Here is a 112,873-nt window from a genome sequence, read left to right as displayed (position 1 = left end):
GCCACACCCAGTTCACGCAGCACCGCCAGGCCTTGGCTGGCAAAGGCTTCGTTCAGCTCGATCACATCGAAATCATTGACTGCCACACCCAGGCGCTCGGTCAGCTTGCGTACCGCCGGCACCGGGCCAATGCCCATTACCCGTGGGGCAACACCGCCACTGGCCATGCCCAGAACGCGGGCGCGTGGGGTCAGGCCGTGCTTCTTCACCGCTTCAGCCGACGCCAGGATCAGCGCCGCAGCACCATCGTTCACGCCCGAGGCATTGCCGGCGGTCACTGTCTTGTCCGGGCCGTTGACTGGCTTGAGCTTGGTCAGGGCTTCCAGTGTGGTGTCCGGGCGCAGGTGTTCGTCACGCTCGACGATGGTTTCGCCTTTCTTGTGCGCAATGCGCACCGGCACGATTTCTTCGGCGAAGAAACCGGCGGCCTGGGCGGCTGCCGCTTTCTGCTGGCTGCGCAGGGCGAACGCGTCCTGGTCAGCACGCGAAACCTGATAATCGTCGGCCACGTTGTCGGCGGTTTCCGGCATGGAGTCCACGCCGTACTGGCTCTTCATCAGCGGGTTGATGAAACGCCAGCCGATGGTGGTGTCTTCCAGCTTCATGTTGCGCGAATAGCCGCTTTCGGCCTTGCCCATGACGAACGGGGCACGCGACATCGACTCGACGCCACCGGCCATCGCCAGCTCCATTTCGCCGCTGGCGATGGCGCGGAAGGCAGTGCCGATGGCATCCATGCCCGACGCGCACAGGCGGTTCAGGGTAACACCCGGGATGCTATCGGGCAGGCCGGCCAGCAGCAGCGCCATGCGCGCCACGTTACGGTTGTCTTCACCGGCCTGGTTGGCGCAGCCGAAGAACACTTCGTCGACTTGATCCCACTGTACGCTCGGGTTGCGTTCGATCAGCGCCTTCAGCGGCACGGCAGCCAGGTCGTCGGCACGCACGCCAGCCAGGGCGCCGCCGAAGCGGCCGATCGGGGTGCGGATGGCGTCACAGATAAATACGTCGCGCATTAAGCTTCTCCTGCGGTACGGGCTTCGAGGTCACGCAGGGCGGACGGCTCGACTTCAGTGGTTCGGGGGTGGTCTGCTGGAGGCTACTGGTCAGGGTGCTTCAGTGAGCTCAGATTAAGGAGACTGGCAGGTTGCTTACAATCCGATAATCGACTATTTGTGCGATTAGCGAACCATTTGTTGCAAACCTACCGATCCCCTTCTTGCCCTTTACCGGCCTCAGGTCGCGTCTGCGTGGCTCACCAGCCCTTTCACGATCACGCCCACGGTCGCCAGCGCCGCCGGTACCAGCAATGCCGTCAGCACCTGCTCGAAGTTCCAGCCCAGGCCCAGCAGCGTTGCGCCACTCCAGGCCCCGAGAATCGCGCCAAAGCGGCCAATGCCCAGCATCCACGATACACCCGTGGCCCGGCCCTGGGTCGGGTAGAAGCGTGCCGCCAGCGAAGGCATTGCAGACTGCGCGCCGTTCACGCACATACCCGCAATCAGTACCAGCGTGGCCAACACGGTGATGTTGCCCAGGCTCTGCCCCACGGCGTAAGCAAACACCCCGGCCAGCAAGTAGAAAATGCCGATGACCTTGTGCGGGTTGAAACGGTCCATGGCCCAACCCACACCGACCGCACTGAGCACGCCGCCAAACTGGAACAGCGCACCGATGAACGCGGCCTGCTCCATGCTCGCGCCGCTGTCCCGCATCAGGGTTGGCAGCCAGCTGGTCAGCAGGTAGACGATGACCAGGCCCATGAAGTAGGTCAGCCACAGCAGCATGGTGCCCAGGCCATAAGTGCCGGAGAAGATCACCGCAAACACGTTGCGTGCGGCCACGGCCTTTTGTTCCGGTACGGTGAAGCTGCCGGCCTCGGCCACCACCTGTGGCGCGATGGGCGACAGGGTCTTGCGCACCTTGTCGGTGCCTCGGTTGCGTACCACCAGGAACCGCGCCGACTCCGGCAGCCAGACCATCAGCACCAACGCCAGCAGCAGCGGCAGGACCCCACCGATAACCAGCAGGCTGTGCCAGCCGTAGGCCGGGATCATCTTGGCAGAAATGAAGCCACCACCCGCCATGCCCAGGTTGAAACCACAGAACATGCTGGTGACCAGCAACGACTTGAGGCGCTCAGGGGTGTATTCGGACAGCAGCGTGGTCGCGTTGGGCATACCGGCACCAAGGCCCAGGCCCGTCAGAAAGCGCAGTACCAGCAACTGGTCGACGTTGGTGGCATAGGCCGAAGCCAGGCTGAAACCGCCGAACACCAGCACCGCGCCCACCAGAACACCTTTACGGCCGAAACGGTCAGCCAGCGGCCCGGAACCCAGGGCGCCGAACACCATGCCGATCAATGCGGCACTCATGACCGGGCCGAGGCTGGCACGGTCGATCCCCCACTCCTGCGACAGGGCCGGGGCGATGAAGCCCATGGCGGCAGTGTCCAGGCCATCGAGGAAGACGATCAGGAAGCACAACAGCACAACCCGCCACTGATAGCGGGACAGCGGCTGCTGATTGATGAACGACTGAACGTCGAGGCTTTTGCCGACGTTGTTTTGCGCTTGGTTCATTGTTGTTATCCAGAATGTAGGGCACAGCCAGACCACTGCACACGGGCAACCGGCACAGAGGGCGATGAGTGGGGAATATGGCCTGCGTCAGCCTGGATACAACGGTACTGCGCGCGGGTGCGGCCGCGGCAGCGAGGGGACAGTATTCATGTTATGTGCCTCTTATGTTTTTCTTGTTCGGTAGGCAGGGCCGACCGTTGCGAGAAACATTAATCAGCGGGCGCAGGTGAAGCAATTCACCCGGAACGACACTGTGCGTTTATCGCACAGGAAACGGTTTTGCCTGTTCTATTTTGGGGCCGCCTTGCGGCCCCGACAATTTCAACCAAACAACTGATGGCAAAGGTCACGGCTGGCAGCGAGCAAAATCGGCAAGAAGCGCTGCTCCAGTTCACTGCGCGTTACCCGCCCTACGTGGGTACTCACGTTCAACGCCGCCAACACCTGCCCCGAAGCGTCATACACCGGGACCGCAATCGATCGCAGCCCCTGCTCCAGTTCCTGGTCCACCACGCACCATCCCTGGGCGCGCACCTGCTGGATGCAGGCGAACAGCGATTCAGGGTCATGCAGGGTTCGGCTGGTGCGCGCTTTCAGGTCGGCACGCTCCAGGTACTCGCGCAGGCTGGTGTCGTCCAGGGCCGCCAGCAGAATGCGCCCCATCGACGTGCAGTAGGCCGGCAGGCGCCCGCCCACCGACAGGTCGACCGAAATCAGCCGCTCCACCGTGGCCGAGCGGGCTATATAAAGAATGTCGTCACCTTCGAGCGTGGCCATGTTGGCCGCCTCGTGCAGCTGGTCGCTGATGCGGTCCAGGTATGGCTGGGCAGAAATCGCCAGCGGTGTCGACGACAGGTAGGCATGCCCCAGGGTCAGCACTTTGGGCAGCAGTGAGTAGGTACGCCCGTCGGTGGTCGCATAACCCAGCTTTATCAACGTATGCAGGCAACGGCGCACCGCTGCACGAGGGATTTCCGTGCGGTGGCTGATCTGGGCGATGGTCAGGTGGCGCTTGCGCTCCTGGAACGCCTGGATCACGGCCAGGCCACGGGCCAGGGAGGTCATGAAGTCCGGGTCGCCGGTAAAGGCCTGGATGCGCTTGGCCGGAGAAGCCACGATCGGCGGCGCCATGGCAGCCGAAGCAGGCCGTGCCACCTCCGGGTTGCCAGAATCGTTGCCCAAGGTTTCGTCACTCATCGCACACCTCAAAAAAAACGCCGGTTCGTGCGATTATCGAACAAATGGCCGATAATCGCAATTGACCGCCGACACTTTTGCTTATACCTTTCTCATGCCACTTGTGGCTTCTTTGGAGAGACTGGTCAGGTACCCACCGTAGAAGTCCCCAGGCAACGGCCTCGCCTTTTGGCGAGGCCGTTTTTCATTCGGGCCTCGCCCCGGCATTGCAGCGAACTTTTATCCGCCTTGCCTTTCAAACTTGTACGAAAGGTCCAAACTGTTTCCAGGCACATCCCACTACTTACGTCAGATGATGCCAGGGCCGGGTAAATAACGATGTTCGGCGAATTACCGGTTGCTATAATCGATTGCGCAGGCCCCGACACCAGCGTGGTCAAGGAACCTTCCGTTGTATCTAGCCGTTGCGGCCCGCATGGCCTGTGCATGCTGCACAGTGCATAACAACAGTCATTACTCTTAATTCAGGTACTGCATGTGACGAAAGATGAACTGCGCGCAGAACTCGAGCGCCAGGCTGAACGTTACAAGGATGTTTACGGCGGCGAAGTCACCACTTATGCCGCACAACCGGATCCGGAACGCAAACCTTGGCGCAAACGTGCCAGTGTGCGCGACCAGGCTTTCAGCCAGGAACTGGAACGCATGGAAAAAGAACTGCGCAGCGACACCCCCTGACCCCAGGACTACGCCAGCGCGTCGTCGCCCGGCCAGCCCGGGCGCGGTCAAAATTGCCTCGATCTTTACCGCCTGACCGATGATGAAATGGAATTACACAAATTTCATACGATCGTTTGAATGGTGGCAAACCCGTATTTTCTTGGCTTTTATGCCTGATTTCGCCAACCTTTACGCTTTTTAGCCGATATTTCCCTGCCTGAATGCCCCACCTTGCACGGCGCACCCACGCCATGAAGATTGCCATCGGTCTGTAGCAGGTGCATCGATTGCCAAGGTTTTCTGGCATAATCCCGCCCCCCTATGACCGCCAGACAACCTTCATGATCGATTTATTCAGCGGACTGGATGCCTGGGTGTTGGTGAGCCTGCTGCTCGCCTTGACCTTCGTACTCGCCTTCGAGTTCATCAATGGCTTTCATGACACCGCCAACGCGGTAGCTACCGTCATCTATACCAAAGCCATGCCGCCGCACCTCGCCGTGTTCTTCTCCGGCGTGTTCAACTTCCTTGGCGTTCTGCTCGGCGGTGTCGGGGTGGCCTATGCCATCGTGCACCTGCTGCCGGTAGAGCTGCTGATCAACGTGAACACCGGACACGGCCTGGCCATGGTTTTCTCGCTGTTGGCTGCGGCCATCACCTGGAACCTGGGCACCTGGTACTTTGGCATCCCCGCTTCCAGCTCGCACACGCTGATCGGCTCCATTCTCGGCGTCGGCCTGGCCAACGCCCTGATCAACGACATTCCGCTGGGTGACGGCGTCAACTGGCAGAAGGCGATCGACATCGCCATGTCGCTGGTGGTCTCGCCAATGGCCGGCTTCGCCGTTGCAGCCCTGGTGCTGATCGGCCTGAAGTGGTGGCGCCCGCTGTCGAAAATGCACAAAACCCCCGACCAGCGCCGCAAGCTCGACGACAAGAAGCACCCGCCGTTCTGGAACCGCATGGTGCTGGTGGTTTCCGCCATGGGCGTCAGCTTCGTGCACGGCTCGAACGACGGCCAGAAAGGCATCGGCCTGATCATGCTGGTGCTCATCGGTATCGTCCCGGCCAAGTTCGTCCTCGACCTGAACAGCACCACCTACCAGATCGAGCGTACCCGCGACGCCACCCTGCACATGAGCCAGTTCTATCAGCGCAACGCCGCCACCCTGGGCGAGTTCCTGGCGCTGGGCAAAGCCAAGTCCAGCGACCTGCCGGAGCAGTTCAGCTGCAACCCGCAGCAGACCGAGCCGACCATTGCCGCGCTGCAGGCCTCGCTGCAAGGCGTGACCGACTACCACAGCCTGAGTGCCGACAAGCGCGTCGAAGTGCGCCGCTACCTGCTGTGCCTGGATGACACGGCGAAAAAGGTTGGCAAGCTGCCAGGCCTGGAGGCCCGTGAAAAGGCCGACCTGGAAAAACTGCGCAAAGACCTCACTGCCACTACCGAATACGCCCCGTTCTGGGTGATCGTGGCCGTCGCCCTGGCCTTGGGCCTGGGCACCATGGTTGGCTGGAAGCGTGTGGTACTGACCGTCGGCGAGAAGATCGGCAAGCAGGGCATGACCTATGCACAGGGCATGTCGGCACAGATCACCGCAGCCTGCGCCATCGGCATGGCCAACGTGTTCGCCCTGCCGGTATCGACCACCCACGTGTTGTCGTCCGGCGTGGCCGGCACCATGGTCGCCAACAAAAGCGGCCTGCAAGGCGGCACCGTGAAGACCATCCTGTTGGCCTGGGTCCTCACCCTGCCGGCCTCGATGGGCCTGGCGGCCGGCTTGTTCTGGCTGGCATCGAAAGCCATTGGCTGAGTGATAACGCTATGAACGAAGGCGCCCTCGTGGCGCCTTTTTCATGAGCGTCAGTCCTGTGCCAACTACCTTTTCTTACCCCCCAGCAACGACCCCATCAACCCGCGCACCAGTTGCCGCCCCAGCTGATTGGCCGCCTGGCGCACCGCCGATTTGATCGCCTGCCCCGCCGCACTCTGCAAGAAGTCCCCCGCCTTGTCGGCAAAGCTCTCCTCATCCGCCTTTGGCTGCGGCGCCGGTTCCACGGCCTCGCCCTTGCGCTGGGTCAGCATTTCATAAGCCGACTCACGGTCCACCGGCTTGTCATAGCGCCCCGCCAGCGGCGAAGCGGCAATCAGCGCACTGCGTTCAGCCGCAGACAATGGCCCGATGCGCGACTGCGGCGGCGCAACCAGCACCCGCTGCACCATGGCCGGCGTGCCCTTCTCTTCCAGCGTACCCACCAGCGCCTCGCCAATCCCCAGTTCGGTCAACACCGCCAGGGTGTCGAACGCCGGGTTGGGGCGAAAGCCATCGGCCACCGCTCGCAACGACTTCTGCTCCTTGGCGGTAAAGGCCCGCAAGCCATGCTGAATGCGCAAGCCCAGCTGGGCCAACACCGCATCCGGCAGGTCGCCGGGCGACTGGGTAACGAAGTACACCCCCACACCCTTGGATCGAATGAGCCGCACCACCTGCTCCAGCCGGTCCTGCAACGCCTTGGGCGTGCCGTTGAACAGCAAGTGCGCTTCATCGAAGAACAATGCCAGCACCGGTTTGTCGGCATCCCCACGTTCGGGCAACTGCTCGAACAACTCCGCCAACAGCCACAACAGGAAGGTGGCGTAAACCTTGGGCGCTTCGTGCACCAACCGGCTGGCATCGAGCAGGTGGATGCGCCCACGGCCATCCGGGTCCGGCCGTAGCAGGTCTTCAAGCTGTAATGCCGGCTCACCGAACAGTGCCTCGGCGCCCTGCTGCTCCAGGGTCGCCAGCCGCCGCAACAACGCCTGGGTTGAGGCAGTGGTCATCAGCGCGCTGTCTTCGCCCAGCAGTTGCGGGTTGTCCTTGAGGTGCGCGAGCAGCGCCTTGAGGTCTTTCAGGTCCAGCAGCAACAGGCCCTCGCGGTCGGCAACCTTGAAGGCGGCGTACAGCGCGGCTTGCTGGCTGTCGGTCAGCTCCAGCAGGTTGCCCAGCAGCAGCGGCCCCATCTCACTGAGCGTGGTGCGCAAGGGGTGGCCGGACTGCCCCGCTATATCCCACAAGCTCACGGGATAGGCCCGAGGCGTATGCCCCAGCCAGGGCATGCCGGCGATGCGCTCGGCCACCTTGCCCTGTGGCGCACCGGCAGCCCCCAGGCCACAGAGGTCACCTTTGACGTCGGCCGCGAACACGGCCACCCCTGCGTCACTGAACACTTCCGCCAGGTGCTGCAGGGTGACGGTCTTACCCGTGCCCGTTGCACCTGCCACCAGACCGTGACGGTTGGCCAGCCGCATCGCTTGCCCGACTGGCTGGCCATCCGGGCCAGCGCCTACAACGATGGTCGAAGATTCCGACATCTCATTAATCCTCTGCTCAAGCTTTAGCTTAATTCGGCCGATACCTTTGGGTGATATTCGCCTTAATAGAGAGGAACAACCGAAAAGGGATATTTCGGGATGTTGCACTGCCTTGCGCTCCTCCGGAGCGAACGCCTGATATAACACCTTAGCGGAACCGATTACGCCATGAACAAAAGCCTTCGTTTCAGCCACAAGATTCTTTTGGCCGCATCACTGATCGTGATGCTCGCCTTCAGCCTTTTCACCCTCTACAACGATTACCTCCAGCGTAATGCGATCCGCGAGGACCTGGAAAACTATCTGGCTGAAATGGGCGCCTCCACGTCGACCAACATTCGTAACCTGTTCGAAGGCCGTATCAAACTGGTAGAGAACCTGGCGCAGAACATTGCCCAGGACCCGACCAACGCCGAAACACTGATGGGCCAGAATGCCCTGATTTCCAGCTTTCTTACCGTTTACCTGGGCAAAACCGACGGCGGCTTCAGCGTACGCCCGGACGCCAAGATGCCCGATGGCTACGACCCGCGCACCCGCCCCTGGTACAAGGACGGCATGAATGCGACAGGCGCGACCCTGACCGAGCCATACATCGACATGACCACCAACAAGATGGTCATTGGCATCCTCAGCAAGGTGTCCAGCAGTGTCGGCGTGGTGGGTGGCGACCTGGCCCTGGACGGCCTGGTGCAGATCATCAACTCGCTGAACTTCGGCGGCATGGGCTACGCCTTCCTGGTCAACGATCAGGGCAAGATCCTGGTGCACCCGGACAAAGACCTGGTGATGAAGTCGCTGTCGGACCTGTTCCCGCAGCACACGCCGAAACTGACCGGTGAACTGACCGAAGTGCAGAGCGATGGCCAGGCCCGCCTGCTGACCTTCACCCCGATCACCGGCCTGCCGGCGGCCAACTGGTACATCGGCCTGTCGGTGGACAAGGACAAGGCTTTCTCGATGCTCAGCACCTTCCGCACCTCGGCGGTGATCGCCACGGTGGTAGCGGTGGTGATCATCATCGGCCTGCTGGGCCTGCTGATCCGCGTGTTGATGCAGCCGCTGCACACCATGACGCGCGCCATGGAAGACATTGCTGAAGGTGAAGGCGACCTGACCAAGCGCTTGCGCATTCACAACCACGACGAGTTCGGCATCCTCGGTAACGCCTTCAACCGGTTCGTAGAGCGTATTCACAGCAGCATCCGCGAAGTGTCCTCGGCCACCGAGCAGGTCAACGAAGTGGCCCTGCGTGTGATCAGTGCTTCGAATTCGTCGATGACCAACTCCGACGAGCAGTCCAACCGTACCAACAGCGTGGCAGCCGCCATCAACGAACTGGGTGCCGCCGCCCAGGAAATTGCCGGCAACGCTGCCCAGGCTTCACAGCATGCAAGCTCCGCGCGCCTGTTGGCCGAGGAAGGCCAGCAAGTGGTCGAGCGCAACATTGCCGCGATGAACCGCCTGTCCGATCTGATCGTCACGTCCAGCGAGCATATCGAAACGCTGAACAGCAAGACCGTGAACATCGGCCAGATCCTCGAAGTGATCACCAGCATTTCCCAGCAGACCAACCTGCTGGCGCTGAACGCCGCTATCGAGGCGGCCCGCGCCGGTGAAGCCGGGCGTGGCTTTGCCGTGGTCGCCGATGAAGTACGCAACCTGGCGCACCGCACCCAGGAATCGGCGCAACAAGTGCAGACCATGATCGAAGAGCTGCAAGTCGGTGCCCGTGAGTCGGTCGAGACCATGGACCAGAGCCAGCGTCACAGCCAGGACAGCGTGCAGATCGCCAACCAGGCCGGTGAGCGGCTGGACAGCGTGACGGTGCGCATTGGCGAGATCGACGGCATGAACCAGTCCGTGGCCACGGCTACCGAAGAGCAGACCGCCGTGGTCGAGGCCATCAACATGGACATCAACGAGATCAACATGCTCAACCAGGAAGGCGTGGAGAACCTGCAGGCCACCCTGCGCGCCTGTTCCGACCTGGAGCAGCAGGCTGGTCGCCTTAAACATCTGGTGGGCAGCTTCCGCATCTAAGCACGTACCGCGTCGCCTGCTTCGCGGGCTCGCCCGCTCCCACAAGGGATAACACAGGCCTCAAGGCCTGCGCAGTCCCTGTGGGAGCGGGCGAGCCCGCGAAGAAACCAACACCGCTCCCCAACCCTGCCCCGCCCAACCCCGATCGAACAAACTATCCTTCTGAAAGGTCAACCTTTAGGCGCGTCATCGCCGGCCCGTTACCGCCGGATGACAGACCCGAAGACGATCCCGGAGGGATGCTGATCGTGCACATCGCCGACATCACCATGTTCTACGCCCCGGCCAGCGGTGGCGTACGTACCTATCTTGATGCCAAACACCGCCGCCTCGACGCCATCCACGGCGTACGCCATAGCCTGTTGATTCCCGGTGCCAGCGCCCGGCATGCCGATGGCATCTTTCAGGTACCCGCCCCACCCCTGCCGTTTGGCAAGGGCTACCGGTTTCCGGTACGCCTGGCCCCTTGGTGCAAGACGCTGCGCACGCTCAAACCCGACCTGATCGAAGTCGGCGACCCCTACCTGACCGCTTGGGCGGCACTGGAGGCAAGGCGCCAACTGGATGTGCCGGTGATCGGCTTCTACCATTCCGACCTGCCGTTGCTGGTCAGCAACCGCATGGGCAACTGGTTCACGCCCAATGTCGAAGCCTACGTGAGCAAGCTGTACGGCAATTTCGACCGGGTGCTGGCGCCCAGCCAGGTCATGGCCGACAAACTGCGCCGCCTGGGCATACGCGACGTGCATGTGCAACGCCTGGGCGTGGACCTGGCCACGTTCAACCCCGACCAGCGCGACCCCCACTTGCGTGCGCAGCTGGGCATTGCCGACACCAGCCGCCTGTTGATTTACGCCGGCCGCGGGTCGCGGGAAAAGAACCTGCCGGTGCTGCTCGACTGCATGCAGCAGCTCGGCGCCCCCTACCACCTGGTGTTGGTAGGTTCGAACATGCCCGCCAACGTGCCACACAACGTCAGCGTCATCGACCACTTCTGCCCGGCTGCAGAGGTGGCCCGGCTGATGGCCAGCGCCGACCTGCTGGTGCACGCAGGCGACCAGGAAACGTTCGGCCTGGTCATTCTCGAAGCCATGGCCAGTGCTACACCGGTGGTGGCCGTGCGCGCGGGTGCCTTTGGTGAAATCATCAATGATCAGTGCGGCCTCCTGTGCCGCGCCAACGATGGCCGCGCCATGGCAACCGCTGTGCGCGAAGCGTTCGAGGCTGGCGTAGGCAAGCTGGGGGCGCAGGCCCGTCGGCATGTAGAACAGCATTACTCGTGGGACAACGTGGTCGCGGGCCTGCTCCAGCACTACCAGGCCGTGCTCGGTTATCAGCCACAGGTGCGTGCCCATGCCTGAGCCTTCCTCCAGCCACCGCAGCCTCATGCTGGTACTGCATGATGTAGCCCCGGAAACCTGGCCGGACTACGAGCCGTTCGTAGAAGCCGTCGACGCGCTGGGCAATGTGCCCATGACATGGCTGGTGGTCCCGGACTTCCATCGGCGCAATCCGCTGCACCTGGCGCCCTCGTTCTGCCGTCTGCTGGACAAACGCCTGGCCAACGGGGACGAACTGGCGCTGCACGGCTACGCCCATGCGGACGAAGGGCCGCCACCGCGCAGGCCCATCGATTACTTCATGCGGCGCATTTATACCCATGAGGGCGAGTTCTACAGCCTTGATGAAGCCGAAGCACTTACCCGCCTGCAGGAGGGCCTGGCACTGTTCGAGGGCCAAGGTTGGCCTGTGGCAGGGTTTGTCGCACCGGCCTGGCTCATGAGCCAGGGCACTCGGCAAGCGTTGCGTCGCCTGCCGCTGAAGTACACCAGCACACCACAGCATCTGTACCGTTTGCCTGACTTCATCCCTATCGATGCACCGGGCCTTGTCTGGAGCGCCCGCAGTGCATGGCGTCGCACGTTGTCCCGCGTGCTGTGCGACTGGCAATGCCGTCGCTGGAAAGGCGCGACCACATTACGCCTGGGGCTGCACCCGGTAGACATGCGCCATCGATCGTCCCGCGACTATTGGCTGCGAACACTGGAACAACTGCTGAAGGATGGCCGCGAACCGCTGACCAAATCGGCCTGGCTGGAGCGCCAGGTGGCAGCATGAACCGCTGGGCCTTGCTGATGCTGGCATTGTTGGGCGCAGCACTGGTGCCAGCGCTGTTGGGAGGTAGCCAGCTGCTTCCCAGACTAAGCCGGTTCGACCCGCAACTGCTGCTCATATTGTTTGGCATGATTCTGTCGTGCTGGGTCATCAACACGCTGCGCTTGCGCTTGTTGCTGGGTGAGCAGGCAAAACAGTTAAGCCACGCACGCAGCCTCGGCGTGGTCATGGCCACGGAGTTTGCCATCTGCACGACCCCCGGTGGCAGTGGCGGGCCATTGACCCTGATGGCCCTGCTGGCGCGTCACCGCATCGGCCCGGCACGCAGCGGCGCCGTGTTCGCCATGGACCAGCTGAACGATCTGGCGTTCTTCTTCTGCGCAATGCTCGCGATAGCCGGCTACGCCTTGTTCCACAGCCTGGGCCGCAGCCAGGAAAGCATGCTGCTGGGCAGTGCACTGCTGCTCTGCACGGCACTGGCCGGGGTGATCGGGCTGTTGCGCTACCGGCGCACGGTAATGCGCATGAACGGCAGGCTGCTGCAGCGCTTGGGCGTAGGCCAGCCGCGCCAGCGCCGCTGGGCGCGCAAACTGCTGCACTTCATCGAAGCACTGGCGCAGACCTGGCGCCTGCCCAAACGCACCCTGAGCCTGGTATTCACCCTGACCTGCGTCCACTGGGGCCTGCGCTACAGCGTGCTGTACCTGGTATTGAGAGGATTGGGTGTGGACCTGGCATGGATCCCCAGCTTTCTGGTGCAGATGCTATCGCTCAGTGCCGGCCAGTTCAGCCTGTTGCCTGGAGGGGCGGGTGCCGCCGAGTTGACGTCGGCCAGCCTGCTGACGCCCTTGGTGGGCAGTTCGACCGCAGCGGCGGCGATCCTGATATGGCGGGCGGTTACTTACTACTTTTATCTGCTGGCGGGTGGGCCGGTGTTTGTGTGCCTGCTGGCGCGTCCGTTGCTGGAGCGCTGGCGGCGTCAGGCGGGTTGAGCTGCTGCCACAATTCGGCGGCGCCGGGGAAGTCGGTGCCGTCAGTGTCATCCATGGCTTCGGGGTCGTAGCGGGCCAGGCAGCCTTCGCCGAGGGTGGGCGGGGGTGAAGCAGTGGGGGTGTTACGTTGCTTGGTCATCGCATATCACTCAAGAATGCAGGGGGCACTTCGTGCCCCATTCGCCGGCAAGCCAGCTCCCACAATGACCGCATCGACCCCAAGCCATGTGCAATCCCTGTGGGAGCTGGCTTGCCGGCGATGGGCTGCAAAGCAGCCCCCTACATCTTCAATCAAAAACGACCGTCTTGTTGCCATGCACCAGCACCCGGTCTTCCAGGTGATAACGCAGGCCACGGGCCAGCACCATCTTTTCGACATCGCGACCAAAGCGGACCATGTCTTCGATGCTGTCGGCATGGCTGACGCGTACCACGTCCTGCTCGATGATCGGGCCGGCGTCCAGCTCTTCGGTAACGTAGTGGCAGGTCGCACCGATCAGCTTCACGCCACGCAGAGCGGCCTGATGGTAAGGCTTGGCACCGACGAACGACGGCAAGAAGCTGTGGTGAATGTTGATCACCTTCTCGGCATAGTCCTGGCACAGTTGCGGCGGCAGGATTTGCATATAGCGGGCCAGCACTACCACGTCGGCAGCATGCTCATTGACCAGGCGCGACACTTCGGCAAAGGCCGGGGCCTTGTCCTTGGGGTCGACCGGTACATGGAAGAACGGAATACCGTGCCACTCGACCATGCTGCGCAGGTCGTTGTGGTTGGAGATCACGCAGGGGATCTCGCAGTCCAGCTCGTCTGTATGCCAGCGATGCAGCAGGTCGGCCAGGCAGTGCGACTCGCGGCTGGCCATCAGCACCACGCGCTTTTTCTGCGCCGAGTCGGTAATGCGCCAGGTCATGGAGAACTCTTCGGCAATGGGCGCAAACGCCTCGCGGAAGGCTTCGATACCGAACGGCAGCGATTCGGCGCGGATTTCATGGCGCATGAAGAACCAGCCGCTGTGCTCATCAGAGTGGTGGCTGGCCTCGTTGATCCAGCCATTGTACAAGGCCAGGAAATTACTGACTTTCGCCACGATGCCTACGCGGTCGGGGCAGGCGATCACCAGACGATAGGTGCGCATGAATGAGACTCCAGAACTTCGCAAAGGCGCCTATTCTAGCGGCCCGACAGAAAAAACGCAGTATTGATCGCAGCCGCGTGGGTCAATGCTGGCCTGCAAACGCAGCAGCGCGCCTTGTCTGACAGACATGACGAAATAGCGGGCCTTTATGTAAATTTTTGTTCACCTGGAGAAATGTTGTCACAGCTTAATTAACAGTTAATTGCCCAATAGCATGTTTACTTGCGACTATCGCCTGTCTATTATTGCCCCACACATTTCTGAACACGCATTAAGGAACACTCCATGTCCCTGATCAACGAGTACCGCGCCACCGAAGAAGCCATCAAGGAACTTCAGGCCCGCCTGGCCAACCTGTCGCAGGATGACAAGCTGAAGAAAGAACTGGAGTTCGAAGGCAAACTGCGCGCACTGATGGGCGAGTACTCCAAGTCGCTGCGCGACGTGATTGCCCTGCTCGACCCAGAGTCGAAACTGAGCAAGGCACCTCGTGGTGCGGTCAAGGCTGTTGCCACCAAGCGTGCACGCAAGGTCAAGCAATACAAAAACCCGCACAACGGTGAAGTGATCGAAACCAAGGGCGGCAACCACAAAACCCTGAAAGAGTGGAAAGCCACTTGGGGTGGCGATGTGGTTGAAAGCTGGGCGACCCTGCTGGACTGATTGTCCAACTACGCCTTTTGCTTATCGCAACAAAAACGCCGGCACATCGCCGGCGTTTTTGTTTGTCTGGTGATCAGCCAACTGCAAATTGTGCCTGCAATTGCCTGGCATGCACTTGCCAAGCCTCCAGCACACGCCGGCCCGCTTCGTCAGCGCCCTCCCAGGCTTGCTGGCGCGCCTGCTCAAAGTCACCCAGCGTATTCGGTGCCCCCCATCGCGGGTCGCTCAGGCGCTGCTGGCAGAAGCCATGCCAGCGCTGGCGTTCTTCGCTATTCAAGGTATCGGGGAAGTTGCGTGCCCGATAGCGGAACAACAGTTCCGGTAAGCGCGGATCATCGAACATCCAGTGCCCATGGCTCAACTGCGCCGGTTCCAGCGCACGAACTTGCTCGCATAAGCGCCGGTCACGGTCGCCAATAAAACCATCGTACAATTGCTGTTCCGGGTCCTCGCTCGGGGCAAACTCATCCTTGCCATAGATGTGCTCCAGCTTGTCTTGCCATTGCGCCTGTTGATTGGCCAGCTGTTCACCGCGCAATTGTAACAACGTCAAGTCCAGGCCCAATCGCTGTTGATCGACCGGGCGCAATACCGACAACGGCGCCAGTACCGGGCAGCGATTGATCTGCACCAGTTTGAGCGGTACCGGTAATTCCCCCTCGGCCAATTCATCATGCCGGGTGTACAAACGCTGGCGCAAAACTTCAGCACTTTCCCGTAGTAACGGTAGGGTTTCCTGATGCAGGTCGCACACAATCAGTGCATTGCGATTACGCGGGTGCCAGGCCAGTGGCAATACGATACCCAGGTAACTACGCGCCGCCGAAAAGCGCCCGGATATATGCACCAGCGGCTGTAACAAACGGATTTGCTCCATCACTTTATGCTTACTGCGTAACTGGAACAGCCAGTCATACAATTTTGGCTGCTTCTGCCGAATCAGGCGGGCCAGGGCAATGGTTGCCCGTACGTCGGAAAGCGCTTCGTGGGCATGCCCGTGATCAATGCCATTGGCCTTGCTCAGCAGCTCCAGGCGCAGGCTGGTGCGGCCGTCCTGCTGCGGCCATTCAATACCGTCCGGGCGCAGGGCATAGGCAGTACGCACGATATCGATCAGGTCCCAGCGGCTGTTGCCGCCCTGCCACTCACGGGCATAAGGGTCGAAAAAATTGCGGTACAGACTGTAGCGGGTCACTTCATCGTCAAAGCGCAGGGTGTTGTAGCCGGCACCACAGGTGCCCGGTTGAGCCAGCTGTGCATGCACCCGGGTCATGAACTCGGCTTCGCACAGCCCCTGCTCGGCCAGCAGCTGTGGCGTGATACCTGTCACCAGGCAAGCGGCCGGATGCGGCAGGATATCGTCAGAGGGCCGGCAATAAAGGCTGATCGGCTCGTCAACCTCGTTGAGGTCAAAGTCTGTGCGTACACCGGCCACCTGCAGTGGGCGGTCGCAGCGCGGGTTGATGCCGGTGGTTTCGTAGTCGTGCCAGAAAATGCTGGAGGTCACGGGGTCGTCCTGTATCGAGGTCGACCCGATTCTAGCGCAGCCTCAGACCGAAGCGTTGGCGGGGTGGAAACTGAAGTAATCACGCAACGAATGCACGAACTCGTCGTATTCGCGCGGGGCCTGCAGCAGCATGAAGCCCGAATCATAGTGCCCGGGCGTCTGGTCTTCGCGGCACCACAGGCAACTGGCGGTGAGGTTGACGAACTGATGCCCCCCGCCGACCAACGGCATGCGCAGTTGCAGCTCGTAATCCGGCCCGACCAGCACGGGCAGCTGGCTGATGACCATCAAGCCATCTTCGGAGGCATTGCCTAGCTGGCCGATTTCCTGGTTGGTAAACCGGTTGAACACCTTGAGGACACAAGGCAGCTGATGGCGTTCGATGTGGCGCTTGTTGAACATGATCGCGAGTGTATTCCGTACCTGATGCCAGGAATACAAGGAACTGGCGGTTGTTGTAACAGCTGAGTTACAGATTAGCGCAGCACGCGCTGCAAATCTCGTAAAATAAACCACACCTTGGTGTTAGCGCCAAGGTACGGTCGTCACCGGCTTGGCCACCGCCGTTTCGCCGCCGCGCAAATGGCCCAGTTTCTCCAGCGTCTGCAGGCGGGCCTGGGCGCGATAGGCATACTCGTTGCCCGGGTACTGCTGGATCAGGTACTGATAGGTCTGCGCGGCATCCACATAAAGCGCCTGGCGCTCCAGGCATTGCCCGCGTAGCAGCGACACCTCGGGGTGGATGAATGGCCGCGCACGGCTGGTGCGGTCGACCTGCGACAGCTCCAGCATGACCCGGGCGCAATCGCCACGGTCGTAGGCACGGTAGGCATTGTTCAGGTGGTGGTCCATGGACCAGCGGGTGCAGCCGACGACGCTGGCGGCCAGGGCTAAAACGATCAGGGCTCGCATGGGGATCTCCTTTGATGCCTGTTTATCGGCCAACGCCAACAAATCTTCACAGCCTTTTGCAAGCATACCCTGCCCGTTCAAATGCCACCCTGCCTTGGTCGCAGGTAGTGCAACGGAACAATGACTACAGCGAGATTCAGGAGTAGCCTTTCGCTGCGCTTCACTATAGGAGTCTGTGCATGAGCATCCGCCGTACCAAAATCGTCGCCACCCTTGGCCCCGCCAGCAACTCGCCGGAAGTGATCGAACAGCTGATCCTCGCCGGCCTGGACGTGGCACGTCTGAACTTCTCCCACGGCACTCCGGACGAGCACAAGGCCCGCGCGCGCCTGATCCGTGACATCGCCGCCAAGAACGGCCGCCATGTAGCATTGCTGGGCGACCTGCAGGGTCCGAAGATCCGCATCGCCAAGTTCGCCAACAAGCGCATCGAATTGAAGATCGGTGACAAGTTCACCTTCTCTACCGCCCACCCGCTGACCGAAGGCAACCAGGACATCGTCGGTATCGACTACCCCGACCTGGTCAAGGACTGCGGCGTCGGTGACGAACTGCTGCTGGACGATGGCCGCGTGGTCATGCGCGTCGAAACCGCCACCGCAGATGCCCTGCACTGCGTGGTGATCATCGGTGGCCCGCTGTCGGACCACAAAGGCATCAACCGCAAAGGTGGCGGCCTGACCGCACCGGCCCTGACTGAAAAAGACAAGGCCGACATCAAGCTGGCGGCGGAAATGGACCTGGACTACCTGGCCGTGTCCTTCCCGCGTGACGCCAGCGACATGGAATACGCGCGCAAGCTGCGTGACGAAGCCGGTGGCAGCGCCTGGCTGGTGGCCAAGATCGAACGCGCCGAAGCGGTTGCCGACGACGAGACCCTCGACAAGCTGATCGCCGCCTCCGACGCGGTGATGGTTGCCCGTGGCGACCTGGGCGTGGAAATCGGCGATGCCGAGCTGATCGCCATCCAGAAGAAGATCATCCAGCACGCCCGCCGCAACAACAAAGCGGTGATCGTGGCGACCCAGATGATGGAGTCGATGATCCAGAACCCGATGCCGACCCGTGCCGAAGTGTCCGACGTGGCCAACGCCGTGCTGGACAATACCGACGCGGTGATGCTGTCGGCTGAAAGTGCTGCAGGTTCGTACCCGATCGAAGCCGTTCAGGCCATGGCCCGCATCTGCCTGGGCGCTGAAAAGCACCCGACCAGCCAGAAGTCCAGCCACCGCCTGCACACCACCTTCGAGCGCTGCGACGAAAGCATCGCCCTGGCGGCCATGTACACCGCCAACCACTTCCCGGGCGTGAAGGCGATCATCGCCCTGACCGAAAGCGGCTACACCCCGCTGATCATGTCGCGCCTGCGTTCGCACGTGCCGATCTTCGCCCTGTCGCCGCACCGCGCCACCCAGGCACGCGCCAACATGTTCCGTGGCGTGTACCCGATCGCCTTCGACCCGGCTTCGCTGCCGGCCGACAAGGTGAGCCAGGCTGCGGTCGACGAACTGCTCAAGCGTGGTTTGGTGGAGCAAGGTGACTGGGTGATCCTGACCAAGGGTGACAGCTACCACACCATCGGTGGCACCAATGGCATGAAGATTCTGCATGTCGGTGATCCGCTGGTCGGCTGATCCTGCCTGAAAGGGGGCCGCTTTGCGGCCCTTCGCGGGCAAGCCCGCTCCCACAAGGACCGCGCAGGCTCAGGTCTGATGCAATTCTGTGGGAGCTGGCTTGCCGGCGATGAGGCCAGCCCAGGCAACATAAATGCCTCAGGCATGTTCAACGAATTCATCAGCAAACACCTGCCCCCGCGGCACCCCGGCAATGAACAGCCGCCGCGCAAACCGCTCGACACTCCCCGGCGCCCCACACACCAGGGCCACCGTCTGCCGTGACGCCAGCCGCAACCCGGCCAGCGCTTGCTCCACATGTTCCGCCATCACCAACTCGGTAGTCACACCTGCCATTCCCTGCAACGGCCCAGCCAGATAATGCCCGGCGCTGTCCCCCGCCACATGCAGCACCCGAATCTCGCCGCGATGCCCCTGTCGCACCGCCTCGCGCAGGATGCCCCACAACGGCGCAAGCCCGGTGCCCGCTGCCAGCAGCCATAGAGGCCGGTCCTGCCAGTCCGGATCGTAATGCAACGCCCCGCCTCTGAACTCACCCAGGCGCAGCACATCATCCACCCGCAAGCCACGGGCCTTGTCGCAGAAAGCGCCAGGGCGCTGGCAATCGATGTGGAACTCCAGAAAGTCCTCTTCCCCCGGCAGGCTGGCCAGCGAATACGGCCGCGCTACCGAACCATTCCACAACACCACATGCTGCCCCGCCTGGTAACGCACGGCCCGCTCAGGCCGCAGCCGCACGCGCAATACATCACCGAACCAATCCAGCGCACAGACTTGGGCCGGCACGCCATCGCGCTGCGGGTCGAACAGCGCCACTTGCAGGTCCTCGACCACCCGGCACTGGCAGGCCAGGCGCCAGCCCATGGCATGCTTGTCCAGCGCCAGGGCCTCGGGCAGGGCATCCAGCGGTTGCCCGGCAAGGCAATGCACCAGGCAGGCATGGCAACTGCCGGCGCGGCAGCTGTAAGGCACGTTGAGCCCGGCATCGTTCAAGGCATCGAGCAGGTTGCTGCCGGTTGGCACCGCCCAGCGGCGCTCGCCCACGCAAAGTTCGGGCATGGTTGGTCGTTCTCCACAAATCACAGTCCACTGTAAGCCAAGCGCGCAACGGCAGCAAAAAGGATGCCCAACCACTGCCGACCATGGTCCAGACCGGCCGCAGGTGTGCCCGGCAAGGATGCGCGCTATACTGCCGCGCCTTTTTCCGTCGGCCTGACCTGCCGGCGCCTTGCAAGGCGCTTCGACATGCTGGTCGGCACCGTCGATGCGTCTTTTTGAATGTTCCCGTCTTTAAGAGGAGCGCGCTGCATGACCGTGATCAAGCAAGACGACCTGATTCAGAGCGTCGCCGACGCCCTGCAATTCATTTCGTACTACCACCCCGTCGATTTCATCCAGGCCATGCACGAGGCCTACCTGCGTGAAGAGTCGCCCGCTGCGCGCGATTCCATCGCCCAGATCCTGATCAACTCGCGCATGTGCGCCACCGGCCACCGCCCGATCTGCCAGGACACCGGTATCGTCACCGTGTTCGTGCGCGTGGGTATGGACGTACGCTGGGACGGCGCTACCCTGAGCGTCGACGACATGATCAACGAAGGTGTGCGTCGCGCCTACAACCTGCCGGAAAACGTCCTGCGCGCTTCGATCCTGGCCGACCCGGCCGGTGCCCGCAAGAACACCAAGGACAACACACCAGCGGTCATCCACTACTCGATCGTCCCGGGCGACAAAGTGGAAGTGGACGTGGCTGCCAAAGGCGGTGGTTCCGAGAACAAGTCGAAGATGGCCATGCTCAACCCGTCCGACTCGATCGTCGACTGGGTACTGAAGACCGTCCCGACCATGGGTGCTGGCTGGTGCCCGCCTGGCATGCTCGGCATCGGCATCGGCGGTACCGCCGAGAAAGCCGCCGTCATGGCCAAGGAAGTGTTGATGGAGTCCATCGACATCCATGAGCTGAAAGCCCGTGGCCCGCAGAACCGCCTGGAAGAAATCCGTCTGGAGCTGTTCGAGAAGGTCAACCAGCTGGGCATCGGCGCCCAGGGCCTGGGTGGCCTGACCACCGTGCTCGACGTCAAGATCATGGACTACCCGACTCACGCCGCCTCGCTGCCGGTGTGCATGATCCCCAACTGCGCCGCTACCCGCCACGCCCATTTCGTGCTCGATGGCTCCGGCCCGGCCGAGCTGGAAGCACCGTCGCTGGACGCTTACCCGGAAATCGTCTGGGAAGCCGGCCCGAGCGCCCGTCGCGTCAACCTCGACGACATCACCCCGGAAGAAGTCGCCAGCTGGAAGCCGGGCGAGACCATCCTGCTCAACGGCAAGATGCTGACCGGCCGCGATGCTGCGCACAAGCGCATGGTCGAGATGCTCAACCGTGGCGAAGAGCTGCCGGTCGACCTGAAAGGCCGCTTCATCTACTACGTAGGCCCGGTCGACCCGGTCGGTGACGAAGTGGTAGGCCCAGCCGGCCCGACCACCGCCACCCGCATGGACAAGTTCACCCGCCAGATCCTTGAGCAAACCGGCCTGCTGGGCATGATCGGCAAGTCCGAGCGTGGCCCGACCGCCATCGAAGCGATCAAGGACAACAAAGCCGTCTACCTGATGGCCGTGGGTGGCGCTGCCTACCTGGTGGCCCAGGCCATCCGCAAGTCGAAGGTCCTGGCCTTCGCCGAGCTGGGCATGGAAGCGATCTACGAGTTCGAAGTCAAGGACATGCCGGTGACCGTTGCTGTAGACAGCAACGGTGAGTCGGTACACATCACTGGCCCTGCCCTGTGGCAGAGCAAGATTGCCGAGAGCCTGGCAGTCGAAGTGAAGTAAGCCTGATGTAAATGCGGTGCGTTTTTCGCGATAAAGCAGCGAAGAGCGCACTGCAGCTTTTACCGGAAGCTACCAAACGGCTCCGGCCAGTCCCTGCAGGTAAGTACCTGCCCTTCCTAGCCCTCCCTCTTCATATTGGCAGTTCCTTCAGCCAGTAGGACATCAGTTTGTCGGTGCTTTGCGTCTCATCCAGGTCTCGCCAGGCAAAGCTTGTGCGCAACGATGGGTCGTGCAGAAAGCCACGGTTACGCCAGAAGCCGTGCAATGGTTTGTAGTCTGCTGGCCGTTTCGGGTGCACGCCTGGCCGCTCGACCGCACAGAATGCGCAGTAATCAAATTCGGCCAGCTTGTGCGCGTAAGACTCACGCTCGATGAAGAAGCGCACCCCCAGGCCCTGACCACGGTATTCCGGCAGTACCAGCGACCCACCGAAGTAGTACACGCTGGCCGGGTCACGCCCTTGGGCCAGGAACGGCTGCTGGAATTCGGGGGCGACATCCACCAGTGGCAGGCCGGTGGAGGCGCCGACCACCTGGCCGTCGTCCAGCGCCAGCACCACCAGGCTGCGCCCGGAGCGCGTATAGGTAGCGAGGTAGTCGGCCTCGTATTCCGGAGTGCCGTCGTAAAGGTAGGGGAACTCGCGAAACACGCTAAGGCGCAGGCGAGCGAGGTCATCGATGTAAGGCGCGATAGCGGCGCCGTGCAACAGGCGTATTTCCATGCTTGGCGGTCGTTTTGTCGATGTGGATGACGCGCTCGGCTAAGCCGGGCTTGAGGGGAAACCCTATCATCCGTGGCAACGACCGGCCTTTTCCCTACACGACAGGTATTGTTCCATGACCGCTACCGAACTGGTAAATGCTTACTACGCCGCCTTCAACGCCGGTGACATGCAGGGGTTTCTGGCGCTACTGAGCGAGGACGTGATCCACGACATCAACCAGGGCGAGCGGGAGATGGGCAAGGCCCGGTTTGCCGCGTTCATGGACAAGATGAACCGCTGCTACCGCGAGCGCCTGGCCGACATCGTGGTGATGCAGAACGCCGATGGCAGCCGTGCGGCGGCAGAGTTCACGGTACACGGTGAATACCTGGCCGATGACGAAGGACTGCCAGCGGCCAACGGGCAGACCTATGTGCTGTCAGCGGGGGCGTTTTTCTACATTCACTGCGGCAGAATTGCCCGGGTGACCAACTACTACAACCTCAATGACTGGGTTGAGCAGGTGGGTTAAGCCTGGTTGAGCTGTGCTGCCTGCACTGGCCTAATCGCCGGCAAGCCAGCTCCCACAGGTACTCCACAGGTCTTGAAACCTTCGCTAAACCTGTGGGAGCTGGCTTGCCGGCGATTAGGTCCTATCAGGCAATACGAGTGCCCAGCACCTTGAGGAGGGCCGCCAGCCACGCAGGATGCGCTGGCCATGCCGGTGCGGTCACCAGGTTGCCATCCACATGCGCCTGGTCCACTGCAATATCAATGAACGTCCCACCCGCCAACCGCACTTCAGGCGCACACGCCGGGTACGCGCTGCATTCACGCCCTTCCAGCACACCCGCCGCCGCCAGCAATTGGGCGCCATGGCACACCGCCGCAATCGGCTTTCCAGCCTGGTCGAACGCCCGCACCAGCTCCAGCACTTTTTCATCCAGGCGCAGGTACTCTGGCGCACGGCCACCCGGGATCAACAGCGCGTCATAACTCTCGGCCCGCACGCGCACGAAGTCATAATTCAGGGCAAAGTTGTGCCCCGGCTTTTCGCTGTAGGTCTGCTCACCCTCAAAATCATGAATGGCGGTGCGTACCGTCTGCCCCGCCAGTTTTTCCGGGCACACCGCATGCACCGTATGGCCGACCATGCTCAAGGCCTGGAACGGCACCATCGCCTCGTAGTCCTCGACGTAATCACCCACCAGCATCAGGATCTTCTTCGCTGTCATCGCACCCACTCCTTCGGTTAACAGATACTGCACGATAGCCCCTGTCAGTCACGGCGGTCGAGCAGGTTGACCACCAGCCGGTCGATCCATCCCCAGATCCGCTGCTTCACCCTGCGCCACAGCGGCCGGGCATGCCAGTGGTCGAGGTCGACTTCCTCGCTCAAGGCAAAGTCACGCTCGAAGCTGGCCACCACAGCCGCCGTCAGTGGCGGGTCCAGCGCCTCGATGTTGGCTTCAAGGTTGAAGCGCAGGTTCCAGTGGTCGAAGTTGCACGAACCGACGCTGACCCAGTCGTCTACCACGGCCATCTTCAGGTGCAGGAAGCACGGCTGGTACTCGAAAATCCGCACCCCGGCACGCAGCAGCCGTGGGTAGTAGCGGTGCCCGGCGTAGCGTACCGACGGGTGGTCCGTACGTGGGCCGGTCAGCAACAGGCGCACATCAAGCCCTTTGCTGGCAGCACGGCGTAACGAACGGCGCACGCTCCAGGTCGGCAGAAAATACGGTGTGGCCAGCCATACCCGCTGCTTGCCACTGTTCAGTGCCCGCACCAACGAATGCAGGATGTCCTGGTGCTGGCGGGCGTCGGCATAGGCCACTCGCCCCATGCCTTGCCCTTGCGCAGGCAGTTTGGGCAGGCGCGGCAAGCCAAAGCCCTCGGCGGGGCGCCAGGCGGTGCGGCGGTTGTTGGCGGACCACTGGCGGTCGAACAGCAGTTGCCAGTCGGTAACCACCGGCCCCTGGATCTGCACCATCACCTCATGCCATTCGCTGGTCGCATCGCCCGGCGTCCAGAACTCGTCGGTAACACCCGTGCCGCCCACCACGGCCCAGCGTTCATCCACCAGCAGCAGTTTGCGGTGGTCGCGGTACAGGTTGCGCAGGCCGCGCTTCCAGCGCAGGCGGTTGTACCAACGCAGGTACACGCCGGCCTCCAGCAGGCGCTGGCGCAAGGCGCTGTTGAACGCCAGCGAGCCATAGTCATCGAACAGGCAGCGCACCCGTACACCGCGCCGTGCGGCCTGTTCCAACGCCTCGACCACGGCTTCGGCACACGCGCCAGCCTCGACCAGATACAACTCCAGATCGACCTGGAACTCAGCACGCACGATCGCCGTGAGCATGCGCGGAAAGAACTCGGGGCCGTCGATCAGCAGTTCGAACTGGTTGCCATCCCGCCAGGGGAAGACCGGCCCCGGCATGTCAGCGGGCGGTGAAGATCAGCACCGCGCTAACCGGCACCGATGGGTTGATGGACTTGAGCCCGGCGAGCTTGCGCAGGGTTTGCAGCCCAGGCAGCAGGCCGAAATCCTCGGCACGTAGCACCAGAGGTTCGAGGGTTACCACCTGAAAGCGTCGCTCATCCAGACGCGTGGCCAGCAGCAGGGCGTTGTAGCTGTGCGACTGGCCATGCAGGGTAACGGTAAGCGGCAGGCGCAGTTCGATCTGGGCACCGTTGGCCAGGTCGTTGATTGGCCGCAGGTCCAGTTGCGCCTGCACCTTGGCTTCGGCAAAACGCTCGACCTCGAACAGGTCGTCACGCATACGCTCGTCACGCAGCGGGATGCCGCTGCTGACCGAATCCATCTCGATACTCAAGCCGGCCGCGCCCTTGCGGTCGACCTTGCCATGCAGCACCAGAAAGCGATGCACCTCGGCCGTGTCACCGTTCTTGCCGGTAATGAACGACAGGCGCGACGATTCGCCATCGAGGTGCCAATTGGCGTGGGCGGGCAGGCACAAAGCCAGCAGCAGGGCGGGCAAAAGACGGGGCAGCTTGAACATGACAGATCTCGTGAAACCAGGCCGCCAACCTTACCCGCCCGCCTTCATGGCAGCAAGCGGCAGCCCTCGCGCGGGCCCAGCCAGGCAGCCTGGTTGCGCCGCCCCAGGCCCTCGGCAGTGATGTGTCGCTGCGAGGTGTTTTCCTCAAGCAGGCTCAGTGGCAGCCACTGTTTTACATAGCCTTGGCAATACGCCTGCTCGAAGCCCATGACGAAGCGGCACGAGCAGTATTCCTTGGCCGAGTAGGCCGAGAGGATGCCAGGGAAGTCTGCCAGGGCCTGACGCTCGTACCAGGCCCAGAACACCAGCCCTGACAACACCAGCAGCAGTACGCGCTTCATGCCCCCTCCCCGGCCAGTACCGCCAGCACTCGCTTGAGCAGTTCGTCATGCTGATAAGCGCCGTCCCGGTCATCGGCATAGCGCACGATCACCAGCTTTTGCGTGGGCAAGATGTACAGCGCCTGGCCCCAATGGCCCAGGGCGGCGAAGGTGTCTGCGGGCGCATTTGGCCAGGGCCGCGTAGCGCCGGCCAGCGGCTGGTTGAGCCACCAGTGGCCGCCTGGGTTGGCCTCTGCGGGGACAGGTTCGGCATGGGCAAACGGCGTACGGTTGAAGGCCACCCAGGCCTTGGGCAACAGTTGCCGGCCTTGCCAGCGCCCCTCGCGTTGCATCAGCAAGCCGATACGGGCCAGGTCACGGGCGCTGAGGTAGAGGTAGGAAGAGCCCACGTAGGTGCCCGCCTGGTCACGTTCCCACACCGCGCTGTCGATACCCAGCGGGGTGAATAATGCGTGCCAGGGGTAATCGGCGTACTGCCCGGCATCGAGCATGCCGCGCAGTGCGGCGGCCAGCAGGTTGCTGTCGCCACTGGAATAGAGGAACCGCTGGCCGGGGCTGGCCGTCGTACCTCGGGCTGCCGTGTAGGCGGCCATGTCTTCGTGGCCACGGGTATACAGCATGGCCACCACCGAGGACTTGAGCGGGGCGTATTCGTAGTCTTCCTGCCAGTCCAGGCCACTGGCCCAGTGCAGCAGGTCGGTCATGCGCACGCCCGGGTGGGTGCGCATGGCGGGATAGAAACGCGCGACCGGATCTTGCAACTGGAAGCGTCCCTCTCCTTGGGCCACGCCCATCAGCGTGGCGAGTACGCTTTTGCTGACCGACCAGGTCAGGTGTGCGGTGGCGGCAGTGGTGGGGGCGGCGTAGCGTTCGTGGAGGATGCGGCCGTCGCGGATGATCAGCAGGGCGTCGGTGCGGATGCCGCTGCGGTCTGGGGTGCGGGCGGGGAAGGCGTAAGTGTCGACGGCTTGCCAGTGGAGGGTGTCAGGGTCGGTCTGCCATTGCGGATCAGGCCAGTCCTCGGCCTTGGCGGGTGCCATGGCCAGGCAAAGAACCAACAACAGACCTTTCAGCATCGTGTTTCAGGCTCACAATTTTGGGGCTGCTGCGCAGCCCTTTCGCGACACAAGGCCGCTCCCACAAAAGCGAGACCTGCGCCGGCCCTTGTGGGAGCGGCCTTGTGTCGCGAAAGGGCCGCAAAGCGGCCCCAGGATTCATCGGTTCACGCAAAACTATCAGGCATTCATGACAATCCCGCAGCAGCCCAGGCTTTGTTCAGCCGCTTCTCCCGGGCCGCCGCGGCCAGCGCCATCACCCCTTGGTCCCGCTGCCAGATCTGCGCCCAATGCGCCGGCCCCGCTGCCAGTGCCGCATCAATCTCCCCCCGCAACGCCTGGAACTGCGCAAACAACCCACCCAGCAGCAAATGGCACCCCACACTGTCGGCACACTGCCGGCTGCCCTCGGCACACCCGGCCAGCAACCCAAGCAATTGCAGCCGCAACCCCTGCGGCCAGGCGCACGCCTGTCCGACGCCATATAACCAGGCCGTCAACGCCGCCAGCACATACAAGTCTTCCAGCGAGCGGAACGGTTTTACATAGGCATCCCAACCGTCACCCGCCAGCAACTCGCACGCGGCCTGCTCCAGCACCAGCCGGCCATGGCCCACTTCCGGCATCAACGGCAGGGTTGGTAGCGGCTCGAGCGTTACCCCAGGCTCCCCGGGATAGACCACCGCCAGGTTCAACTGTGGCGCCGCGCCAGCCGCCTCGCTACGCGCGGCCACCAGTAGCCACTCGGCATCCAGCCCGGCCGTGACGAAATCCTTGCTGCCCGTGAGCCGCAAGTGGTCGAGCCGCGTATGCATGTCCGCTGGCCGCACGCTACGCCGCTCGGTGGCGCACAGGGCGCCGAGGCTTGGCGGGGCACTGGGCCACAGCACGCGCAAGGCGGCCTGGTAACCCACCAGGAACGCCAGGCCCGGCGTGGCCATCGCACGCCCGCCCAACACCGCCAGTTCAAAAGGGGCAACCGGGCCGAGGCGCTCAAGCAGCGCGGCGTAGGTTTCGCCCAGGGTGCCCGCCAGCGCTTGGCGAAGCGGGTCGTTCAGTCGTTGCAACCAGGCCATGTGACGGCTCCTTGCTGGGGCTTTCTGGTCAAGGTTCTAGGGGTGTCACGCAAGCATCACCAAAGATTCACAGGGGTGACACCGCGCCTACCTAGGCTGACTTTGCACAACAAAGCCGACCGGCCGCAACCCTTCATGGCTGGCTTATGGAGACTCGCAATGACTCGGATCGCTCTCTCTGGCGACAACAGCACTGAACGCCGTCTGCAAGCCGAACGCCTGGTTGGCGCCACGGCGCTGCAAGAGGCCCAGGCCCTGCGCTACAAAGTGTTCAGCGCAGAATTCAAGGCCAAGCTCAAGGGTGCCGAGCAAGGTTTGGACATGGACGACTACGACGTGCATTGCCGCCACATTGGTGTTCGCGACCTGAGCACCGGCGAGCTGGTCGCCACCACCCGTCTGCTCGACCATCAGGCCGCCAGCAGCCTGGGCCGCTTCTACAGTGAAGAAGAATTCCGCCTGCACGGTCTGTTGCAACTGCAAGGGCCCATCCTCGAACTGGGCCGTACCTGCGTCGCCCCCGACTACCGCAACGGCGGCACCATCGCCGTGCTGTGGGGCGAACTGGCCGAAGTGCTCAACGAAGGCCGCTACAGCTACCTGATGGGCTGTGCCAGCATCCCCATGCAAGACGGCGGCGTGCAAGCCCATGCCGTGATGCAGCGCCTGCGTGACCGTTACCTGTGCACCGAGCACCTGCGCGCCGAGCCGAAGAACCCGCTGCCGAACCTGGCCCTTCCGAATAACGTCATCGCCGAAATGCCACCGTTGCTCAAGGCCTACATGCGCCTGGGCGCAAAAATTTGCGGCGAGCCGTGCTGGGACGAAGACTTCCAGGTGGCTGACGTGTTCATCCTGCTCAAGCGCGACGAACTGTGCCCGCGCTACGCGCGCCACTTCAAGGCGGCCGTCTGATGCCGAAGCTGCGGGTAATGACCCGCCTGGCTCGACTGCTGCTGGTGCTGTTGCTGGGCATGCTGATGGCCAGCCTGATCGCCCTTGGCGAACGCCTGGGCTACAAGGCCCCCATCGAACGCCGCCAGCGCTGGACCTGCCTGTTCATGAAGCGCCTGGTCGCCGCCCTGCCCTTCGACGTGCGTGTAGTGGGCGAACTGCCGCAGCGGCCGATGCTGTGGGTGAGTAACCATGTTTCCTGGACCGACATCCCCTTGCTGGGCATGCTGCTGCCACTGTCGTTCCTGTCCAAGGCCGAGGTGCGTCACTGGCCAGTAGCCGGCTGGCTGGCGGAAAAAGCCGGAACGCTGTTCATTCGACGTGGCGGTGGCGACAGCCAGCGCCTGCGTGAGCAGATTGCCGGGCAACTGGGCCTGGCCCGACCGCTGCTGATCTTCCCCGAAGGCACCACCACTAGCGGTCGCACCTTGCGCACCTTCCATGGCCGCCTGCTGGCAGGCGCCATCGACCGGGGTGTGGCGGTGCAGCCGGTGGCTATCCAGTACTTGCGCGATGGCCAGATCGACCCGATTGCGCCGTTCATTGGCGATGATGATTTGGTGTCGCACCTGATGCGCTTGTTCGCCCAGCCGCGGGGGGAGGTTTGCATTCACCTGCTGCAGCCGATTGGCAGTGTGGGCAAGGAACGGGCGGTGCTGGCGTTGCAGGCACAGCAGGCGATTCACCTGGCGTTGTTTGGGGTTGAGGAAGTCGAGCTGGCGCCACGGCGGCAAGCGCGGGCTGCCTGAGGATTTGCACTGCCAGTGCTGGCCCTTTCGCGGGTAAACCCGCGAAGAGGCCGGCACTACCAGTACAGAACTAACTGTCAGACATCCGCCCCGCCGCCGCAAACGCCTGCAACTGCGGGTAAAACTCCCGGAAGTCCGCCATCAGCGGCTCATACAGCCGCTCCAGCTCTATCATCACCCCAGCCATCCCCTCCGGCCGGGACAGCCTCCGGGCAATGCCGTTGAACACCTGCTCCAGCGTGGCAAACTCGCCATACGCCCCCAGCCAGTCATCCGCTGCCATGAACGGCGCAATCCGCGCCAGCCGCCCCGGCAGCTCGGGCTCCGCCAACAACACCCGATAAAAATCCCCGGTGAACTGCGCCAGCGGCTGCTCGGCATAGTCCTGCCAATGCCGCGCCAGGCAATGATCAAAAAACACGTCCAGCACAATACCCGCAAAGCGCCGCCGCTCGCGCGGAAAGCGCGCCAGTGCCGCCAGCACCAATGGGTGCTGGTCGGTGTAACTGTCGATATGCCGGTGCAACCGTATGGCCGCCTCCAGCGCAGGCGGGAAGCGCCCTTCCAGCGAACCTTTGACAAAGTCGCCATACAGGCTGCCAAGCAGTTGTTGCGGCGCCGGGCCGCCCAGGTGCAGGTGCGCAAGGTAGTTCATGCGCGCAGTCTAGCACCGCTCGCCCCTATATCGTCATAACGCGATATAGCGATTCGTGCTCAGCTCAGAACCTCTTCATATTTGTATATCGGGAACTGACGATTTACATTTCGTTCCATCGCGATATACCGCTACAACGAGCCTCAACCCATGCCTCTCGATCTCGACGAAATCATAAAAGCGCTGGCCCACCCGGTCAGGCGAGAAATCCTCAGCTGGCTGAAAGACCCGGCAACGCAGTTCCCCGACCAGTACCACAGCACCGAAAACGGTGTGTGTGCCGGGCAGATCGACCAACGCTGCGGCCTGTCGCAGTCGACCGTCTCTGCCCACCTGGCCACCTTGCAGCGCGCCGGGCTGATCCGCAGCCAGAAGATCGGCCAATGGCACTTCTTCAAACGTAACGAGGCCACCATCGAGGCGTTCCTCGAACAACTGCGCCAAGCACTTTGACAAGGCAGGTAACCGCTATGACCACGCTTTTCGATCCGATCACCCTGGGCGACCTGCAACTGCCCAACCGCATCATCATGGCCCCACTCACCCGCTGCCGTGCCGACGAAGGCCGCGTGCCCAATGCGCTGATGGCCGAATACTACGTGCAGCGCGCCAGCGCCGGGCTGATCCTCAGCGAAGCGACGTCGGTCAGTGCCATGGGTGTCGGCTACCCGGATACCCCCGGTATCTGGAACGATGAGCAGGTACGTGGCTGGAACAACGTCACCAAGGCTGTGCATGCCGCAGGCGGACGCATCTTCCTGCAACTGTGGCACGTTGGCCGTATCTCCCACCCCAGCTACCTGAACGGCGAGCTGCCGGTGGCCCCCAGCGCGATCCAGCCCAAGGGGCATGTAAGCCTGGTGCGCCCGTTGAGTGACTACCCCACCCCACGCGCGCTGGAAACCGAAGAAATCATCGACATCGTCGAGGCCTACCGCAGCGGTGCCGAGAATGCCAAGGCGGCTGGCTTTGATGGTGTAGAAATCCACGGTGCCAACGGTTACCTGCTCGACCAGTTCCTGCAAAGCAGCACCAACCAGCGCACAGACCGCTACGGCGGCTCGCTGGAAAACCGTGCGCGCCTGCTGCTGGAAGTGACCGATGCGGCCATCGAGGTGTGGGGCGCGAACCGCGTGGGCGTGCACCTGGCACCGCGTGCCGATGCGCACGACATGGGCGATGCCGACCGCGCCGAAACCTTTACCTACGTGGCCCGTGAACTGGGCAAGCGTGGCATTGCCTTTATCTGCTCGCGTGAGCGGGAAGCCGATGACAGCATTGGCCCGCTGATCAAGGAAGCGTTTGGTGGCCCGTACATCGTCAATGAGCGGTTTGACAAAGCCAGTGCCAATGCGGCGCTGGCCAGCGGCAAGGCCGATGCTGTGGCATTTGGCGTGCCGTTCATCGCCAACCCTGATTTGCCGGCGCGGCTGGCAGCGGATGCGCCACTGAACGAGGCGCGGCCCGAGACCTTCTATGGCAGGGGGCCAGTGGGGTACATCGACTACCCTCGGTTGTGATCAACGGCCATTCGCGGGCACGCCCGCTCCCACAGAGATATCACCAAGCCTGAAGGCTATGGAGACTCTGTGGGAGCGGGCGTGCCCGCGAAGAAGGCTCAGGTGATCTTACGGCCGGGTGTTGATCTGCTGTTGCAGGTTCTGAATCTGGCTCTGCAAGGTATTCAGGTTCCGCGTCATCTGCGCCCGGAAAGCATCGAACTCCTGCACCGAAGCACCACCGGACGCCGCCGCAGCCGGGCGGTTGTCGATCTGGCTCTTGAGCACCAGCATGTCCTGCTCCAGGCCTTGAATGGCAGCGCTCGGGTTACCCTGCTTCTTCAGCGCCGCTATATCGCTGCCCAGGCTCTTGAGCTGCCCGTCCAGCTTGCCGCCATCCACCTGCGCGGCCTTCAGCGCGGCAACCTGCTCGTTCAGCCCCTTGAACTGGGCATCCAGCCTGCCCCCATCCACCTGGCCCGAACGCAGCGCGGCCAGTTCGCCATTCACCAGCTTCAACTGCGCCTGTAACTGGCTTTGCAGCTCGGTCACAGCCTTCTGCTGCTCACGGGTATCAGCCAGCACCTGCTCCAGGCGCTTGCCCAGGTCACCGGTCTGCCCGGCCACACCTTTCTGCAACTGGCGCAGTTGAAGCTTCAATGCCTCGCTGCTGGTGGTAGCGCCAGACTCGCTGGCATCCACCTTGCCGCTGATCGCCTGCAGGCGCCCTGCCGCTTCTTCACTGATGCGGGCAAAACTTTCCTGGGTCGCCACCAGTTGCTGCTCCATCAACGAGATCTGCTGGAAGCTCCACCAACCCAGGCCTACCAAGGCGATGAACGAAGCACCGAGCAACGCCCACAACGGCGCCGTGCTTGGCCCGCGCGCGGCCTTCTGGCGGCTGCGCACGACGTGCGCCGGCATCAGTTCGTCATCATCAACGGTGCCCGCCCGCAAGGTAGGCACGTCATCGTAGTCATCGTGAGCATGGTTACGCATGGATACATTCAACCGCGGTAGTCGCAAAGAGGCACGAGTATAAACCGCCAGCGCGGCGCATTGATGACCATTGTCAGCCCTGCGGCTTCACTGCCCCGGCGGCAGGTGCTTCCACCAGCCACAGAATTCATCCAGCGCTGTCCACAGGCTGACCTTGGGCTGGTAGTCCAGATACTGCCGGGCGCGGCTGATATCCAGGGTGAAATCGCGGCTCATCACCTGCATCCCCAGGCGCGACAAGGTCGGTTGCGGACGCCCTGGCCACAGCATGCAGGCCGCCTCGTTCAGCGCGGCCAGGCTGTAGGCCAGGCCGTAGGAACGGTAGCGGGTAACCTGCGGCAGCTGCATCTGGCGCATCACGTAGTTGACCACATCCCACAGCGGCAGCGGCTGGCCGTTACTGATGTTGTAGGCCTGGCCCAGCGCCCTATCGTCGGCGAACAAGGCGCTGAGCAGCGCCTCGTTAAGGTTGTGCACACTGGTGAAGTCAACTTTGTTCAGGCCATTGCCGATGATTGCCACGCGGCCTTTGCGCTGCATCTGCATCAGCTTCGGGAAAATGCTGGCATCACCGGCGCCCGTGACGAAACGCGGGCGCAGCGCCAGCACTTCCAGGCCAAACTCCTGCGCGCCGAATACTTTCTGCTCGGCCAGGTGCTTGGTTTGCCCATAGTGGTCGTGGAAGCGGCGCGGTACCTGGTCTTCACGGACATCCAGGCGCGAACGGCCATTGAAATAGATCGACGGCGACGACAGGTGCACCAGGCGCCGTACATGCTCCTTCAGGCAGCCCTCGACCACGTTCTCGGTAACCACCACGTTACCTTGATAGAAGTCCTGGTAGCGCCCCCAGTTGCCCACCGCACCCGCGCAGTGCACCACGGCCTCGACGCCCTGGCACAAGCGACGGGCCAGCTCGGCATCGCTCAGGTCGCCAGGGATGAACTGGGCGCCGCGCTTGACCAGGTGCTCGACCCCTTCGGCGCGGCGGCCGCTGACCCGCACGTCCAGGCCCTGCTCAAGGGCAAAGCGCGCAAAGCGCCCGCCGATGAAGCCGCTCGCGCCGGTGACCAGAATTCGCATGTAAGACTCCGTCTTGCCAGATTTCAGATGCAACTGACGCCAGCTGTGGCTACAAGGGCACCAGCCAGTGCCGTGCGGTGTACCGCAGGTGGTCGGTCAGTTGCGCGAGCAATTGCCCGCCATTGCGCCAATGATGCCAGTACAGCGGCACATCGATAGGGGTATCGCGGCAGATTTCCACCAACTGCCCGCTGGCCAGTTGCTCCCGGGCCTGCAATTCGGGCACCAGTCCCCAGCCCAGGCCGGCCTCGGTCATGCGCAGGAAGCCTTCGGAGGACGGGCACAGGTGATGCAGAAAACCGTCCTCGATACCCAGCGATGCCAGGTAGCGATGCTGCAGGAAGTCGTCCGGGCCATACACGATCGCCGGGGTACGGGCCAGGCGGCTGGCGACAAAACCCTGGGGAAAATGCCGCGCCATGAACCCGGGGCTAGCCAGTGCCCGGTAGCGCATGGCGCCCAGTGGCTGGCTGCGTGCCCCCGCTACCGGGCGCTCACTGCCACACAGGCAGGCCGCCACTTCGCCGGCACGCATACGTTTGAGGCCCACTTCCTGGTCTTCTACCACCAAGTCGGTCAAAACGTTCTGCTGTGCGCAGAAATCCCCCACCGCGCCGGCCCACCAGGTGGCCAGGCTGTCGGCGTTGAGGGCGATGCGCAGGCGCTCCGGCATACCCTCTTCGTCCAGCGCCGGCACCTGGCGCTGCAAGTCACGCTCAAGCAGGCGCACCTGCTGCACATGGTTGAGCAACTGGCGGCCTACCTCGGTCGGGCCAGGCGGCGTGGCACGCACCAGCACTGGCTGGCCGACCCGCGCCTCCAGCAGCTTGATGCGCTGGGAAATGGCCGACTGCGACAAGCCCAGCACTTGCGCCGCACGCTCGAAACCACCCTGTTCGATCACCGCAGCGAGGGCGGCCAGCAGCTTGTAGTCGAACATCGATTTCTCTAATGCCTTATCAGCTTTATTTGTTTTTCTTATACAGCGCCGGTCATCACAATAGCCAGCATCTTTTACGACCTTTCTGGAGAGCCCCATCATGTGGCAAAGCTATCTCAACGGCATGCTGGTGGCCTTCGGCCTGATCATGGCCATCGGCGCACAGAACGCCTTCGTCCTCGCCCAGAGCCTGCGCCGGGAACATCACTTGCCCGTGGCGGCGCTGTGCATCGTCTGTGACGCCATTCTGGTGGCTGCCGGTGTGTTTGGCCTGGCCACGGTACTGGCGCACAACCCGACCTTGCTGGCGGTCGCGCGCTGGGGCGGTGCGGTGTTCCTGATCTGGTACGGCGCCAAGGCACTGCGCAGCGCCTGCTCCAGACAGAGCCTGCAGCACCAGGAAGGCCAAGGCATGCGCTCACGCCGCGCAGTGCTGCTCAGCGCCCTGGCAGTGACGCTGCTGAACCCGCACGTGTACCTCGACACGGTGTTGCTGATCGGCTCGCTGGGCGCCCAGCAGACCGCCCCCGGTGCCTACGTGGCGGGCGCGGCCAGTGCTTCGCTGCTGTGGTTCTCCAGCCTGGCCATCGGCGCAGCCTGGCTGGCACCGTGGCTGGCACGGCCGGCAACCTGGCGCATGCTCGACCTGATGGTGGCGGTGATGATGTTCGCGGTGGCGGCGCAGTTGATCTTCAACTGATGTCAGGCCTGCAAGGACCGACGTAACGCGTACCGCCTGAAAGCGACCACCATTGGTCGGCACCCGCCAAGCCGCTCTGGAACCTCTATTCCCTATGTTTGTTGCGTGGTTATGCGCCGGGGCTGGTGCTATGATCGGGCCCTTGCGTCGCAAAGAGTACAAACTCGCCGACGTACATAGGGCCGCCCGTGATCGGCCCTGCGCAAACCGCGAACTAGACCTGAATCAGGAGATCCACCATGGCTTTTGAATTGCCGCCGCTGCCGTACGCCCACGATGCCCTGCAGCCGCACATCTCCAAGGAAACCCTGGAGTTTCACCACGACAAGCACCACAACACCTATGTCGTGAACCTGAACAACCTGGTCCCAGGCACCGAATTCGAAGGCAAGACCCTGGAAGAGATCGTCAAGACCTCTTCGGGCGGCATCTTCAACAACGCCGCTCAAGTCTGGAACCACACCTTCTACTGGAACTGCCTGGCGCCAAACGCTGGTGGCCAACCGACCGGTGCCCTGGCTGACGCCATCAACGCCGCTTTCGGTTCCTTCGACAAGTTCAAGGAAGAGTTCACCAAGACTTCGGTTGGCACCTTCGGTTCCGGCTGGGGCTGGCTGGTGAAGAAAGCTGACGGTTCCCTGGCCCTGGCCAGCACCATCGGCGCCGGTTGCCCGCTGACCAGCGGCGACACCCCGCTGCTGACCTGCGACGTCTGGGAACACGCCTACTACATCGACTACCGCAACCTGCGTCCGAAGTACGTCGAGGCGTTCTGGAACCTGGTCAACTGGGCCTTCGTTGCCGAACAGTTCGAAGGCAAGACCTTCAAGGCCTGAGTCATTCAGCCCTGAACATGAAGACCCGGCCCTGTGCCGGGTTTTTTTATGCCGGTACCGGCCTCCCGCGCCCACGAAAGCCAACACGGTTTTGCTTGCTCAGCCCGCATAGCGCGCTAACATCAAACCTCTGGAAGATTGACACAGCGCATTCAAGTTGCGGGGTCAGGCAACCGATACACTGCTCATGATCGGCCGATAGTGTATCGTCATCGTTGATGGCAAAATGATGCCATGCGCATGGATTAAGGAAACCCCATTGAAGCTGGAATTGCGGAACAGCTTGTCGGTCAAGTTGCTCAGGGTCGTGCTGCTGTCGGCGCTGGCAGTCGGCGTGGTGCTCAGCTGTGCGCAAATCGTCTACGACACCTACAAGACCCGCCAGGCCGTTAACAACGATGCCCAGCGCATCCTCGACATGTTCCGCGACCCTTCCACCCAGGCGGTGTACAGCCTCGACCGCGAAATGGGCATGCAGGTGATGGAAGGCCTGTTCCAGGACGAGTCGGTGCGCATGGCCTCCATTGGGCACCCCAACGAAACCATGCTGGCCGAAAAGTCGCGCCCGCTGCAGGACATGTCCATGCGCTGGCTGACCGACCTTATCCTCGGCCAGGAACGCACCTACACCACACAACTGGTCGGCCGTGGCCCTTACAGCGAATACTACGGCGACCTCAGCATCACCCTCGACACGTCGTCCTACGGCGAAGACTTCCTGATCAATGCGGTAATCATCTTCATTTCCGGCGTGTTGCGGGCCTTGGCCATGGGCCTGGTGCTGTACCTGGTGTACCACTGGCTGCTGACCAAGCCGCTGTCCAAGATCATCGAGCACCTCACCCAGATCAACCCCGACCGCCCCAGTCAGCACCAGATACCGCTGCTCAAGGGCCACGAGAAGAACGAACTGGGCCTGTGGGTCAACACCGCCAACCAGTTGCTGGCCTCGATCGAGCGCAACACCCACCTGCGCCACGAGGCCGAAAACAGCCTGCAACGCATGGCCCAGTACGATTTCCTCACCGGCCTGCCCAACCGCCAGCAACTGCAGCAGCAACTGGACAAGATCCTCGTCGACGGTGGTCGCCTGCAGCACCGTGTGGCGGTGTTGTGCGTGGGCCTTGACGATTTCAAGGGCATCAACGAGCAATTCAGCTACCAGGTGGGCGACCAGCTGCTGCTGGCCCTGGCCGACCGCCTGCGCGCCCACAGTGGCCGGCTGGGGGCCCTGGCGCGACTGGGCGGTGACCAGTTTGCCCTGGTGCAAGCCAATATCGAGCAGCCCTACGAGGCAGCCGAACTGGCGCAAAGCATCCTCGACGACCTGGAAGTGCCCTTCGACCTCGACCACCACCAGCAGATCCGCCTGCGCGCCACCATCGGCATTACCCTGTTCCCCGAAGACGGCGACAGCACCGAAAAACTGCTGCAAAAAGCCGAACAGACCATGACCCTGGCCAAGGCCCGTTCGCGCAACCGCTACCAGTTCTACATTGCCAGCGTCGACAGCGAGATGCGCCGCCGCCGCGAGCTGGAAAAAGACCTGCGCGAAGCCCTGCCCCGCAACCAGCTGTACCTGGTTTACCAGCCACAAATCAGCTACCGCGACCACCGTGTGGTCGGCGTGGAGGCGTTGCTGCGCTGGCAGCACCCGGAGCTGGGCATGGTGCCGCCAGACCAGTTCATCCCGTTGGCCGAGCAAAACGGCAGCATCATCAGCATCGGCGAATGGGTACTGGACCAGGCCTGCCGACAACTGCGCGAATGGCACGACCAGGGTTTCAGCGAACTGCGCATGGCGGTCAACCTGTCGACCGTACAGCTGCACCACAGCGAGCTGCCACGGGTGGTCAACAACCTGCTGCAGGCCTATCGCCTGCCGCCGCGCAGCCTGGAGCTGGAAGTCACCGAAACCGGCCTGATGGAAGACATCAGCACCGCTGCCCAACACCTGCTGAGCCTGCGCCGTTCCGGGGCACTGATTGCCATCGACGACTTCGGCACCGGCTATTCGTCGCTCAGTTACCTGAAATCGCTGCCGCTGGACAAGATCAAGATCGACAAGAGCTTCGTCCAGGACCTGCTCGACGACGATGACGACGCCACCATCGTTCGCGCCATCATCCAGCTGGGCAAGAGCCTGGGCATGCAGGTGATCGCCGAAGGCGTGGAAACCGCCGAGCAGGAAACCTACATCGTTGCCCAGGGCTGCCACGAGGGCCAGGGCTACCACTACAGCAAGCCACTGTCGGCCCGCGAGCTGACCAGTTTCCTCAAGCAGGCGCAGCGTAACCAGGTTTCGATGTTTTGAGTGTGCCTGCCCGGTTACGCCCCGTGACCGGCATTTACATGAATTGCACGCCCGCCTCTTTACAGCAAATGCAAATCTTTCGCATGATGTTGCGGTTTCGCGTGCCACGGCGCACGGTCCACCCCTTGGTCCAACCACACGACGCAGGAAAACCAACAATGATTCGAATGCCTCTGGCCTCCGCCAGTCTGCTGGCCATTGCCATCGCTCTCGCCGGCTGCGGTGAAGGCAAGGACGACAAAGCCGCCGCGCCGCAAGCCCAGGCACCTGCTGCTGCCGCCACCACCGCTGCCGCGCCCGGGGCTGTCGACGAAGCCGCCGGCAAAGCCGTGGTCAAGCATTACGCCGAAATGGTCCATGCTGTGTACAGCGACTCGCTGAGCACCGCCAAAACCCTGCAGACCGCAGTGGACGCGTTCCTGGCCAAGCCCAACGACGAAACCCTGAAGGCCGCCAAGGAAGCCTGGTTCGCCGCGCGCGTACCGTACCTGCAGTCCGAAGCCTTCCGCTTCGGCAACACCATCATCGACGACTGGGAAGGCCAGGTGAACGCCTGGCCCCTGGACGAAGGCCTGATCGACTATGTCGACAAGAGCTACGAGCATGCCCTGGGCAACCCGGCCGCCGGCGCCAACATCATCGCCAACACCGAGATCCAGGTGGGTGAAGAGAAAGTCGACGTCAAGGACATTACCCCTGAGAAACTGGCCAGCCTGAACGAACTGGCGGGCTCCGAGGCCAACGTTGCCACGGGCTATCACGCCATCGAATTCCTGCTCTGGGGCCAGGACCTGAACGGCACCGGCCCAGGCGCTGGCAACCGCCCGGCATCCGACTACCTGGAAGGCCAGGGCGCCACCGGTGGCCACAACGAGCGCCGCCGTGCCTACCTGAAAGCCGTTACCCAGCTGCTGGTTACCGACCTTGAAGAAATGGTCGGCAACTGGGCGCCGAACGTCGCCGACAACTACCGCGCCAAGCTGGAAGCGGAGCCTGTCAACGACGGCCTGCGCAAGATGCTGTTCGGCATGGGCAGCCTGTCGCTGGGCGAACTGGCGGGCGAGCGCATGAAGGTTTCGCTGGAAGCCAACTCGCCGGAAGACGAGCAGGACTGCTTCAGCGACAACACCCACTACTCGCACTTCTACGACGCCAAGGGTATCCGCAACGTCTACCTGGGCGAGTACACCCGCCCGGACGGTACCAAGCTGACCGGCCCAAGCCTGTCGTCGCTGGTAGCCAAGGTCGACCCGGCCGCCGACGCCACCCTCAAGGCCGACCTGGAAGCCACCGAAGCCAAGATCCAGGTAATGGTCGACCACGCCCTCAAAGGCGAGCACTACGACCAGCTGATCGCGGCCGACAACGCTGCCGGCAACCAGATCGTGCGTGACGCCATCGCCGCACTGGTCAAGCAGACCGGTGCAATCGAGCAGGCGGCTGGCAAGCTGGGTATTGCCAACCTGAACCCGGACACTGCGGATCACGAATTCTGATCCTGCTGTAGCGGTTCTGAAAAAAGGCGGCCTTCGGGTCGCCTTTTTTGCTTCTGGCCTCTTCGCGGGTAAACCCGCTCCCACAGGGTCGTGAAAGGGCTGGCGCCGAACATGAAAATGCTGGCATTTCACAACCTTTTCACCCAAGCAATTGCAAATTGCTCTTATTCAAAAAACGCTGGCCTGCTAAGCTTGCACGCCGGTTTTTCGTCCACGCCCAGGATTTTGCATGTCCTCGTCGCTGTCCCGACTCTCCCCGCTGCTGCTGGTCCTCGCCCTCTCTGCCTGTGACGACGCCCCGCGTTTCACCCAGGCCGAACCCGGCGAAGCATTGTCGGGCGGCAAGGCAACCGTGCAGCGGACTGACCGCAACGCCTATTCCCTGCCCTCGGCCAACCTCGCAGCCGAACGTCGCGTGGATTTCGCCGTGGGCAACAGTTTCTTCCGCAACCCCTGGGTGATCGCCCCTTCCACCACCACCGCCCGCGACGGCCTGGGCCCGCTGTTCAACACCAACGCCTGCCAGAACTGCCATGTGCGCGACGGCCGCGGCCACCCGCCAGCGCCGGGCAACAGCAACGCGGTGGGCATGCTGGTGCGCCTGTCGATCCCCGACCAGCCCTATCTGGCCAAGGTCATCGAGCGCCTGGGCGTGGTGCCTGAGCCGGTGTACGGCACTCAGCTGCAGGACATGGCCATCCCCGGTGTGGCGCCGGAAGGCAAGGTACGGGTGAGTTACACCCGCGAAACCGTGTCGTTCAAGGACGGCCATCAGGTCGAACTGCGCAAGCCGACCCTGCAGATCAGCCAGCTCGGCTACGGCGTCATGCACCCCGACACGCGCTTTTCGGCGCGGGTGGCACCGCCAATGATCGGCCTGGGCCTGCTCGAAGCCATCCCCGAAGCCGACGTGCTGGCCAACGAAGACCCCGATGACCGCAACCGCGACGGCATCCGCGGGCGGGCCAACCGCGTGTGGGACGACGCCCTGGGCAAGACCGTGGTCGGCCGCTTCGGCTGGAAAGCCGGGCAGCCCAACGTCAACCAGCAGAACGTGCACGCCTTTGCCGGCGACATGGGCCTGACCAGCACCCTGCAGCCCAAAGACGATTGCACACCGGCACAAACCGACTGCCTCGCCGCGCCCAATGGCGACGGCGCCAATGGCGAAAAGGAAGTCAGCGACAACATCCTGCGCCTGGTCACCTTCTACACCCGCAACCTGGCCGTGCCGGCCCGCCGCGACGTCGGCTCGCCGCAGGTGCTGGCAGGCAAGAACCTGTTCTACCAGGCTGGCTGCCAGGGCTGCCATACACCGCAGTTCACCACCGCCGCCGATGCTGCCGAGCCAGAGTTGGCCAACCAGGTCATCCGCCCCTACAGCGACCTGCTGCTACACGACATGGGCCCAGGCCTGGCCGATGAGCGCACCGAGTTCGCCGCCAACGGCCAGGACTGGCGTACCCCGCCACTGTGGGGCATTGGCCTGAGCGAAACGGTCAGCGGCCACAGCCAGTTCCTGCACGACGGCCGCGCCCGTAACCTGCTGGAAGCCGTGCTCTGGCACGGGGGCGAAGCCGAGGCGGCACGCAACTTCGTACTCACGTTCAATGCCGAGCAACGCACTGCGCTGCTGGCGTTCCTGAATTCACTTTAAAACGCGCAAAGGAGCCGGGCATGTTCCGACCCAAACTGTTGTTCACCAGCCTCGCTGCACTCGCCCTCGGCGCCTGCTCGCCGCAGGACCCGCAAGCCGTCACCTCCGCTGCCATCGCCAAGCAGGTCATCCTGCCCACTTACAGCCGTTGGGTCGAAGCCGACCGCACGCTGGCCGCCAGCGCCTTGGCCTACTGCGAAGGCAAGGAAGACCTGGAAAAGGCCCGTGCCGACTTCCTCAATGCGCAAAAGGCCTGGGCCGAGCTGCAACCGCTGCTGGTCGGCCCGCTGGCCGAAGGCAACCGCGCCTGGCAGGTACAGTTCTGGCCCGACAAGAAGAACCTGGTCGGCCGCCAGGTCGAGCAGCTGGTCAACGGCGACAAGCCGGTAGACGTCGCGTCCCTGGGCAAAGCCAGTGTGGTGGTACGTGGCCTGTCGGCCTACGAGTACATCCTGTTCGACAGCAAGCCGGACGTCGCCACTGCCGAGCAGAAAGCCCGCTACTGCCCGCTGCTGGTGGCCATTGGTGAACACCAGAAGGTCCTGGCCGAGGATATCCTCAAGAGCTGGAACAGCACCGACGGCATGCTGTCGCAGATGACCAAGTTCCCCAACCAGCGCTACGCCGACTCCCACGAGGCCATCGCCGACCTGCTGCGCTCCCAGGTCACCGCCCTGGATACCCTGAAGAAGAAGCTGGGTGCGCCGATGGGCCGCCAGAGCAAGGGCATCCCGCAGCCGTTGCAGGCCGAAGCCTGGCGCAGCCACTCCTCGCTGAAGAGCCTGGAAGCCACCCTCAAGGCGGCCGAAACCGTCTGGGTCGGGGTCGACAACCAAGGCCTGCGCGGCTTGCTGTCCAGCGATCAGAAAGCGCTGGCGGACAAGATCGACGCCGCCTACGCTACCTCGCTCAAACTGCTGGCCGACAACCAGAAGTCGCTGGGCGAGCTGCTGGCCGACGACGCTGGCCAGCAAACCCTGAACCAGATCTACGACAGCCTCAACGCTGTCCATCGCCTGCACGAAGGCGACCTGGCCAAGGCGTTGAACATTCAGCTGGGCTTCAATGCCAACGACGGTGACTGATCATGCTGCGACGCCAGGCCCTCAAACTCGGTAGCGTTTTGCTCAGTGCCCTGACCCTGGGCGGCTGGAGCCTGTTCCGCAACAAAGGCAGCGAACCCCTGCTGCTTTCGGCGCGTGACGATGGCGACGGCAAGCACTATGCCGTGGGTTTCCGCCTGGACGGCACCCAGGTGTTCAGCACCCAGGTCGCCCAGCGTTGCCACGCCATCATCCACCACCCCGAGCAGCCAATCGCCCTGTTCGTCGCCCGCCGCCCCGGTACCGAAAGCTACCTGGTCGATTTGCGCGACGGGCGCCTGCTGCAAACCGTGACCTCGCAGCCGAACCGGCACTTCTATGGCCACGCGGTGGTGCACAAAGGGGGTGAATGGCTGTATGCCACCGAGAACGACACTACCGACCCTGGGCGTGGCGTGCTGGGCGTGTACCGTTTTGAAGGCGAACGCCTGGTACACACCGGCGAAATCCCGACCCACGGCATCGGCCCGCACGAGGTTGCCTGGCTGCCCGACGGCGAGACGCTGATCGTGGCCAACGGCGGCATTCGTACCGAAGCCGAAAGCCGGGTAGAGATGAACCTCAATGCCATGGAACCGAGCCTGGTGCTGATGCAGCGCGACGGCACCTTGCTGAGCAAGGAAACCCTGGCCCAGCAGATGAACAGCGTGCGTCACCTGGCAGTGGGCAGCGATGGCACCATCGCCGCCTGCCAGCAGTTCATGGGTGATGCCGATGAAACGGCCGAGTTGTTGGCGATCAAGCGCCCGGGCGAGCCGTTCAAGGCCTTCCCGGTGCCGGAGCGGCAGTTGCAGGCCATGGCCCAGTACACCGCCAGCGTCGCGATCCACAGCGACCTGCGGCTGGTGGCGCTGACTGCGCCACGGGCCAACCGGTTGTTTGTCTGGGACCTGGACACGGGTGCGGTGCGGCTGGATGCACCGATGCCCGATTGCGCGGGCGTTGGCGCGGTGAAGGATGGTTTCGTCGTTACCTCCGGGCAGGGCCGTTGCCGGTTCTACGATTGCCGCAAGGCCGAGCTGGTCGGGCAGCCGATGAACCTGCCGTCCGGTTTCTGGGACAACCACCTGCATCTCGTCTGATTTCTCTGTTGCCTGGACCGGCCTCTTCGCGGCTAAAGCCGCTCCTACACTGACCGCGCGATCCGATGACTACGCGCTCTCTGTAGGAGCGGCTTTAGCCGCGAAAGGGCCGGTACAGGCATTTCACTCCCCCTCAAACCAAAAACAGTCAATACTTCCCCCATCCACACGTGGGCAGGATCGCCCGTTGTCGTGTCTAAACGAATAACAACCAAATCCAAGGAACCGGACTTATGCTGCGCCGCCGCATGCTCATCATGTTGGCCGTGGTTCTGCTGATCGTGCTGGCCCTGGGGGGCTACAAGGCGTTCTCGATCTACCAGCAGATCCAGGTGTTCACTGCCCCCAAGCCGCCCATCACCGTTGCGGTAGCCTTGGCCGAACAGCGCCAGTGGCAAGCGCGCCTGCCCGCCGTGGGCAGCCTCAAGGCACTGCAGGGTGTGGAGCTGAGCCTGGAGGTGGAAGGCATCGTCAAAGCCCTGCACTTCGACTCAGGGCAGCAGGTCAAAGCCGGCCAGTTACTGCTGCAACTCAACGATGACCAGGAAACCGCCCTGCTTGGCACCGCCCAGGCCGACCTGGGCCTGGCCAAGGTCGATTTCGGTCGTGGCAGCCAGCTGGTTGGCGACTCGGCCATCTCGCGCGGCGAGTTCGACCGCCTCACCACTCAGTACCGCCGCAACCAGGCGGTGGTCGAGCAACTCAAGGCGCAGAAGATCAAAAAAAGCATCAACGCCCCGTTCAGCGGCACCATCGGCATCCGCCAGGTGGACATCGGCCAGTACCTGGCCGCCGGCACGGTGATTGCCACCCTGCAGGACACATCCAGCCTGTACGTCGACTTCAACGTACCGGAACAGGCCCTGCCGCAATTAAGCCTAGGCCAGCAGGTGCTGGTGCAGGTAGCCGCCTACCCAGGCCAGACCTTCCCCGCCAGCCTCAGCGCCATCAACCCCAAGGTCGAGGAAACCACGCGCAACCTGCTGGTGCGCGCCCCCCTGGCCAACCCCGGCGGCAAACTGCTGCCAGGCATGTTCGCCAGCCTGCTGGTGCTGCTGCCTAACCCACAGCCACAAGTGGTGGTGCCGGAAAGCGCCATTACCTACACCCTGTATGGCAACTCGGTTTACGTCGCCACGCCGAAGAAGGACAAGGACGGCAAGCAGGAAAACGACGACAAGGGCCAACCCGAGCTAGTCGCTGAACAACGCACCGTACAGACCGGCGAACGCCGCGACGGCGTAGTGGTGGTCAGCAAGGGCCTGCAAGCCGGGGAACAGGTGGTTACCGCCGGGCAACTCAAGCTCACCCCCGGCGCCGCGATCCGCATCGGCCAGGACAAAGCCCTCAAGCCCGAACAGGGCGCGCCGGGCAAGGACTGAGGAGGCAGGCATGGCGTTCACCGACCCGTTCATCCGCCGCCCGGTGCTGGCCAGTGTGGTCAGCCTGCTGATCCTGCTGCTGGGTTTCCAGGCCTGGAACAAACTGCAGATCCGCCAGTACCCACAAATGGAAAACGCCCTGATCACGGTGACTACCGCCTACCCCGGGGCCAACGCCGAAACCATCCAGGGCTACATCACCCAGCCGTTGCAGCAGAGCCTGGCCAGTGCCGAAGGCATCGACTACATGACCTCGGTGAGCCGGCAGAACTTCTCGATCATTTCCATCTACGCGCGCATCGGCGCCGACAGCGACCGGTTGTTCACCGAGCTGCTGGCCAAGGCCAACGAAGTGCGCAACAAACTGCCGCAAGACTCCGAAGACCCGGTACTCAGCAAGGAAGCCGCCGACGCCTCGGCGCTGATGTACGTCAGTTTCTACAGCAAGGAGATGAGCAACCCGCAGATCACCGACTACCTGTCGCGGGTCATCCAGCCCAAGCTGGCCACCCTGCCGGGCATGGCCGAAGCGGAGATTCTCGGCAACCAGGTGTTTGCCATGCGCCTGTGGCTGGACCCGGTGAAACTGGCCGGTTTCGGCCTGTCGGCCACCGACGTGACCAACGCCGTGCGCCGCTACAACTTCCTCTCCGCTGCCGGTGAGGTAAAGGGCGAATACGTGGTCACCAGCATCAACGCCAGCACCGAGTTGAAGTCGGCCGAGGCGTTCGCCGCCCTGCCGGTCAAGACCAACGGCGACAGCCGCGTGCTGCTGGGCGATGTGGCGCGGGTCGAGATGGGTGCGGAAAACTACGACACGGTCAGCTCGTTCGACGGCACCCCCTCGGTGTACATCGGCATCAAGGCCACCCCGGCAGCCAACCCGCTGGACGTGATCAAGGAAGTGCGCCGCATCATGCCCGAGCTGGATAGCCAGTTACCTTCGGCGTTGAAAGTGTCGATTGCCTACGACGCCACGCTGTTCATCCAGGCCTCGATCGACGAAGTGATCAAGACCCTTGGCGAGGCCGTGCTGATCGTCATCGTGGTGGTGTTCCTGTTCCTCGGTGCCTTGCGCTCGGTGCTGATCCCGGTGGTGACCATTCCGCTGTCGATGATCGGGGTGCTGTTCTTCATGCAGATGATGGGTTACTCGCTCAACCTGCTGACCCTGCTGGCCATGGTGCTGGCCATCGGCCTGGTGGTGGACGACGCCATTGTGGTGGTGGAAAACATCCACCGGCACATGGAAGAAGGCAAATCGCCATTCGATGCGGCCCTTGAAGGCGCCCGCGAAATCGCCCTGCCGGTGGTGTCGATGACCATCACCCTGGCTGCCGTGTATGCACCGATCGGCTTCCTCACCGGGCTTACCGGGGCCTTGTTCAAGGAGTTCGCCCTGACCTTGGCCGGGGCGGTAATCATCTCTGGCATCGTCGCTCTCACCCTGTCGCCGATGATGTGCGCCCTGCTGCTTCGCCAGGAGCAGAACCCCAGTGGCCTGGCCCACCGTCTGGACATGCTGTTCGAACGCCTGAAGGTGCGCTACCAGCGCCTGCTGCATGCCACCCTTGACAGCCGCCCGGTGGTGCTGGTGTTTGCCGTGATCATCCTGTGCCTGATCCCGGTGCTGCTCACGTTCACCCAGAACGAACTCGCCCCCAACGAGGACCAGGGGGTGATTTTCATGATGAGCAGCTCGCCGCAGCCGGCCAACCTCGATTACCTCAACGCCTACACCGACGAATTCACCCCACTGTTCAAGGCCTTCCCCGAGTACTACTCATCGTTCCAGATCAACGGATTCAACGGCGTGCAAACCGGCATCGGCGGCTTCCTGCTCAAACCCTGGAACGAACGCGAGCGCACGCAGATGGAGCTGTTGCCGCTGGTGCAGGCCAAACTTGAGGAAATCGGCGGCTTGCAGATCTTCGGTTTCAACCTGCCCTCCCTGCCCGGCACCGGCGAGGGCCTGCCGTTCCAGTTCGTGATCAACACCGCTGGCGACTACCCGGCACTGCTGGACGTAGCACAGCGCATCAAAGCCCGGGCGCAGGCATCCGGCAAATTCGCCTTCCTCGACATCGACCTGGCCTTCGACAAGCCCGAAGTGGTGGTGGACATCGACCGGGCCAAGGCCGCGCAGATGGGGGTATCGATGGACACCCTCGGCGGCACCCTGGCCACCCTGCTGGGCGAGGCGGAAATCAACCGCTTCACCCTCGAAGGCCGCAGCTACAAGGTGATTGCCCAGGTCGAACGGCCGTACCGCGACAACCCCGGCTGGCTGAACAACTACTACGTGAAGAATGACCAGGGTCAGATGCTGCCGCTGTCGACCCTGATCACCCTCACCGACCGCGCCCGCCCACGCCAGCTCAACCAGTTCCAGCAGCTGAACTCGGCGATCATCCAGGGCGTGCCCATGGTCAGCCTGGGCGAAGCGCTGAAAACCGTGCAGGACATCGCCCGCGAAGAGGCCCCGGAAGGCTTCGCCTTCGACTATGCCGGCGTGGCACGCCAGTACGTGCAGGAAGGCAGCGCACTGTGGGTCACCTTTGGCCTGGCGCTGGCGATCATCTTCCTGGTGCTGGCGGCGCAGTTCGAAAGCTTCCGCGACCCGCTGGTGATCCTGGTGACGGTGCCATTATCGATCTGTGGGGCGCTGCTGCCGCTGTTCCTGGGTATTTCGAGCATGAACATCTACACCCAGGTCGGGCTGGTGACCTTGATCGGGCTGATCAGCAAACACGGCATCCTGATCGTCGAATTCGCCAACCAGTTGCGTGAGGAACGCGGCTTGAGCGTGCGTGAGGCCATCGAGGAAGCGGCGGCCATTCGACTGCGGCCGGTGCTGATGACCACGGCGGCGATGGTGTTCGGCATGGTGCCGCTGATTCTGGCGACCGGGGCCGGGGCGGTGAGCCGTTTTGACATCGGTACGGTGATTGCCACCGGGATGTCGATTGGTACGCTGTTTACCCTGTTTGTGCTGCCTTGTATCTATACCTTGCTGGCACACAAGGCGGTGGCCAAGCAGCCTGCTGTAGCCTGATCCGGCCTCTTCGCGGGCTCGCCCGCTCCCACAGGGACGGCACCGCTACTGAGACTGGTGCAGTACCTGTGGGAGCGGGCGAGCCCGCGAAGAGGCCAGCAAAGCAGACACAAAAAAGCCAGAGGCCCCGCAATCGCGAGGCCTCTGGCTTTTCTAGCTAACGCAGGGTTCAACCAAATGGCCGCAACCCTTGACGCAGGCCGAACAGGAACAGCAACAGGTCCTGGTCTGGCGCGACCTGTGCCTGCTGCGGTTTCGCTTCCCGCGGCAGTGCACACTGGTCGGCCATCTCAGCCTTGCTGAACACGGTCGGCCTCGGCTCTTCCCAGGCAGCCACCGCCACGGTGGTCACCGCCAGGCCAGCTACCAGGAACAAAGCTCGAGCTATTTCTAGTTTCATTACTCTAACCCTTTGACAGCGCTGCCAAACGCCATCTTGTAAAAGTAGAGCAGCGTCTGCCATTCGGCGTCATTGATCGACGAATGGCGGCGCAGCTGGCGCAGGTCGTTACCTGCCGCACGCTGGCAGCTGATGCGCCGCCGGCATTTTTCCAGGTCCAGCAGTGCGACTTCGACCCGCGCCTGCTCGCCTTCGCCGATCACCTTGATGAATACGTGCTTGCCATACAGGCAGCCGTGCTGCCAGTGCCCCAGGTGCATGCGCGCCAGGTTGTCCGCCAGGTCCTTGAGCATGCGCTCATGCACCACCTGCGGGTAACGCTCACGGGCACCTTCGGCATGCCAGGTGTCGAGTTCGACAAAGCCATCCAGGGCTTCGCTGACCAGCAGCGCACGCCATTGGTGGTCGGCATCGCGCTCGGCACCACAAAAGACGATACGCGGGACGCGAACGCCCAGTTGCTCGAAGCTGTTCAGTGCATCGAGCTCACGCAATACGGTTGGTCGCCCAAAAGGGTGCATAAGGCTGCGGTAGATATGCCCGACCTGGCGCTTGGCATACAGCAGCTTGCCATTGGCATCGTTGAGGCGTTGCACGCCACTTTCGCCGCCACGGCGCTGGTTAGGCTCCTCGACCCACTCGCCCTGCTGGCGCCAGTAAAAATCGAACCGCGACTCCCCTTTCTGGGCTACAGCCATCAAACACTACCCCTTACGCAATACGTAGACCCGCCACATGGCATAGAACGGCAGGAAGTCGAGGCGTTCCTGGATTCTGAAGCCGGCGGCCCTGAATTCTTCTTCGACCGTTTCGGCTGGTAACACGAAACGGTTCTGGTAATTGTCCTGCTCGGCCTTGGCACTGCGGCGTTGCTCCAGTTTTTTCCGGCGCCAGGCCTTGAAGTTGCCATCGACCCACAACGACAGAATCACACTATCACGGCTAACCCGTTGAAATTCCGAAAGTATGGTCTTTCTGTGCGCCGATTCGCCAATGTGGTGGAACAGGCGCATGCAGAAGATGCTGTCCACCGAATTATCCGGCAGGTCAATGGCGAACGCTGAAGTTTGCAAAGGGCGTACCCGCGCCACCACTTCTGGCGGTTGCGCGGCACAGGCTGTCTCGATCATCGCTTCGGAGTTGTCGGCACCGATGATCACCCGGTTGGGCTTTTCTGCCAGCAGTGGCCAGAAACGGCCGGCACCGCACGGCAGGTCCAGTACCAGGCCGGGCTCGCCGGCCAATGCCAGGGCGCGACGCGCCAGCTGCTCATCTCGCTTGTGGGAAAGGCGTCGCGCCAGGCCATCCTGGTGCTTGAGAAAGTACTCGCGGGCGTGGTCTTTGTCGTACTTCTCGGAAAATTCAAGCTTGATGGGGCTACGCATTGGGCATCTCCTGACTCCAGTGCCGCTCACCTTAGGTAAGCAAGCGTTGGAATCAGGTCATGCCAATGTGAAAAAAATGTTGCGCGCCCTTTAACCTGTTACAACAGATTACTCGGCCATGGCGTCCGGGCCGCCTTGGGCCTTGGTGTTGCTCAGGTCCACCTGGAAGCGGCAACCATGCGGCAGGGTCGATGTGAGGGTGACATGCCAGCCTTGGTCGTCGCAAATTCGTTGCACCAGCGATAGCCCCAGGCCCAAGCCTTCGCCACGCCGCTCGTCACCGCGCACGAACGGCTTGAACATCGCCTCGCGCTGCTCTTCGGGGATGCCCACGCCACTGTCCTCCACACTGAAACCGTTGGCCTCCAGGCTCAGCCGGATGTAGCCGCTGTCGGTGTAGTGGGCAGCATTGCGCAACAGGTTACCCATCACCGACTGCAGGAAGGTAGCGTTGTACAGCACCGGGCTGGCGCTGATGCGGCCATCGAAATAGAGGGTCAGGCCCTTCTGCTCGATGGTATCGCGCCACACACCGATGAGTTCGTCGGCCACTTCGCGCAAGGTCGCCCGCGACGCCACCGCGCCTTCGTCACGTTGGGCCCGGGCCAGCATGAGGAAGGTCTTGACCAGTTCGCGCATCTCTTCCGTGGCACGCGCCACGCGCTCTACCTGGCTACGCGCGCGGGCGTCGAGGTTGGGGTTCTCCATCAGCAGCTCGCAGGAGGTGGCCAGCACCATCAACGGTGTGCGCAACTCATGGCTGACGTCACTGGTGAACAGCCGTTCACGGGTCAGCGCATCGCGTAAACGGCCCAGGGTATCGTCGAAGGCCACCGCTAACTGGCCGACTTCGTCCGCCGCATAGTCCGGTGCCAGTGGCGGGGCCAGGCCCAGCAGTTGATCGCGATGGCGCACCTGGCGCGCCAGGCGGATCACCGGTGCCATTACCCGGCGCGCCACCAGCCAGCCGAGGATGACTGCCAGCACCAGGCTGAGCACGAAGCCCACCACCACCACCGCGAACAACACGCGCTCGCGTTCTTCGAAGTCGCTCTGGTCCTGCAGCAGCACGTAACGGCGGCCATCGACGATCTCGACCATGGCGTGGTACGACAGCTGGTCGCGAAATACTTCGTGGAAACCCCGGTCGAGGTGGCGCAAGTCTTTGGGCAGTTCGAAGTCGTCACGCCCGCCACTGAAGTAGAACAGCTGGTCGGGGCGCGGCCGGTGGCTCCAGTCGCTGACGCTGTCCATGCGCAGCAGGCGCTGCAGGTCGCCACCCAGCACAGAGGAAATCAGCCGCTCTTCAACCAGGTGCACGGTGGCGACGATGCCGAAGGCGAACGCCCCGGCCACCAGCGCGCTCATCAGGGCAAAGGCGATGATGATGCGCTGGGCAAGGCTTTGTTTAAACTCCATCGCGGCCCTCGGCGAGGCGATAGCCGACGCCATGGACGGTATGCAGCAAGGGTTTTTCGAACGGCTTGTCGATCACCTGGCGCAGCTGGTGTACATGGCTGCGCAGGCTGTCGCTGTCGGGGCAATCGTCGCCCCACAGGGCTTCTTCCAGTACTTCGCGGCGCAGTACGTGCGGGCTTTTCTGCATCAGCACGGCCAAGAGCTTGAGGCCCACCGGGTTGAGCTTGAGCAGGCGGCCCTGGCGGGTAACTTCCAGGGTGTCGAGGTCGTAACTGAGGTCGGCTACCTGCAAGGTCCGGCGCCCTCCGCCCTGGGCGCGGCGCAGCACTGCTTCGATGCGCGCCGCCAGCTCTGACAGGGCGAACGGTTTGAGCAGGTAGTCGTCAGCCCCGGAGCGGAAGCCTTGCAAGCGGTCATCCAGTTGGTCGCGGGCGGTGAGCATGATCACCGGTGTGTCGCGGCGGGCGTCTTCGCGCAGGCGCTTGCACAGGGTGTAGCCATCGATGCCGGGCAGCATGATGTCGAGCACGATCAGGTCGTAGTGTTCGGTGGCGGCCAGGTGCAGGCCGGACAGGCCATCCTGGGCGCAGTCGACGGTGTAGCCCTTCATACCCAGGTAGTCGGCCAGGTTGGCCAGAATATCGCGGTTGTCTTCAACCAAAAGAATGCGCATCGGTTTCTCCTGTGCGGCGCTTCTCGCAGTGGTGCGCGGCAGGCGCAGCTTAAGGCCTATGCTTGCACGGTGCCAGCCCCCAGGAAAATTCACCCCACTTGACGGTTTTTTCACTGATCCTTCACGGACACAGGATAGCGGGCAGCCGACAATGCCCGATCTTTTTCGTGCCCTGGAGCCACCATGCAGCAACGAACCCGCCCTCGCCCGATCAATTTCTGGCTGTATCTGGGCGTCCCCTTGGCGACCGCGCTGGCCTTGATTCTGCTGGAGCTGACGTCAGTCGACATGGACGTGGCCAACCTGTTTTTCGACCCCGCTGCCGGGCAGTTCATCGGCCGCCACAGCTATTGGCTGGAGAACATCCTGCACGACCGGGTCAAGCAGGTGGTGATCTTGCTGGGGGTGATCTCGCTGCTCACCTTTGCTGCCAGTTTCTTCTGGAAGCGCCTGTTCGGCTGGCGCCGCGAGCTGGGCTGCCTGGTGCTGGCACTGGGCCTGTCCACGGCGTTTGTCACGCCGTTGAAGAAGGTGACCCAGGTACAGTGCCCGTGGAGCCTGACCCAGTTTGGCGGCACGGAAACCTACAGCAAGTTGCTGGAACCGCGGCCTGCTACCGACAAGCCTGGCCTGTGCTGGCCGGGTGGGCATGCGGCAACCGGGTTCTGCCTGTTCGGCCTGTTCTTCATGCTGCGTGATCGCAAACCACGGCTGGCGCGGGCAGCATTTGTGGTGGCTTTGCTGGCCGGTTCGGTACTCGGCGTAGGGAGGATGATGCAGGGGGCACACTTCCTGTCGCATAACGTGTGGACGGCGGTGTTCTGCTGGTTGATCGGGTTGGGGTCGTATTACCTGGTTCTGTATCGGCGTGGAGTGGTGGAAGCGCCAGCTGTCGAACGTAGCGTCGCCTGACACTGGGGCCGCTTTGCGGCCCATCGCCGGCAAGCCAGCTCCCACAGGTAACGCGCCGGCTTCAAGGTTGATGCAGTCCTGTGGGAGCTGGCTTGCCGGCGATGGGCTGCACAGCAGCCCCAATGGCCCCAACAGGAAAAAGAAAAGCCCCGGTTCTCACGAACCGGGGCTTTTTGATGGTGCAGGGGGTAAGGCTGGCTTACATCATGCCGCCCATGCCACCCATGCCGCCCATGTCAGGCATGCCAGCAGCTGGCTTGTCTTCTGGCAGGTCAGCAACCATGGCTTCGGTGGTGATCATCAGACCGCCAATCGAAGCAGCAGCTTGCAGGGCCGAACGGGTGACCTTGGCTGGGTCCAGGATGCCCATCTCGATCATGTCGCCGTATTCGCCGGTAGCGGCGTTGTAGCCGAAGTTGCCCGAACCTTGCTTGACCTTGTCAGCAACAACGCTTGGCTCGTCGCCGGCGTTGGCAGTGATCTGGCGCAGCGGGGCTTCAACAGCGCGACGCAGCAGGGCGATACCGACGTTCTGGTCTTCGTTGTCGCCTTTCAGGTCGGCAATGGCAGCCAGGGCGCGAACCAGGGCAACACCACCGCCAGGCACCACGCCTTCTTCAACGGCTGCACGGGTAGCGTGCAGGGCGTCTTCAACGCGGGCTTTCTTCTCTTTCATTTCAACTTCGGTGCCAGCACCGACCTTGATCACGGCAACACCGCCAGCCAGCTTGGCCAGACGCTCTTGCAGCTTCTCACGGTCGTAGTCCGACGAGGTTTCTTCGATCTGGGCACGGATCTGCTTGACGCGTGCTTCGATCTCGGTGTCGGCGCCAGCGCCGTCGATGATGGTGGTGTTTTCCTTGGACAGGATCACGCGCTTGGCGTTACCCAGGTGCTCCAGGGTAGCGGTTTCCAGGGACAGGCCGATTTCTTCGGAGATGACCTGGCCGCCAGTCAGGACAGCGATGTCCTGCAGCATGGCCTTGCGACGGTCGCCAAAGCCTGGGGCCTTGACCGCAGCAACCTTGACGATGCCGCGCATGTTGTTGACTACCAGGGTAGCCAGCGCTTCGCCTTCAACGTCTTCGGCAACGATCAGCAGTGGGCGGCCGGCCTTGGCAACGGCTTCCAGAACTGGCAGCAGCTCACGGATGTTGGAGATCTTCTTGTCGACCAGCAGCAGCAGCGGGCCTTCCAGCTCGGCAACCATGGTGTCCGGCTTGTTGACGAAGTATGGCGACAGGTAGCCACGGTCGAACTGCATGCCTTCTACGACGGACAGTTCGTTTTCCAGGCCGGAGCCTTCTTCAACGGTGATCACGCCTTCTTTACCGACTTTTTCCATGGCTTCGGCGATGATTTCACCGATGGAGTTGTCGGAGTTGGCGGAGATGGTACCCACCTGGGCGATGGCCTTGGAGTCGGCGCATGGCTTGGACAGGTTCTTCAGCTCGGCAACAACGGCAGCAGTGGCCTTGTCGATACCGCGCTTCAGGTCCATCGGGTTCATGCCGGCAGCGACGGCTTTCAGGCCTTCGTTGACGATGGCCTGAGCCAGAACGGTAGCGGTGGTGGTGCCGTCACCGGCAGCATCGTTGGCCTTGGAAGCAACTTCCTTGACCAGCTGGGCGCCCATGTTTTCGAAGGCGTCTTTCAGCTCGATTTCTTTTGCGACGGAAACGCCGTCCTTGGTGATGGTTGGCGCGCCGAAGCTCTTGGCCAATACCACGTTACGGCCTTTCGGGCCCAGGGTCGCTTTTACCGCGTCAGCCAGAACGTTGACACCAACCAGCATTTTCTTACGAGCGGAATCGCCGAATTTTACGTCTTTAGCAGCCATGATCGTTTAATCCTTGGAATTCTTTGGAGTAACGGGAAGTCGGGGAAATCAGCCTTCGATAACGGCGAGGATTTCGTTCTCGGCCATGACCAGCAGGTCTTCGCCATCGACTTTCACGGTGTTGCTGCCCGAGTAAGGGCCGAAAACCACTTTGTCACCCACTTTCACGGCCAGCGCGCGAACTTCGCCGTTGTCCAGGATGCGACCGGTGCCGACGGCAACGACTTCGCCGCGGTTTGGTTTTTCAGCGGCCGAACCCGGCAGGACGATACCGCCAGCGGTTTTCGATTCTTCTTCGCTGCGACGGATAACGACGCGGTCATGCAGAGGACGAAGCTTCATTGTCGATCTCTCCCAAATTGTGGTTTTCATCGGCCGGTGTCGACACCGGCGGGTTGATGCTGTCCGGCGTTGCCGGGGGGTGGCCCGCATTGGGCGAACCACCTGAGTCATGTCTGGCGTTGCCACCAGAAACCTTGCGGTGACCACATACATGAGGCCGCCATATTCAATTACAAGGCTTGATATACAAAATTTTTCTTAAGGCTGAAAAACACCGGGGCCGCGTGTGCGGCCCCGGGCGTATTACTTGTCGCGGCGCTCGTACTCGCCTTCGATCACGTTCGGCCGGTGGCCACCGTCACGCGGCTGCGCCTGGAACGGGTCGTCCTGAAACGCACGCTGGCGCATGGCCTGGGCCTCGGCACGCTCGCGCATCTTGCGCGCAGCCAGATGGCGGGTGAACGGCAGCAGGCACAGCAGGCCCAGCACGTCGCTGATGAAACCCGGCAGCAGCAGCAGGCCACCACCAACGGCCAGCATCATGCCCTGGAACATGTCCTCGGCAGGCAGCTCGCCGCGTTGCAGGCTTTCACGGGCGCGAAGTGCGGTGGCCAGGCCGGCCACGCGCATCACCAGCACACCCAGGGCGGAGCCGGCGATGATCAGCAGCAGCGCCGGGAAGAACCCGATGGCCGCGCTGACCTTCACGAAGACGAACAGCTCCAGAACGGGAAACAGTAGAAGCAACAGTAGAAAAGCACGCATCAAAGCATTCCTCGTCGGAAGAGAACCTTCCTGTAGGACCTACAGATGGATGCGGGTGCTCGCTTTTTCAACCCTCTGCCTGCGCCACAGCCGGCCACTGGTCGGCGCGCGCCAGCAGCACCAAGGCTTCGCGGACTTGTGTCGGCGTGTTGCAAGTATTTGGGAACGGCAACCAGTGCACCGCCTGGCCGATGCGCAAGTGCATGCCTTCGCTGTCTACCCCCACCATCTGCGCCGGGGTATGGCGTGGCAGGTCGGTCAGCTCCACGTAGTGGGCGATGGCATTGGCGTGGTCACTGTTCATGTGCTCGACCATGCTCGCCTCGGCCTTGCCGGCGAACGGGTTGCCCAAGGTTACCTGGTCGAGCCAGTGGATCGCGCCGAAGCCGCCAATGTAGCGATGGCGCACCGGCTGCAGGACCCAGAAGTCGAAATCGTGAGCCTTGTGATAGTTGGCAGCGTCCGGGAAATAGCGGTAGTAGCGTGCGGCAGCCGCCTCGACAGCCGCTTCGTCGACCAGCTTGTGCGCCTCGGCCATCACGGTCAGGCGCCCCACGGCCTGCACATCTTCGGCCTCGCGCTCACCTACCAGCAGCGAGCACTTGGGGTCTTTCTGCAGGTTGTGGGTGTGCTGGGCGATGCGGCTGATGAGGATCAATGGATTGCCGTGGGCGTCCAGGCAGTACGGCACGACCGAGCCAAAGGGGAAACCGGGCATCGACTTGGAATGGGTCGAGAGCACGCCACGGTACTCTTTGAGCAGCAGTTCCCGGGCGGGGCGGATGGCGTTGGTACTCACTTGGGGATGGCTCCTGGCAGTGGACTGGATGGGGACAAGATAAGCATTATCAGTTCCAGTGCCAATGGGGCCGCTTTGCGGCCCCCAAAAAACTACCAGGTCACGCCGAAGCCTGCGGTATAGCGGGTCTTGTCCAGGTCACTGTCGCGCGTACCGGTGATGATGTCCTTCTCCGCCTTGAGGTTGAGCGAGGCCCATTCGGTAACTTTGTAGCGCAAGCCAACCTCGGCATCCAGCGAGTAATCGGCCACGCCCCCCAGCGGCTTGGCAAACTCGCCGTTGGTGAACAGTTGCACGTTCTTGCCGATCAGGTAGCGGGTGTAGTCCCACTTCACCGCCGCAGAGTAGAAGTTGTCCTTGGCGCCGTCCTGGTATTCGAAGTCGGTGCGGTTGATCAACGAACCCAGCGAGAATGCGCCCAGCTCGTTGTCCCAGAACTGATAACCCGGGCCGGTACCGACCGTGCGCTGGCGGGCCAGGTCTTCGATACGGTCTCGCTTGTACTCCGCTCGGCCCTGCCAGAACCACTTCTCGGTCATGAAGCGGTCCAGCGCGTACTCGGCGCTCCAGTTATCGGTGGTGGTGACATCGTCCTTGGTCTCGCGGTTGTATTCGCCTTCGGCGTTGTGCCGCCAGCGGCCGTGGCGGGCGGTGGTCTTGAAGCCGACATCGTAATCGTCGGTGTCGTTCTCGGCGCGCTTGTAGTCCAGGGCCACGTCCACGTTGCCCTTCCACACGAAGTCTTCGACCAGCGGCCTGGGCTTCATGATCTGCTCGATGCTGGCCAGTTCCACGGTCTTGGGCGCTTCGCCATTGGCCAAGGTGACTTTGCCAGGCTCGGCCGCTTTCAGCGACTTGGCCTTTTCCCCGGTGTAGGCATCCTGCTTGACCAGCATCTCCTGGTCACTCTCCAGGGTCTGGACCTCTTTCCAGTCCAGCGCGATGGACCCGCCATAAGGGGTTTCCAGCAGCAGCTTGCCGCCGTCGAACACTTTGATCTTGCCGCTGAGCCGGTCACCGTTCTTCATCCACACGGTATCGGCGAACACCGGGGCGGCGCACAACGAAGCAGCTAGCAAGCACAACAGGGATCTAGAATACATAAGCGGACTACGGGTTCGATTTGACGAAAAAAGCCGGGCATTATCCAGATACCGACGACCAGAGCAAGGACAGACCGAGCGTATGCCGTTGAGTTCAACTCTCATTTGCCGGACCACCTGTCCGGTTTCATCTGCAGCCCAAGGGGGGCGTGATGTCTGATGGATATGAGCCTGCGCTCGAATCCGCCGAGGGCCGACGAACGGCGCTATATTCAGTACTGGGCCAGGTGCCTTCCGGCAAGGTGGTGAGCTATGGCCAACTGGCCGAGCTGGCGGGCCTTGGCCGTGCAGCGCGTTGGGTCGGGCGCACCCTCGGGCAGTTGCCTGCGGACACCCGCCTGCCCTGGCACCGGGTGCTCGGCGCAGGCGGCCGGCTGAGCCTGGCATTGGGTACCCCGTCGGGGGATGAACAACGGGCGCGATTACGCGCGGAAGGTGTGAATGTAACCAACAATCGTGTGGATATGACGCGCCATGGCTGGCGCCCAATGGAGCACAGCGGTTAGAGTGCGCGCTTTGTTTTCGCAAACTTGAGGCAGATGTTGGCCCATGCCCCGTAAAACCTGGCGCGCTGCGCTTGCTGCCTATGCCAGCCCGTCAACCTTGGTACTTTTGCTGCTCGGCTTTGCCGCCGGCCTGCCCTACATGCTGGTGTTCTCCACCCTGTCCGTGTGGTTGCGCGAAGCCGGTGTTGCCCGCGAGACCATCGGCTACGCCAGCCTGATCGGCCTGGCCTACGCCTTCAAGTGGGTGTGGTCGCCGCTGCTCGACCAATGGCGCCTGCCCCTGTTGGGTGGCCTGGGTCGGCGTCGTTCGTGGCTGCTGTTGTCGCAAGCGCTGGTGGTCATCGGCCTGGTCGGCATGAGCCTGTGCGACCCGCAACAGCACCTGTCGTGGCTGATCGCCATGGCCGTGCTGGTGGCCTTCGCATCGGCCACCCAGGACATTGCTGTTGACGCCTACCGCCTGGAAATCGCTGACGATCAACGCCAGGCCGCGCTGGCTGCCAGTTACATGGCTGGCTACCGGGTGGCCGCCCTGCTCGCCACGGCCGGCGCCCTGTTCTTCGCCGAGTGGTTCGGCTCCACCGGTTTCAGCTACCTGCACAAGGCCTGGGCCGGCACCTATGTGATGTTCGGGGTCATGATGCTGCCCGCCCTGTTCACGACCCTGGTCATGCGCGAACCGCCGGTGCCCTTGCGCACCCAGCTGTCGGCAGCGCGCTACGGCCTGGTGCACCAGATGGCCTCGGTGTTCGTGCTGATCATCCTGCTGGTGTCGGTACCGGCCAGCTTTACCCAGATGTTCAATACCGGCTGGTCCAGCGTCATTTCCGGTGATGCCACGCCGCTTGACCTGCTGCTGGAAGACCGTGCGTTCCTGCGCCTGATCCTTTACGTACTGCTGACCTGGGCGTGCTTGTCGAGCCTTGGCCGTCGCGGCCTGGCCCCGGTGCTGACGCCAGTCAACGACTTCATCACCCGCTACCGCTGGCAGGCGCTGTTGCTGCTCGGCCTGATCGCCACCTATCGCATGTCGGACACGGTGATGGGTGTGATGGCCAACGTGTTTTACATCGACATGGGCTTCACCAAGGACCAGATCGCCAGCGTCAGCAAGATCTTCGGCCTGATCATGACCCTGGTCGGCGCCGGGGTTGGCGGGCTGCTGATCGTGCGCTTCGGCATCATGCCGATCCTGTTCATCGGCGGCGTAGCTTCGGCCGGCACCAACATCCTGTTCCTGATGCTGGCCGACATGGGCCCGAACCTGGAAATGCTGGTGGTGACCATCTCGCTGGACAACTTCAGCTCCGGCATGGCCACTTCGGCCTTCGTCGCCTACCTGTCAAGCCTGACCAACCTGAAGTTCTCGGCGACCCAGTACGCGCTGCTCAGTTCGATCATGCTGTTGTTGCCAAGGTTGATCGGCGGGTATTCGGGGGTGATGGTGGAGAAGTTCGGCTACCACGACTTCTTCCTGATTACCGCTTTGCTGGGTGTGCCGACGCTGATCCTGATCGCCCTGCAGTGGCGGCAGGAGGCTGGGCGGGGGACGCCGGTGACAGAGGAAGGATCAGCGGCCGAGCGGCCCTGATAGATTTGTAGCGCCTGATCTGGCTTGCCGGCGATAGGGCCAGAACAGGCAATAAAGATTACTGAGCGACAGCCCCTTCCCCAGGCCGCCCACCCACCACAAACCACAGCGGCCACAGCGCCAGTGCCCCCGCCACACCTGCCGCCAAGGCAAAGTGCAACAAGCTGGCCCCGGCGCCGATCATGGCCAGCACTGCCCCGCCCAAGCCCAGCAAGGCAATGGTGATCATCCCCAGCATGGCCGACACCAGGCCCTTGCTCTGCTCGCTGGAGAACAACGTCATGCGGTACAGCACGGCGTTGGCTACACCCAGCCCCAGTGCGTACAGCGACATGCCCGCCACTACGCTGGTCACGCTCGGCCAGTACCAGGTCGCCAGCACCATCAGGCACAGGCCGGCCAGGTAGGGCCACAGTGCACCACGCACCAGGGCCGGCAGCGGGTAGCGGTCGGCGATGCGGTTGATGATCAGGTTGCCCAGGATCAGCCCGCCAAATACCGGCAGCTGCCACAAGGCGTATTCCATTGTGCTCAGCCCCTCATCGTGAATCAGCAACACCGGCGACAGGCCGATCCAGCCGATCAGTGGCAAACCAACCAGGCCTAGGGCAGCGCTGCCGGCAACGAAGCGGCGATTGCTCAGTAACTGGCCGTAGCCTGCCAGCAGTGGCAGCAGATGAATCGGTGTAAACGCCAGGCGTGAACCGTCACGGCGCTCCACGCCCAGCGTTTCCGGCATCAACCGGTACAACAGCACCCAGGCCAGCACCGCACCGATGGCAAAGGCCACGAACAGCCAGCGCCAATCCAGCCACTGCAGCAGCAAGGTACCCACCAGCGGCCCAAGCAACGGCGACAGCAAGGCGATGTTGGCCAGCAGGGCCATCATGCGCACCGCATCAGCCTCGCTGAACGCTTCGTTCAAGGCCGGGTAGCTGACCGTGACCACGAAGCCCAGGCCAATGCCCTGCAACAGGCGCAGCAGGTTGAACAGGCCGATGTCGTGGACCCAGAACGTGGCCAGGCAGGCGAGGCCGAAGAACGCGCAGCCAGCCAGCAACAGCGGGCGCCGGCCATAACGGTCGGCCAGCGGGCCGATCAGCCATTGCAGCACCACGCCCCCCAGCAGGTACAGGTTGAGGGCATGGGGGATGTATTCGGGGCTGGCGTTCAGGTCGCCCACCACCACCGGCATGGCCGGCATGACCGCGTCGCTGGCCAGGTAGGTCAGCAGCTCGAACAGGGCAAGGGTGAGGCCGAACAACAAGGCGCGCAGGGGGGTGATGTAGAGCAGTGGTTTCATGATGGCGTATCGGGTGTGGCAGGAGGGGTCAGGCTATATGCCAGAAATAGCGGGATATTGCTGTGAACAAGTGTAAAAACCGGGGCGTTGCGCCCCGGTTTCAATGCGGTGTTACTGCGTTGCAGTCTCCTGCACCACGCGAATCACCCGCTGCGGAAACGGAATATCGATCCCTTCAGCCTTCAGTCGGTCACGCGCATGCTCGTTGAGCATGAACATTACATCCCAGTAATCGGCGGTCTTGACCCACAGGCGCAACGACACGGTGATCGAGCTGTCACCCAGGGTCGAAATCACCGCCTGCGGTGCCGGGTCGGGCAACACGCGCGGGTCCTGCGCCAGCTCCAGCAATACGTTGCGGGCCTTTTGCAGGTCGGCCTCGTAGTCCACGCCCACATCGAACACCACCTTGCGCGTCGGCTGGCGGTTGGTGTTGGTGATGATGCCGTTGGACAGGCTGCCGTTGGGCATGATCACTGTCTTGTTGTCACCGGTGCGCAGCACGGTGTGGAAGATCTGGATGCTGTCGACCGTACCCGCCACACCCTGCGCCTCGATCCAGTCACCGATGCGGAACGGGCGGAACATCAGGATCAACACCCCACCCGCGAAGTTTGCCAGGCTACCCTGCAGCGCCAGGCCGATCGCCAGGCCTGCGGCACCGATAGCCGCGACGAACGAGGTGGTCTCGATGCCGATCATCGACGCCACGCTGACGAACAGCAGCACCTTCAGCACAATGTTCGACAAGGTGCTGATAAACCCTTGCAGGGCCGCATCGGCGCGCAACCCGGCCAGCTTGCCCAGGCGCGTGCTGACCCGGTTGATCAGCCACCAGCCAATGGCCAGTGTCAGCAGCGCCAACAGCAGGCGGCTGCCGTATTGCATGATCAACGGGATCCACGTCTGGGACTGGCGGACGAGCTGATCGACTTCAGCGTTCAAATCCATATTCATCTCCTGATGCCTGAAGGCATGTACACGGTAAAACCGGCCGCAACCCACAACGCGGCCATGGAACCGATGGACATCATTTGGCCATCGGGGTTCCGGGCATTACCTGCATCAGTCGCGGAAGTTGTTGAACTGCAGCGGCATGTCGAATTCCTTGGTGCGCAGCAGGGCGATGGCTTCCTGCAGGTCGTCACGCTTCTTGCCGGTCACGCGCACTTGCTCGCCCTGGATGGCGGCCTGCACTTTCAGCTTGCCATCCTTGATGGTGGCGACGATCTTCTTGGCCAGGTCCTTGTCGATGCCTTCGCGGAACTTGGCTTCCTGTTTCTTTTCCTTGCCGGAGGCGTACGGGTCTTTGGTTTCCAGGCATTTCACGTCGATCTTGCGCTTGACCAGTGCCAGGCGCAGGATTTCCAGCATGGCTTCGAGCTGGAATTCTTCCTCGGCGGTGAGCATCACGGTCTGCTCTTTGTCCTTGAACTCGAAGGTGCCCTTGCCCTTGAGGTCGTAGCGGCGGTCCAGGTCCTTGATGGCGTTGTCGACCGCGTTCTGCACTTCGTGCTTGTCCAGTTCCGATACCACGTCGAACGAAGGCATGGTTGTTCTCCCAAAATAAAAGCGCGCTCAGGCTGAAGATGGAGCGCGCTGGGTTTGACGGTTAAAATGCGGGCTCATTATAACGGGTTGCGAAACGCATATGAGCAGCACCTGGCATATTCTCGGCGCCGGCAGCCTGGGCAGCCTGTGGGCCTGCCGCCTGGCACGCGCAGGCAAAGCTGTGCGCCTGATCCTGCGGGACGGTCAACGGCTGCAGGCCTACCAGCAAGCCGGCGGCCTGACCTTGGTCGAACAGGACCAGCCCCACCACTACGCCATTCCTGCCGAAACCGCGCAGGCGCAAGGCCCCATCCACCGCCTGCTGGTGGCCTGCAAGGCCTACGATGCCGCCCCGGCCATTGCCGGTGTGGCACACCGACTGGCCGAGGGTGCCGACGTGGTGTTGCTGCAGAACGGCCTGGGCAGCCAGGACGATGTGGCCGACCTGGTGCCCCATGCACGCTGCATCTTCGCGTCCAGCACCGAAGGGGCGTTCCGCGAAGGTGACTGGCAGGTGCGCTTTGCCGGCCACGGTTTCAACTGGCTGGGTGACCCGCGCAACCCGACCATCCCCGCCTGGTTCGATGACCTGCATGACGCAGGCATCCCCGCTGAATGGACCGTGGACATCCTCACCCGCCTGTGGCGCAAACTGGCGCTCAACTGCGCCATCAACCCGCTGACCGTGCTGCACGACTGCCAGAACGGCGGGCTGCTGGGGCACCTGGGCGAAGTTGACGCGCTGTGCACCGAACTGGCCGAATTGCTGCGCCGCTGCGGCCAACCGCAAGCAGCAGTCGAGCTGGACGAAGAAGTGCAACGGGTGATCCTCGCCACCGCAGCCAACTACTCTTCCATGTACCAGGACGTGCGTGCAGGCCGACGCACCGAGGTGCATTACCTGCTCGGCCATGCCTGCCGCGCAGCCGGGCGCCATGGCCTGCAATTGCCGCAGCTTGAACACTTGCTGCAGTGCCTGGTCGATAACTTGCGCACACGTGGCTTGCCCTGCGACTGATGCGGCCCTTCAACCGGATACGGACATTGCCTAGCCCATGACCTTGCGCCAACGCCTGGAAAACCTCCCGGTCGGGCAGAAGCTGCTGGCGGCCCTGCTGGTATTGCTGGTGACCATCCTGCTGGTGGCCAACCTCACCTTCATCAGTGCCGCCTACTGGATCACCCAGGAGAGCATGGCCCCGCAGGCGCTGCAGACTATCGGGCGGCTGGTGGCCAACCCGCAGCTTGCCGCCCGCGCGGGTGACACCGCAGAAACCGCCAACGCCCTGCTCAAGGAGCTGGACAGCTACACGCCATTGCGTGCGGCCGCCGTCTACGGTGGCGATGGCCGTATGCTGGCGCAACTGCAGCATGGCGATCCGCTAACCCTGCCCAAGCGCTTTCGCAACATCGACGGCTGGCGCCTGATGGAGTTTCGCAGCACCCAGCTGATCCGCATCCCGCGCGACGCCAACCCGCCGGCGCACCTGCTGCTGGTGGCCAGCAGCGAGCTGCCCACCGCCTTCTACACCGGCACCCTCAGCGCCAGCCTGGGCATCCTGGTGTTCAGTATCCTGCTGTGGATCGTCATCGCCCGGCAGATCAAGCGCCTGATTACCCAGCCGATCAACCAGCTTGAAGAGCTCAGCCGCCAGGTCACCCGCGAAGAAAGCTACGCCCTGCGCGCCCGGCGCGGCAACGACGATGAAATCGGCAGCCTGGCCGATGCCTTCAACACCATGCTGTCACGCATCGAAGCCCGCGAGCAGCAGCTCAAGCGCGCCCGCGACGAGTTCCAGGATGCCTATGACCAGGCCCAGGGCCTGGCCGAGGAAACCCGCCACACCAACCGCAAGCTGGAGCTGGAAGTACAGGTACGCAGCAAGATCGAGAAAAAGCTCACGGGCTTCCAGAACTACCTCAACAGCATCATCGACTCGATGCCCTCGGCGCTGATCGCCCTCGACGAACAGCTTTACGTGACGCAGTGGAACCACGAAGCCACGGTACTCTCCGGCACACCACTGGACGAAGCCCTGAACCAACCGGTATTCATCGCCTTCGAGCCGCTCAAGCCATTCCTTCCGCAACTGAAGGAAACGGTCGAGAAGCACCGGGTGGCGAAGATCGAGCGGGTCACCTGGCCCAAGGGCGATGACCTTCGCCACTACGCCCTGACCTTCTACCCGCTGACCGGCGGCGGCGGGCGCGGCGTGGTGATCCGCATCGACGACATCACCCAGCGGCTGTCGTTGGAAGAGATGATGGTGCAGTCGGAGAAAATGCTTTCAGTCGGTGGCCTGGCTGCCGGCATGGCCCACGAGATCAACAACCCGCTGGGTGCCATCCTGCACAACGTGCAGAACATCCGCCGGCGCCTGTCACCAGAGCTGCCGCGCAACCAGGAACAGGCCGAAGAGCTGGGTATCGACCTGCCAACGGTCAACCGTTACCTGGCCAGCCGCGAAGTGCCGCAATTGCTGGACGGTATCCAGCAGGCCGGCGCGCGGGCCGCCAAGATCGTCACGCACATGCTCAGTTTCAGCCGCCGCAGCAACCGCCAGCTGGTGCCGTGCGACCTGCCGGCCCTGATCGACCAGGCGGTGGAAATTGCCAGCAACGACTTCGACCTCACCATCGGTTTCGACTTCAAGGGCCAGGCCATCGTGCGCCAGTTCGACCCCACACTGGGCCCGGTGCCCTGCACGGCCAACGAACTGGAGCAGGTACTGCTCAACCTGCTGAAAAACGCCGCCCAGGCCATCCACCTGCGCCCTCAGCCGAGTGAACCCGGGCGTATAACCCTGCGCACGCGGCTGAATCCGCCTTGGGCGGAAATTCAAGTCGAGGACAACGGCGTCGGCATGCCCGAGGCGGTGCGCAAGCGCACCTTCGAGCCGTTTTTCACCACCAAGGAAATTGGCCAGGGCACCGGGTTGGGCCTGTCGGTCTCGTACTTCATCATCACCAATAACCATAAGGGGCAGATGGAAGTGCAGTCCACGCCCGGCCAGGGCACCTGCTTTACCCTGCGCCTGCCCCTCGGCCAGCCGGCGGCGCCGGCCAATACGGAGAAGTGACATGGGCTACCGCCTGTCGAAGATCTACACCCGCACCGGCGACAAGGGCGAAACCGGCCTGGGCGACGGTCGCCGGGTACCCAAGGACCACCCGCGGATCGAGGCGATTGGCGAGGTGGACAGCCTGAACAGCCAGTTGGGCGTGCTGCTGGCGGGGTTGGCCGAGCAAGGGCTGGATGAGGTGAGCGCCGTGCTGGCGCCGTGTCAGCACCGCTTGTTCGACCTGGGGGGCGAGTTGGCAATGCCGAGTTACCAGGCGCTGAACCTGGCGGAGGTCGAGCGGCTGGAGGCGGCTATCGATGTGTGGAATGAAGAGCTGGGGCCGTTGAAGAACTTCATCTTGCCCAGTGGTTCGGCGCTGGTGGCACAGGCGCATGTGTGCCGATGCTTGGCGCGTAGTGCTGAACGGCGCTGTCAGCAGTTGAATGCAGTTGAGGCGTTGGAGGGGGTTGGGTTGGCGTATATCAACCGGCTATCTGATCTGCTGTTTGTGGCGGCGCGGATCATTGGCCGGCGGCAGGGGGTGGCTGAGGTTCTGTGGCAGCCTGCTGAGAAACCAAAAGGCTGATATTGCTGGGGCTGCTTTGCAGCCCATCGCCGGCAAGCCAGCTCCCACAGGTGTTCCACAGGGCTTGAGCCCCATGGGGTCGAGGTGGGAGCTGGCTTGCCGGCGATGGGCCGCAGAGCGGCCCCAATTACTCAGATTTCAGGCCAGAACGCCCGGATCCCGGCCACACCTTGTGCCCCGGCTTCCCAAGCCTGCTCGCGCTCACCCGGCCCTACCCCACCCAGCAGGTAGACCGGTTTGTTGAACCCGGCAATCAACCGCTGCGCCTCATCCCAGCCCAATGGCACCGCCTCGGGATGAGTCTGGGTCGCCTGCACGGGCGACAAGGTGACAAAGTCCACGCCCATCTGCTCCGCCAGCGCCAGCTCCTCAGCGCTGTGGCACGACGCTGCCAGCCAACGTTCCTTGGGGAATGGCCGGCCCTTGGCCGCGTACTTGCGCAACTGCGCCGCCGTCAGGTGCCACCCCGCCGAGGGGAAGTCACCCAGCCACTCCAGCGGCCCCTTGAGCATCAGCTGTGCCTTACCCGCACACAGCCCGACCGCATCCACCGCCACATCGCGGTACTTGGGGTCGTACATGTCCGGGGCACGCAGCTGGATCAGCCGAATACCGCTGGCCACCGCCTTCTGGATGCCCTTGAGCATCTGCGGCACTTCCAGGCCATCCGGGGTAATCAGGTATTGGTCCGGCAGGCGCGCAGCGGCAACGATCGGCTTGTTGGCCTCCGGGAATTCGTACTGCGGCAAGTCGCGCGGGGCCACCCATTCCAGCGGCTGCCCTTCGGCGCCATGGGGTTCGCCGGTGAACGCGTCGACCTCGCGCACGTCCAACAGCACCTGCTTGTCCGGGTAATCATGGCTGACCTTGATCAGCGCACGCGAACGGGTCACCTCGATGCCCAGTTCTTCGCGCAGCTCACGGGCCAGCGCCGCTTCCACGCTTTCGCCCGCTTCTACCTTGCCGCCGGGAAACTCCCACAGGCCGCCCTGGTGCTGGGTATCCGCCCGGCGTGCGATCAGAATACGGCCGTCATTGCCGCGAATCACGGCAGCTACTACATGAATCCGTTTCACCCTTCACGCTCCGCCAGGCCAGCCTGTTGCCAAGCCTTGAAGGCTGGCCACTGATAAATGGTCTCGATGTAGGCGGCCGCCTCTGGCGGCACCGCCACGCGGTAGGTGCGCAGGCGCACGGCCACCGGGGCAAAGAAGGCATCGGCCAGGCTCGGCTTGCCAAACAGGAACGGGCCGTTGTCCTTGGCCACCACGCGGCATTCGGCCCACAGCGCGACGATACGGTCGATGTCGACTTGCACGTCCAGTGGCACTTCGTCCAGGGCCCTGTCACGCGACAAGTCGAACGGCATGGCGCCGCGCAGGGCAAAGAAACCGCTGTGCATCTGCGCGCAGGCAGAACGGGCCTGGGCACGGGCAGCGACATCGGCGGGCCACAGTTGCGCGTCAGGGTGCTGTTCGTTGAGGTATTCGCCAATCGCCAGGGAGTCGGCGATCACACCGTGCTCGGTCTTGAGCAGCGGTACCTTGCCAGTGGCGGAGAATGCAAGGATGCGCTGACGGGTGTCAGGCTGGTTGAGTTTGATCAGGGTTTCTTCGTAGGGCACGCCAGCCAGCTCGAGGGCCAGGGCGCCACGCAGCGACCAGGAGGAATACAGCTTGTCGCCGATGATCAGGTGATAGCTCATGGTTCGGCTCCATCAGGTTTGTATTGCAAAACCCGCAGGCTGCTACGCAGCCTTTCGCGGGCAAGCCCGCTCCTACAGGGACCGCACCGCCCCTACAGGCAGTGCAAAACCTGTGGGAGAGGGCTTGCCCGCGAAGAGGCCTTAGGATCAGTACATCAAGTACGGTACTCGGCGTTGATCTTCACGTATTCGTGGGACAGGTCGGTGGTCCAGATGGTTTCGCTGCACGCACCACGGCCCAGCTCGATACGAATGGTGATCTCTTCCTGGGCCATCACTGCCGAACCTTGCGCTTCTGTGTAGCTTGGGCTGCGGCCGCCTTGGCTGGCGATGCACACGCTGTCCAGGTACACGTCGATCAGGCTCACATCCAGCTCCGGCACGCCCGCACGGCCAACAGCCGCGAGGATACGGCCCCAGTTCGGGTCGGAGGCGAACAGTGCAGTCTTGATCAGCGGCGAGTGGGCCACGGCGTAGCCGACGTCCAGGCATTCCTGGTGGTTGCCACCGCCGTTGACCTGCACGGTCACGAACTTGGTAGCACCTTCGCCGTCACGAACGATGGCCTGGGCCACCTCCATGCACACTTCGAACACCGCCTTTTTCAGCGCTTCGAACAGCGCGCCGCTGGCTTCGCTGACTTCCGGCAGGTTGGCCTTGCCGGTGGCGATCAGCATGCAGCAGTCGTTGGTCGAGGTGTCGCCGTCGATGGTGATGCGGTTGAACGACTTGTTGGCGCCGTCCAGCATCAGGTCCTTGAGCACCGCCGGGGCAACCTTGGCGTCGGTGGCGATGTAGCCGAGCATGGTGGCCATGTTCGGGCGGATCATGCCTGCACCCTTGCTGATACCGGTGACAGTCACGGTCACGCCATCGTGCTGGAACTGGCGGCTGGCACCCTTGGGCAGGGTGTCGGTGGTCATGATGCCGGTTGCGGCTTCTGCCCAGTGGTTTTCCGACAGGTTGTCGAGGGCGGCCTGCAGTGCACCTTCGATCTTCTCGACCGGCAGCGGCTCACCGATCACGCCGGTGGAGAACGGCAGGACCGACTCGGCCGGCACGCCAGCCAGTTCGGCCAGCTTGGCGCAGGTGCGCTCGGCAGCCGCCAGGCCTGGCGCGCCGGTACCGGCGTTGGCATTACCGGTATTGGTCAGCAGGTAACGCACGGTGCCCTGTACACGCTGCTTGGACAGGATCACCGGCGCTGCGCAGAACGCGTTGAGGGTGAACACACCGGCCACGCTGGAGCCTTCGGCACAGCGCATCACCACCACGTCCTTGCGCCCAGGGCGCTTGATGCCGGCAGAAGCGATGCCGAGTTCAAAACCCGGAACCGGGTGCAGGGTGGGCAAAGGACCAAGACCAACAGCCATTAGAGCGCTCCTAGAAAACGGTGAATATGGAAAAAGGGGGCCGCAATGCGGCCCCCAGGGTTGTCACGATACAGCAATCAGGTCAGATCACTCGATCTGGCCATGGCAATGCTTGAACTTCTTGCCCGAACCACACCAGCACGGCTCGTTGCGGCCCAGTTTCTGGTCGTTGCGCACCGGCGCCGAGGCTACTGCCACTTCGGCACCTTCTTCGCTCAGTTGCTCGCTTTCCAGGCCCGGTGCAGCGGCATGCTGGAACTGCATGCGGCTGGCCAGTTCCTCGGCCTCGCGGCGCAGACGGGCTTCTTCCTCGGCCGGGTCTTCGCGGCGAACCTGAACGTGCGACAGCACGCGGATGGTGTCGCGCTTGATCGACTCGAGCAGCTCCTGGAACAGGGTGAACGACTCGCGCTTGTATTCCTGCTTCGGGTTCTTCTGCGCATAGCCGCGCAGGTGAATACCGTGACGCAGGTGGTCCATGGTCGACAGGTGGTCTTTCCACAGGTCGTCCAGCACGCGCAGCAGGATCTGCTTCTCGAAGGTACGCAGGGCGTCGATACCGGCCTGGTCTTCCTTCTCGGTGTAGGCCGTGGTGATTTCGTTCAGCAGCTTCTCGCGCAGGGTCTCTTCGTAGAGGTGATCGTCCTCGTCGAGCCACTGCTGGATCGGCAACTTCATGGCGAAGTCGCTGGCCAGCGACGCTTCCAGGCCGGCCACATCCCACTGCTCGGGCAGCGACTGCGGCGGGATGTGCTGGCTGATGGTAGCGTCCAGCACTTCCTTGCGGAATTCGACGATGGTGTCGCCGATGTTTTCGGCGGCCAGCAGGCTGTTGCGCATGTGGTAGATCACCTTGCGCTGCTCGTTGGCCACGTCGTCGTATTCGAGCAATTGCTTACGGATGTCGAAGTTGCGGCCTTCGACCTTGCGCTGGGCCTTCTCGATGGCGTTGGTGACCATGCGGTGCTCGATGGCCTCGCCCGACTGCATGCCCAGTGCCTTCATGAAGTTCTTCACCCGGTCAGAGGCGAAGATGCGCATCAGGCTGTCTTCCAGCGACAGGTAGAAGCGGCTGGAACCCGGGTCGCCCTGACGGCCGGAACGGCCCCGCAGCTGGTTATCGATACGGCGCGATTCGTGGCGTTCGGAGGCGATCACATGCAAGCCACCGGCTTCGATCACCTGCTGGTGACGCTTCTGCCAGTCGGCCTTGATCTGCGCGATCTGCTCGGCGGTCGGGTTTTCCAGGGCGGCCACTTCGGCTTCCCAGTTACCACCCAACAGGATGTCGGTACCACGGCCGGCCATGTTGGTGGCGATGGTCAGCGCACCCGGGGCACCGGCTTGCGCGATGATCTCGGCTTCCTTCTCGTGGTACTTGGCGTTCAGTACCTTGTGGTCGATGCCTTCCTTCTTGAGCAGGTTCGACATGTGCTCGGACGTTTCGATGGTCGCGGTACCCACCAGGATCGGCCGGCCCTGCTTCATGCTTTCCTTGATGTCAGCGATGATCGCAGCGTATTTCTCGTCGGCGGTCAGGTACACCAGGTCGTTGAAGTCTTTACGCGCCAGTGGTTTGTTCGGCGGAATGACCATCACGTTGAGGGCGTAGATCGACTGGAACTCGAACGCTTCAGTGTCAGCGGTACCGGTCATGCCGGACAGCTTGGTGTACAGGCGGAAGTAGTTCTGGAACGTGGTCGAAGCCAGGGTCTGGCTCTCGGCCTGGATGTTCAGGTTCTCTTTGGCTTCGATGGCCTGGTGCAGGCCCTCGGACAGGCGACGACCCGGCATGGTACGACCGGTGTGTTCGTCGATCAGCAGTACCTGGCCGTCCTGGACGATGTACTCGACGTTGCGGTGGAACAGCTTGTGCGCGCGCAGGCCAGCGTAGACGTGGGTCAACAGGCCCAGGTTGTGCGCCGAGTACAGACTCTCGCCCTCGGCCAGCAGGCCGGCCTGGGTGAGCATTTCCTCGATGTACTGGTGACCGGCTTCGTTCAGTTCGACCTGACGGCTCTTCTCGTCGATGGTGAAGTGGCCTTCCTGGGTAACCTGGCCTTCCACTTCCTCGATGTGCTGGGTCAGGCGCGGGATCAGGCGGTTGATCTCGATGTACAGCTTGGAGCTGTCTTCGGCCTGGCCAGAAATGATCAGCGGGGTGCGCGCTTCGTCGATGAGGATGGAGTCGACTTCGTCGATCACGGCGAAGTTCAGTTCACGCTGGAACTTCTCGTCCTGGCTGAACGCCATGTTGTCGCGCAGGTAGTCGAAACCGAATTCGTTGTTGGTGCCGTAGGTGATGTCGGACGCATAGGCCGCGCGCTTTTCTTCCGGCGGCTGGAACGCCGAGACGATTCCGACCGACAGGCCGAGGAATTCGTACAGCGGGCGCATCCAGTTGGCGTCACGGCGGGCCAGGTAGTCGTTGACGGTGACCACATGCACACCCTTGCCGGACAGTGCGTTGAGATACACGGCCAGGGTACCGACCAAGGTCTTGCCTTCACCGGTGCGCATTTCTGCGATCATACCCTCGTGCAGGGTCATGCCGCCGATCAGCTGCACGTCGAAGTGGCGCATGCCCATCACGCGTTTGCCGGCCTCACGGGCCACGGCGAAGGCTTCAGGCAGCAATTGGTCCAGTGTCTCGCCTTTGGCCAAACGCTCCTTGAACTCTGCGGTCTTGCCCCGCAGCTGTTCGTCGGAGAGGGCCACCATCTTCTCTTCGAAGGCATTGACGATACTCACCGTCTTGAGCATGCGTTTCACTTCACGCTCGTTCTTGCTTCCAAAAAGTTTCTTTAACAAAGGCGCAAACATATCGGCAGGATCTTCCACACGTAGGGATGGAGGGCGGCCCCATGAGTCGCCCGTGCAGCCCTGAGGCCGCATGCGAACGAGCATTCTACCCGGAAACGATGGTGAGGAAAGTGGTGGATTTCCACGATGCTATTACAGCGTTTTGGCGGGGGCTTGTCTTAGATAGGGGCATTTTCCCTGAGTTCAAGGCTTGGCAACATGAAAGGTATCGAGAATTAGTCTTATCTTCTGCTGCCCGCGAACAGGCCGGTGCAGGCTATAGAGGTGTTAAACTGCTGACCACGTAACCTCATGCATACCCCATGGCCTACAAACCCTCCCCCGCCCAGCCACCTTCCGCCCTGCTCCGCCAGGTGCGCCCGCTGCGCCTGCTGCTGAACCAGGCCGAGCGCCTGGAGCACCTGCAGCGCCTGCTGGAAAGCCAGCTGCAACCGGCTGCCCGCGAGCACTGCCATGTCGCCTCCTGGCGCGATGGCACCTTGCTGCTGGTGGTAACCGACGGCCATTGGGCAACGCGCCTGCGCTACCAGCAAAAACGCCTGCTGGCGGCATTGCAGGCCATGGAAGCCTTCGGCAACCTCCGGCGCATCCTGTACAAGGTGCAGCCGCCGCTGGTGCCGGCCAAGCGCGGCGGGCATGCTGCCGAACTCTCGAACAGCGCCGCCGAGAGCCTGCGCGACACCGCCGAGGGCATCACCGACCCCAAGCTACGTGCCGCACTGGAACGGTTGGCTGCCCACGCCAACAGCAAGGCATAAAAAAGGCCACCCGAAGGTGGCCTTGATTACAACACTAGAGAGAGTGTTCGAACTTACACGGCCGCAACAGGGCGCATGTACGAGATCGGTGCCGTGCTGGCATCTTCGAAAGTGACCACTTCCCAGGCATCGGTTTCGGCAATCAGCTTGCGCAGCAGCTGGTTGTTCAGCGCGTGGCCGGACTTGTAGCCCTTGAACTCGCCGATCAGGCTGTTGCCCAGCAGATAGAGGTCGCCAATGGCGTCGAGGATCTTGTGCTTGACGAATTCGTCATCGGAACGAAGGCCGTCTTCGTTAAGCACACCCGTTTCGTCGACGACGATGGCGTTCTCGACACTGCCGCCCAGCGCAAGGTTGTGCTTGCGCAGGTACTCGATGTCACGCATGAAACCGAAGGTGCGGGCGCGGCTGACTTCCTTCACGAACGAGGTGCTGGAAAAGTCGACGACTGCACTCTGGGTCTGGCCCTTGAGGACCGGGTGATCGAAGTCGATCTCGAAGCTCACCTTGAACCCTTCGAAAGGCAGGAACGTGGCGCGCTTGTCGCCCTCTTCCACGGTTACCTCACGCAGGATGCGGATGAACTTCTTGGCTGCGTCCTGTTCTTCCAGGCCGGCAGACTGAATCAGGAATACAAAAGGACCGGCGCTGCCATCCATGATCGGCACTTCCGAGGCGGAGAGCTCGACGTAGGCGTTATCGATGCCCAGGCCCGCCATGGCGGAGAGCAGGTGCTCGACCGTATCGACCTTGACGTCACCGTTGACCAGCGTCGTCGACATGGTTGTCTCGCCGACGTTGGCCGCACGCGCAGGGATTTCGACCACAGGGTCGAGGTCGGCGCGGCGGAAGACGATGCCGGTGTCAACAGGTGCAGGCTTGAGGGTCAGGTAAACCTTCTCCCCGGAGTGCAGACCGACACCTGTGGCACGGATGGTATTCTTCAGGGTGCGTTGTTTAATCATGGCATTGGCCGCTTCAGCGCAAATTGCGAACAGGTATCAACAAAGGCTGGGGATGATAACAGACCCAACCTTTGATGAATACCAATCACCTTTATACCCCTGATAAATTCCATTAATCAGCCTGACGACGCAGGAAAGCCGGGATATCGAGGTAGTCCAGGTCGTCCTGAGGGTTCAGTTTAGCGGCTGCGGCAGCACCTGCATGGGCCTGGTTGCGCATCACGGTCGGGCGCTCCAGGTCACGGTAGTTGACCGCTGGCTGCTCCTGACGAACCGGTGCAGGGTTGGATGCTTCGTACGCCTGCTGAGCGGTCTGCAGGGTGTTGTCCACCACTTTGACCGGCTTCTCGATGCGCGCGCCCAGGCCAGTGGCCACAACGGTCACGTGCAGTTCGTCGCGCATGTCCGGGTCGATCACGGTGCCGACCTTGACCATGGCGTGGTCAGAGGCGAAGGCCTCGATGATGCTACCCACATCGGAGTATTCACCCAGCGACAGGTCCGGGCCTGCGGTGATGTTCACCAGGATGCCGCGGGCGCCCTGCAGGTTGACGTCTTCCAGCAGCGGGTTGCGGATGGCAGCCTCGGTGGCTTCACGCGCACGGTTCGGGCCGCTGGCGCAGCCAGTACCCATCATGGCCATGCCCATTTCGCCCATCACGGTACGCACGTCGGCGAAGTCGACGTTGATCATGCCCGGACGCTTGATGATGTCGGAGATACCGCGCACGGCACCGGCCAGAACATCGTCAGCCTTGGCGAACGCCGACAGCAGGCTGGCATCCTTGCCCAGGATGGTCAGCAGCTTCTCGTTGGGGATGGTGATCAACGAGTCGACGCTTTCGGCCAGCATGCGGATGCCTTCATCGGCGATCTGCATACGTTTGCGGCCCTCGAACGGGAAAGGACGGGTCACCACGGCTACGGTGAGGATGCCCATTTCCTTGGCCACTTCGGCAATGATCGGCGCTGCACCGGTACCGGTACCGCCGCCCATGCCAGTGGTGATGAACACCATGTTGGTGCCCTGCAGCACCTCAGCGATGCGCTCACGGTCTTCCAGCGCGGCCTGACGGCCGACTTCCGGATTGGCACCGGCACCCAGGCCCTTGGTCACGCCAGTGCCCAATTGCAGGATGGTACGCGCACCGATGTTTTTCAGCGCTTGAGCATCGGTGTTGGCGCAAATGAATTCCACGCCTTCGATGCTGCTCTTGACCATGTGGTTGACGGCGTTACCGCCACCACCACCAACGCCGATCACCTTGATGACCGGGCTTTGCGGGACGTTGTCTACGAGCTCGAACATTTTCCCTCTCCTTACAGTTCTCTAGTTGTTGCGCCTACCACTACTGCTTTGAAACTTAGAAGTTGCCCTGGACCCACTTCTTGAAGCGCTCAAGTACTGGGGCCTTCGGTTCATCGCCATAGCTGTTGTTGCTGCTGTTGCTGTTACCGGTCAGGACCATGTCCTCGGACTGCTTCAGCAGACCGTAGGTGAGCAGGCCCACGCCGGTGGAATAGATCGGGTTGCGCACCACGTCGCTCAGCCCCCGAACGCTGTGCGGTACGCCCAGGCGTACCGGCATGTGGAAGATTTCCTCGGCCAGTTCCACGGCACCTTCCATTTTCGCGGTGCCGCCGGTGAGGACGATGCCGGCCGGCACCAGGTCCTCGTAGCCGCTGCGGCGCAGCTCGGCCTGGATCAGGGTGAAGAGCTCGTCGTAACGTGGCTCCACCACCTCGGCCAGGGCCTGGCGCGACAGCTCGCGCGGTGGGCGGTCGCCCACGCTCGGCACCTTGATGGTCTCGCCGGCACCGGCCAGTTTGGCCAGGGCGCAGGCGTAGCGGATCTTGATTTCTTCGGCGTACTGGGTAGGGGTACGCAGGGCCATGGCGATGTCGTTGGTCACCTGGTCACCGGCAATCGGGATGACCGCGGTGTGACGGATGGCGCCTTCGGTGAAGATGGCGATGTCGGTGGTGCCACCACCGATGTCCACCAGGCATACGCCCAGCTCTTTTTCATCGTCGGTCAGCACCGAGTACGCCGAGGCCAGCTGCTCGAGGATGATGTCGTCGATTTCCAGGCCACAGCGGCGTACGCACTTCTCGATGTTCTGCGCCGCATTCACTGCGCAGGTGACCACGTGAACCTTGGCTTCCAGACGCACGCCCGACATGCCCAGTGGCTCGCGCACGCCTTCCTGGTTGTCGATCACGTAGTCCTGCGGCAGGGTGTGCAGTACGCGCTGGTCGGCCGGGATGGCCACTGCCTGGGCGGCGTCGAGCACGCGCTCCAGGTCGGCCAGGCTCACCTCGCGGTCGCGGATGGCGACGATGCCGTGGGAGTTCAGGCTGCGGATGTGGTTGCCGGCCACGCCAACGAAGGCCGAGTGGATACGGCAGCCGGCCATCAGCTGGGCTTCTTCCACCGCGCGCTGGATCGACTGCACGGTGGACTCGATGTTCACCACCACGCCTTTCTTCAGGCCGCGGGACGGATGGGTGCCGATCCCGACGATTTCCAGGGTGCCGTCTTCGCCCACTTCGCCCACCAGCGCCACCACCTTGGAGGTGCCAATGTCCAGCCCGACGATCATTTTGCCGCTATGCGCGTTTGCCATGGTCCTGCCTCTCTCTAATTCTTCGCAACGGCGGGTTGGGCCGTCGTCGGTGCAATCGGTTCCCGCCAGCCAACGGCAAGTCCGTTGGAATAACGCAGATCAATGCGGGCGATAGTGGTGATCTGGTCTTTGAGTGTCTTGTCGTAAATGGCAATGAAACGGCGCATCTTCTCCACCAGATGGTCGCGCCCCAGCAGCAGCTCGATGCCTGGCCCGGCGCTGCTCGCGCCAGTGGTCAGGAACCAGCTGCCTCGCTCGCGCAGCTCCAGGCGAGCGATGGAAAAGCCCAGGGGGCGCAGCATCTGGCTCAATACCTGATACTGCTGCATGACTTGTTGCTGAGCACGTTGCGGCCCGGCCAGCTGCGGCAGGTGCTCGTAGTTGGCCAGTTCACGCGGGGTAAAGGCCTGGCCCTGGTTGTTGAGCAAGGCTTCGTCACCCCAGCGTGCCACCGGCAGCTGTTCTTCCAGGCGGATCACCACCTCGTCGGGCCACACCCGGCGCACTTCGGCGTGGGCGATCCATGGCATCTGCTCGAGTTCCGCACGCATCGCCGGCAGGTCGACGCTGAAGAAACTCGCCGCCACGTAGGGCGCGATACGCTGCTGCACCGATTGCTGGCTGATGTAGCTGAGGTCACCCTGCACGTCGATCTTGGTGATCGGCCGGTCGGCATAGGGCATCAGGCGAATGGCACCCTCATAGGCACCAAAGCCGGCCGCCACCAGCAGCACCGGCCACAGCAGGCGTTTGAGGCCGCCCAGGCTTGGACGCGGCAGGCGCGCCGATACGGGCTCGTCGGCCACCAGCCGGCTGGCACCACGCGGCACCGGCTTACTACGGCCGGTAACGGGTTGCTGCTGACGTATCATCGCGCCTTGCATGGTTATTAACCTCGCGTCGCCACGCTTTCAGCCAGGATTGCCAGCACCAGTTGCTGGAAGTCCAGGCCAGCCGCGCGGGCCGCCATGGGCACCAGGCTATGATCAGTCATGCCGGGTGCGGTGTTGACTTCGAGCAGCCAGAACCGGCCCTGCTCGTCCTGCATCACGTCCAGACGCCCCCAGCCTTCGATGCCGATGGCATCGCAGGCGCGTGCGGTCAGGTCGATCAGTTCCTGTTCCTTGACACTGTCCAGGCCGCACGGGATGCGGTACTGGGTATCGTTGGCGATGTACTTGGCGTCGTAGTCGTAGAACACATGCGGCGTACCCAGGGCGATCGGCGGCAGCACCTGACCGCGCAAGACCGCGATGGTGAACTCCGGGCCGTGGATCCACTGTTCCACCAGTACCTGGGAATCGTATTTGGCGGCGTCCTGCCAGGCAGCAACCAGTTCCTGGGCGCTGTTCACCTTGGCCATGCCGATGCTAGAGCCTTCATGGGCGGGTTTGACGATAAGCGGGAAGCCCAGTTCCGTACTGGCCTGCAAACAATCGCTTTCGCTCGCCAATACCGCGTGGCGCGGGGTTGGAATACCCAGGCTCTGCCACACCTGTTTGGTGCGCAGCTTGTCCATGGCCAACGCCGAGGCAAGGATGCCACTGCCGGTGTAGGGAATACCCAGGCACTCCAGCAGGCCTTGCATGCTGCCGTCTTCACCGCCACGGCCGTGGAGGATGATGAAGGCGCGGTCGATCTTCTCGCTTTGCAGGCGGTCGAGCAGGTCGTCGCCCACATCGATGGCGACCACGTCGACACCGGCAGTGGTCAGGGCATCGATCACCGCAGCGCCGGACTTCAGCGACACTTCACGCTCGGCGCTCTTGCCACCGTACAGCACGGCGACGCGGCCGAACGCCTTGACGTCCAGGGTCGAGTGCAGCTTTTCGTAGGCGCTGGTCATTTCGACTTCTCCTGCTTGGCGCCAGCGAACAGCGGGCTTTTCATCAGTTGCGGGGCCAAGCCGCCGACATCACCGGCACCCTGGCAGATCAGGATGTCACCCGCGCGCAGCAGCGGTTTCACCAGCGGTGCCAGCTCGGCGCCACGTTCGATGTAGATCGGGTCCAGCTTGCCGCGCTGGCGGATGCTGTGGCACAGCTGGCGGCTGTCGGCACCTGGGATCGGCTCTTCGCCGGCCGGGTAGACCTCCATCAGCAGCAACACGTTGGCATCGCCCAGCACCTGGACGAAATCGTCGTACAGGTCGCGGGTGCGGCTGTAGCGGTGCGGCTGGTAGACGATCACCAGGCGGCGGCTTGGCCAGCCACCGCGCACGGCCTTGATCACCGCCGCCACTTCGGTCGGGTGGTGGCCGTAGTCGTCGACCAGCATCACGCTGCCGCCTTCGACCGGCAGTTCGCCATACACCTGGAAGCGTCGACCGACACCCTGGAAGCCAGACAGCCCCTGGATGATGGCCTCGTCGGTGATGCCTTCGTCAGTGGCGATGGCAATGGTGGCCAGGGCGTTGAGCACGTTGTGGTTGCCGGGCATGTTCACCGACACCTCAAGCGGCTCGCGGTCGCGACGCAGCACGGTGAAGTGCGTTTGCATGCCCTGCTGGCGCACGTTGATGGCGCGGATGTCGGCCTCTTCGCTGAAGCCATAGGTTACGGTCGGGCGCTTCACCTGCGGCAGGATCTCGCGCACCACCGGGTCGTCCAGGCACATCACGGCCAGGCCGTAGAACGGCAGGTTGTGCAGGAACTCGACGAAGGTTTTCTTCAGCTTGTTGAAGTCACCTTCGTAGGTCGCCATGTGGTCGGCGTCGATGTTGGTGACCACGGCCACCATCGGCTGCAGGTGCAGGAAGCTGGCGTCGCTTTCATCCGCTTCGGCGATCAGGTAGCGGCTGGTACCCAGCTGGGCATTGGTGCCGGCAGCGGTCAGGCGGCCACCGATGACGAAGGTCGGGTCCAGGCCGCCGGCCGCGAACACCGAGGCCAGCAGGCTGGTGGTGGTGGTCTTGCCATGGGTACCGGCCACGGCCACACCATGGCGGTAGCGCATCAGCTCGGCGAGCATCTCGGCGCGCGGCACTACCGGAATACGGCGTTCCAGGGCAGTGGCCACTTCCGGGTTGGCAGGGTTGATGGCGCTGGACACCACCAGCACATCGGCGGTGGCGGCGTTCTCGGCGCGGTGGCCGACGAAGATCTCGGCACCGAACGATTCCAGGCGCTCGGTAACCGGCGAGGCTTTCAGGTCGGAACCGGACACTTCATAGCCCAGGTTCAGCAACACTTCGGCAATGCCGCACATGCCCACGCCGCCGATACCGACGAAGTGGATACGGCGGATACGGCCCATCTTCGGTTGGGGCATGGCTTTCTGGCTCTCAACCATGGGCCACCTCCAGGCAGATATCGACCACGGTGCTGGTTGCGGCAGGTTTGGCCAGGCGCCGTGCGGTGCCTGCCATGACGTTGAGTTTTTCGGGTTGCATCAGCACCTCGTTCAGGCGTTCAGCGAGCTGCGCTGCGCCAGTTGTCGCTTGTGGCATCAGGAAGGCAGCGCCTTCTCGGGCCAGATATTGGGCGTTGTGGGTCTGGTGATCGTCGATGGCGTGGGGCAAAGGCACCAGCATCGAGGGCAGGCCTGCTGCCGCCAGCTCGCTGACGGTCAGGGCACCGGCCCGGCACACCACCATGTCGGCCCAGCCATAGGCTTGGGCCATGTCCTTGATAAAGGGCTCTACCTGAGCCTCGACGCCCGCCTCGTGATAACGCTCGGCGGTAATCGGCGCGTGTTGCTTGCCGGCCTGGTGGAACACCTCTGGCCGCAGGGTGGCGGGCACTTCGGACAGGGCCTTAGGCAACAATTTGTTCAATGGTTCCGCACCCAGGCTGCCACCGAGCACCAACAGGCGTGCACGGCGCTCGGCCAGGGGGGCGCGTTGCGCATCCATGAACAGCTCCGGGCGCACCGGGTTGCCGGTGGTACGACGCTTGTCGCTGGCCTCGAAGGTGTTCGGGAAAGCTTCGCAGACCCGCGCCGAGAGCGGCACCAGCAGCCGATTGGCGGTACCTGCACGCGCGTTCTGTTCGTGGATCACCAGCGGCACACCACACAACCGCGCGGCCACACCGCCGGGGCCGGTCACGTAGCCACCAAAGCCCAGCACGCACACCGGCTTGAGCTGGCGAATGATGCGCCGAGCCTGCAGCACGGCCTTGACCAGGGTGAACGGCGCCTTGAGCAGCGACAGTTTGCTTTTGCCGCGCAGGCCGCTGACCTGAATCAGGTGCAGTGGCAAGCCAGCCTGTGGCACCAGCTCGTTTTCAATGCCACGCGGGGTGCCCAGCCAGTGCACGCTGTAACCGCGCGCCTGGAACTCCCGCGCGCAGGCCAGGGCCGGGAACACGTGGCCCCCGGTGCCGCCAGCCATGATCAATACGTTCTTGCCGTCAGCGGCCATGACTGGTCTCCTCGGCAAAATCGCTTTCGCTGAATTCGTGTTCCTCGCTGCCCAGGTGCGTACGGCTTTCCCACTCGATGCGCAGCAACAAGCCCACGCAGGCGCAGCAGATCACCAGCGAGCTGCCCCCGTAACTGAGGAACGGCAGGGTCAGGCCTTTGGTCGGCAGCAGGCCGACGTTCACGCCGATGTTGATCAGGAACTGGCCAATCCACAGGAAGGCCAGGCCAAAGGCCACATACGCAGCAAAGAACTGCTTGGCTTTCTCGGCCCACAGGCCGATGTACAGGGCACGCACGGTGACGAACACGAACAGTGCGATGGTCACCAGCGAACCGACGACGCCCAGTTCTTCGGCCAATACCGAGAACACGAAGTCGGTGTGCGCCTCGGGCAGGTAAAACTGCTTCTGCACGCTGTTGCCCAGGCCAACGCCCAGCCACTCGCCACGGCCAAAGGCGATAAGCGCCTGGGTCAACTGGTAGCCCGAGCCGAACTGGTCGGACCAGGGGTCGGTAAAGGTAATAAGCCGCGCCATCCGGTACGGCTGCGCCTGTACCAGTACGAACACCGCCAGCACCGCCAACACCACCATCAGACTGAAGCGGAACAGCCCCACCCCACCCAGGAACAGCATGGCCGCCGCGGCGCCCATCATTACCACGGTGGCGCCGAAATCCGGCTCCATCAGCAACAGGGCAGCCATGGGCAGCAGCACGATGAACGGTTTGAAGAAGCCCATCCAGGTCTCGCGTACCTCGGTTTGCCGACGCACCAGGTAACCGGCCAGGTAGACGACCACGAACACCTTGGCGATTTCCGAAGGCTGGACGTTGAAGAAGCTGAAACCGATCCAGCGCATCGAACCGTTCACCTCACGGCCGATACCCGGCACCAGCACCAGTACCAGCAGGCCGAAGGCGCCCAGCAGCATCATGAAGCCCATGCGCTGCCAGGTGGCGATCGGCACCAGCATGGTCGCGCCACAGGCCACCAGGCCCAGGAACACGTACACCAGGTGGCGGAACATGTGATAAAGCGGGTTGCCCGACTGCACCGCAGCCACTTCCGACGACGCCGAGGTGATCATCACCAGGCCCAGGCCCAGCAAAGCCAGGCAGCCGGCGAGCATCGGGAAGTCCAGGTCGATGCCTCGGCCGCTGATCAGCGGCGACGGGTAGGGCTTGAAGATGCCGAAGATCATGCAAGGCCTCCCGCTGCCTGGGCGAACAGGCGCCCGCGTTCTTCGAAGTTCTTGAACATGTCCAGGCTGGCGCACGCCGGCGACAGCAGTACGGCATCACCGGCCTGGGCCAGTTCAGCGCACTGTTGCACGGCGTCATCGAGGGTCTTGACCCGTACCAGTGGCACGTCATCACCCAGGGCCTCGGCCAGGCGCTCGGCATCACGGCCAAGCAGTACCACGGCCCGGCAGAAGCGCTTGACCGGCTCACGCAAGGCCGTGAACTCGGCACCTTTGCCGTCGCCACCGGCGATCAATACCAGTTTGCCTTCGATATCGGCACCCAGGCCTTCGATGGCGGCCAAGGCTGCACCGACGTTGGTGGCCTTGGAATCGTCATACCAGTTCACGCCATTGCGCTCACGCACCCACTGGCAGCGATGGGCCAGGCCACCGAACTCGCGCAGGGCTTCGAGCATCGGCTCAAACGGCAGGCCTGCGGCATGCCCCAGGGCCAACGCCGCCAAGGCATTGCTCTGGTTGTGCGCACCGCGAATCTTCAGTTCACGCGCAGGCATCAGCGCCTGGAACTCGAATGCCAGGTATTTCTCGCCATCCACTTCGCGCAGGCCGAAGGCCTTGAAGTCGGGCTGGTTGAGGCCGAAGGTCCAGCACGGGCGGCCTTCCACCGGCAGCGGCCGGCTCAGGGCGTCCTGACGGTTGACCACGACCTGCTTCGCGCCGCGGAAAATCCGGTGCTTGGCCAGGTGGTAGGCCGGCAGGCCGCTGTAGCGGTCCATATGGTCTTCGCTGATGTTCAGCACGGTGGCCACTTCAGCATTGAGCTGGTCGGTGGTTTCCAGCTGGAAGCTGGACAGCTCCAGCACGTACAGCTCGACGTCATCGGCCAGCAGGTCCAGCGCCGGGGTACCGAGGTTGCCACCCACCGCTACACGCTTGCCCGCCTTGGCGGCCATTTCGCCGACCAGGGTAGTGACAGTGCTCTTGGCGTTGGAGCCGCTGATGGCAATGATCGGCGCTTTGGCGTTGCGGGCGAACAGTTCGATGTCACCGGACAGTTTCACGCCACGCGCAGCAGCCTGCTGCAGGGCTGGCGTGGCCAGGGCCAGGCCAGGGCTTACGTACAGTTCGTTGGCGCGGCACAGGAAGTCCACGTCCAGTTCACCACAGCGCACTTCCACCTGCGGGTAATCACGGCGCAGGGTGTCCAGTTCCGGCGGTTGCTCGCGGGTATCGGCGACCGCAAAGGCAATGCCCCGGTTCGCCAGGAAGCGAACCAGGGACATGCCGCTCTTGCCGAGGCCGACAACGATGCGGAATTGGTCGGAAGCGATCAAAGACACGCTCATCTACCTCAGTTTCAGGGTTGCAAGGCCGATCAGGACCAGGATCACGGTGATGATCCAGAAGCGGACGATCACCCGAGGCTCTGGCCAGCCCTTGAGTTCAAAGTGGTGGTGGATCGGCGCCATGCGGAACACGCGCTTGCCGGTCAGCTTGAAGGAGGCGACCTGGATCACCACCGACAAGGTTTCCATGACGAAGATGCCGCCCATGATGAACAGGACGATTTCCTGGCGAACGATGACCGCGATGGTGCCCAGCGCCGCGCCCAGTGCCAGTGCACCGACGTCCCCCATGAACACTTGCGCCGGGTAGGTGTTGAACCACAGGAAGCCCAGGCCCGCACCGATCAGCGCGCCGCAGAACACGATGAGTTCACCCGAGCCCGGCACGTAAGGGATCAGCAGGTATTCGGCGAACTTCACGTTACCCGACAGGTAGCAGAAGATGCCCAGCGCGCCGCCGACCATCACCGTTGGCATGATTGCCAGGCCGTCGAGGCCGTCGGTGAGGTTGACCGCGTTGCTGGAGCCGACGATGACGAAGTAGGTCAGCACCACGAAGCCGATGCCCAGCGGGATGGTGACGTCCTTGATGAACGGCAGGATCAGCGTCGTCTCGACGCTGGTCGGCGCGGTCTTGTACAGGAACACGGCCGCAGCCAGGCCGAACACCGACTGCCAGAAGTACTTCCAGCGGCTTGGCAGACCACGCGAGTTCTTTTCGATCACCTTGCGGTAGTCATCGACCCAACCGATGGCACCGAACGCCAGGGTCACGATCAGCACCACCCACACGTAGCGGTTGGACAGATCAGCCCACAGCAGCGTGCTGATGGCGATGGCCGACAGGATCAATGCGCCACCCATGGTCGGGGTGCCGGACTTGGACAGGTGCGATTGCGGGCCGTCATTACGCACGGCCTGGCCGATCTGACGAATTTGCAGGGTACGGATCATCCACGGCCCCAGCCACAGCGCCAGGGACAACGCGGTCAGCACACCAAGAATCCCGCGCAGGGACAGGTACTGGAAGACCGCGAAGCCTTTGTGGAACTGTTGCAGATACTCGGCCAACAGCAGCAGCATTAATGTTTCTCCCCGCTGGCACCGCACAATGCCGCCACGACGTTTTCCATCGCAGCGCTGCGCGAGCCCTTGATCAAGATAGTGGTGTCGCTGGCACTTTCGGCGCTAACGGCGTCGATCAGCTCAGCTTGAGTAGCGAAATGACGGCCATTGGCGCCGAACGCCTTGACCGCATATGTCATGTTGGAACCCACTGCGTACAGGGCATCGACCTTGCCACGCGCGTAGTCACCCACCTGACGGTGGCCTTCTTCCGCCCATTGCCCCAGTTCGCCGATATCTCCAAGCACCAGGACGGTGCGCCCGGAAAAGCCGGCGAGTATATCAATGGCCGCGCACATGGAGGTGGGATTTGCGTTGTAACTGTCGTCGATTACCCGCACACCGTTCGGCGCGATCTGCGCCACGGTGCGGCCCTTGACCGGTTGTACCGCAGCCAGGCCGGCGGCGATGCCGCTAAGGCTCAGACCAACGGCATGGGCGGCAGCGGAGGCGGCCAAGGCGTTGCTGACGTTGTGGGTACCCAGCAGGTTCAGCTGTACCGGCACGCTGCCATCAGGCCCATGCAGGGTGAACGACGGGCAGCCCCGTGCATCACGGCCAATATGACTGGCGTGGAAGTCTGCCTGCGGGTTATCCAGTGCAAAGGTGAAAATGCGGTGGTCGCCTGCACGCTTGCGCCAGATGTCGAACGCCTTGTCAGCCAGATTGAGGATGGCAGTGCCGCCCTCGCCCAGGCCTTCGAGAATCTCGCCCTTGGCTTCAACGATCTTTTCCGGCCCGCCGAACTCGCCAACGTGGGCGGTACCGGCGTTGTTGATGATGACCACCTGAGGCTTCGTCAGGCCGACGGTGTAGCGGATTTCGCCAATGCGCGAGGCGCCCAGCTCGATCACCGCCGCGCTGTGCTCAGGGGCGATCTCCAGCAGGGTCAGCGGCGCGCCCAGGTCGTTGTTCAGGTTGCCACGGGTGGCATGCACCAGGCCACGGGTACGCAGGATGCTGGCAAGCATTTCCTTGACGGTGGTCTTGCCGCTGGAACCGGTAATGGCAACAACAGGCTTGTCGAAGACGGCGCGGTTCAAGGCGCCGAGTTGACCGAGCGCTACCCGGCAATCCTTGACCAGCAATTGCGGCAGGTCGACACCGGCCACTTCACGCTCGACCAGGGCAGCGACTGCGCCTTTGGCCTTCACGTCAGCCAGGTAGTCATGGCCATCGAAACGCGGGCCTGCCAAAGCGACGAACAGCTGCCCGGCGCTGACGCTGCGGCTGTCGATGCTGACACCGGTGAAGGTGGCGTCGCCACCGATTTGTTGACCACTCAGTGCTGTGGTCAGCTGGCTGAGTGACAGCGGCTTAAGCATGTGGAGCCTCCCAGGCTGCAAGTGCCTTCTCGGCTTCAATCAAGTCGGAGAAGTCATGGCGCTCGCCATTGATCTCCTGGTAATCCTCATGTCCCTTGCCAGCCAGCACGATCACGGCGTCGGCAGCGGCGCTGGCAATCAGGTGCGCGATGGCCTCGCCACGGCCGGCAACGAACTCGACGCTGTCAGGCCTGGTGAAACCAGGACGGATGTCGTCAAAGATACGCAGCGGGTCTTCGGTACGCGGATTGTCGTCGGTGACCAGCACGCGGTCGGCCAGGCGCTCGGCCACTTCGGCCATCAGCGGGCGCTTGCCACGGTCACGGTCACCGCCGCAGCCGAACAGGCACAGCAGCTTGCCGTGGGCGTGCGGGCGCAGGGCTTCGAGTACTTTTTCCAGGGCGTCCGGGGTGTGCGCGTAGTCGACCACCACCAGCGGCTTGTCGCCGCCACCCAGGCGCTGCATGCGGCCTACCGGCCCTTGCAGTTGCGGGGTGACCTTGAGAATTTCGTCCAGCGAATAGTCCAGCGCCAGCAGGGTCGCCACGGCAGCCAGCATGTTGCTCAGGTTGAAGCGGCCCAGCAACTGGCTGCGCAGGGCGCGCTCACCCTGGGCCGTGATCAAGGTGGCACGCACACCATCGTCATTGAACACGGCTTCGCGGCAGAACAGCGAAGCATCCGGGTTTTCCAGGCTATAGCTGAGCAGCCGGGTCTCGATATGATCGACACTCGGGCGGCGTGCAAAGTCATCGGCCAGGCGACGCCCGAAGGCGTCATCCAGGTTGACCACCTGGCAACGCAGGCTCGGCCAGGCGAACAGCTTGGCCTTGGCGGCCTCATAGGCCTCCATGCTGCCGTGATAATCGAGGTGGTCGCGGGACAGGTTGGTCATCACCGCGATGTCGAATTCCAGTGCGGCAACCCGGCCTTGCTCCAGCGCATGGGAGGAAACCTCCATGGCCACAGCCTTGGCGCCACCTTTCTTGAGGTCGTTTAGGGTCGACTGCACGGCGATCGGGTCGGGCGTGGTCAGCCGACCGCTCTGCAGCTCACCGTAGAAACCAGTCCCCAGGGTGCCAATCAGGCCGCAGCGCTGGCCGAGCAGGTCGAGCGCCTGGGCCACCAGCTGGGTAACGCTGGTCTTTCCGTTGGTGCCGGTCACCCCCACCAGGTTCAACTGGCGGCTGGGCTCGCCATAGAAGCGCCCGGCAATATCCGACAACTGAGCGATCAGGCCTTTGACCGGAATCAGCGGTACATCGGTCAGCGGCAGCACGTTGGCGCCCTGCTCTTCATAGGCCACGGCAGCGGCGCCACGGGCCAGGGCATCGGCAATATGCTCGCGACCATCGACCTTGGCGCCCGGCACGGCCAGGAACAGGTCACCCGGGCGCACATTGCGGCTGTCCAGGGTCAGCTCACGAATCAGCGGGTCACGGCTGGCGTGGGCGAAAAGTTTGCTCAATGGCATTGTCATCATCCACGCCCTCCCTTGGCGGCTGCTGCGTTGACTTGCGATTGCACGGCGGGTGCCGCTGGCGCGGGTGGCGGCAGGTTATCTGGCGGCACGTTCATCAGGCGCAAGGTGCCGGACATGACCTTGCTGAATACCGGCGCAGAAACCAGACCACCGAAGTAGCCGCCTTTGCCCGGCTCGTCGATGACCACGACGATGGCGTAGCGCGGGTCGCTCATCGGACCGAAGCCAGCGAACAGCGAGCGGTAGGCGTTTTCGGTGTAGCCCTTGGAACCCACTGTGGCCTTACGCGCGGTACCGGACTTGCCGGCCACGTGATAGAACGGCACCTGGGCGCGGAACACGCCACGCGGCGCTTCGATCACCTGCTGCAGCATGCCCTGAACGGTTTCGGCGGTTTCCTTTGGAATGGCCTGCACAGCGTCCGGGGCCTTGTCGACCTTGAGGATCGACAGCGGCACCATCTTGCCGTCGTTGGCCAGCGCCGCGTAGGCATGCACCAGTTGCAGCGCAGTCACCGACACGCCATAGCCATAGGACAAGGTTGCGGTCTCGGCCTTGCGCCACTCGCGGTGGTTAGGCAGGTTACCGACGCGCTCACCCGGGAAACCCAGGCCGGTGTACTGGCCCAGGCCGACCTGGGACATAACGCGGTAGATAGCCTCACCGCCAATGTCGAAGGCGATCTTGCTCATGCCGACGTTACTGGAGTTGATCAGGATGCCGGTCAGGTCGAGGATCGGGCCTTCACTGCGCGATACGTCCTTGATGGTGTAGCGGCCGATCTGCAGGCTGCCCGGGTACACCTCGACCTTGTCGGTAGGCTTCCAGCGGCCACTCTGCAGGGCCGCACTCATGGAGATCGGCTTGACCGTGGAGCCTGGCTCGAACACGTCGATGATCGCCCGGTTACGCATGGCCGCCGGGAACATGCTGCGGCGGTTGTTCGGGTTGTAGGTCGGCTGGTTGACCATGGCCAGGACCTCACCGGTCTTGACGTCCATGATCACCAGGCTGCCGGCCTTGGCGTCCTGTTCGGCAATGGCATTGCGCAGTTCGCGGGTGGCCAGGTACTGCAGGCGCAGGTCTATCGACAACGCCAAGGTCTTACCGGCCTTGGCGTTCTTGGTTACCTGGATGTCCTTGATCAGCCGGCCGCGCCGGTCCTTGATCACCTGGCGCTTGCCGGGCACGCCGGCCAGCCACTCGTCGTAGGCCAGTTCGACACCTTCGCGACCATGGTCGTCAAGGTCGGTGAAGCCGACCATGTGCGCGGTGACATCACCCGCCGGATAGAAGCGACGGAATTCTTCCAGGCCGTACACACCAGGCACTTTCAGGTCGAGCACATGCTGGCCCTGCTCCGGGGTCAGGCCGCGGACCAGGTAGATGAACTCTTTGCTGGCTTGCTGGGTCAGGCGCTCGGTCAGCTGCTGCGGGTTTTGCCCAAGCGCTGCGGCCAACTGCGGCCAGCGCTCTTTGGACGCCTGCATTTCCTTGGGGTTTGCCCATAGGGTGGTAACCGGGGTGCTCACGGCCAGCGGTTCACCGTTGCGGTCGGTAATCAGGCCACGGTGCGCCGGAATAGGGATATGACGCAGGCTGCGCGCGTCGCCCTGCCCCTTGAGGAAGTCACGGTCAACGACCTGCAAATCGATGATGCGCCAGCAAATGGCACCGACCATGATGGCCAGCAAGCCGATCACCACGCGGAAGCGCCACGGGTAGAGTGCGCCTTCGAGCTTCATCATGGCGCCACCATCCGCACTTCGTCAGCCGAAGGTACGCGCATCTTCAATTGCTCGGAAGCCAGGTTCTCGATACGGCTGGCAGCAGTCCAGGTGCTCTGTTCAAGAATCAGACGCCCCCACTCGGCCTGGGCCTTGTCACGCTCGTTCAGCTCGCCGTACAAGGTGTTGAGCAACTGACGGTTCCAGTGCGCGCTGTAGGACACGGCGATAGCCGAAACCAGCACGGCAACGAACAGCAGAAGCATCAGGAAGCTTCCGCCTGGCAAGGGTTTGGCAAACAGCCTGCTCACCGCAGCTTCTCCGCCACGCGCATCACGGCACTACGCGACCGTGGGTTGGCCTTGAGCTCGGCTTCGGAGGCGAACTGGGCCTTGCCGATGAGCTTGATTTTCGGCTCGAAGGCCTTGTGCTGTACCGGCAGGTTGCGCGGCAGGTTGTCGGCCTCGCCCTTGACCAGCTTGCGCATGAACAGCTTGACGATACGGTCTTCCAGCGAGTGGAAGCTGATCACCGCCAGGCGGCCACCGACTTCGAGGGCATCGAGCGCGGCCTCAAGGCCGGCTTCCAGATCACCCAGTTCGTTGTTGACGTGAATGCGAAGGCCCTGGAAGGCACGGGTAGCCGGGTTCTTGCCTTTTTCCCAGGCAGGGTTGGCCACCTTGAGTACTTCCGCCAGGTCGGCGGTACGGGTGAAAGGCTCCTTTTCACGGCGCTCGACCACGGCACGCGCCATGCGGCCGGCGAAGCGCTCTTCACCGTATTCCTTGAAGACGCGGGCAATTTCTTCCACCGGCGCGGTGGCGATGAACTCGGCGGCGCTGATGCCCTGGGCCGGATTCATGCGCATGTCCAGCGGGCCGTCATTGAGGAAGCTGAAACCACGCTCGGGGTCATCCAGCTGCGGCGACGACACGCCAAGGTCCAGCAACACGCCGCTGACCTTGCCGTGCAGGCCGCGCTCGGCCACTTCCGCGCCCAGCTCGGCAAAGCTGCGCTGCACAATGACAAAGCGGCCGTCTTCGGCCGCCAGCGCTTGCCCTGTGGCAATCGCCTGTGGATCTTTATCGAAGCCCAGCAGCCGTCCTTGCGGCCCGAGCTTGCTAAGAATCAGCCGGCTGTGTCCGCCACGGCCAAAGGTGCCGTCCAGATAGCAACCGTCGGCGCGCAGGGCCAATGCCTCGACAGCTTCGTCGAGCAGGACGGTAATGTGGTTGAAGCCGCTATCTATGGTCACAGGATCAGGTCACGCAATTCGTCGGGCATGGCGCCCGGTTGTTGAATAGCTGCAAGGTCGGCTGCCGAAACCGCGTTCCAGGCATCTTCATCCCACAGCTGGAATTTGTTCAGCTGCCCCACCAGCATCGCCTTCTTGTCGAGCTTGGCGTACTCACGCAGGCGGGGCGGTACCAGGAAACGCCCACTGCCATCGAGCTCCAGGTCAACCGCATTACCGATCAGCAAACGCTGCAGGCGACGGTTTTCCTCACGCAACGACGGCAAGGCACGCAACTTGGCTTCTATCTGTTCCCACTCATCGAGGGGATAAACACACAAGCAGGGGTCCACGGCGTCGATGGTCACGATCAGTTGACCATTGCAACGCGAATCGAGCTCGTCACGGTACCGGCTCGGCATGGCGAGACGGCCCTTGGCATCGAGGCTGACGGCGTTGGCTCCGCGGAACACGGCTGCGATTCCCCACAATGTTAGCTTTTTTGTGCCAGAAAACCCACTTCATCCCACTTTCTGCCACTTGCGCACACTATAGGAATCCGCCCGCAGCACCGTCAAGGCACGTTCATAAGGAAAAGCCTTACAGGACCGAGATTTAGCGCGTTAAGAGAAGGTGGAAGCACTACCAAGGAGAAAAAAAGACGAGAAAAATCAAACCCACGCAAGCGAATGGAGTTCGAAGTTAAAGTGATTTATCAAGAGTAAGATTTTTTCGGTATTACCAGAGAGGATCTGCTATCGAATGAAGCAGAGAAGGAAAGGTGGAGAGTCGATCTGTAAGCCGGGTTTTGTCGAGGACAGTCATTCCTCTACGACGGCCATCACTGGACGCCTCTAGCAACCTACCCGGTTCCGACGCGGGCCACGCCTGATGGAACCCTATTTGGTCTTGCTCCGAGTGGGGTTTACCTAGCCACGCACTGTTGCCAGCCGTGCGGTGCGCTCTTACCGCACCTTTTCACCCTTACCGGCACCGAAGTGCTTAGGCGGTTATTTTCTGTGGCACTTTCCGTAGACTCACGCCTCCCAGGCGTTACCTGGCACTCTGCCCTATGGAGCCCGGACTTTCCTCCCCCTGCTGCTCACACAACAAAAGTTGCGGAACAAAAACAGGCAGCGACTGTCCGATCGACTCTCCGCCGACAAGGTTACCGGCACGCGCGCTTGAGAACAAGCAATACCGGCATTTATATCAATTTGCCACTATTCGGCTTTCTGCTTTTCAAGGGCAAGTTGATACAACAGGTTCTTGCGCACCCCGGTAATTTCAGCCGCAAGTGCAGCCGCCCGCTTCAGCGGCAACTCGGCCAACAACAGGTCGAGCACCCGCTGGGCCTCGGCACTGATGGCCTGCTCGCCCTCCGGCGCACTCCAGCCACCCACCAGTACCACGCACTCACCGCGCTGCTGGTTGCTGTCGCCGGCCACAAAGGCACGCAACTCAGCCAGCGGCAGGCCCTTGAGGGTCTCGAACGTCTTGGTCAGTTCGCGCGCCAGCAATGCCGGGCGGTCGCCACCAAAAACCGCTTCCATGTCTTCAAGGCACTCCAGGATTCGGTGCGGGGCTTCATAGAAGATCAGCGTGCGCGGCTCTTCCTTTACCTGCTCCAGGCGTGCCCGACGCCCCGCCTGCTTGGCAGGCAGGAAACCTTCGAAGATGAAGCGATCCGACGGCAAGCCGGCCGCCGACAGCGCAGCGATCAAAGCACAGGCACCCGGCACCGGCACCACATTCACCCCAGCGGCCCGCGCCTGGCGCACCAAGTGGTAGCCCGGGTCGGAAATCAGCGGCGTACCGGCATCAGAGACCAATGCCACGTTCTCGCCAGCCAGCAGCTTGGTGAGGAAACGCCCGCCTTCGTCGCGCTCGTTGTGCTCATGACAGGCCGCCAGCGGCGTGTCGATGCCAAAGTGCTGCAGCAGCCGGACCGAATGGCGGGTGTCCTCGGCGGCGATCAGCGCCACGTCCGCCAGCACCTTCAACGCCCGGGCGCTCATGTCATCGAGGTTGCCGATAGGGGTTGCCACCACATACAGCGTCCCCACCGTGGATTTCGAAGCCCCTGCCACATCAGTCACTGCGCACACCTGTCATTCGGATCAAAGGCGCCATTGTAGCCCGAGCGCCTGCAACAGGGCGCAAAGAACTTCACCAGCGACCAGCGGCAAGCCACCTATAGTGAAGGATCTATACGGCGACATCGCGCCCCGGCCAGTGCTTGGGTACAATTGCCGGCCAACTTGATCGAGTAACAGGACCTTTACATGATCGCTTGCCTGCGGCTGCTCACAGCCCTCTGCCTCGCTGCCCTGCTGGCGGCCTGCGCCAGCTCGCCCTCATCCAGCCTGGGCGAACTGCCACGCACCCCGGATGCCAGCATCGAGCAACTGCTCGAAAAGGCCGCTTCCAGCAAGTCTGCGGAAGACGCCGCCCTGCTGCGCCTGAGCGCAGCCGACCTGGCCTACAAGCAGAAGGACTTCCCACGCGCCGCACGCATTCTCGAGCAAGTCCCGCTGGACACGCTCAAGCCGGCCCAGCAAGTGTTCGCCAGCACCCTCGCTGCCGAACTGGCCATGAGCCGCAACCAACCCAAGGCCGCCCTGACTGCACTGGCTCACCCTAGCCTGCAGCGCGTCGCCGAGCTTCCGGCAGAGCAGCAAGCACGCACCTACAGCGTGCACGCCGCCGCCCTCGAAGCCGACGGCCAGGCCCTGGCTGCTGCGCAACAGCGTGTACTGCTGGCCCCGCTGCTCAGCGGCCAGGCCGCCAGTGCCAACAACGATGCCATCTGGGCACTGGTCGCCTCGCTGCCGGCAGAGCAACTGCAGCAGCCAGCCAACGACCAGACGCTGAGCGGCTGGACCAGCCTGGCCTTCGCCGTGAAAAGCGCCGGCACCCTGGAGCAGCAACAAGCGGCTATCGAAGCCTGGGTCAAACAGCACCCGGACCACCCGGCAGCCCTGCAACTGCCGCAGGCACTGACCAAGCTCAAGGAACTGGCCAGCCAGCCGCTGACCAAAATTGCCCTGCTGCTGCCGCAGGAAGGCCCGCTGGCCGGTGTTGCCCGCGCGTTGCGCGACGGCTTCATGGCCGCCCACTTCCAGGCCCAGCAGGCCGGCCAGCCAGCGCCTGCAGTGCAGGTGTTCGACAGCTCGCGCATCGGCTCGCTCGATGATTTCTATCGCCAGGCACAGGCCGCTGGCGTGCAACTGGTCATCGGCCCGCTGGAAAAACCGCTGGTGAAGCAACTGGCCGCCAAACCTCAGCTGCCCATTACCACCCTGGCCCTGAACTACGCCGACGCCGGTCAGAAGGCGCCACCGCAGCTGTTCCAGTTCGGCCTGGCTGCCGAAGACGAGGCCCGCGAAGTTGCCCGCCGCGCACGCGCAGACGGCATGGTTCGCGCCGTGGCCCTGGTACCGAGTGGCGAATGGGGTGACCGCGTACTGGCCGCCTTCCGCCAGGATTGGGAAGGCAATGGCGGCACCCTGCTCGCCGCCGAGCGCATTGCCCAACCCGTCGCCCTGGCCCAGCAAATTGCCGACCTGTTCCAGCTGCGTCAAAGCGAGGGCCGCGCCAAGAGCCTGCAAAGCACGGTAGGCGGTAGCATCGCAGCACAACCGTCGCGCCGTCAGGACATCGACTTCATCTTCCTCGCCTCGACCCCACAACAGGCACAGCAGATCAAGCCGACCCTGAACTTCCAGTACGCCGGTGACGTGCCTGTCTACGCGACCTCGAACCTGTACAGCGCCAGCGGCGACGTCAACCAGTACAATGACATGAACGGCATTCGCTTCTGCGAAACGCCGTGGTTGCTCGACTCCAGCAACAGCCTGCGCCAGCAAGTCGTGCAACAGTGGCCGCAAGCCGCTGGCAGCCTGGGCCGCCTGTATGCCATGGGCGTCGATGCCTACAGCCTGGCACCGCGCCTGGGCCAGCTGAAAGCACTGCCAGACAACCGCGTAATGGGCCTTTCGGGCAGCCTGAGCATCAACGCCAACCAACGCGTCGAGCGCCAGTTGCCATGGGCCGAATTTGCCGGCGGCCAGATCAAGCGCCTGCCTGACACCGCGCGTTGATGGCCGCAGCATCACCAACCCGCGCCGGGCAAGCGGCAGAAAACCAGGCCCTTGAGTACCTTCAGGGGCAAGGTCTGCAGCTGCTGGCGCGCAACTGGCGATGCAAAGGCGGTGAGCTTGATCTGGTCATGCTTGACGCCGATACAGTAGTATTCGTCGAAGTCCGCTACCGGTTGCACGCGGGCTTCGGAGGCGCCCTCGACAGTATCGACGGGCGCAAGCAGAAACGGCTGGTGCTTGCCGCCACCCTGTTCCTGCAGAAGGAGCCCCATTGGGGCAACCACCCCTGCCGCTTCGACGTAGTCGCCCTGCAGGGCAGCCACCATGCAGGCAGACCGCTTCAATGGCTGAAAAACGCCTTCGAATGCTGAACCCACTTCGTTTTTTTTGCTCTATGTATCGCGGGCCGGTCGTTGTTGCGCGTAGCAAAGGCCACCGCCCTACTTAAGGTCACCAGATGGACATGCAATCCCGAATTCGCCGGCTGTTTCAGGCCAGCATCGATACCAAGCAACAGGCAATGGACATCCTGGCACCGCACATCGAGCAGGCCAGCCTGGTCATGGTCAATGCGCTGCTCAACGAGGGCAAGATGCTCGCCTGCGGCAACGGCGGATCGGCTGGCGATGCCCAGCACTTTTCCTCCGAGCTGCTCAACCGATTCGAACGTGAACGCCCGAGCCTGCCTGCCATCGCGCTGACCACCGACAGCTCGACCCTGACCTCGATCGCCAACGACTACAGCTACAACGAAGTCTTTTCCAAGCAGATCCGCGCCCTGGGCCAACCCGGCGACGTTCTGCTGGCGATTTCCACCAGCGGCAACTCGGCCAACGTGATCCAGGCGATCCAGGCCGCACATGACCGCGAAATGATTGTCGTAGCATTGACTGGCCGCGACGGCGGCGGCATGGCTTCGCTGCTGCTGCCCGAGGACGTGGAAATCCGCGTACCTTCCGCCGTTACCGCGCGTATCCAGGAAGTCCACCTGCTGGCGATCCACTGCCTGTGCGACCTGATCGACAGCCAACTGTTCGGGAGTGAAGAATGACCCCAATGCGCCTCGGCCTGATGGCCCTGACCCTGTGCCTGAGCGTCACCGGTTGCAGCTCGGTACTTACCTCTACACGCAATTCGCCGATCGAGGACGATCGCGGCACGCGCACCATCGGCAGCAAGATCGACGACTCGCTGATCGAGACCAAGGCCGCCGTGAACATTTCCAAGGCCAGCCCTGACCTGGACAAAGGCTCGCACATCGTTGTCAGCAGCTACAACGGCATCGTCCTGCTGGCCGGGCAAACCCCGCGCGCCGACCTCAAGAGCCTTGCCGAGCAAACCGCCGGCCAGGTGCAGCGGGTCAAGAAAGTGCACAACGAACTGCAGGTGATGCAGCCCTCCTCCATCCTGGCACGCAACAATGACGCCTGGCTGACCACCAAGATCAAGACCCAGATGCTGACTGACAATGCCGTGCCCAGCTCGCGCATCAAGGTGATTACCGAAAACGGTATCGTCTACTTGCTCGGCCTGGTAACCCAGCAGGAGGCCAACTCGGCCACTGCCGTGGTACAGGGCGTGTCGGGCGTGCAGAAGATCGTCAAGCTGTTCGAATACATCGACTGACTCACTGGCCTCTTCGCGGCTAAAGCCGCTCCTACAGAGGTACGCGATACCTGTAGGAGCGGCTTTAGCCGCGAAGAGGCCGGCACAGACAACATCAATGCCCCACCTTCAAGAAACCCAGGAAACACTGCATGAAAAAGCTTCTGCTGCCTGCCCTGTTGATCGGCACCTTCGCCACCCTGGCCGGCTGCTCCACCCCAAGCCTGATCACCCTCAACGATGGCCGTGAAATCCAGGCTGTCGATGCACCGAAGTTCGACCGCGACGCCGGCTTCTACGAGTTCCAGCAACTCGATGGCAAGCGCACCCGCATCAACAAGGACCAGGTCCGCACCATCAGCGACCTGTAATCCCGCGCTGCAACAAAGAAAAAGGCGATCCGGTTGGATCGCCTTTTTTGTTACTTGACCACTTTCAGGCTCGGTCGGCCACTTGGGCGTGGCGGCTGCCCACCACCCTCTGGCGGCCCGTCGTCATCCGGCTGCACGTCATCGTCTTCCAGCTCGTCGCCATCCATTGGCGACTCCAGCTCGAAGACCATGCCCTGGCCATTTTCGCGGGCATAGATGCCCAGAATGGCGCCAACCGGCACGAACAGCGAGTGGGCCACACCACTGAAACGGCCCTCGAAGCTGACCGCTTCATTGTCCATGTGCAGGTGGCGCACGGCACTTGGCGAGATATTCAGGACAATCTGGCCATCACTGGCGAAACCATCCGGCACCTGAACTTTCGGGAATTCGGCATTGACCAGCATATGGGGCGTGCAATCGTTGTCGACGATCCACTCGTACAGTGCTCGAACCAGATAGGGGCGACTGGAGTTCATCAACGGCTCCTTAAAGCTTGCGCATTTCACGTTCTACGGAGGACAGGCTCGCCTGGAAAGGCTCGCGGGCGAACTGACGCTCCATGTAATCCAGCAGCGGCTTGGCTTGCCGCGGCAACTCGATACCCAACACCGGCAAACGCCAGAGTATGGGCAGTAGACAGCAATCGACCAGGCTTTGCTCATCGCTCATGAAACAGGCGAATTCATTGAACAGCGGCGAAACGCCGGTCAGGCTTTCGCGCAAGGCCTTGCGCGCTTCGGTTCTGGCAGCCTCACTGCTGCGCGAATCGAGCACGGTATCGGCCAGGGCACACCAGTCGCGCTGAATGCGGTGCATCAGCAAACGGCTGTTGCCGCGCGCAACCGGGTATACCGGCATCAGCGGCGGGTGCGGGTAACGCTCCTCCAGGTATTCCATCACCACGGTCGACTCATACAACGCCAGGTCACGGTCGACCAGGGTCGGCACGCTGCCGTAAGGGTTCACCTCGGCCAGCTTGGGCGGCAGGCGGGCGGGGTCGACATCAATGACCTGTACGGTAACGCCCTTCTCGGCCAGCACCAGGCGTACCCGATGAGAATAGTGATCAGCGGGATCGGAATAGCAGGCTAACCTGTTGGTTGCGCCCATGTAGCGGCTCCTCGCACGGGATGCTTGTGCAACTGTAAATGAAAACGCGCCCGGGGCGCCCCCGGCATTTCTGCTGGGGGCGCCCCGGGCGCGTTCAACAACCAGAAACTACTGCGTGATCAGTGCACGTCCTTCCAGTATTCACGCTTGAGCAAATAGGCGAATACGAAGAAGAAAGCCAGATACAGCAACACATAGGTACCGATGCGCTGGCTTTCCAGTTTGACCGGGTTGGCCGAATAGGCCAGGAAGGTCACCAGGTTCTTGACCTTCTCGTCGAACTGCTCGGTCGTCAGGGTACCGGATTTCGGCGTAATGGTCAGCTGGTCGCAGGCTTCATGGGTGATCGGGCTACCGGTCAATGGGTCGAACTGCTTCTTGCCATCGGTCACGGTCTGCACCTGCTTGCAACCAATCACCTGATTGCCTTGCAAGCCAACCAGCACGTTGGGCATGCCGACGTTCGGGAACACCTTGTTGTTCACCCCATAAGGCCGCGACGGGTCCTCATAGAAGCTACGCAGGTAGGTGTACAGCCAATCGGTACCGCGCACCCGAGCCACCAGCGTCAGGTCGGGCGGCGCGGCGCCAAACCAGGTCTTGGCGTCACCGGGTTTCATGCCGATCTGCATGTGGTCACCAATCTTGGCACCGGTGAACACCAGCTTCTCCAGCATCAGTTCGTGAGGGATGCCGAGGTCATCGGCCACACGCTCGTAACGCTGGAACTTGGCACTGTGGCAACCCATGCAATAGTTGGCAAAGGTACGCGCACCGTCCTGCATGGCGGCCTTGTCGGTCAGGTCGATATCGACCTTGTCCAGCTCCAGACCGTGTTCGGCAGCGAAGGAAAAGGCAGGCATCACTGCCAGCAAAAATACTGCAATCAACTTTTTCATCAGCCAGTCACCCTTTCCGGAACCGGTTTGGTCTTCTCGAGCCTTGTGTAGAACGGCATCAGCAGGAAGTAGGCGAAGTACAACACCGTGCATACCTGCGACAGCAAGGTGCGCCCAGGTGTCGGCGCCAGTACGCCCAGCACGCCGAGAATGACGAAGGCCACGCAGAACACCAGCAGGAAGACCTTGCTGATCCAGCCCTTGTAACGCATGGAACGCACCGGGCTGCGGTCGAGCCAGGGCAGTACGAACAGCACGGCGATGGCCGCACCCATGGCGATGACACCCATCAGCTTGTCAGGCACCGCACGCAAAATGGCGTAGAACGGTGTGAAGTACCACACAGGCGCAATGTGCTCAGGCGTCTTGAAGGCGTTGGCCTGCTCGAAGTTCGGTTTCTCCAGGAAGTAACCACCCATTTCAGGGAAGAAGAACACCACGGCACAGAACACGAACAGGAACACCACCACGCCGACGATGTCCTTGACGGTGTAGTACGGGTGGAACGGAATGCCGTCCAGCGGAATGCCGTTTTCGTCCTTTTTCTTCTTGATGTCGACGCCATCGGGGTTGTTCGAACCCACTTCGTGCAGGGCGAGGATGTGCAGCACCACCAGGCCGAGGATGACGATGGGCAGTGCAACCACATGCAAGGCGAAGAAGCGGTTCAGGGTGATACCCGAGATCAGGTAGTCGCCGCGGATCCACTGAGTGAGGTCGTCGCCAATCACCGGAATGGCGCCAAACAGCGAGATGATCACCTGGGCACCCCAGTACGACATCTGCCCCCACGGCAGCAGGTAGCCCATGAAGGCTTCAGCCATCAGCGCCAGGTAGATCAGCATACCGAACAGCCAGACCAGCTCGCGTGGCTTCTGGTAGGAGCCGTACAGCAGGCCACGGAACATGTGCAGATAGACCACGATGAAGAACGCCGACGCACCGGTGGAGTGCAAATAGCGCAGGATCCAGCCGTATTCCACGTCACGCATGATGTACTCGACCGAGGCGAATGCCTCTTCCGCCGAGGGCGTAAAGCTCATGGTCAGCCATACGCCGGTGACGATCTGGTTGACCAGCACCAGCAGCGCCAGGGAGCCGAAGAAGTACAGGAAGTTGAAGTTCTTGGGCGCGTAATACTTGCTCAGGTGGTCTTCCCACATCTTGGTGGCGGGGAAGCGAGCATCAATCCAGTCCATGAACTTGCTCATCATGCGTTCTCCTGGTCGACGCCGATGACGATGATCTCGTCCGACTCGTAAGAGTGCGGTGGCACTGGCAGGTTGAGAGGCGCCGGCTGCGACTTGTAGACGCGGCCAGCGAGGTCGTAGTGGGAGCCGTGGCACGGGCAGAAGTAGCCACCTACCCACTTTGGACCGAGATCGGCAGGCGCCACTTCCGGGCGGAAGGTGGGCGAACACCCCAGGTGCGTGCACAGGCCGACGAGAATGAGGATTTCCGGCTTGATCGAGCGAACCTCAGGGTCGACATAGGCCGGCTGCACCGAGGCCTTGGACTCTGGATCAGACAGGTCTCCGGTGATTTTTTTCAGGTTACCGAGGATCTCCTCCGTTCGCCGCACAATGAACACCGGCTGGCCACGCCACTCGGCCACCATCTGCTGCCCGGCCTCGACCTTGGCGATATTGACCTTCACCGGTGCACCCGCGGCTTTCGCCTTGGCACTGGGAAACCATGACCCCACGAACGGTACCGCAGCCCCCACTGCTCCCGCTGCCCCGACCACGGATGTCGCGGCTACGAGGAAGCGGCGCCGGCCTGCGTTGACGCCGTCATTGCTCATTCAGTCCTCTCCCATCAGCTTGCTTGGCCTGTTGAACCAGGCTTGTACTTAGGTTGTGTCAATGGCACTAAAAATTGGCCGCCATGGTAAGAAACAAATCCACACACTGACAAGGTGATTACCCCGGCAAGGGGCGACAACCCGCGCTTTGCTTGATCTGCGTCTATGCGACAAGTGGCCACTGACATGCTGACAGGTTAGTTCAAGCCAAAAAAAAAGCCCGGTTCCAAGGAACCGGGCTTTTCTCGACTGCCGAAGCGGTATTAACGCTTGGAGTACTGAGGACGCTTACGCGCTTTACGCAGACCCACTTTCTTACGCTCGACTTCACGAGCATCGCGGGTGACGTAGCCAGCACGACGCAGAGCGCCACGCAGGGTTTCGTCGTATTCCATCAGAGCGCGGGTGATACCGTGACGGATCGCACCGGCCTGACCGCTGACACCACCACCGGAAACGGTGACGTAGATGTCGAACTTCTCAACGGTTTCGGTCAGCTCGAGTGGCTGGCGAACAACCATGCGAGCGGTTTCGCGACCGAAGAACACGTCCAGAGAACGGTTGTTGATGGAAATGTTACCAGTACCCGGACGCAGGAATACGCGAGCGGTTGCGGTCTTGCGACGGCCAGTGCCGTAGTTTTGAGTCGCCGACATAATGAACCTTCCCGTTAGATCTTCAGTTCTTGAGGCTGCTGAGCAGTGTGTGGGTGAGCAGCACCCGCGTACACTTTCAGCTTGCGGTACATGTCGCGACCCAGCGGGTTCTTAGGCAGCATGCCTTTGACCGCGGTTTCGATAACACGCTCAGGGGCTTTGGCGATCAACTTCTCGAAGTTGATTTCCTTGATACCGCCCGGGAAGCCGGAGTGGGAGTAGTACATTTTGTCGGAAGACTTGGCACCAGTCACACGAACCTGCTCGGCGTTGATAACGACGATGTAGTCGCCGGTGTCAACGTGAGGGGTGTATTCTGGTTTGTGTTTGCCACGCAGACGGGTAGCGATTTCGGTAGCCAGACGACCCAGGGTCTGGCCAGCGGCGTCAACTACGAACCACTCGCGCTTTACTGTTTCCGGTTTAGCAGTAAAAGTTTTCATTCTCTAAAGCCTCAGAGGCCGCCCAGCGAAAAATAGACGGCGAATCTTACTGGATAGTGCACAGCTTGCCAAGGGCAAACGCGCAGCCGAACGCTGACGCTTTTGGGGGCTCGGGTCGGGCACGCCAATGTTCGACGGGGTTCTTCCTGCGTGGTGGTGCATCACTTCCGCCACACGGAGAGGGGCCGAATTATCCAGATTGCGCGAAAAATTTCAACCTGCTTTGATGGGCTTCTTTGCCAAGGAGTGTCTACCTGATGGAATACCGCCAGCTCGGCCGTACCGACCTCAACGTCAGCGCCCTGTGCCTGGGCACCATGACCTGGGGCGAACAGAACGTTCAGGCCGACGCCTTCGAACAGATCGCCCGGGCCAAGGCCGCCGGGGTCAACTTCATCGACACCGCCGAGATGTACCCGGTGCCGCCCCGCCCGGAAACCTACGCGGCTACCGAGCGCATCATCGGCAACTGGTTCCGTGAACATGGCGACCGTGACGACTGGGTGCTGGCCAGCAAGGTCGCAGGCCCCGGCAACGGCATCAGCCACATTCGCGACGGCCAGCTCAAACACAACCGTCAGCACATCGTCGCAGCACTGGACGAGAGCCTGAAGCGCCTGCAGACCGACCGCATCGACCTGTATCAGCTGCACTGGCCGGAACGCAGCACCAACTTCTTCGGCAAGCTGGGCTACCAGCACCTGCCACAGGACCACTTCACCCCGCTGGAAGAAACCCTCGAAGTACTCGACGAACAGGTGCGTGCGGGCAAGATCCGTCACGTCGGCCTGTCCAACGAAACGCCGTGGGGCACCATGAAGTTTCTGCAACTGGCCGAAAGCCGTGGCTGGCCGCGGGCGGTATCGATCCAGAACCCCTACAACCTGCTCAACCGCAGTTTCGAGGTGGGCCTGGCGGAAGTGGCCATCCGTGAGCAGTGCGGCCTGCTGGCCTACTCGCCGCTGGCCTTCGGCATGCTCTCGGGCAAATACGAGAACGGTGCACGGCCGGAAAATGCCCGCCTGACCCTCTTCAGCCGCTTTGCCCGCTATTCCAACCCGCAGACCGTGGCGGCCTGCAGCCGCTACGTGCAACTGGCCCGCGAGCATGGCCTGGACCCGGCGCAGATGGCCCTGGCATTCGTGACCCGGCAGCCTTTCGTGACCAGCAACATCATTGGCGCGACCAGCCTCGAACAACTGGAGAGCAACCTGGCCAGCGTCGAGTTGAGCCTGAGCGACGAGCTGCTGGCAGGGATCGAGGCGATTCACCAGGAGCAGCCCAACCCTGCGCCTTGAGCGCGATCCTGTAACGCCCTCTTCGCGGGTAACCCCGCGAAGAGGGCACGTGCTGTACCGGGGTAGACACCATCGCCAAAAAATAAGACGATCCAGCCGGTGATTGACCACTCTACCCTATAAGAACAATGACAATGATGTTTACCCAACCCTCCGCGTCGCTGCGGCGCGTCAGCATCCTGGCCATTGACAAGGTGTTCGCTTCGACCTTGATGCAAGCCAAGGATTTCTTCCACCTCGCCAGCCTGCGCTACAGCAAGCAGCTGGGCCTGGGCCTGCAGCCCATGTTCGAAATCCGCCTGGTGAGCCCCGACGGCCAGCCTGTGGACAGTTTCAGCAATGTGCAGCTACCGGTCGACGGTGGCCTGGACGACGCCGATGTGATCATCCTCCCGGCCTACTGGGACGACTTCGACAACCTGCTGCAACGCTACCCACAGGTGCTACCGTGGCTGCGTGACCAGCATGCGCGCGGCGCGGTGCTGTGCGCCGAGGCCAGTGGAGTGTTCTGGCTGGCCGAGTCCGGCCTGCTCGATGGCAAGGAGGCGACCACCTACTGGCGCTTCTTCAACAGCTTTGCCGAGCGCTTTCCGAAGATCCGGCTGAACCAGGACAAGCACCTGACCGACGCCGACAATATCTATTGCGCGGGCGGCGCTACCTCGGCCTGCGACCTGTACATCTACCTGATCGAACGCTTCTGCGGCGCCAACGTGGCCCGTGCCGTGGCCCGCGACATCCTCTACGAAGTCCAGCGCAACTACACCCCGGGGCGTATGGGCTTTGGCGGGCAGAAGCTGCACCAGGACCTGATCATCCTGCAGATCCAGCACTGGCTGGAAGAGCACTTCGCCGACAAGTTCCGCTTCGAGGATGTGGCCCGCAACCACGGCATGAGCATCCGCAACTTCATGCGCCGTTTCCAGGGCGCGACGGGCGACAAGCCGCTGCACTACCTGCAACGGCTACGGATCGAGACAGCCAAGGGGTTGCTGTCGAGTACGCGCAAGAGCATCAAGACCATCAGCTATGAGGTCGGTTATGACGATGCCAGTTTCTTTGCGCGGCTGTTCCGTCAGCACACCGAGTTGTCGCCGAACCAGTATCGGCAACAGTTCATGCAAGAGGCTTGAGGCCAATGGGGCTGCTTTGCAGCCCATCGCCGGCAAGCCAGCTCCCACAGGTATTGCACACACATCAAGGGCTGCGCTGAACCTGTGGGAGCTGGCTTGCCGGCGATGGGCCGCAACGCGGCCCCAAAAAACTTACGGCTTGTGCGCGCGCGACAGGAACTCGTGCGACTGCATCTCCAGCAACCGGCTCAGGGTGCGCTGGAACTCGAAGCTCAGACGCCCACCGGTATACAGATCCTTCAGCTCCACCTCAGCCGAGATGATCAGCTTGACGTTACGGTCGTAGAACTCGTCCACCATGTTGATGAAACGGCGGGCGATGTCGTCGGTGGTCACGCCCATCTGCTCCACATTGCTCAGCAGCACGGCATGGAAAATCTTGCCCAGCTCGATGTAGTCGTTCTGGCTACGCGGCCCGTCGCACAGGGCGCGGAAGTCGAACCAGGCAACGTCATCGCAAGTACGCAGCGCATTGATCGGGCGGTTCTCGATCATCAGCACATCGTTCTCGACCGCCTGGGTGCACTCAGGGGTCAGCGCCTTGAAGCTGGCGCGCATGCTCTGGTGCGCCGCATCGTTGAGCGGGAAGTGGAACAGCTCGGCCTGCTCCAGGTGACGCAGGCGGTAGTCAACGCCGCTGTCGACGTTCACCACGTCGGTATACTGCTTGATCATGGCGATGGCCGGCAGGAAGCGCGCACGTTGCAGGCCGTCCTTGTACAGGCCGTCCGGCACGATGTTGGAGGTGGCCACCAGCGACACGCCGTTCTTGAACAGCTCTTCCATCAAGGTGCCGAGAATCATGGCATCGGTAATGTCCGACACGAAGAATTCGTCGAAGCAGATTACCTTGGCTTCTTCGCTGAAGCGCTTGGCAATGATGGTCAGCGGGTTCTTCTCGCCCTTGAGGGTTTTCATTTCCTCGTGCACACGCTTCATGAAGCGGTGGAAGTGCGTACGCATCTTCTGCTTGAACGGCAGCGCTTCGTAGAAGGTATCGACCAGGTAGGTCTTGCCTCGCCCTACCCCACCCCAGAAGTACAGGCCCTTGACCGGGGTCTGCTCCTTCTTGCCGAACAGCTTGCCGAACACGCCCGGCTTGTTGTTCTGCGCGTGCACCAGGTCGTCGTACAGGCGCTGCAGGTGACGCACCGCAGTTTCCTGCGCCGCGTCATGGAAGAAGTCGGGACGTTTCAGATCTGCTTGATAGCGTTCTAAGGGAGTCATGATTCGTTAGCGAGGCAACAAAAAACGGGCCGTCACTGTAGCGACAGGCCCGCTTAATGGCAATGAGACTTGCGTCAATATGCCTCATATACGCTGTATGGCACCGGCTTTGCCGGTGTTCGCGAGTAAACTCGCCCCTACAGGTGAAATGCCTCAGTCATGCTGGGGTGCCAGGGCATCACGCAGGCTTTGAATGGCCACATCACGGGCCTCGGCGCTGTCGAACTGCGGGCCATCGGCAACGTGCTCGTCGTTCAGCCACAGGGCGAAGCCCAGGCCTTCGACGCGCACATCCGCCTCGCCACCTTGTTGCAGTTGCTTGCTTACGGCACCGGCGCTCTTACCGTCGGCGAAACTGCGCGACAGCAGCAGTTGCTCGCCATCAGCGGCCAGCAGGCGGAAGCGGAAGCTGCCATCTTCATCACGGAAGCTGACGAAACGCGCGCTCTTGGCGGCTTTCTTCTTCACTTCGGTATTGGCCTGCACGCCACTGCGGAACGAACGCAGGCCTACGGACTCGCGCAGTTGTTCGAGGAATGGCGTGGCGATCTTGCGGGCCTTGGCAGCGCCGGCCAGCAGGATGTCTTCCAGATCCGCCGGGCGGGCGATCAACTGGTGGTAGTACTCGCGCTTTTCGGCCAACTGACCGTCCAGCAGCTGGAACAGGCGTTGCTTGGCATCACCCCAGCCCAGGCCCTGCAACAGCTCTTCGCGGAACCCGGCACATTGTTCAGGCGTCGAGAAGGCCTGGAACAGGGTGAACAGGTGCGAATTGTCCGGGTCTTTCGCTTCGCCTGGGGCGCGCGAGTCGGTGACGATGCGCGAGATGGCGTCTTTCATGTCCTTGGCGCTGGTGAACAACGGAATGGTGTTGTCATAGCTCTTGGACATCTTGCGCCCGTCCAGGCCCGGCAGGGTCGCCACGCTTTCCTCGATCACCGCCTCCGGCAGGGCGAAGAAGTCCTTGCCCTGGCCGAACAGGTGGTTGAAGCGCTGGCCGATGTCACGGGCCATTTCCACGTGCTGGATCTGGTCGCGGCCGACCGGCACCTTGTTGGCGTTGAACATCAGGATGTCGGCAGCCATCAGCACCGGGTAGCTGAACAGGCCCATGGTCACGCCAGCGTCCGGGTCTTCGCCGGCCTCGACGTTCTTGTCCACCGAGGCCTTGTAGGCATGGGCACGGTTCAGCAGGCCCTTGGCAGCAACGCAGGTCAACAGCCAGGTCAGCTCGGGGATTTCCGGGATGTCGGACTGGCGGTAGAAGGTCACTTTTTCCGGGTCCAGGCCACCGGCCAGCCAGGTCGCGGCGATTTCCAGGCGCGAACGCTGGATGCGCAGCGGGTCGTCGCACTTGATCAGGGCGTGGTAGTCGGCCAGGAAGTAGAATGAGTCGACACCGGGCTGCTGGCTGGCACGGATCGCCGGGCGGATGGCGCCGGCGTAGTTGCCCAGGTGCGGTGTGCCGGTGGTGGTGATACCGGTAAGAATGCGCGTGGTCATGGGTGTTCGCTTATTCAGGCTTGGCTCAGTTCGAAAGGCGCGGCAGCAGCAGATCCTTCAGATCGGTCAGCTTGCCATGGAAGAAGTGTCCGCATTCTGCCACTTTCAGCAGCTCATGGGGGCGCGACAGGCTGTCGGACCATTCGTAAACCAGCTGCGGCGCAACGACTTCGTCGGCATCCGGCTGCACCACGGTGATCGGGCAGCGCTGCGGCAGCGGGAATTCGGCCGTCAGGCGCATGACTGCCGGGGCGATCATGAACAGGTGCTGCAACTCGGTGCCTGCAGCCTCCAGGCGGCCGGCCAGGCTGGTGGCGACGAAGCCGCCGAACGAGAAGCCCATCAGCACCAGCGGCAGTTCAGGATGTCTGGCCCGCAGCCAGGCTGCGGCAGCCTCGGCATCGGCCACTTCGCCTGCGCCCATGTCATGGCTGCCGGCGCTTTGGCCAACGCCACGGTAATTGAAACGCAGGGTGACGTAACCGGCATCGCGGGCGGTGCGTTGCAGCGTCGAGACCACCTTGTTGAGCATGGTGCCGCCCTGAACCGGGTTGGGGTGGCAGATCAGCACCGCGCCACGGGCATCGGCCACATCAAGGTACAAGGCTTCCAGCTGGCCACTGGGGCCATCGATGAACAAGGGGGTTTCGCGGACAAGCAAGGCACTACTCCGTGACCTCGGGAGGGGTCGATTCGTCTAGGTGAGGAATTCTGTTCTGATTTGCGATCGCTCGCGGTATACAGCGCAGGTCTGAGCCGTTAACGTAAAGCAAAGCCGTTTATAGAGGAAGGACTCGTGGAACTCTCGCTCCTTGTTTGGTTGTTGCCAACCCTGGCCCTGGTCATTGGCGTGGTCGTCGGTTTCGTCGTGGCCCGCCTGCTGCCCAATGCCGCGCCCAGCAGCACACAGCGTCAGCTGGATGACATCCAGAAGCGTTTCGACAGCTACCAGAACGAAGTGGTCACCCACTTCAACAGCACCGCCGTGCTGGTCAAGAAACTGACCCAAAGCTACCAGGACGTGCAGGATCACCTGGCCGAAGGCGCCAACAGCCTGGCCCTGGATGAAGTCACTCGCCAACGCCTGCTGGCTGCACTGCACTCCGAAGCGCCGCAAGGCCCACGTGACCGTCTGACCCCGCCGAAAGACACCGCCGAAGTGCCACGCGACTATGCGCCCAAAGCGCCCAACTCGCCGGGCATGCTGGATGAGAGCTACGGGCTCAAGCGTTAATCCGCTGAACATGAAAAAGGCCTCGCAAGAGGCCTTTTTTGTGCAACCTGCATTAACCAGATACGCTTGTTACAGCGCCTTGGCTTGACTCTTTTCCAGCACGTCGATGCGCTGATTCAGCTCGCGTATCGATTCAATCAACGGCGCCACCAACTTCTGGTAGTCCACAGTTAACATTTCACTCTTTTGATGAACGAGCTCTGGATAAACCGCTTGGACATCTTGAGCCATCAAGCCAATATCTTTTCGCCCCGTTTCTTTCCAGGTGAACGTTACGCCTTGCAGCCTCAGCAACTGCTCAGTAGCCCCCTGCAAGACCTCGGGAGAGGTCTTCAGCCGTGCATCACTGAAAGGACAGCATGGCTGGCCTACATCACCGCTGGCCAGAACCGCTCCGCTGGCAGCGACAGATGCGAGAACCAGAGCGATGCGAGAAACTGCATTTTTAAACTTCATGATTATGCCTTCAGGTGATCAACGGATACGGAGTAATTTCCGTCTGCACACCCAAACTAAGCCCCCACTTTAACTTCCTCCATGAGAGCATTCTTAAGATACTCGTGAAAAACGAAGCGATTACGTAGGAATTTTATGGGGCTCAAGCGACACAGCAGCTGAGCGCCTGCTCCACATCAGCCAGCAAATCGTCGATATCCTCTAACCCAACCGAAAGCCGAACCAGTCCCTCGGAAATACCATGATGCTCGCGCTCTTTAGGCGTATAGCTAGAGTGCGTCATGCTCGCCGGGTGCTGCGCCAACGACTCGGCATCCCCCAGGCTCACCGCCCGTGCAAACAGCTGTAGCGCATTCATGAAGCGCCGCCCCGCCTCGATACCGCCCTTGAGCTCGAAAGCGATCATGCCGCCCGGCAAACGCATCTGCCGTTGCGCCAGTTCGTACTGGGCGAACGACGGCAAACCCGGGTAATGAATCAGCTCCACCTGCGGCTGCCGGGCCAGAAACTCGGCCACCTGCCGGGCATTGCTGCAATGCCGGTCCATGCGCAGGGCCAGGGTCTTGATCCCGCGCATCAGCAACGCCGCATCGTGTGGCGACATTACCGCCCCGGTCATGTCTTTCAGCCCTTCCAGGCGAATACGGTCGACCAGCGCCTTGCGCCCCACAACCAGGCCGGCGGTGATGTCACCATGGCCACTGAGGTACTTGGTTGCCGAATGCACCACCAGGTCCGCACCCAGTTCAAGTGGCCGCTGCAAGTAAGGCGTGCAGTAGGTGTTATCCACCACGACATGCACATCATGCCCCTGCACGGCCTGGGCGACCGCCGCGATGTCCACCAGTTGCATGTTGGGGTTAGCCGGTGTTTCGAAGTAGATCATCCGTGTTTTACTGTTGATCGCCGCTTTCAATGCCTTGGCATCGTTCAGGTCGACATGGCGGACCTTCACCCCGAATTCACCAATACCGTGGTGCAGAAAAGCGAAGGTACAGCCATACAAGGTGCGCCCGACAATCAGTTCATCACCCGGCCGCAACAGGGTCCAGATGGTCGAGGTAATAGCGCCCATACCCGACGCCAACGCCAACCCCGCCTCACCGCCCTCCAGTGAAGCCATGCGTTGTTCCAGCAGGGCCAGGGTGGGGTTGGAGATGCGGCTGTAGAAATGCCCCGCCTCCTCCCCAGCAAAGCACGCAGCGCCGTATTCAACAGTGGGGAAGGCATAGGTAGCGGTCTGGTACACCGGCGGCACCAACGCACCACCGTGGGAAAGCGGGTCGTAGCCATGGTGAATGGCCCGTGTGGAAAAACCGGTGTTGTTATGGGAGTCGCGCATGGCAACAGCCTCTTGTGGTTTGCTATAAGCTTATGCCACCGAGCTGCCCGATTTTTTCCAAAGTAGCCCACGCATCTGCGTGCATACTGGAACAAAAACAATAAATAACGGATCAGGAGGGCAAAATATGCCTTCAAGCCTCGACCGCACCGACCGCGCCCTGCTAGCCGCTCTGCAGGACAACGCCCGCCTCACCGTCGCCGAGCTCGCCGACCAGGTGGCACTCACCACCTCGCCCTGCTGGCGCCGGGTAAAGCTGCTGGAAGACAACGGCTACATCACCGGCTACCAGGCCATCCTCTCGCCCAAGTCGCTGGGGTTTGGCGTGACCGCGTTCGTTAGCATCATGATGGATTCGCACACCAAGGACATGGCACTGGCGTTCGAGCAGCGGCTGATGGAAATTCCCGAGATCGTGGCCTGCCACAACATCTCCGGGCGCTATGACTTTTTGCTGGAAATTCTGGCTAGGGACCTGGAGTCGTTCGGGGAATTCACCCGGGAAGTGCTGCAGCGGTTGCCGGGGGTGAAGGAGATCTATTCGAGTTTTTCCTACAAGGCGGTGAAGGAAAGACGGGTGATACCTGTGTCGGAGAAACACATCTAGGACAGCTCCCTCCAATCACCAGGAACGTTCCTACTGACATACAGCCTGCATCTGACATACAGAAAACTCGCCCCCGGGCACACTTCCCTGCCTTTCACCCAGGGACGACTCCATGGCCAGCCTTCTTCCAGAATTCATCATCCGTAAACTCGAAGGTCGAACATTCGACAGCTTCGACCATTTCTCCCAATGCTTCTGGCTGGCGATCGCAGAGGACCCAATCTACAGCCAGCAATTCATCCCCGCCCAACTCAACCGCCTCAAGAAAGGCTGGCCCCCTCGTGCGCCATTCCATGAGACGGCAAAGGGTCTGCGCTCCTATCAGCTATGCCACCTGAACCCGCCCGAGTGGGGTGGGTTGATGTACGACGCTGAAAACCTACGGATCATGAGCGCCATGCAATACGCGCTTTCATCGGAGACACCATGGTGATCAGCCTGAAACCTTGCCTCGCCGACTATTCATACGATGAGTTCCGGTCGATTGTTGAGGCGTTGATTCAGGCGACAGGCTCACGTGATTGGCAGGACCGATTGCTGGAACACTTTATCGAAGTGGTTGCGCACCCTGAGGGCTCTGACCTTATCTATAACCCAGAGCAGCAGCAGGCTAGCTGCGCCGAGCAGATAGTGGCGCGCATCGTGGCGTGGCGCAGGTCAAAAGAGCTCTCCGTATTCAGTGACTTGCGGTGAGCAACCCAAGCCATGAACGAGTTGACTGATCAAGTACTCGAAGCGTTGTACAAGTACCCGGAACTGCTGAAGCAGGTACCTGCGGGTTCACTTCTGCACAGGGTTCAAGCGTCTCGCTACGATACCAACCCAGTGAACTACCGCGCCGATTCCGATACCCGCTACGCCGACCCTTCCAAACAGGTTGGCGTCTACTACTTGGGCTGTTCTGCAGAAGTTGCCGTCGCCGAGTCGTTCCAGCCGGGCCAAGGCATTGATGATCAACCGGTACGTCTTTCGCGACTGGAACAGACGTCGCTACATTTACTCAGGACGGCACGCGAATTGTACGTGGTCGACGTTGCTGCTCTGGCGAACCGAGCGACTCATCACAAAATACGGGATATCGTTCAGGCTAAGGGCCAAGGCAAAGAAGGTTATGCCTTCACACGAAAGCTCAGCCAAGTGTGCATGAGCCAAGGGCAAGTTGATGGCCTGCTTTATCCGTCAGCGGTCTATAGCGTTACCGGGTCCATGGACGGATGCAACATCGTGCTGTTCGAAGGTCGCTCAATCCAGATCGAAGCGATACGCCATCAGGCTGTGAGCTTGGCAGTGTTGCAAAATGGTGAAACGGTAGTAGAGTTTCTTTACAGCCTGGGCGTAGCGCTGGAGTAGACGCGAAGCCCGACTTTCCTTGAAAGATCAGAATTCACTGCCCAGCTTCGAATGCGTTCAAAAAGTCGCGCTTGATGACTTCCACTGCCGCAGTGTTATCCAGCAAATGAAAGCGTGGCAATACGTTGCTCGGTTCACCGGGCTCTGAATAATCCATGTTGCCGACCAGGTGCTGAACCAGAAAATTCATGGCTTCGGTATCCGCAGGGTCCACTTCGAGCGACTGAATCAACCCGTCGACAAATGGCCTCGGCTTGTTCTCGGCGAACTGGAAAGACGGGTAGTATTTTCTGCGATTGCCAGTGTTCGTGTATGCGAGCAACTTACCGGCTTTTGTCTTCTGACTCAGTGCCTGCTTGGAAATGCCCAGTATTTCACAGGCCGTTCTGGCATCCAGCAACTCGCAACGGCTGATCACACGCTCGAACGCGCGTGCTTTCATCTTGGCCATGGCCTCCTGGTTACGTGTTGCAACACTGCGCTTCGCTTCGACGTCCACCTTGGCGAGGGCAGCAAAAGCTTTTTCGTCTGCGAGGGCCACGGCTTTCAGCACTACAGCTTCCGACGCACGTGCAAGGTGCTCCTCAAAGCGCTGTCTTAGTGCGTCTTTGGCAGCCTCTAGGCAAGCGAATGCAGGGTGAGTCGCTGTGTGGGTAGCGGTTGTCATCGGGCCTCCTCCAGCCTGAGCAGCCTTCTTGCACACAAAGTATGCTTACAATCACGAACTGTCAACTTGTCAACAAGTCAATATGTAAATAGATCGCTACTCGTCGCGATGCAACGCCGCTACAAGGGACCGAGCAGACCTTTGGGACAAGAAATAAAAAACCCCGCCGAAGCGGGGTTTTTATTGCAGGCCAGCGCTTAGATCGCGCCACGCTGACGCAGCACGTCCAGCACCAGCTTCACGCCTTCATCCACGCTGGTGGACTGGGTGTCGATCACCAGGTCAGCATCCAGCGGCACATCGAACGGGAAGCTTTCGCCCGGGATGTTGTCGCCGCCGGCAGCATACAGCCCTTGCGGGTCGCGCTCGCGGCAGGCCAGTGGCGAGGCCTGGACGTAGACGGTTACCAGACGGTCTTTGCCGATCAACGCCTTGGCCTGTTCGCGGCCTTCGGCGTCCGGAGCCACGAACGCAGCCAGGGTCAGCAAGCCGGC

110 protein-coding genes, 1 other RNA gene and 1 pseudogene (2 of these 112 cut by a window edge) are annotated in these 112,873 nt (G+C 62.4%); 43 read left to right on the top strand and 69 right to left on the bottom strand.

Annotated elements, in window-relative coordinates:
• The 3 genes from pcaF to pcaR all read right to left on the bottom strand — a co-directional run.
• A protein-coding gene (pcaF, locus tag A0O30_RS05100) for a 3-oxoadipyl-CoA thiolase (RefSeq protein ID WP_105945783.1) crosses the window boundary here: on the bottom strand, positions 1–1,016 show its 5' portion. It extends 187 nt beyond the left edge of the window; 1,016 of the gene's 1,203 nt are visible here — the first part of the coding sequence; it begins with the start codon at positions 1,014–1,016; its stop codon lies beyond the left edge, outside the window.
• Positions 1,017–1,235: 219 nt separating this feature from the next.
• Positions 1,236–2,582, bottom strand: coding sequence for an MFS transporter (locus tag A0O30_RS05095; protein WP_105945782.1), 1,347 nt, complete (start codon positions 2,580–2,582; stop codon positions 1,236–1,238).
• Positions 2,583–2,903: 321 nt separating this feature from the next.
• Positions 2,904–3,779, bottom strand: coding sequence for a pca regulon transcriptional regulator PcaR (gene pcaR, locus A0O30_RS05090; RefSeq protein ID WP_016713633.1), 876 nt, complete (start codon positions 3,777–3,779; stop codon positions 2,904–2,906).
• A 477-nt stretch (positions 3,780–4,256) separates the two neighbouring features.
• On the opposite strand from pcaR, the gene A0O30_RS05080 reads away from it, so the two are divergent.
• Positions 4,257–4,457, top strand: a complete 201-nt coding sequence (locus A0O30_RS05080; RefSeq protein ID WP_003259583.1) for a hypothetical protein — start codon at positions 4,257–4,259, stop codon at positions 4,455–4,457.
• A 323-nt stretch (positions 4,458–4,780) separates the two neighbouring features.
• Positions 4,781–6,253: an inorganic phosphate transporter gene (locus A0O30_RS05075; protein ID WP_060497972.1), complete on the top strand. Its 1,473-nt coding sequence runs from the start codon at positions 4,781–4,783 to the stop codon at positions 6,251–6,253.
• Between the two features lie 65 nt (positions 6,254–6,318).
• Here A0O30_RS05075 and A0O30_RS05070 read toward each other — a convergent pair whose 3' ends face one another.
• Positions 6,319–7,794: a helicase HerA-like domain-containing protein gene (locus A0O30_RS05070; RefSeq protein WP_105945781.1), complete on the bottom strand. Its 1,476-nt coding sequence runs from the start codon at positions 7,792–7,794 to the stop codon at positions 6,319–6,321.
• Between the two features lie 168 nt (positions 7,795–7,962).
• Here A0O30_RS05070 and A0O30_RS28160 point away from each other — a divergent pair.
• The 5 genes and pseudogenes from A0O30_RS28160 to A0O30_RS05050 all read left to right on the top strand — a co-directional run.
• Positions 7,963–8,979 (top strand): annotated as a pseudogene (locus A0O30_RS28160) (cache domain-containing protein); the annotation flags it as partial.
• A gap of 93 nt (positions 8,980–9,072) precedes the next feature.
• The gene (locus A0O30_RS28155) at positions 9,073–9,837 is read left to right on the top strand and encodes a methyl-accepting chemotaxis protein (protein ID WP_371105072.1); all 765 of its coding nucleotides are present in this window, start codon (positions 9,073–9,075) and stop codon (positions 9,835–9,837) included.
• A 239-nt stretch (positions 9,838–10,076) separates the two neighbouring features.
• Positions 10,077–11,198, top strand: coding sequence for a glycosyltransferase family 1 protein (locus tag A0O30_RS05060; RefSeq protein ID WP_105945779.1), 1,122 nt, complete (start codon positions 10,077–10,079; stop codon positions 11,196–11,198).
• On the top strand, positions 11,191–11,955 hold the full coding sequence (locus A0O30_RS05055; protein ID WP_104833360.1) for a DUF2334 domain-containing protein: 765 nt from the start codon (positions 11,191–11,193) through the stop codon (positions 11,953–11,955). Before A0O30_RS05060 ends, A0O30_RS05055 begins: the two co-directional genes overlap by 8 nt.
• Complete coding sequence (locus tag A0O30_RS05050) at positions 11,952–12,944, top strand: lysylphosphatidylglycerol synthase transmembrane domain-containing protein (protein ID WP_105945778.1); 993 nt, start codon at positions 11,952–11,954, stop codon at positions 12,942–12,944. Before A0O30_RS05055 ends, A0O30_RS05050 begins: the two co-directional genes overlap by 4 nt.
• A 287-nt stretch (positions 12,945–13,231) precedes the next feature.
• On the opposite strand, the gene purU is transcribed toward A0O30_RS05050, so the two are convergent.
• Positions 13,232–14,083, bottom strand: coding sequence for a formyltetrahydrofolate deformylase (gene purU / locus A0O30_RS05040; protein WP_016713625.1), 852 nt, complete (start codon positions 14,081–14,083; stop codon positions 13,232–13,234).
• Positions 14,084–14,368: 285 nt separating this feature from the next.
• Here purU and mvaT point away from each other — a divergent pair, with 285 nt between their 5' ends.
• The gene (gene mvaT / locus A0O30_RS05035) at positions 14,369–14,746 is read left to right on the top strand and encodes a histone-like nucleoid-structuring protein MvaT (protein ID WP_016713624.1); all 378 of its coding nucleotides are present in this window, start codon (positions 14,369–14,371) and stop codon (positions 14,744–14,746) included.
• A 73-nt stretch (positions 14,747–14,819) separates the two neighbouring features.
• On the opposite strand, the gene sbcB is transcribed toward mvaT, so the two are convergent.
• The 3 genes from sbcB to A0O30_RS05020 form a co-directional block, all read right to left on the bottom strand.
• Positions 14,820–16,253, bottom strand: coding sequence for an exodeoxyribonuclease I (gene sbcB / locus A0O30_RS05030; RefSeq protein WP_105945776.1), 1,434 nt, complete (start codon positions 16,251–16,253; stop codon positions 14,820–14,822).
• 42 nt (positions 16,254–16,295) lie between these two features.
• Positions 16,296–16,655 carry a PilZ domain-containing protein gene (locus A0O30_RS05025; RefSeq protein WP_060497981.1) on the bottom strand — a complete coding sequence of 120 codons (360 nt, stop codon included), beginning with the start codon at positions 16,653–16,655 and terminating at the stop codon, positions 16,296–16,298.
• Positions 16,656–16,778: 123 nt separating this feature from the next.
• Positions 16,779–17,165, bottom strand: coding sequence for a hypothetical protein (locus tag A0O30_RS05020; protein WP_016713621.1), 387 nt, complete (start codon positions 17,163–17,165; stop codon positions 16,779–16,781).
• Between the two features lie 179 nt (positions 17,166–17,344).
• On the opposite strand from A0O30_RS05020, the gene pyk reads away from it, so the two are divergent.
• Positions 17,345–18,799 (top strand): pyruvate kinase, encoded by a 1,455-nt coding sequence (pyk, locus tag A0O30_RS05015; RefSeq protein ID WP_016713620.1) that lies wholly within the window; start codon positions 17,345–17,347, stop codon positions 18,797–18,799.
• 138 nt (positions 18,800–18,937) lie between these two features.
• Here pyk and A0O30_RS05010 read toward each other — a convergent pair whose 3' ends face one another.
• Complete coding sequence (locus A0O30_RS05010; RefSeq protein ID WP_105945775.1) at positions 18,938–19,858, bottom strand: iron-sulfur-binding ferredoxin reductase; 921 nt, start codon at positions 19,856–19,858, stop codon at positions 18,938–18,940.
• A gap of 249 nt (positions 19,859–20,107) precedes the next feature.
• Here A0O30_RS05010 and A0O30_RS05005 point away from each other — a divergent pair, with 249 nt between their 5' ends.
• On the top strand, positions 20,108–21,631 hold the full coding sequence (locus A0O30_RS05005; RefSeq protein ID WP_051098439.1) for a fumarate hydratase: 1,524 nt from the start codon (positions 20,108–20,110) through the stop codon (positions 21,629–21,631).
• A gap of 130 nt (positions 21,632–21,761) precedes the next feature.
• Here the strand turns inward: A0O30_RS05005 and A0O30_RS05000 are convergent, their stop codons facing one another.
• Positions 21,762–22,352: a GNAT family N-acetyltransferase gene (locus A0O30_RS05000; protein WP_105945774.1), complete on the bottom strand. Its 591-nt coding sequence runs from the start codon at positions 22,350–22,352 to the stop codon at positions 21,762–21,764.
• Between the two features lie 115 nt (positions 22,353–22,467).
• Here A0O30_RS05000 and A0O30_RS04995 point away from each other — a divergent pair, with 115 nt between their 5' ends.
• Positions 22,468–22,866, top strand: a complete 399-nt coding sequence (locus A0O30_RS04995; RefSeq protein ID WP_105945773.1) for a nuclear transport factor 2 family protein — start codon at positions 22,468–22,470, stop codon at positions 22,864–22,866.
• A gap of 124 nt (positions 22,867–22,990) precedes the next feature.
• Here A0O30_RS04995 and A0O30_RS04990 read toward each other — a convergent pair whose 3' ends face one another.
• From A0O30_RS04990 to A0O30_RS04965, 6 genes are all read right to left on the bottom strand, one after another.
• Complete coding sequence (locus tag A0O30_RS04990; protein ID WP_105945772.1) at positions 22,991–23,569, bottom strand: DJ-1/PfpI family protein; 579 nt, start codon at positions 23,567–23,569, stop codon at positions 22,991–22,993.
• 44 nt (positions 23,570–23,613) lie between these two features.
• A complete protein-coding gene (locus A0O30_RS04985; protein WP_060497986.1) occupies positions 23,614–24,771 on the bottom strand; it encodes a phosphatidylserine/phosphatidylglycerophosphate/cardiolipin synthase family protein in 1,158 nt (385 codons plus the stop codon).
• 1 nt (position 24,772) lies between these two features.
• Positions 24,773–25,354, bottom strand: coding sequence for a YceI family protein (locus tag A0O30_RS04980; RefSeq protein ID WP_027609142.1), 582 nt, complete (start codon positions 25,352–25,354; stop codon positions 24,773–24,775).
• A 44-nt stretch (positions 25,355–25,398) separates the two neighbouring features.
• Entirely contained in the window at positions 25,399–25,695 is a 297-nt protein-coding gene (locus tag A0O30_RS04975; RefSeq protein WP_105945771.1) for an amidase, read from the bottom strand.
• On the bottom strand, positions 25,692–26,771 hold the full coding sequence (locus A0O30_RS04970; RefSeq protein WP_105945770.1) for a serine hydrolase: 1,080 nt from the start codon (positions 26,769–26,771) through the stop codon (positions 25,692–25,694). Before A0O30_RS04970 ends, A0O30_RS04975 begins: the two co-directional genes overlap by 4 nt.
• A 167-nt stretch (positions 26,772–26,938) precedes the next feature.
• Positions 26,939–27,826: a hypothetical protein gene (locus tag A0O30_RS04965; RefSeq protein WP_060497989.1), complete on the bottom strand. Its 888-nt coding sequence runs from the start codon at positions 27,824–27,826 to the stop codon at positions 26,939–26,941.
• A gap of 159 nt (positions 27,827–27,985) precedes the next feature.
• On the opposite strand from A0O30_RS04965, the gene olsB reads away from it, so the two are divergent.
• Both olsB and A0O30_RS04955 read left to right on the top strand, forming a co-directional pair.
• The gene (gene olsB / locus A0O30_RS04960; protein ID WP_105945769.1) at positions 27,986–28,741 is read left to right on the top strand and encodes an L-ornithine N(alpha)-acyltransferase; all 756 of its coding nucleotides are present in this window, start codon (positions 27,986–27,988) and stop codon (positions 28,739–28,741) included.
• Positions 28,741–29,529, top strand: coding sequence for a lysophospholipid acyltransferase family protein (locus A0O30_RS04955; RefSeq protein WP_105945768.1), 789 nt, complete (start codon positions 28,741–28,743; stop codon positions 29,527–29,529). Before olsB ends, A0O30_RS04955 begins: the two co-directional genes overlap by 1 nt.
• Before the next feature lie 70 nt (positions 29,530–29,599).
• Here A0O30_RS04955 and A0O30_RS04950 read toward each other — a convergent pair whose 3' ends face one another.
• Positions 29,600–30,184 carry an ACP phosphodiesterase gene (locus A0O30_RS04950; RefSeq protein WP_105945767.1) on the bottom strand — a complete coding sequence of 195 codons (585 nt, stop codon included), beginning with the start codon at positions 30,182–30,184 and terminating at the stop codon, positions 29,600–29,602.
• Positions 30,185–30,334: 150 nt separating this feature from the next.
• On the opposite strand from A0O30_RS04950, the gene A0O30_RS04945 reads away from it, so the two are divergent.
• Together A0O30_RS04945 and A0O30_RS04940 are read left to right on the top strand one after the other, a co-directional pair.
• A complete protein-coding gene (locus tag A0O30_RS04945) occupies positions 30,335–30,637 on the top strand; it encodes a helix-turn-helix transcriptional regulator (RefSeq protein WP_105945766.1) in 303 nt (100 codons plus the stop codon).
• Positions 30,638–30,654: 17 nt separating this feature from the next.
• Positions 30,655–31,704, top strand: a complete 1,050-nt coding sequence (locus A0O30_RS04940; RefSeq protein WP_025753943.1) for an alkene reductase — start codon at positions 30,655–30,657, stop codon at positions 31,702–31,704.
• 108 nt (positions 31,705–31,812) lie between these two features.
• Here A0O30_RS04940 and A0O30_RS04935 read toward each other — a convergent pair whose 3' ends face one another.
• The 3 genes from A0O30_RS04935 to A0O30_RS04925 form a co-directional block, all read right to left on the bottom strand.
• Positions 31,813–32,682: an ATPase gene (locus A0O30_RS04935; RefSeq protein WP_105945765.1), complete on the bottom strand. Its 870-nt coding sequence runs from the start codon at positions 32,680–32,682 to the stop codon at positions 31,813–31,815.
• Between the two features lie 87 nt (positions 32,683–32,769).
• Positions 32,770–33,765 carry an NAD(P)-dependent oxidoreductase gene (locus tag A0O30_RS04930; protein WP_016713604.1) on the bottom strand — a complete coding sequence of 332 codons (996 nt, stop codon included), beginning with the start codon at positions 33,763–33,765 and terminating at the stop codon, positions 32,770–32,772.
• A 49-nt stretch (positions 33,766–33,814) separates the two neighbouring features.
• On the bottom strand, positions 33,815–34,705 hold the full coding sequence (locus A0O30_RS04925; RefSeq protein ID WP_105945764.1) for a LysR family transcriptional regulator ArgP: 891 nt from the start codon (positions 34,703–34,705) through the stop codon (positions 33,815–33,817).
• A gap of 100 nt (positions 34,706–34,805) precedes the next feature.
• On the opposite strand from A0O30_RS04925, the gene A0O30_RS04920 reads away from it, so the two are divergent.
• From A0O30_RS04920 to A0O30_RS04880, 9 genes are all read left to right on the top strand, one after another.
• Entirely contained in the window at positions 34,806–35,405 is a 600-nt protein-coding gene (locus A0O30_RS04920) for a LysE/ArgO family amino acid transporter (RefSeq protein WP_105945763.1), read from the top strand.
• A gap of 239 nt (positions 35,406–35,644) precedes the next feature.
• A complete protein-coding gene (locus A0O30_RS04915) occupies positions 35,645–36,241 on the top strand; it encodes a superoxide dismutase (RefSeq protein WP_012274023.1) in 597 nt (198 codons plus the stop codon).
• 259 nt (positions 36,242–36,500) lie between these two features.
• A complete protein-coding gene (locus tag A0O30_RS04910; RefSeq protein WP_105945762.1) occupies positions 36,501–38,555 on the top strand; it encodes a bifunctional diguanylate cyclase/phosphodiesterase in 2,055 nt (684 codons plus the stop codon).
• A 158-nt stretch (positions 38,556–38,713) separates the two neighbouring features.
• The gene (locus A0O30_RS04905) at positions 38,714–40,051 is read left to right on the top strand and encodes an imelysin family protein (RefSeq protein ID WP_104833371.1); all 1,338 of its coding nucleotides are present in this window, start codon (positions 38,714–38,716) and stop codon (positions 40,049–40,051) included.
• A gap of 229 nt (positions 40,052–40,280) precedes the next feature.
• Positions 40,281–41,708, top strand: a complete 1,428-nt coding sequence (locus tag A0O30_RS04900; protein ID WP_105945761.1) for a di-heme oxidoredictase family protein — start codon at positions 40,281–40,283, stop codon at positions 41,706–41,708.
• A 20-nt stretch (positions 41,709–41,728) separates the two neighbouring features.
• Complete coding sequence (locus A0O30_RS04895) at positions 41,729–42,793, top strand: imelysin family protein (RefSeq protein WP_105945760.1); 1,065 nt, start codon at positions 41,729–41,731, stop codon at positions 42,791–42,793.
• A gap of 2 nt (positions 42,794–42,795) precedes the next feature.
• A complete protein-coding gene (locus A0O30_RS04890; RefSeq protein WP_104833372.1) occupies positions 42,796–43,893 on the top strand; it encodes a DUF1513 domain-containing protein in 1,098 nt (365 codons plus the stop codon).
• 233 nt (positions 43,894–44,126) lie between these two features.
• Entirely contained in the window at positions 44,127–45,275 is a 1,149-nt protein-coding gene (locus A0O30_RS04885) for an efflux RND transporter periplasmic adaptor subunit (protein WP_105945759.1), read from the top strand.
• A 10-nt stretch (positions 45,276–45,285) separates the two neighbouring features.
• Positions 45,286–48,330: a multidrug efflux RND transporter permease subunit gene (locus A0O30_RS04880; RefSeq protein WP_105945758.1), complete on the top strand. Its 3,045-nt coding sequence runs from the start codon at positions 45,286–45,288 to the stop codon at positions 48,328–48,330.
• 169 nt (positions 48,331–48,499) lie between these two features.
• Here the strand turns inward: A0O30_RS04880 and A0O30_RS04870 are convergent, their stop codons facing one another.
• The 5 genes from A0O30_RS04870 to colR form a co-directional block, all read right to left on the bottom strand.
• Entirely contained in the window at positions 48,500–48,730 is a 231-nt protein-coding gene (locus A0O30_RS04870; RefSeq protein WP_019098317.1) for a hypothetical protein, read from the bottom strand.
• Entirely contained in the window at positions 48,730–49,428 is a 699-nt protein-coding gene (locus A0O30_RS04865; protein ID WP_016713590.1) for a lipopolysaccharide kinase InaA family protein, read from the bottom strand. Before A0O30_RS04865 ends, A0O30_RS04870 begins: the two co-directional genes overlap by 1 nt.
• Before the next feature lie 6 nt (positions 49,429–49,434).
• Positions 49,435–50,115 (bottom strand): class I SAM-dependent methyltransferase, encoded by a 681-nt coding sequence (locus A0O30_RS04860; RefSeq protein WP_019098319.1) that lies wholly within the window; start codon positions 50,113–50,115, stop codon positions 49,435–49,437.
• Positions 50,116–50,223: 108 nt separating this feature from the next.
• Positions 50,224–51,534: a HAMP domain-containing sensor histidine kinase gene (locus tag A0O30_RS04855; RefSeq protein WP_105945757.1), complete on the bottom strand. Its 1,311-nt coding sequence runs from the start codon at positions 51,532–51,534 to the stop codon at positions 50,224–50,226.
• On the bottom strand, positions 51,524–52,207 hold the full coding sequence (gene colR, locus A0O30_RS04850) for a two-component system response regulator ColR (RefSeq protein WP_003255215.1): 684 nt from the start codon (positions 52,205–52,207) through the stop codon (positions 51,524–51,526). The genes A0O30_RS04855 and colR overlap by 11 nt, the downstream gene beginning before the upstream one ends.
• 183 nt (positions 52,208–52,390) lie before the next feature.
• On the opposite strand from colR, the gene A0O30_RS04845 reads away from it, so the two are divergent.
• The gene (locus tag A0O30_RS04845; protein WP_105945756.1) at positions 52,391–53,119 is read left to right on the top strand and encodes a phosphatase PAP2 family protein; all 729 of its coding nucleotides are present in this window, start codon (positions 52,391–52,393) and stop codon (positions 53,117–53,119) included.
• A gap of 199 nt (positions 53,120–53,318) precedes the next feature.
• Here A0O30_RS04845 and groL read toward each other — a convergent pair whose 3' ends face one another.
• The 5 genes from groL to A0O30_RS04820 form a co-directional block, all read right to left on the bottom strand.
• Positions 53,319–54,959, bottom strand: a complete 1,641-nt coding sequence (gene groL, locus A0O30_RS04840; RefSeq protein WP_060498008.1) for a chaperonin GroEL — start codon at positions 54,957–54,959, stop codon at positions 53,319–53,321.
• Positions 54,960–55,007: 48 nt separating this feature from the next.
• Positions 55,008–55,301: a co-chaperone GroES gene (locus A0O30_RS04835; protein ID WP_003260750.1), complete on the bottom strand. Its 294-nt coding sequence runs from the start codon at positions 55,299–55,301 to the stop codon at positions 55,008–55,010.
• Positions 55,302–55,544: 243 nt separating this feature from the next.
• Positions 55,545–56,006: an FxsA family protein gene (locus A0O30_RS04830; RefSeq protein WP_060498009.1), complete on the bottom strand. Its 462-nt coding sequence runs from the start codon at positions 56,004–56,006 to the stop codon at positions 55,545–55,547.
• A 67-nt stretch (positions 56,007–56,073) separates the two neighbouring features.
• A complete protein-coding gene (locus A0O30_RS04825; protein WP_105945755.1) occupies positions 56,074–56,805 on the bottom strand; it encodes a HugZ family protein in 732 nt (243 codons plus the stop codon).
• A gap of 92 nt (positions 56,806–56,897) precedes the next feature.
• On the bottom strand, positions 56,898–57,908 hold the full coding sequence (locus A0O30_RS04820) for a DUF481 domain-containing protein (protein WP_105945754.1): 1,011 nt from the start codon (positions 57,906–57,908) through the stop codon (positions 56,898–56,900).
• Positions 57,909–58,060: 152 nt separating this feature from the next.
• On the opposite strand from A0O30_RS04820, the gene A0O30_RS04815 reads away from it, so the two are divergent.
• Together A0O30_RS04815 and A0O30_RS04810 are read left to right on the top strand one after the other, a co-directional pair.
• Positions 58,061–58,414, top strand: coding sequence for an MGMT family protein (locus tag A0O30_RS04815; RefSeq protein ID WP_105945753.1), 354 nt, complete (start codon positions 58,061–58,063; stop codon positions 58,412–58,414).
• 43 nt (positions 58,415–58,457) lie between these two features.
• Positions 58,458–60,005, top strand: coding sequence for an AmpG family muropeptide MFS transporter (locus A0O30_RS04810; RefSeq protein ID WP_105945752.1), 1,548 nt, complete (start codon positions 58,458–58,460; stop codon positions 60,003–60,005).
• 58 nt (positions 60,006–60,063) lie between these two features.
• On the opposite strand, the gene A0O30_RS04805 is transcribed toward A0O30_RS04810, so the two are convergent.
• The 3 genes from A0O30_RS04805 to A0O30_RS04795 all read right to left on the bottom strand — a co-directional run bounded on the left by A0O30_RS04805 (position 60,064) and on the right by A0O30_RS04795 (position 62,859).
• The gene (locus tag A0O30_RS04805) at positions 60,064–61,308 is read right to left on the bottom strand and encodes an MFS transporter (protein ID WP_105945751.1); all 1,245 of its coding nucleotides are present in this window, start codon (positions 61,306–61,308) and stop codon (positions 60,064–60,066) included.
• A gap of 111 nt (positions 61,309–61,419) precedes the next feature.
• Positions 61,420–62,259, bottom strand: a complete 840-nt coding sequence (locus A0O30_RS04800) for a mechanosensitive ion channel family protein (protein WP_105945750.1) — start codon at positions 62,257–62,259, stop codon at positions 61,420–61,422.
• A 114-nt stretch (positions 62,260–62,373) separates the two neighbouring features.
• Positions 62,374–62,859 carry a YajQ family cyclic di-GMP-binding protein gene (locus tag A0O30_RS04795; protein ID WP_016713577.1) on the bottom strand — a complete coding sequence of 162 codons (486 nt, stop codon included), beginning with the start codon at positions 62,857–62,859 and terminating at the stop codon, positions 62,374–62,376.
• Positions 62,860–62,959: 100 nt separating this feature from the next.
• Between A0O30_RS04795 and A0O30_RS04790 the strand changes: the two genes are divergently transcribed.
• Genes A0O30_RS04790 through A0O30_RS04780 form a run of 3 tightly spaced genes read left to right on the top strand, consistent with a single transcriptional unit; the run spans position 62,960 to position 66,507 of the window.
• The gene (locus A0O30_RS04790) at positions 62,960–63,877 is read left to right on the top strand and encodes a putative 2-dehydropantoate 2-reductase (protein ID WP_105945749.1); all 918 of its coding nucleotides are present in this window, start codon (positions 62,960–62,962) and stop codon (positions 63,875–63,877) included.
• Positions 63,878–63,914: 37 nt separating this feature from the next.
• Positions 63,915–65,939, top strand: a complete 2,025-nt coding sequence (locus tag A0O30_RS04785) for an ATP-binding protein (protein WP_105945748.1) — start codon at positions 63,915–63,917, stop codon at positions 65,937–65,939.
• A gap of 1 nt (position 65,940) precedes the next feature.
• Positions 65,941–66,507 carry a cob(I)yrinic acid a,c-diamide adenosyltransferase gene (locus tag A0O30_RS04780; protein WP_105945747.1) on the top strand — a complete coding sequence of 189 codons (567 nt, stop codon included), beginning with the start codon at positions 65,941–65,943 and terminating at the stop codon, positions 66,505–66,507.
• A 131-nt stretch (positions 66,508–66,638) separates the two neighbouring features.
• On the opposite strand, the gene A0O30_RS04775 is transcribed toward A0O30_RS04780, so the two are convergent.
• From A0O30_RS04775 to secA, 4 genes are all read right to left on the bottom strand, one after another.
• The gene (locus A0O30_RS04775) at positions 66,639–67,583 is read right to left on the bottom strand and encodes a Nudix family hydrolase (protein ID WP_105945746.1); all 945 of its coding nucleotides are present in this window, start codon (positions 67,581–67,583) and stop codon (positions 66,639–66,641) included.
• Entirely contained in the window at positions 67,580–68,212 is a 633-nt protein-coding gene (locus A0O30_RS04770) for a glutathione S-transferase family protein (RefSeq protein ID WP_105945745.1), read from the bottom strand. The genes A0O30_RS04775 and A0O30_RS04770 overlap by 4 nt, the downstream gene beginning before the upstream one ends.
• 155 nt (positions 68,213–68,367) lie before the next feature.
• Positions 68,368–69,585, bottom strand: a complete 1,218-nt coding sequence (gene argJ / locus A0O30_RS04760) for a bifunctional glutamate N-acetyltransferase/amino-acid acetyltransferase ArgJ (protein ID WP_105945744.1) — start codon at positions 69,583–69,585, stop codon at positions 68,368–68,370.
• An 87-nt stretch (positions 69,586–69,672) separates the two neighbouring features.
• Positions 69,673–72,408, bottom strand: a complete 2,736-nt coding sequence (secA, locus tag A0O30_RS04755) for a preprotein translocase subunit SecA (RefSeq protein WP_016713569.1) — start codon at positions 72,406–72,408, stop codon at positions 69,673–69,675.
• A 302-nt stretch (positions 72,409–72,710) separates the two neighbouring features.
• Between secA and A0O30_RS04745 the strand changes: the two genes are divergently transcribed.
• Positions 72,711–73,166, top strand: coding sequence for a DUF721 domain-containing protein (locus tag A0O30_RS04745; protein ID WP_105945742.1), 456 nt, complete (start codon positions 72,711–72,713; stop codon positions 73,164–73,166).
• A gap of 53 nt (positions 73,167–73,219) precedes the next feature.
• Here A0O30_RS04745 and lpxC read toward each other — a convergent pair whose 3' ends face one another.
• From lpxC to rsmI, 18 genes are all read right to left on the bottom strand, one after another.
• Entirely contained in the window at positions 73,220–74,131 is a 912-nt protein-coding gene (gene lpxC, locus A0O30_RS04740; RefSeq protein WP_016713567.1) for a UDP-3-O-acyl-N-acetylglucosamine deacetylase, read from the bottom strand.
• Between the two features lie 112 nt (positions 74,132–74,243).
• Positions 74,244–75,440: a cell division protein FtsZ gene (ftsZ, locus tag A0O30_RS04735; RefSeq protein ID WP_003251871.1), complete on the bottom strand. Its 1,197-nt coding sequence runs from the start codon at positions 75,438–75,440 to the stop codon at positions 74,244–74,246.
• A 55-nt stretch (positions 75,441–75,495) separates the two neighbouring features.
• Positions 75,496–76,758, bottom strand: a complete 1,263-nt coding sequence (ftsA, locus tag A0O30_RS04730) for a cell division protein FtsA (protein WP_016713566.1) — start codon at positions 76,756–76,758, stop codon at positions 75,496–75,498.
• Between the two features lie 14 nt (positions 76,759–76,772).
• Entirely contained in the window at positions 76,773–77,642 is an 870-nt protein-coding gene (locus A0O30_RS04725; RefSeq protein ID WP_012274056.1) for a cell division protein FtsQ/DivIB, read from the bottom strand.
• Between the two features lie 5 nt (positions 77,643–77,647).
• Positions 77,648–78,604: a D-alanine--D-alanine ligase gene (locus A0O30_RS04720; RefSeq protein ID WP_028698610.1), complete on the bottom strand. Its 957-nt coding sequence runs from the start codon at positions 78,602–78,604 to the stop codon at positions 77,648–77,650.
• Entirely contained in the window at positions 78,601–80,049 is a 1,449-nt protein-coding gene (gene murC / locus A0O30_RS04715) for a UDP-N-acetylmuramate--L-alanine ligase (protein ID WP_016713564.1), read from the bottom strand. Before murC ends, A0O30_RS04720 begins: the two co-directional genes overlap by 4 nt.
• Positions 80,042–81,121, bottom strand: coding sequence for an undecaprenyldiphospho-muramoylpentapeptide beta-N-acetylglucosaminyltransferase (murG, locus tag A0O30_RS04710; protein WP_019097342.1), 1,080 nt, complete (start codon positions 81,119–81,121; stop codon positions 80,042–80,044). The genes murC and murG overlap by 8 nt, the downstream gene beginning before the upstream one ends.
• Complete coding sequence (ftsW, locus tag A0O30_RS04705; protein WP_060499795.1) at positions 81,111–82,325, bottom strand: putative lipid II flippase FtsW; 1,215 nt, start codon at positions 82,323–82,325, stop codon at positions 81,111–81,113. Before ftsW ends, murG begins: the two co-directional genes overlap by 11 nt.
• Complete coding sequence (gene murD / locus A0O30_RS04700; protein WP_028698611.1) at positions 82,322–83,668, bottom strand: UDP-N-acetylmuramoyl-L-alanine--D-glutamate ligase; 1,347 nt, start codon at positions 83,666–83,668, stop codon at positions 82,322–82,324. The genes ftsW and murD overlap by 4 nt, the downstream gene beginning before the upstream one ends.
• 6 nt (positions 83,669–83,674) lie before the next feature.
• A complete protein-coding gene (mraY, locus tag A0O30_RS04695; protein ID WP_016713560.1) occupies positions 83,675–84,757 on the bottom strand; it encodes a phospho-N-acetylmuramoyl-pentapeptide-transferase in 1,083 nt (360 codons plus the stop codon).
• A complete protein-coding gene (murF, locus tag A0O30_RS04690) occupies positions 84,757–86,124 on the bottom strand; it encodes a UDP-N-acetylmuramoyl-tripeptide--D-alanyl-D-alanine ligase (RefSeq protein ID WP_105945741.1) in 1,368 nt (455 codons plus the stop codon). Before murF ends, mraY begins: the two co-directional genes overlap by 1 nt.
• Positions 86,117–87,607 (bottom strand): UDP-N-acetylmuramoyl-L-alanyl-D-glutamate--2,6-diaminopimelate ligase, encoded by a 1,491-nt coding sequence (locus tag A0O30_RS04685; protein ID WP_371921616.1) that lies wholly within the window; start codon positions 87,605–87,607, stop codon positions 86,117–86,119. Before A0O30_RS04685 ends, murF begins: the two co-directional genes overlap by 8 nt.
• Positions 87,604–89,352, bottom strand: coding sequence for a penicillin-binding protein 2 (locus A0O30_RS04680; protein WP_177410252.1), 1,749 nt, complete (start codon positions 89,350–89,352; stop codon positions 87,604–87,606). The genes A0O30_RS04685 and A0O30_RS04680 overlap by 4 nt, the downstream gene beginning before the upstream one ends.
• Positions 89,352–89,645 (bottom strand): cell division protein FtsL, encoded by a 294-nt coding sequence (gene ftsL / locus A0O30_RS04675; RefSeq protein WP_003260787.1) that lies wholly within the window; start codon positions 89,643–89,645, stop codon positions 89,352–89,354. The genes A0O30_RS04680 and ftsL overlap by 1 nt, the downstream gene beginning before the upstream one ends.
• The gene (rsmH, locus tag A0O30_RS04670) at positions 89,642–90,589 is read right to left on the bottom strand and encodes a 16S rRNA (cytosine(1402)-N(4))-methyltransferase RsmH (RefSeq protein ID WP_019097348.1); all 948 of its coding nucleotides are present in this window, start codon (positions 90,587–90,589) and stop codon (positions 89,642–89,644) included. The genes ftsL and rsmH overlap by 4 nt, the downstream gene beginning before the upstream one ends.
• A complete protein-coding gene (gene mraZ / locus A0O30_RS04665) occupies positions 90,586–91,041 on the bottom strand; it encodes a division/cell wall cluster transcriptional repressor MraZ (RefSeq protein ID WP_004575120.1) in 456 nt (151 codons plus the stop codon). Before mraZ ends, rsmH begins: the two co-directional genes overlap by 4 nt.
• A 308-nt stretch (positions 91,042–91,349) precedes the next feature.
• Positions 91,350–91,724, bottom strand: an RNA gene (rnpB, locus tag A0O30_RS04660) — RNase P RNA component class A.
• Positions 91,725–91,791: 67 nt separating this feature from the next.
• A complete protein-coding gene (gene rsmI / locus A0O30_RS04655) occupies positions 91,792–92,667 on the bottom strand; it encodes a 16S rRNA (cytidine(1402)-2'-O)-methyltransferase (protein WP_016713554.1) in 876 nt (291 codons plus the stop codon).
• Positions 92,668–92,853: 186 nt separating this feature from the next.
• On the opposite strand from rsmI, the gene A0O30_RS04650 reads away from it, so the two are divergent.
• The 5 genes from A0O30_RS04650 (at position 92,854) to A0O30_RS04630 (ending at position 96,647) form a co-directional block, all read left to right on the top strand.
• Entirely contained in the window at positions 92,854–94,671 is a 1,818-nt protein-coding gene (locus A0O30_RS04650) for a penicillin-binding protein activator (protein WP_105945739.1), read from the top strand.
• Positions 94,671–95,042, top strand: a complete 372-nt coding sequence (locus A0O30_RS04645; protein ID WP_019098045.1) for a YraN family protein — start codon at positions 94,671–94,673, stop codon at positions 95,040–95,042. Before A0O30_RS04650 ends, A0O30_RS04645 begins: the two co-directional genes overlap by 1 nt.
• An 86-nt stretch (positions 95,043–95,128) precedes the next feature.
• Positions 95,129–95,722, top strand: a complete 594-nt coding sequence (locus A0O30_RS04640; protein ID WP_016713550.1) for a phosphoheptose isomerase — start codon at positions 95,129–95,131, stop codon at positions 95,720–95,722.
• Complete coding sequence (locus A0O30_RS04635) at positions 95,719–96,297, top strand: BON domain-containing protein (protein WP_016713549.1); 579 nt, start codon at positions 95,719–95,721, stop codon at positions 96,295–96,297. The genes A0O30_RS04640 and A0O30_RS04635 overlap by 4 nt, the downstream gene beginning before the upstream one ends.
• Positions 96,298–96,428: 131 nt before the next feature.
• On the top strand, positions 96,429–96,647 hold the full coding sequence (locus A0O30_RS04630; protein WP_012274072.1) for a YgdI/YgdR family lipoprotein: 219 nt from the start codon (positions 96,429–96,431) through the stop codon (positions 96,645–96,647).
• 50 nt (positions 96,648–96,697) lie between these two features.
• On the opposite strand, the gene A0O30_RS04625 is transcribed toward A0O30_RS04630, so the two are convergent.
• The 7 genes from A0O30_RS04625 to rplM all read right to left on the bottom strand — a co-directional run bounded on the left by A0O30_RS04625 (position 96,698) and on the right by rplM (position 101,562).
• Complete coding sequence (locus A0O30_RS04625) at positions 96,698–97,126, bottom strand: ClpXP protease specificity-enhancing factor (protein ID WP_016713547.1); 429 nt, start codon at positions 97,124–97,126, stop codon at positions 96,698–96,700.
• Positions 97,127–97,136: 10 nt separating this feature from the next.
• Positions 97,137–97,760: a glutathione S-transferase N-terminal domain-containing protein gene (locus A0O30_RS04620; RefSeq protein ID WP_105945738.1), complete on the bottom strand. Its 624-nt coding sequence runs from the start codon at positions 97,758–97,760 to the stop codon at positions 97,137–97,139.
• A gap of 119 nt (positions 97,761–97,879) precedes the next feature.
• A complete protein-coding gene (locus tag A0O30_RS04615) occupies positions 97,880–98,659 on the bottom strand; it encodes a cytochrome c1 (RefSeq protein WP_105945737.1) in 780 nt (259 codons plus the stop codon).
• Complete coding sequence (locus A0O30_RS04610; protein WP_003251825.1) at positions 98,659–99,870, bottom strand: cytochrome bc complex cytochrome b subunit; 1,212 nt, start codon at positions 99,868–99,870, stop codon at positions 98,659–98,661. The genes A0O30_RS04615 and A0O30_RS04610 overlap by 1 nt, the downstream gene beginning before the upstream one ends.
• Positions 99,870–100,463: a ubiquinol-cytochrome c reductase iron-sulfur subunit gene (gene petA / locus A0O30_RS04605; RefSeq protein WP_003251823.1), complete on the bottom strand. Its 594-nt coding sequence runs from the start codon at positions 100,461–100,463 to the stop codon at positions 99,870–99,872. The genes A0O30_RS04610 and petA overlap by 1 nt, the downstream gene beginning before the upstream one ends.
• A 263-nt stretch (positions 100,464–100,726) precedes the next feature.
• Positions 100,727–101,119, bottom strand: coding sequence for a 30S ribosomal protein S9 (gene rpsI, locus A0O30_RS04600; protein WP_003260797.1), 393 nt, complete (start codon positions 101,117–101,119; stop codon positions 100,727–100,729).
• A gap of 14 nt (positions 101,120–101,133) precedes the next feature.
• Positions 101,134–101,562 (bottom strand): 50S ribosomal protein L13, encoded by a 429-nt coding sequence (gene rplM / locus A0O30_RS04595; protein ID WP_003251819.1) that lies wholly within the window; start codon positions 101,560–101,562, stop codon positions 101,134–101,136.
• A 257-nt stretch (positions 101,563–101,819) separates the two neighbouring features.
• Between rplM and A0O30_RS04590 the strand changes: the two genes are divergently transcribed.
• Both A0O30_RS04590 and A0O30_RS04585 read left to right on the top strand, forming a co-directional pair.
• Positions 101,820–102,860 (top strand): NADP(H)-dependent aldo-keto reductase, encoded by a 1,041-nt coding sequence (locus A0O30_RS04590; RefSeq protein ID WP_105945736.1) that lies wholly within the window; start codon positions 101,820–101,822, stop codon positions 102,858–102,860.
• Positions 102,861–103,072: 212 nt separating this feature from the next.
• On the top strand, positions 103,073–103,993 hold the full coding sequence (locus A0O30_RS04585; protein ID WP_174442268.1) for a GlxA family transcriptional regulator: 921 nt from the start codon (positions 103,073–103,075) through the stop codon (positions 103,991–103,993).
• Between the two features lie 132 nt (positions 103,994–104,125).
• Here A0O30_RS04585 and zapE read toward each other — a convergent pair whose 3' ends face one another.
• From zapE to A0O30_RS04570, 3 genes are all read right to left on the bottom strand, one after another.
• Positions 104,126–105,220: a cell division protein ZapE gene (gene zapE / locus A0O30_RS04580; RefSeq protein WP_060499786.1), complete on the bottom strand. Its 1,095-nt coding sequence runs from the start codon at positions 105,218–105,220 to the stop codon at positions 104,126–104,128.
• A 153-nt stretch (positions 105,221–105,373) separates the two neighbouring features.
• A complete protein-coding gene (locus A0O30_RS04575; RefSeq protein WP_105945735.1) occupies positions 105,374–106,723 on the bottom strand; it encodes a tryptophan--tRNA ligase in 1,350 nt (449 codons plus the stop codon).
• Positions 106,724–106,748: 25 nt separating this feature from the next.
• Entirely contained in the window at positions 106,749–107,384 is a 636-nt protein-coding gene (locus A0O30_RS04570) for an alpha/beta hydrolase (RefSeq protein WP_105945734.1), read from the bottom strand.
• 135 nt (positions 107,385–107,519) lie between these two features.
• Here A0O30_RS04570 and A0O30_RS04565 point away from each other — a divergent pair, with 135 nt between their 5' ends.
• Positions 107,520–107,957, top strand: a complete 438-nt coding sequence (locus A0O30_RS04565; protein WP_016713539.1) for a YhcB family protein — start codon at positions 107,520–107,522, stop codon at positions 107,955–107,957.
• A gap of 69 nt (positions 107,958–108,026) precedes the next feature.
• Here A0O30_RS04565 and A0O30_RS04560 read toward each other — a convergent pair whose 3' ends face one another.
• The gene (locus A0O30_RS04560; RefSeq protein ID WP_105945733.1) at positions 108,027–108,413 is read right to left on the bottom strand and encodes a tail fiber domain-containing protein; all 387 of its coding nucleotides are present in this window, start codon (positions 108,411–108,413) and stop codon (positions 108,027–108,029) included.
• 142 nt (positions 108,414–108,555) lie between these two features.
• A complete protein-coding gene (locus A0O30_RS04555) occupies positions 108,556–109,755 on the bottom strand; it encodes a methionine gamma-lyase (protein ID WP_105945732.1) in 1,200 nt (399 codons plus the stop codon).
• Between the two features lie 127 nt (positions 109,756–109,882).
• Here A0O30_RS04555 and A0O30_RS04550 point away from each other — a divergent pair, with 127 nt between their 5' ends.
• The 4 genes from A0O30_RS04550 (at position 109,883) to A0O30_RS04535 (ending at position 111,712) form a co-directional block, all read left to right on the top strand.
• Positions 109,883–110,362 carry an Lrp/AsnC family transcriptional regulator gene (locus tag A0O30_RS04550; RefSeq protein WP_016498026.1) on the top strand — a complete coding sequence of 160 codons (480 nt, stop codon included), beginning with the start codon at positions 109,883–109,885 and terminating at the stop codon, positions 110,360–110,362.
• Between the two features lie 112 nt (positions 110,363–110,474).
• Positions 110,475–110,795, top strand: coding sequence for an S-type pyocin (locus A0O30_RS04545; RefSeq protein WP_105945731.1), 321 nt, complete (start codon positions 110,475–110,477; stop codon positions 110,793–110,795).
• Positions 110,789–111,055, top strand: a complete 267-nt coding sequence (locus A0O30_RS04540; RefSeq protein ID WP_105945730.1) for a bacteriocin immunity protein — start codon at positions 110,789–110,791, stop codon at positions 111,053–111,055. Before A0O30_RS04545 ends, A0O30_RS04540 begins: the two co-directional genes overlap by 7 nt.
• Before the next feature lie 12 nt (positions 111,056–111,067).
• Complete coding sequence (locus A0O30_RS04535; protein ID WP_105945729.1) at positions 111,068–111,712, top strand: RES family NAD+ phosphorylase; 645 nt, start codon at positions 111,068–111,070, stop codon at positions 111,710–111,712.
• A 34-nt stretch (positions 111,713–111,746) separates the two neighbouring features.
• On the opposite strand, the gene A0O30_RS04530 is transcribed toward A0O30_RS04535, so the two are convergent.
• Entirely contained in the window at positions 111,747–112,379 is a 633-nt protein-coding gene (locus A0O30_RS04530; protein ID WP_177410250.1) for a hypothetical protein, read from the bottom strand.
• 197 nt (positions 112,380–112,576) lie between these two features.
• A protein-coding gene (cysN, locus tag A0O30_RS04525) for a sulfate adenylyltransferase subunit CysN (RefSeq protein ID WP_105945727.1) crosses the window boundary here: on the bottom strand, positions 112,577–112,873 show its 3' end. Its footprint extends 1,605 nt past the window's final position; 297 of the gene's 1,902 nt are visible here — the last part of the coding sequence; its start codon lies off the right edge, out of view; it ends in the stop codon at positions 112,577–112,579.

The sequence above is a fragment of the Pseudomonas sp. LLC-1 genome (assembly GCF_002992185.1).
GTDB lineage: Bacteria > Pseudomonadota > Gammaproteobacteria > Pseudomonadales > Pseudomonadaceae > Aquipseudomonas > Aquipseudomonas monteilii.
The sequence above is the reverse complement of the archived record's forward strand: the minus strand, read 5'-3'. Positions and strand labels throughout refer to the sequence as shown.

Coding starts and splice junctions, on each gene's coding strand:
- ftsZ (WP_003251871.1), bottom strand. CDS start 75,440: ATGTTCGAGCTCGTAGACAACGTCCCGCAAAGCCCGGTCATCAAGGTG.
- A0O30_RS04980 (WP_027609142.1), bottom strand. CDS start 25,354: ATGTTCAAGCTGCCCCGTCTTTTGCCCGCCCTGCTGCTGGCTTTGTGC.
- secA (WP_016713569.1), bottom strand. CDS start 72,408: ATGTTTGCGCCTTTGTTAAAGAAACTTTTTGGAAGCAAGAACGAGCGT.
- A0O30_RS04535 (WP_105945729.1), top strand. CDS start 111,068: ATGAACGAGTTGACTGATCAAGTACTCGAAGCGTTGTACAAGTACCCG.
- A0O30_RS04770 (WP_105945745.1), bottom strand. CDS start 68,212: ATGAGCTATCACCTGATCATCGGCGACAAGCTGTATTCCTCCTGGTCG.
- A0O30_RS04650 (WP_105945739.1), top strand. CDS start 92,854: ATGATCGCTTGCCTGCGGCTGCTCACAGCCCTCTGCCTCGCTGCCCTG.
- A0O30_RS04880 (WP_105945758.1), top strand. CDS start 45,286: ATGGCGTTCACCGACCCGTTCATCCGCCGCCCGGTGCTGGCCAGTGTG.
- rplM (WP_003251819.1), bottom strand. CDS start 101,562: ATGAAAACTTTTACTGCTAAACCGGAAACAGTAAAGCGCGAGTGGTTC.
- A0O30_RS04630 (WP_012274072.1), top strand. CDS start 96,429: ATGAAAAAGCTTCTGCTGCCTGCCCTGTTGATCGGCACCTTCGCCACC.
- A0O30_RS04965 (WP_060497989.1), bottom strand. CDS start 27,826: ATGGCCTGGTTGCAACGACTGAACGACCCGCTTCGCCAAGCGCTGGCG.
- murG (WP_019097342.1), bottom strand. CDS start 81,121: ATGGCCGCTGACGGCAAGAACGTATTGATCATGGCTGGCGGCACCGGG.
- A0O30_RS04720 (WP_028698610.1), bottom strand. CDS start 78,604: ATGACCAGCGCCTACGAAAAGCTGCACTCGACCCTGGACGTCAAGGCG.
- A0O30_RS04905 (WP_104833371.1), top strand. CDS start 38,714: ATGATTCGAATGCCTCTGGCCTCCGCCAGTCTGCTGGCCATTGCCATC.
- murC (WP_016713564.1), bottom strand. CDS start 80,049: ATGGTTGAGAGCCAGAAAGCCATGCCCCAACCGAAGATGGGCCGTATC.
- A0O30_RS04540 (WP_105945730.1), top strand. CDS start 110,789: ATGGTGATCAGCCTGAAACCTTGCCTCGCCGACTATTCATACGATGAG.
- A0O30_RS04785 (WP_105945748.1), top strand. CDS start 63,915: ATGACCTTGCGCCAACGCCTGGAAAACCTCCCGGTCGGGCAGAAGCTG.
- A0O30_RS05000 (WP_105945774.1), bottom strand. CDS start 22,352: ATGGAAATACGCCTGTTGCACGGCGCCGCTATCGCGCCTTACATCGAT.
- rpsI (WP_003260797.1), bottom strand. CDS start 101,119: ATGTCGGCGACTCAAAACTACGGCACTGGCCGTCGCAAGACCGCAACC.
- A0O30_RS04955 (WP_105945768.1), top strand. CDS start 28,741: ATGCCGAAGCTGCGGGTAATGACCCGCCTGGCTCGACTGCTGCTGGTG.
- A0O30_RS04810 (WP_105945752.1), top strand. CDS start 58,458: ATGCCCCGTAAAACCTGGCGCGCTGCGCTTGCTGCCTATGCCAGCCCG.
- A0O30_RS04925 (WP_105945764.1), bottom strand. CDS start 34,705: ATGTTCGACTACAAGCTGCTGGCCGCCCTCGCTGCGGTGATCGAACAG.
- A0O30_RS04990 (WP_105945772.1), bottom strand. CDS start 23,569: ATGACAGCGAAGAAGATCCTGATGCTGGTGGGTGATTACGTCGAGGAC.
- A0O30_RS04995 (WP_105945773.1), top strand. CDS start 22,468: ATGACCGCTACCGAACTGGTAAATGCTTACTACGCCGCCTTCAACGCC.
- A0O30_RS05055 (WP_104833360.1), top strand. CDS start 11,191: ATGCCTGAGCCTTCCTCCAGCCACCGCAGCCTCATGCTGGTACTGCAT.
- A0O30_RS04945 (WP_105945766.1), top strand. CDS start 30,335: ATGCCTCTCGATCTCGACGAAATCATAAAAGCGCTGGCCCACCCGGTC.
- A0O30_RS04940 (WP_025753943.1), top strand. CDS start 30,655: ATGACCACGCTTTTCGATCCGATCACCCTGGGCGACCTGCAACTGCCC.
- A0O30_RS04920 (WP_105945763.1), top strand. CDS start 34,806: ATGTGGCAAAGCTATCTCAACGGCATGCTGGTGGCCTTCGGCCTGATC.
- A0O30_RS05050 (WP_105945778.1), top strand. CDS start 11,952: ATGAACCGCTGGGCCTTGCTGATGCTGGCATTGTTGGGCGCAGCACTG.
- A0O30_RS04885 (WP_105945759.1), top strand. CDS start 44,127: ATGCTGCGCCGCCGCATGCTCATCATGTTGGCCGTGGTTCTGCTGATC.
- A0O30_RS04725 (WP_012274056.1), bottom strand. CDS start 77,642: ATGCAAGGCGCGATGATACGTCAGCAGCAACCCGTTACCGGCCGTAGT.
- A0O30_RS04855 (WP_105945757.1), bottom strand. CDS start 51,534: ATGGAGTTTAAACAAAGCCTTGCCCAGCGCATCATCATCGCCTTTGCC.
- A0O30_RS04575 (WP_105945735.1), bottom strand. CDS start 106,723: ATGACCACGCGCATTCTTACCGGTATCACCACCACCGGCACACCGCAC.
- A0O30_RS04890 (WP_104833372.1), top strand. CDS start 42,796: ATGCTGCGACGCCAGGCCCTCAAACTCGGTAGCGTTTTGCTCAGTGCC.
- A0O30_RS04550 (WP_016498026.1), top strand. CDS start 109,883: ATGCCTTCAAGCCTCGACCGCACCGACCGCGCCCTGCTAGCCGCTCTG.
- A0O30_RS04625 (WP_016713547.1), bottom strand. CDS start 97,126: ATGAACTCCAGTCGCCCCTATCTGGTTCGAGCACTGTACGAGTGGATC.
- A0O30_RS04985 (WP_060497986.1), bottom strand. CDS start 24,771: ATGCCGGGGCCGGTCTTCCCCTGGCGGGATGGCAACCAGTTCGAACTG.
- A0O30_RS04790 (WP_105945749.1), top strand. CDS start 62,960: ATGAGCAGCACCTGGCATATTCTCGGCGCCGGCAGCCTGGGCAGCCTG.
- A0O30_RS04615 (WP_105945737.1), bottom strand. CDS start 98,659: ATGAAAAAGTTGATTGCAGTATTTTTGCTGGCAGTGATGCCTGCCTTT.
- A0O30_RS04635 (WP_016713549.1), top strand. CDS start 95,719: ATGACCCCAATGCGCCTCGGCCTGATGGCCCTGACCCTGTGCCTGAGC.
- A0O30_RS04680 (WP_177410252.1), bottom strand. CDS start 89,352: ATGAAGCTCGAAGGCGCACTCTACCCGTGGCGCTTCCGCGTGGTGATC.
- A0O30_RS04975 (WP_105945771.1), bottom strand. CDS start 25,695: ATGAAGCGCGTACTGCTGCTGGTGTTGTCAGGGCTGGTGTTCTGGGCC.
- A0O30_RS04590 (WP_105945736.1), top strand. CDS start 101,820: ATGGAATACCGCCAGCTCGGCCGTACCGACCTCAACGTCAGCGCCCTG.
- A0O30_RS04620 (WP_105945738.1), bottom strand. CDS start 97,760: ATGGGCGCAACCAACAGGTTAGCCTGCTATTCCGATCCCGCTGATCAC.
- A0O30_RS04780 (WP_105945747.1), top strand. CDS start 65,941: ATGGGCTACCGCCTGTCGAAGATCTACACCCGCACCGGCGACAAGGGC.
- A0O30_RS04860 (WP_019098319.1), bottom strand. CDS start 50,115: ATGCGTAGCCCCATCAAGCTTGAATTTTCCGAGAAGTACGACAAAGAC.
- A0O30_RS04815 (WP_105945753.1), top strand. CDS start 58,061: ATGTCTGATGGATATGAGCCTGCGCTCGAATCCGCCGAGGGCCGACGA.
- A0O30_RS04795 (WP_016713577.1), bottom strand. CDS start 62,859: ATGCCTTCGTTCGACGTGGTATCGGAACTGGACAAGCACGAAGTGCAG.
- mvaT (WP_016713624.1), top strand. CDS start 14,369: ATGTCCCTGATCAACGAGTACCGCGCCACCGAAGAAGCCATCAAGGAA.
- colR (WP_003255215.1), bottom strand. CDS start 52,207: ATGCGCATTCTTTTGGTTGAAGACAACCGCGATATTCTGGCCAACCTG.
- A0O30_RS04835 (WP_003260750.1), bottom strand. CDS start 55,301: ATGAAGCTTCGTCCTCTGCATGACCGCGTCGTTATCCGTCGCAGCGAA.
- A0O30_RS04745 (WP_105945742.1), top strand. CDS start 72,711: ATGGCCTACAAACCCTCCCCCGCCCAGCCACCTTCCGCCCTGCTCCGC.
- A0O30_RS04830 (WP_060498009.1), bottom strand. CDS start 56,006: ATGCGTGCTTTTCTACTGTTGCTTCTACTGTTTCCCGTTCTGGAGCTG.
- pyk (WP_016713620.1), top strand. CDS start 17,345: ATGAGCATCCGCCGTACCAAAATCGTCGCCACCCTTGGCCCCGCCAGC.
- A0O30_RS04970 (WP_105945770.1), bottom strand. CDS start 26,771: ATGCTGAAAGGTCTGTTGTTGGTTCTTTGCCTGGCCATGGCACCCGCC.
- petA (WP_003251823.1), bottom strand. CDS start 100,463: ATGAGCAATGACGGCGTCAACGCAGGCCGGCGCCGCTTCCTCGTAGCC.
- A0O30_RS04685 (WP_371921616.1), bottom strand. CDS start 87,607: ATGATGACAATGCCATTGAGCAAACTTTTCGCCCACGCCAGCCGTGAC.
- A0O30_RS04935 (WP_105945765.1), bottom strand. CDS start 32,682: ATGCGTAACCATGCTCACGATGACTACGATGACGTGCCTACCTTGCGG.
- A0O30_RS04545 (WP_105945731.1), top strand. CDS start 110,475: ATGGCCAGCCTTCTTCCAGAATTCATCATCCGTAAACTCGAAGGTCGA.
- A0O30_RS05070 (WP_105945781.1), bottom strand. CDS start 7,794: ATGTCGGAATCTTCGACCATCGTTGTAGGCGCTGGCCCGGATGGCCAG.
- A0O30_RS04845 (WP_105945756.1), top strand. CDS start 52,391: ATGCAGCAACGAACCCGCCCTCGCCCGATCAATTTCTGGCTGTATCTG.
- olsB (WP_105945769.1), top strand. CDS start 27,986: ATGACTCGGATCGCTCTCTCTGGCGACAACAGCACTGAACGCCGTCTG.
- pcaR (WP_016713633.1), bottom strand. CDS start 3,779: ATGAGTGACGAAACCTTGGGCAACGATTCTGGCAACCCGGAGGTGGCA.
- zapE (WP_060499786.1), bottom strand. CDS start 105,220: ATGACTCCCTTAGAACGCTATCAAGCAGATCTGAAACGTCCCGACTTC.
- A0O30_RS04805 (WP_105945751.1), bottom strand. CDS start 61,308: ATGAAACCACTGCTCTACATCACCCCCCTGCGCGCCTTGTTGTTCGGC.
- A0O30_RS04560 (WP_105945733.1), bottom strand. CDS start 108,413: ATGAAGTTTAAAAATGCAGTTTCTCGCATCGCTCTGGTTCTCGCATCT.
- A0O30_RS04555 (WP_105945732.1), bottom strand. CDS start 109,755: ATGCGCGACTCCCATAACAACACCGGTTTTTCCACACGGGCCATTCAC.
- A0O30_RS04820 (WP_105945754.1), bottom strand. CDS start 57,908: ATGTATTCTAGATCCCTGTTGTGCTTGCTAGCTGCTTCGTTGTGCGCC.
- A0O30_RS04900 (WP_105945761.1), top strand. CDS start 40,281: ATGTCCTCGTCGCTGTCCCGACTCTCCCCGCTGCTGCTGGTCCTCGCC.
- groL (WP_060498008.1), bottom strand. CDS start 54,959: ATGGCTGCTAAAGACGTAAAATTCGGCGATTCCGCTCGTAAGAAAATG.
- A0O30_RS05010 (WP_105945775.1), bottom strand. CDS start 19,858: ATGCCCGAACTTTGCGTGGGCGAGCGCCGCTGGGCGGTGCCAACCGGC.
- A0O30_RS05095 (WP_105945782.1), bottom strand. CDS start 2,582: ATGAACCAAGCGCAAAACAACGTCGGCAAAAGCCTCGACGTTCAGTCG.
- A0O30_RS05020 (WP_016713621.1), bottom strand. CDS start 17,165: ATGCGAGCCCTGATCGTTTTAGCCCTGGCCGCCAGCGTCGTCGGCTGC.
- A0O30_RS04915 (WP_012274023.1), top strand. CDS start 35,645: ATGGCTTTTGAATTGCCGCCGCTGCCGTACGCCCACGATGCCCTGCAG.
- A0O30_RS04645 (WP_019098045.1), top strand. CDS start 94,671: ATGGCCGCAGCATCACCAACCCGCGCCGGGCAAGCGGCAGAAAACCAG.
- A0O30_RS28155 (WP_371105072.1), top strand. CDS start 9,073: ATGACCAACTCCGACGAGCAGTCCAACCGTACCAACAGCGTGGCAGCC.
- lpxC (WP_016713567.1), bottom strand. CDS start 74,131: ATGATTAAACAACGCACCCTGAAGAATACCATCCGTGCCACAGGTGTC.
- ftsA (WP_016713566.1), bottom strand. CDS start 76,758: ATGGCAAACGCGCATAGCGGCAAAATGATCGTCGGGCTGGACATTGGC.
- A0O30_RS04950 (WP_105945767.1), bottom strand. CDS start 30,184: ATGAACTACCTTGCGCACCTGCACCTGGGCGGCCCGGCGCCGCAACAA.
- A0O30_RS04530 (WP_177410250.1), bottom strand. CDS start 112,379: ATGACAACCGCTACCCACACAGCGACTCACCCTGCATTCGCTTGCCTA.
- A0O30_RS04585 (WP_174442268.1), top strand. CDS start 103,073: ATGCAAGCCAAGGATTTCTTCCACCTCGCCAGCCTGCGCTACAGCAAG.
- A0O30_RS04930 (WP_016713604.1), bottom strand. CDS start 33,765: ATGCGAATTCTGGTCACCGGCGCGAGCGGCTTCATCGGCGGGCGCTTT.
- A0O30_RS05060 (WP_105945779.1), top strand. CDS start 10,077: ATGCTGATCGTGCACATCGCCGACATCACCATGTTCTACGCCCCGGCC.
- A0O30_RS05075 (WP_060497972.1), top strand. CDS start 4,781: ATGATCGATTTATTCAGCGGACTGGATGCCTGGGTGTTGGTGAGCCTG.
- ftsW (WP_060499795.1), bottom strand. CDS start 82,325: ATGATCTTCGGCATCTTCAAGCCCTACCCGTCGCCGCTGATCAGCGGC.
- A0O30_RS04640 (WP_016713550.1), top strand. CDS start 95,129: ATGGACATGCAATCCCGAATTCGCCGGCTGTTTCAGGCCAGCATCGAT.
- purU (WP_016713625.1), bottom strand. CDS start 14,083: ATGCGCACCTATCGTCTGGTGATCGCCTGCCCCGACCGCGTAGGCATC.
- A0O30_RS04610 (WP_003251825.1), bottom strand. CDS start 99,870: ATGAGCAAGTTCATGGACTGGATTGATGCTCGCTTCCCCGCCACCAAG.
- murF (WP_105945741.1), bottom strand. CDS start 86,124: ATGCTTAAGCCGCTGTCACTCAGCCAGCTGACCACAGCACTGAGTGGT.
- A0O30_RS04895 (WP_105945760.1), top strand. CDS start 41,729: ATGTTCCGACCCAAACTGTTGTTCACCAGCCTCGCTGCACTCGCCCTC.
- mraY (WP_016713560.1), bottom strand. CDS start 84,757: ATGCTGCTGCTGTTGGCCGAGTATCTGCAACAGTTCCACAAAGGCTTC.
- A0O30_RS04865 (WP_016713590.1), bottom strand. CDS start 49,428: ATGGCTGTAGCCCAGAAAGGGGAGTCGCGGTTCGATTTTTACTGGCGC.
- A0O30_RS05005 (WP_051098439.1), top strand. CDS start 20,108: ATGACCGTGATCAAGCAAGACGACCTGATTCAGAGCGTCGCCGACGCC.
- A0O30_RS04800 (WP_105945750.1), bottom strand. CDS start 62,259: ATGGATTTGAACGCTGAAGTCGATCAGCTCGTCCGCCAGTCCCAGACG.
- A0O30_RS05025 (WP_060497981.1), bottom strand. CDS start 16,655: ATGTTCAACAAGCGCCACATCGAACGCCATCAGCTGCCTTGTGTCCTC.
- A0O30_RS04870 (WP_019098317.1), bottom strand. CDS start 48,730: ATGAAACTAGAAATAGCTCGAGCTTTGTTCCTGGTAGCTGGCCTGGCG.
- argJ (WP_105945744.1), bottom strand. CDS start 69,585: ATGGCTGTTGGTCTTGGTCCTTTGCCCACCCTGCACCCGGTTCCGGGT.